This window comes from Bacteroides xylanisolvens XB1A (assembly GCF_000210075.1).
Lineage (GTDB): Bacteria > Bacteroidota > Bacteroidia > Bacteroidales > Bacteroidaceae > Bacteroides > Bacteroides xylanisolvens.
In genome coordinates this window covers 1,633,557-1,748,899 of the sequence record NC_021017.1, presented here as the reverse complement: position 1 = coordinate 1,748,899, position 115,343 = coordinate 1,633,557, and the positions used below count along the sequence as shown (strand labels likewise).

The 115,343-nt window shown below is 42.4% G+C and carries 79 protein-coding genes, 3 pseudogenes and 1 riboswitch (1 of these 83 only partly in view); of the genes and pseudogenes, 41 read left to right on the top strand and 41 right to left on the bottom strand.

The genetic code is table 11. The features are described 5' to 3' along the window. Window positions 1–832, top strand: partial view of a tyrosine-type recombinase/integrase gene (locus BXY_RS07130; protein WP_015531567.1) — the 3' portion only. 107 nt of this gene lie to the left of the window's left edge; only the last 832 of its 939 coding nucleotides appear in the window; its start codon lies off the left edge, out of view; the stop codon is at window positions 830–832. Between the two features lie 374 nt (window positions 833–1,206). Further along, on the top strand, window positions 1,207–4,059 hold the full coding sequence (locus BXY_RS07125) for a PL29 family lyase N-terminal domain-containing protein (RefSeq protein ID WP_015531566.1): 2,853 nt from the start codon (window positions 1,207–1,209) through the stop codon (window positions 4,057–4,059). Window positions 4,060–4,345: 286 nt separating this feature from the next. Here the strand turns inward: BXY_RS07125 and BXY_RS07120 are convergent, their stop codons facing one another. From BXY_RS07120 to BXY_RS07105, 4 genes are all read right to left on the bottom strand, one after another. Further along, a complete protein-coding gene (locus BXY_RS07120) occupies window positions 4,346–4,843 on the bottom strand; it encodes a GDYXXLXY domain-containing protein (RefSeq protein WP_015531565.1) in 498 nt (165 codons plus the stop codon). Beyond that, on the bottom strand, window positions 4,830–5,804 hold the full coding sequence (locus BXY_RS07115) for a DUF4401 domain-containing protein (protein ID WP_009039284.1): 975 nt from the start codon (window positions 5,802–5,804) through the stop codon (window positions 4,830–4,832). The genes BXY_RS07120 and BXY_RS07115 overlap by 14 nt, the downstream gene beginning before the upstream one ends. Next, window positions 5,788–6,705: a DUF2157 domain-containing protein gene (locus tag BXY_RS07110; protein ID WP_009039285.1), complete on the bottom strand. Its 918-nt coding sequence runs from the start codon at window positions 6,703–6,705 to the stop codon at window positions 5,788–5,790. The genes BXY_RS07115 and BXY_RS07110 overlap by 17 nt, the downstream gene beginning before the upstream one ends. A 155-nt stretch (window positions 6,706–6,860) precedes the next feature. After that, on the bottom strand, window positions 6,861–8,600 hold the full coding sequence (locus tag BXY_RS07105) for a thiamine pyrophosphate-dependent enzyme (protein WP_134992996.1): 1,740 nt from the start codon (window positions 8,598–8,600) through the stop codon (window positions 6,861–6,863). A 236-nt stretch (window positions 8,601–8,836) separates the two neighbouring features. On the opposite strand from BXY_RS07105, the gene BXY_RS07100 reads away from it, so the two are divergent. The 6 genes from BXY_RS07100 (at window position 8,837) to BXY_RS07075 (ending at window position 14,607) form a co-directional block, all read left to right on the top strand. After that, window positions 8,837–9,055 (top strand): winged helix-turn-helix domain-containing protein, encoded by a 219-nt coding sequence (locus BXY_RS07100; protein WP_004313999.1) that lies wholly within the window; start codon window positions 8,837–8,839, stop codon window positions 9,053–9,055. Window positions 9,056–9,225: 170 nt separating this feature from the next. Next, window positions 9,226–10,239, top strand: a complete 1,014-nt coding sequence (locus tag BXY_RS07095) for a threonine aldolase family protein (protein WP_015531563.1) — start codon at window positions 9,226–9,228, stop codon at window positions 10,237–10,239. A gap of 89 nt (window positions 10,240–10,328) precedes the next feature. Next, on the top strand, window positions 10,329–11,528 hold the full coding sequence (locus tag BXY_RS07090; RefSeq protein WP_015531562.1) for a BamA/TamA family outer membrane protein: 1,200 nt from the start codon (window positions 10,329–10,331) through the stop codon (window positions 11,526–11,528). Continuing rightward, a complete protein-coding gene (locus BXY_RS07085; RefSeq protein WP_015531561.1) occupies window positions 11,515–13,218 on the top strand; it encodes a phosphoethanolamine transferase in 1,704 nt (567 codons plus the stop codon). The genes BXY_RS07090 and BXY_RS07085 overlap by 14 nt, the downstream gene beginning before the upstream one ends. A gap of 94 nt (window positions 13,219–13,312) precedes the next feature. Beyond that, window positions 13,313–14,278 carry a DnaJ C-terminal domain-containing protein gene (locus tag BXY_RS07080; RefSeq protein ID WP_004301036.1) on the top strand — a complete coding sequence of 322 codons (966 nt, stop codon included), beginning with the start codon at window positions 13,313–13,315 and terminating at the stop codon, window positions 14,276–14,278. Window positions 14,279–14,292: 14 nt separating this feature from the next. Beyond that, window positions 14,293–14,607 carry a chaperone modulator CbpM gene (locus BXY_RS07075; RefSeq protein ID WP_004307142.1) on the top strand — a complete coding sequence of 105 codons (315 nt, stop codon included), beginning with the start codon at window positions 14,293–14,295 and terminating at the stop codon, window positions 14,605–14,607. Between the two features lie 109 nt (window positions 14,608–14,716). On the opposite strand, the gene BXY_RS07070 is transcribed toward BXY_RS07075, so the two are convergent. The 16 genes and pseudogenes from BXY_RS07070 to BXY_RS06995 all read right to left on the bottom strand — a co-directional run bounded on the left by BXY_RS07070 (window position 14,717) and on the right by BXY_RS06995 (window position 40,232). Further along, the gene (locus tag BXY_RS07070) at window positions 14,717–15,190 is read right to left on the bottom strand and encodes a GAF domain-containing protein (RefSeq protein ID WP_004307141.1); all 474 of its coding nucleotides are present in this window, start codon (window positions 15,188–15,190) and stop codon (window positions 14,717–14,719) included. Between the two features lie 7 nt (window positions 15,191–15,197). Then, on the bottom strand, window positions 15,198–20,258 hold the full coding sequence (locus tag BXY_RS07065; protein ID WP_015531560.1) for a DUF4132 domain-containing protein: 5,061 nt from the start codon (window positions 20,256–20,258) through the stop codon (window positions 15,198–15,200). A gap of 37 nt (window positions 20,259–20,295) precedes the next feature. Then, complete coding sequence (locus BXY_RS07060; RefSeq protein WP_008644787.1) at window positions 20,296–20,715, bottom strand: hypothetical protein; 420 nt, start codon at window positions 20,713–20,715, stop codon at window positions 20,296–20,298. A gap of 7 nt (window positions 20,716–20,722) precedes the next feature. Next, on the bottom strand, window positions 20,723–22,477 hold the full coding sequence (locus tag BXY_RS07055) for a rhomboid family intramembrane serine protease (RefSeq protein ID WP_015531559.1): 1,755 nt from the start codon (window positions 22,475–22,477) through the stop codon (window positions 20,723–20,725). Between the two features lie 151 nt (window positions 22,478–22,628). After that, window positions 22,629–24,335: an acyl-CoA dehydrogenase family protein gene (locus BXY_RS07050; RefSeq protein WP_015531558.1), complete on the bottom strand. Its 1,707-nt coding sequence runs from the start codon at window positions 24,333–24,335 to the stop codon at window positions 22,629–22,631. Between the two features lie 6 nt (window positions 24,336–24,341). Beyond that, window positions 24,342–25,361, bottom strand: coding sequence for an electron transfer flavoprotein subunit alpha/FixB family protein (locus BXY_RS07045; protein WP_008644790.1), 1,020 nt, complete (start codon window positions 25,359–25,361; stop codon window positions 24,342–24,344). A 2-nt stretch (window positions 25,362–25,363) separates the two neighbouring features. Next, a complete protein-coding gene (locus tag BXY_RS07040) occupies window positions 25,364–26,236 on the bottom strand; it encodes an electron transfer flavoprotein subunit beta/FixA family protein (RefSeq protein WP_004314244.1) in 873 nt (290 codons plus the stop codon). A 238-nt stretch (window positions 26,237–26,474) separates the two neighbouring features. Continuing rightward, window positions 26,475–26,879, bottom strand: coding sequence for a HEPN domain-containing protein (locus BXY_RS07035; protein WP_009039294.1), 405 nt, complete (start codon window positions 26,877–26,879; stop codon window positions 26,475–26,477). Beyond that, window positions 26,876–27,190, bottom strand: a complete 315-nt coding sequence (locus BXY_RS07030) for a nucleotidyltransferase domain-containing protein (protein WP_009039295.1) — start codon at window positions 27,188–27,190, stop codon at window positions 26,876–26,878. Before BXY_RS07030 ends, BXY_RS07035 begins: the two co-directional genes overlap by 4 nt. Before the next feature lie 103 nt (window positions 27,191–27,293). Then, window positions 27,294–29,169 (bottom strand): annotated as a pseudogene (locus tag BXY_RS07025) (alpha-L-fucosidase). Between the two features lie 40 nt (window positions 29,170–29,209). After that, the gene (locus tag BXY_RS07020) at window positions 29,210–29,890 is read right to left on the bottom strand and encodes a hypothetical protein (RefSeq protein WP_015531556.1); all 681 of its coding nucleotides are present in this window, start codon (window positions 29,888–29,890) and stop codon (window positions 29,210–29,212) included. A 105-nt stretch (window positions 29,891–29,995) separates the two neighbouring features. Continuing rightward, window positions 29,996–32,044 carry a sensor histidine kinase gene (locus tag BXY_RS07015; RefSeq protein ID WP_015531555.1) on the bottom strand — a complete coding sequence of 683 codons (2,049 nt, stop codon included), beginning with the start codon at window positions 32,042–32,044 and terminating at the stop codon, window positions 29,996–29,998. Next, window positions 32,041–34,131, bottom strand: a complete 2,091-nt coding sequence (locus BXY_RS07010; RefSeq protein WP_229096954.1) for a sensor histidine kinase — start codon at window positions 34,129–34,131, stop codon at window positions 32,041–32,043. Before BXY_RS07010 ends, BXY_RS07015 begins: the two co-directional genes overlap by 4 nt. Beyond that, a complete protein-coding gene (locus BXY_RS07005) occupies window positions 34,041–35,888 on the bottom strand; it encodes a tetratricopeptide repeat-containing sensor histidine kinase (RefSeq protein ID WP_015531553.1) in 1,848 nt (615 codons plus the stop codon). The genes BXY_RS07010 and BXY_RS07005 overlap by 91 nt, the downstream gene beginning before the upstream one ends. 107 nt (window positions 35,889–35,995) lie before the next feature. Further along, complete coding sequence (locus BXY_RS07000) at window positions 35,996–38,842, bottom strand: TonB-dependent receptor (RefSeq protein WP_015531552.1); 2,847 nt, start codon at window positions 38,840–38,842, stop codon at window positions 35,996–35,998. Between the two features lie 31 nt (window positions 38,843–38,873). Beyond that, window positions 38,874–40,232, bottom strand: a complete 1,359-nt coding sequence (locus BXY_RS06995; RefSeq protein WP_015531551.1) for a DUF4925 domain-containing protein — start codon at window positions 40,230–40,232, stop codon at window positions 38,874–38,876. Between the two features lie 239 nt (window positions 40,233–40,471). On the opposite strand from BXY_RS06995, the gene BXY_RS06990 reads away from it, so the two are divergent. Further along, a complete protein-coding gene (locus BXY_RS06990) occupies window positions 40,472–41,323 on the top strand; it encodes a helix-turn-helix domain-containing protein (protein WP_004314250.1) in 852 nt (283 codons plus the stop codon). A 707-nt stretch (window positions 41,324–42,030) separates the two neighbouring features. On the opposite strand, the gene BXY_RS06985 is transcribed toward BXY_RS06990, so the two are convergent. Next, window positions 42,031–43,215 (bottom strand): C1 family peptidase, encoded by a 1,185-nt coding sequence (locus BXY_RS06985; RefSeq protein WP_004314251.1) that lies wholly within the window; start codon window positions 43,213–43,215, stop codon window positions 42,031–42,033. 133 nt (window positions 43,216–43,348) lie between these two features. On the opposite strand from BXY_RS06985, the pseudogene BXY_RS23505 reads away from it, so the two are divergent. Together BXY_RS23505 and BXY_RS06975 are read left to right on the top strand one after the other, a co-directional pair. After that, window positions 43,349–43,573: pseudogene (locus BXY_RS23505) on the top strand (hypothetical protein); the annotation flags it as partial. Continuing rightward, window positions 43,560–43,874, top strand: a complete 315-nt coding sequence (locus BXY_RS06975; RefSeq protein WP_008025926.1) for a hypothetical protein — start codon at window positions 43,560–43,562, stop codon at window positions 43,872–43,874. The pseudogene BXY_RS23505 and the gene BXY_RS06975, both read left to right, overlap by 14 nt. Here the strand turns inward: BXY_RS06975 and BXY_RS06970 are convergent. Continuing rightward, window positions 43,838–44,365 carry a hypothetical protein gene (locus BXY_RS06970; RefSeq protein ID WP_004314253.1) on the bottom strand — a complete coding sequence of 176 codons (528 nt, stop codon included), beginning with the start codon at window positions 44,363–44,365 and terminating at the stop codon, window positions 43,838–43,840. The two genes, BXY_RS06975 and BXY_RS06970, sit on opposite strands and share 37 nt — an antisense overlap. A gap of 184 nt (window positions 44,366–44,549) precedes the next feature. Here BXY_RS06970 and BXY_RS06965 point away from each other — a divergent pair, with 184 nt between their 5' ends. Both BXY_RS06965 and BXY_RS06960 read left to right on the top strand, forming a co-directional pair. Continuing rightward, a complete protein-coding gene (locus BXY_RS06965) occupies window positions 44,550–46,772 on the top strand; it encodes a cation:proton antiporter (protein ID WP_015531548.1) in 2,223 nt (740 codons plus the stop codon). Beyond that, window positions 46,753–47,598 (top strand): patatin-like phospholipase family protein, encoded by an 846-nt coding sequence (locus BXY_RS06960; protein ID WP_004321607.1) that lies wholly within the window; start codon window positions 46,753–46,755, stop codon window positions 47,596–47,598. Before BXY_RS06965 ends, BXY_RS06960 begins: the two co-directional genes overlap by 20 nt. 87 nt (window positions 47,599–47,685) lie before the next feature. On the opposite strand, the gene BXY_RS06955 is transcribed toward BXY_RS06960, so the two are convergent. Continuing rightward, entirely contained in the window at window positions 47,686–48,708 is a 1,023-nt protein-coding gene (locus tag BXY_RS06955) for a helix-turn-helix transcriptional regulator (protein ID WP_015531547.1), read from the bottom strand. Window positions 48,709–48,932: 224 nt separating this feature from the next. Between BXY_RS06955 and BXY_RS06950 the strand changes: the two genes are divergently transcribed. Then, entirely contained in the window at window positions 48,933–50,813 is a 1,881-nt protein-coding gene (locus tag BXY_RS06950) for a DUF4980 domain-containing protein (protein ID WP_015531546.1), read from the top strand. 171 nt (window positions 50,814–50,984) lie between these two features. Here BXY_RS06950 and BXY_RS06945 read toward each other — a convergent pair whose 3' ends face one another. Further along, window positions 50,985–51,857: an aldose 1-epimerase family protein gene (locus BXY_RS06945; RefSeq protein ID WP_015531545.1), complete on the bottom strand. Its 873-nt coding sequence runs from the start codon at window positions 51,855–51,857 to the stop codon at window positions 50,985–50,987. A gap of 277 nt (window positions 51,858–52,134) precedes the next feature. Here BXY_RS06945 and BXY_RS06940 point away from each other — a divergent pair, with 277 nt between their 5' ends. From BXY_RS06940 to BXY_RS06900, 9 genes are all read left to right on the top strand, one after another. After that, window positions 52,135–55,218 carry a SusC/RagA family TonB-linked outer membrane protein gene (locus tag BXY_RS06940; RefSeq protein ID WP_134993003.1) on the top strand — a complete coding sequence of 1,028 codons (3,084 nt, stop codon included), beginning with the start codon at window positions 52,135–52,137 and terminating at the stop codon, window positions 55,216–55,218. Between the two features lie 24 nt (window positions 55,219–55,242). Next, window positions 55,243–57,000, top strand: a complete 1,758-nt coding sequence (locus tag BXY_RS06935; RefSeq protein ID WP_015531543.1) for a RagB/SusD family nutrient uptake outer membrane protein — start codon at window positions 55,243–55,245, stop codon at window positions 56,998–57,000. A gap of 22 nt (window positions 57,001–57,022) precedes the next feature. Further along, window positions 57,023–58,153 (top strand): glycosyl hydrolase family 28-related protein, encoded by a 1,131-nt coding sequence (locus BXY_RS06930; protein WP_015531542.1) that lies wholly within the window; start codon window positions 57,023–57,025, stop codon window positions 58,151–58,153. A gap of 37 nt (window positions 58,154–58,190) precedes the next feature. Then, on the top strand, window positions 58,191–60,143 hold the full coding sequence (locus BXY_RS06925) for a DUF4960 domain-containing protein (RefSeq protein ID WP_015531541.1): 1,953 nt from the start codon (window positions 58,191–58,193) through the stop codon (window positions 60,141–60,143). 125 nt (window positions 60,144–60,268) lie between these two features. Then, the gene (locus BXY_RS06920; RefSeq protein WP_004300992.1) at window positions 60,269–62,116 is read left to right on the top strand and encodes a DUF4980 domain-containing protein; all 1,848 of its coding nucleotides are present in this window, start codon (window positions 60,269–60,271) and stop codon (window positions 62,114–62,116) included. Between the two features lie 515 nt (window positions 62,117–62,631). Beyond that, the gene (locus tag BXY_RS06915) at window positions 62,632–63,798 is read left to right on the top strand and encodes an MFS transporter (protein WP_015531540.1); all 1,167 of its coding nucleotides are present in this window, start codon (window positions 62,632–62,634) and stop codon (window positions 63,796–63,798) included. Between the two features lie 35 nt (window positions 63,799–63,833). Beyond that, complete coding sequence (locus BXY_RS06910; protein WP_015531539.1) at window positions 63,834–64,721, top strand: carbohydrate kinase family protein; 888 nt, start codon at window positions 63,834–63,836, stop codon at window positions 64,719–64,721. Window positions 64,722–64,927: 206 nt separating this feature from the next. Further along, window positions 64,928–66,046, top strand: coding sequence for a toxin-antitoxin system YwqK family antitoxin (locus BXY_RS06905; RefSeq protein WP_008025950.1), 1,119 nt, complete (start codon window positions 64,928–64,930; stop codon window positions 66,044–66,046). Window positions 66,047–66,483: 437 nt separating this feature from the next. Beyond that, on the top strand, window positions 66,484–69,264 hold the full coding sequence (locus BXY_RS06900; RefSeq protein WP_373259582.1) for a substrate-binding domain-containing protein: 2,781 nt from the start codon (window positions 66,484–66,486) through the stop codon (window positions 69,262–69,264). A gap of 80 nt (window positions 69,265–69,344) precedes the next feature. On the opposite strand, the gene BXY_RS06895 is transcribed toward BXY_RS06900, so the two are convergent. Beyond that, a complete protein-coding gene (locus tag BXY_RS06895; protein ID WP_008025957.1) occupies window positions 69,345–70,733 on the bottom strand; it encodes an LruC domain-containing protein in 1,389 nt (462 codons plus the stop codon). 82 nt (window positions 70,734–70,815) lie between these two features. On the opposite strand from BXY_RS06895, the gene BXY_RS06890 reads away from it, so the two are divergent. The 4 genes from BXY_RS06890 (at window position 70,816) to BXY_RS06875 (ending at window position 74,388) form a co-directional block, all read left to right on the top strand. After that, entirely contained in the window at window positions 70,816–71,154 is a 339-nt protein-coding gene (locus BXY_RS06890; RefSeq protein WP_004312618.1) for an MGMT family protein, read from the top strand. A gap of 299 nt (window positions 71,155–71,453) precedes the next feature. Then, window positions 71,454–72,680: a quaternary amine ABC transporter ATP-binding protein gene (locus BXY_RS06885; RefSeq protein WP_015531537.1), complete on the top strand. Its 1,227-nt coding sequence runs from the start codon at window positions 71,454–71,456 to the stop codon at window positions 72,678–72,680. Beyond that, window positions 72,677–73,501, top strand: coding sequence for an ABC transporter permease (locus BXY_RS06880; protein ID WP_015531536.1), 825 nt, complete (start codon window positions 72,677–72,679; stop codon window positions 73,499–73,501). Before BXY_RS06885 ends, BXY_RS06880 begins: the two co-directional genes overlap by 4 nt. Window positions 73,502–73,521: 20 nt before the next feature. After that, window positions 73,522–74,388: a glycine betaine ABC transporter substrate-binding protein gene (locus tag BXY_RS06875; RefSeq protein ID WP_004311729.1), complete on the top strand. Its 867-nt coding sequence runs from the start codon at window positions 73,522–73,524 to the stop codon at window positions 74,386–74,388. A 153-nt stretch (window positions 74,389–74,541) separates the two neighbouring features. Here the strand turns inward: BXY_RS06875 and nifJ are convergent, their stop codons facing one another. Both nifJ and BXY_RS06865 read right to left on the bottom strand, forming a co-directional pair. Next, complete coding sequence (gene nifJ, locus BXY_RS06870) at window positions 74,542–78,090, bottom strand: pyruvate:ferredoxin (flavodoxin) oxidoreductase (RefSeq protein ID WP_004300981.1); 3,549 nt, start codon at window positions 78,088–78,090, stop codon at window positions 74,542–74,544. A gap of 32 nt (window positions 78,091–78,122) precedes the next feature. After that, the gene (locus tag BXY_RS06865) at window positions 78,123–79,301 is read right to left on the bottom strand and encodes an ATP-binding protein (protein ID WP_004311727.1); all 1,179 of its coding nucleotides are present in this window, start codon (window positions 79,299–79,301) and stop codon (window positions 78,123–78,125) included. Between the two features lie 162 nt (window positions 79,302–79,463). Between BXY_RS06865 and BXY_RS06860 the strand changes: the two genes are divergently transcribed. Next, window positions 79,464–80,666, top strand: a complete 1,203-nt coding sequence (locus BXY_RS06860; protein WP_015531534.1) for a hypothetical protein — start codon at window positions 79,464–79,466, stop codon at window positions 80,664–80,666. A 10-nt stretch (window positions 80,667–80,676) separates the two neighbouring features. Here BXY_RS06860 and BXY_RS06855 read toward each other — a convergent pair whose 3' ends face one another. After that, the gene (locus tag BXY_RS06855; protein WP_004315119.1) at window positions 80,677–82,233 is read right to left on the bottom strand and encodes an ATP-binding protein; all 1,557 of its coding nucleotides are present in this window, start codon (window positions 82,231–82,233) and stop codon (window positions 80,677–80,679) included. A 281-nt stretch (window positions 82,234–82,514) separates the two neighbouring features. Between BXY_RS06855 and BXY_RS06850 the strand changes: the two genes are divergently transcribed. Next, window positions 82,515–83,618, top strand: coding sequence for an AAA family ATPase (locus BXY_RS06850; protein ID WP_015531533.1), 1,104 nt, complete (start codon window positions 82,515–82,517; stop codon window positions 83,616–83,618). A gap of 262 nt (window positions 83,619–83,880) precedes the next feature. Here the strand turns inward: BXY_RS06850 and BXY_RS06845 are convergent, their stop codons facing one another. Beyond that, window positions 83,881–84,105, bottom strand: coding sequence for a winged helix-turn-helix domain-containing protein (locus tag BXY_RS06845; RefSeq protein ID WP_004308997.1), 225 nt, complete (start codon window positions 84,103–84,105; stop codon window positions 83,881–83,883). Window positions 84,106–84,416: 311 nt separating this feature from the next. Here BXY_RS06845 and BXY_RS06840 point away from each other — a divergent pair, with 311 nt between their 5' ends. Further along, window positions 84,417–85,274, top strand: a complete 858-nt coding sequence (locus BXY_RS06840) for an AraC family transcriptional regulator (protein ID WP_015531532.1) — start codon at window positions 84,417–84,419, stop codon at window positions 85,272–85,274. A 218-nt stretch (window positions 85,275–85,492) separates the two neighbouring features. Here the strand turns inward: BXY_RS06840 and BXY_RS06835 are convergent, their stop codons facing one another. The 3 genes from BXY_RS06835 to BXY_RS06825 all read right to left on the bottom strand — a co-directional run bounded on the left by BXY_RS06835 (window position 85,493) and on the right by BXY_RS06825 (window position 87,898). Continuing rightward, a complete protein-coding gene (locus BXY_RS06835; protein ID WP_004317320.1) occupies window positions 85,493–85,864 on the bottom strand; it encodes a VOC family protein in 372 nt (123 codons plus the stop codon). A 94-nt stretch (window positions 85,865–85,958) separates the two neighbouring features. After that, on the bottom strand, window positions 85,959–86,762 hold the full coding sequence (locus BXY_RS06830; RefSeq protein ID WP_015531531.1) for an AraC family transcriptional regulator: 804 nt from the start codon (window positions 86,760–86,762) through the stop codon (window positions 85,959–85,961). 266 nt (window positions 86,763–87,028) lie between these two features. Then, window positions 87,029–87,898, bottom strand: a complete 870-nt coding sequence (locus BXY_RS06825; RefSeq protein WP_015531530.1) for a DUF6845 domain-containing protein — start codon at window positions 87,896–87,898, stop codon at window positions 87,029–87,031. Between the two features lie 436 nt (window positions 87,899–88,334). Between BXY_RS06825 and BXY_RS06820 the strand changes: the two genes are divergently transcribed. Further along, window positions 88,335–89,273 (top strand): DUF1848 domain-containing protein, encoded by a 939-nt coding sequence (locus BXY_RS06820; protein ID WP_015531529.1) that lies wholly within the window; start codon window positions 88,335–88,337, stop codon window positions 89,271–89,273. A 372-nt stretch (window positions 89,274–89,645) separates the two neighbouring features. Continuing rightward, window positions 89,646–90,425: a 7alpha-hydroxysteroid dehydrogenase gene (hdhA, locus tag BXY_RS06815; protein ID WP_004308991.1), complete on the top strand. Its 780-nt coding sequence runs from the start codon at window positions 89,646–89,648 to the stop codon at window positions 90,423–90,425. A 170-nt stretch (window positions 90,426–90,595) separates the two neighbouring features. On the opposite strand, the gene BXY_RS06810 is transcribed toward hdhA, so the two are convergent. Next, window positions 90,596–92,485, bottom strand: a complete 1,890-nt coding sequence (locus BXY_RS06810) for a toxin-antitoxin system YwqK family antitoxin (RefSeq protein WP_004308990.1) — start codon at window positions 92,483–92,485, stop codon at window positions 90,596–90,598. 166 nt (window positions 92,486–92,651) lie between these two features. Between BXY_RS06810 and pncB the strand changes: the two genes are divergently transcribed. Beyond that, entirely contained in the window at window positions 92,652–93,827 is a 1,176-nt protein-coding gene (gene pncB, locus BXY_RS06805; protein ID WP_009038676.1) for a nicotinate phosphoribosyltransferase, read from the top strand. A 144-nt stretch (window positions 93,828–93,971) separates the two neighbouring features. Here pncB and BXY_RS06800 read toward each other — a convergent pair whose 3' ends face one another. After that, entirely contained in the window at window positions 93,972–94,295 is a 324-nt protein-coding gene (locus BXY_RS06800; RefSeq protein ID WP_008641296.1) for a thioredoxin family protein, read from the bottom strand. Between the two features lie 276 nt (window positions 94,296–94,571). Then, window positions 94,572–94,775, top strand: a riboswitch (cobalamin riboswitch). A 132-nt stretch (window positions 94,776–94,907) separates the two neighbouring features. Between BXY_RS06800 and accC the strand changes: the two genes are divergently transcribed. The 3 genes from accC to BXY_RS06785 are packed head-to-tail and all read left to right on the top strand — an operon-like array spanning window position 94,908 to window position 98,510. Then, complete coding sequence (gene accC / locus BXY_RS06795) at window positions 94,908–96,422, top strand: acetyl-CoA carboxylase biotin carboxylase subunit (protein ID WP_004308984.1); 1,515 nt, start codon at window positions 94,908–94,910, stop codon at window positions 96,420–96,422. Window positions 96,423–96,445: 23 nt separating this feature from the next. After that, on the top strand, window positions 96,446–96,955 hold the full coding sequence (locus tag BXY_RS06790; RefSeq protein WP_004316076.1) for an acyl-CoA carboxylase biotin carboxyl carrier protein subunit: 510 nt from the start codon (window positions 96,446–96,448) through the stop codon (window positions 96,953–96,955). 19 nt (window positions 96,956–96,974) lie between these two features. Further along, on the top strand, window positions 96,975–98,510 hold the full coding sequence (locus BXY_RS06785; RefSeq protein WP_008026609.1) for an acyl-CoA carboxylase subunit beta: 1,536 nt from the start codon (window positions 96,975–96,977) through the stop codon (window positions 98,508–98,510). Between the two features lie 603 nt (window positions 98,511–99,113). Here the strand turns inward: BXY_RS06785 and BXY_RS06780 are convergent. After that, on the bottom strand, window positions 99,114–100,208 hold the full coding sequence (locus tag BXY_RS06780; protein ID WP_087320677.1) for an N-acetylmuramoyl-L-alanine amidase family protein: 1,095 nt from the start codon (window positions 100,206–100,208) through the stop codon (window positions 99,114–99,116). A 130-nt stretch (window positions 100,209–100,338) separates the two neighbouring features. On the opposite strand from BXY_RS06780, the gene BXY_RS06775 reads away from it, so the two are divergent. Further along, on the top strand, window positions 100,339–101,619 hold the full coding sequence (locus tag BXY_RS06775; RefSeq protein WP_004306892.1) for an O-acetylhomoserine aminocarboxypropyltransferase/cysteine synthase family protein: 1,281 nt from the start codon (window positions 100,339–100,341) through the stop codon (window positions 101,617–101,619). Window positions 101,620–101,760: 141 nt separating this feature from the next. Here the strand turns inward: BXY_RS06775 and BXY_RS06770 are convergent, their stop codons facing one another. The 4 genes from BXY_RS06770 to BXY_RS06755 form a co-directional block, all read right to left on the bottom strand. Continuing rightward, window positions 101,761–102,681 (bottom strand): hypothetical protein, encoded by a 921-nt coding sequence (locus BXY_RS06770; protein ID WP_008026607.1) that lies wholly within the window; start codon window positions 102,679–102,681, stop codon window positions 101,761–101,763. Window positions 102,682–103,021: 340 nt separating this feature from the next. After that, entirely contained in the window at window positions 103,022–103,564 is a 543-nt protein-coding gene (locus tag BXY_RS06765) for a DUF4369 domain-containing protein (protein WP_118407741.1), read from the bottom strand. A gap of 84 nt (window positions 103,565–103,648) precedes the next feature. Then, the gene (locus tag BXY_RS06760) at window positions 103,649–104,515 is read right to left on the bottom strand and encodes a BT1926 family outer membrane beta-barrel protein (RefSeq protein ID WP_049702173.1); all 867 of its coding nucleotides are present in this window, start codon (window positions 104,513–104,515) and stop codon (window positions 103,649–103,651) included. A 26-nt stretch (window positions 104,516–104,541) separates the two neighbouring features. Further along, window positions 104,542–107,145 carry a hypothetical protein gene (locus BXY_RS06755; protein WP_208946776.1) on the bottom strand — a complete coding sequence of 868 codons (2,604 nt, stop codon included), beginning with the start codon at window positions 107,143–107,145 and terminating at the stop codon, window positions 104,542–104,544. A gap of 885 nt (window positions 107,146–108,030) precedes the next feature. On the opposite strand from BXY_RS06755, the pseudogene BXY_RS06745 reads away from it, so the two are divergent. Next, a pseudogene (locus tag BXY_RS06745) lies at window positions 108,031–109,261 on the top strand (tyrosine-type recombinase/integrase). A 19-nt stretch (window positions 109,262–109,280) separates the two neighbouring features. Beyond that, window positions 109,281–110,492: a site-specific integrase gene (locus tag BXY_RS06740; RefSeq protein WP_015531521.1), complete on the top strand. Its 1,212-nt coding sequence runs from the start codon at window positions 109,281–109,283 to the stop codon at window positions 110,490–110,492. A 64-nt stretch (window positions 110,493–110,556) separates the two neighbouring features. Here the strand turns inward: BXY_RS06740 and BXY_RS06735 are convergent, their stop codons facing one another. Both BXY_RS06735 and BXY_RS06730 read right to left on the bottom strand, forming a co-directional pair. After that, entirely contained in the window at window positions 110,557–110,850 is a 294-nt protein-coding gene (locus BXY_RS06735; RefSeq protein ID WP_004311261.1) for a helix-turn-helix domain-containing protein, read from the bottom strand. A gap of 12 nt (window positions 110,851–110,862) precedes the next feature. Further along, window positions 110,863–111,066, bottom strand: coding sequence for a helix-turn-helix domain-containing protein (locus tag BXY_RS06730; protein WP_032849094.1), 204 nt, complete (start codon window positions 111,064–111,066; stop codon window positions 110,863–110,865). Between the two features lie 301 nt (window positions 111,067–111,367). Between BXY_RS06730 and BXY_RS06725 the strand changes: the two genes are divergently transcribed. Beyond that, window positions 111,368–111,532: a hypothetical protein gene (locus BXY_RS06725; RefSeq protein WP_005651720.1), complete on the top strand. Its 165-nt coding sequence runs from the start codon at window positions 111,368–111,370 to the stop codon at window positions 111,530–111,532. A gap of 195 nt (window positions 111,533–111,727) precedes the next feature. After that, entirely contained in the window at window positions 111,728–115,276 is a 3,549-nt protein-coding gene (locus BXY_RS06720; protein WP_015531520.1) for a type IIG restriction enzyme/methyltransferase, read from the top strand. The last annotated feature ends 67 nt before the right edge of the window (window positions 115,277–115,343 follow it).

Sequence of the window (115,343 nt, the reverse complement as noted above, 5' to 3'; positions counted from 1 at the left end):
TTATTGTGGGAAAGAGGATTTCACCTTCTATGAGGTGAGTCCGGAGTGGTTAAAAGGGTTCGAAGTGCATCTTCGTAGTCGTGGATGTAGTTGGAATACCGTCTCCACTTATTTGCGCACGTTTCGTGCAGTTTATAATCGTGCTGTCGATCTTCGTAAGGCACCTTATGTTCCTCACTTGTTCCGTTCTGTTTATACAGGTACTCGTGCCGATCATAAACGTGCGTTAGGTGAGGAGGATATAAAGAAAGTATTTGCCAGGTTATCACAGGCTTTTGTCGGTTCTCCGTCATTACGCAAGGCACAGGAATTATTTATCCTTATGTTTTTATTGCGCGGTTTGCCTTTTGTCGATCTCGCCTATTTGCGTAAAAGTGATTTACGTGACAATGTGATTACATATCGCAGACGTAAGACAGGCCGCACCTTGTCGGTGACTCTAACTGCAGAAGCGATGATTCTGGTAAAGAGATATATGAACCGTGACAGTTCTTCTCCTTATCTGTTTTCTTTGTTAAAGAGTCGTGAAGGGACTCCGGAGGCTTATCGTGAATATCAGTTGGCATTGCGCACATTCAATCGTCAGTTGATGTTGCTGGGCGAATTACTGGGATTGGGTGATAGATTGAGCTCTTATACTGCACGTCACACTTGGGCTACGACAGCCTATTATTGTGAGATTCATCCGGGTATTATTTCCGAAGCAATGGGACACTCTTCCATCACTGTGACTGAAACGTATCTGAAGCCTTTCAGGAATAAGAAAATAGATGAAGCTAATAGACAGGTCGTTGAGTTTGTGAAGCGTACTATTAGTGGATTAATCGCTTGATAAATAGTCTGTTACTTTGTAGGTAACGGGAATAAATACCGGTGCAAATATGAGCATATTTCTTAAAACAACCAAACGAAATCATACATTTTTTCTAATAAACCACTCAAAAAAGGAATAGGACAGATAAAACACGCGGATTCTTTGTATTAGGGCTTTGTTAACTTCTAAATTTTGCACAAGATTTCCCCTCCCCGCTACTTGCTTTCAAAAGCAGGGGTAAAAAAGTTTCGTAGCATATCGTATCGTTTTTCAGTATTGACTACTCCCGAAGAGCAGGACAAAGGTTCTTCCGTTACCTACAAAGTAACGGGCATGCTATTATTGAAACTTAGTGTTTAATCATATATTATTAATGTAATTTTTAAGTAGTTATGAAAAGAAAATTTGTAAAAGTGATGTTCTTCGGGGCGCTGGCACTTTCTACTGTCACCTATGTAGGCTGTAAAGACTACGATGATGACATTGACAATCTGCAAACACAGATTGATGCTAATAAGGCTAGCATCGCTGATCTGCAGAAATTTGTAGATGCTGGTAATTGGGTGAAGAGTGTAGAACCTGTTACTGGTGGATTCAAGGTAACATTTAACGATGGAAAATCTTATAGTATCATAAATGGTGCTAAAGGTGATAAGGGTGACAAGGGTGATACAGGTGCTCCGGGAGTAGCTGGTGGACAGGGAACTCCGGGATCGAAAGTGACTATTGATCCGGAGACCGGAGAATGGTTGATTGATAAAAAAGGTACCGGATGGTATGCAAAAGCCACAGACGGACATTCACCTTACATCGCGGATGGAACTAATGGTGATAAAGGCTATTGGTATTTTTGGGATGATAAGGCTAATGATGGAAAGGGCGGTTTCGTAAAAGGAGATAAAGCACAAGGCGACCGCGGCGAAGTCACGGAAGGAACAAATGGCAAGTCTCCTTATATTGAAGATGGATACTGGTATTATTATGATGATGCCGCCGGCAAATTTGTAAAAGGTTCTCAGGCTGCAGGTACAGACGGAGTATCTCCTTTCATTGACGAAGATGGTTATTGGTGTTATTGGGATATCAATGCTGTAAATGAAGATGGAACTAAGGGCAAATTAGTACGTGGAGATTATGCCCAAACAAGTGTATATGTTGTTGAAGCAGCGGACAGACCAGCATGGGAACTTCATGTCGGTGCACTCAATGAAGATGGAACTTATACTGATAAAACTATTATATTGCCAACAGCTGATAAATTGTCAAGCATGACTGTTGTGTCAATTGCTGATGGAAAAATTAGTGAAGGTATGAGTGAGGTAACAATGTATTATGGTATATTGGCTAAAGGTACTACTGTTAAGTTCCATAATGTAACTTATGGTTCTACAGAAAAAGCTACTACTTTAGTTGGTGCAAATAGCTCTGTAATGCATGCATTAATCAATCCGGTTAGTGTTGACTTCTCTGAATATCCTGTTGAATTGATTAATTCTCATGGGGAGGTTTGTTATACAGTTCTATCAAAAGAAAAGAATCTTTCTGAAAATCCTTTAACCACCCGTGCGGATGGCGAAAAGAAATGGAATCAGGGAATTTATGATCTTACAGTTTCTTTGATTGCTGATAAAGCAGCCGATAATAACTTGAATAATAAAGCGATAGCTTATGCTTTACGTGCTAAAGATGCTTGGGGAAATAACATCATATCAAATTATGATGTGAAGGTTATTGCTAAAAATGAGGCTTTGGATATTACTAATAAAGAAGTAGATGTGGTTTATACATCATCTGCAAAACTTGATGAATTGTTTGCTGCTGAATTGTCCAAAGTTGCAGCTCATTATTATTCTATTGAAAAAGCTGATTTGGAAGCTATTGGTGCTGTATTTGACGAAGCTACAAATACTATTTCCTCACCTACAAAACAAGGTACTATTGAAGTGAAAGTTAATTACTTGAAAACAGACGGTACAAAAGTTGAAGGAGGTAATGCTAAAACCTTTACAGTGAACTTTACTTATGACACGGGTGCTGATATTACTATCGCTGATGCTGTTGTTTGGAATCTGACTAAGGGTGCAGATGCCACAGATCCTTCAAATAATACCTCTGATCTTGTTGTTAACTCAACCGATGATTTATTCGCTATTCTGAACAAAGAGTTTACTGGCAAGAAGAAACCTACTGTAAGATTGAAGAGCATTGGATTTGCTGCTGGAGATAAGATTTCTGTTAATGGCAATGAGTATGCTTATGAAAGTGGTTCTATTGATCTTGTTGGTGCGCAACCTGTTACTATAACAGATAATAAAGGTAAAGTTACAGGATATAAGATTGCCTTCCAATTTAATCCGACTATGGTTGCAGCTGTAATGCATAATGCTGTTTTGGAAATTATTAATCCGGACTATCAACCAACATTGGGAGATGAAGTAATTAAGAAGGTAAATGTGAAAGTGGAAGTTAAGAATGCAGGTATATTTGCATTTACACCGTTAAGTGCTTATTTCACAAGTTCTGAAACTGCTATTGCTTATGGTACCCCTGGTAAATCTAATGCAGTTGTAAATCAAGACTTGTATGCACTCTTTGATGAAATGAGCGCTGAAGATAAGGGACATATATCTTTTGATGAGAAAGCTCCTAACTTTGGTACTGATGATAATCCGGAAATGGGTGCAAATTGGTTAGTTAACAAAACAAACTCTGTAATTGCAGTTCCGTTGTACAAATCAACTAAGAATGATGGTGTATATTCAACGCGTCGTATGACCATTGCATACCAGCCGTTTGGAAATAAACGTTTGGCTACAATTTCTAAAGAGTTTAACTTAACTGTAAGATCTGCAATCAAAGAAGGTTCACATCCTGATATTGCTGCTAGTAAAGCTAAAGTATTGTCAATAAAGGAATCTGAAAAATTATTCAAGATTAAACCTGCTGATTTTACTGTTAAAGATGTAAAAGACGTTGCCGTAACAATTGCTAAGACAAGTAGAGATAGTAGAGTTACAGATGTTACTATAGAACTAAGTTCAGAGATTGCCAAATATGCTGAAATAGCCGGGGCAACTTCTACTCCCGTTGCGTTTGAAGGTGAATTAACTGTACAATTGAAAGCTACTACCCTATCCATTGCATCTAAAGTTGAAGGTTATGCCTTAGTGAAGATTACAGATACATGGGGAGCTGTTACAGAAGTTAAATGTCCGATAGTAATGAAAGCTGATGGAGCTAACTAAGTAACTATAAAAAGAAAACCCTTCTTCACCTTGTGTGAAGAATACGCCGAGAAGAAACAGAGTGAAGGATTTGGCTTGTGAAAGTCAATCCTTCCAATTCTGTTCTTCTTATAGAAAGGGATACCTCCCTTATTTCCCACAGGTATCCCTTTTCTTTATTTCATAATGTCTCCTTATTTGCACTAGAAACCAATTTGCTAGTCCCTTATTTCCCTATAGATTAAGGAGACGTTTTGAGAATATAGAAAACCCGGGCTTGCGAAAGTCCGGGTTTTCTTATTAGTCTTTATTTATCGGATTGAATAAGATGAAAGTCCTCATCATACAATCCCACGAATAAGCTTTGCCCTTTATCATCTACTTTCAGTCCGCCATATACGGCTTTTTGATAAAGAGTATCCTGTCCTTCTTCAAAGAAGAAAGATTCGGCGCCGAGGAAGAGGCGTCTATTTATTATTTTATATCTGATGACTAGCTCATTGTCGTTTACAGGTTCCAACGTGTTTTGTAATCGTACAATTTCTCCTACCTGATTACTGTCCGTTCGGAGTATGGCATAACCGCGTGTGTCGGTTTGCTCATCTGGCAGATTTGATGAGGCTTCCTTGTAGTTAAGTCTCATATAGTCTCCTTGCATAAGAGAGCGGGGATCGACGGGGGCTAGCTGCAACAAAACCAACTGTCCGTCTTTCAAGGTTTGCTCTTTCTGATAAACCGACCAGTTGAAATACCCCAATAGCAGTATCAGGTTTACGATAATCAATATTCGGCTATACTTTTTCATGTCTTGTTCTTTTTTGAGTGAAGAAATACCAGGCTGTAATACATGCAATTCCGATGAAGAAAAGCGTTATGGATTTGGTAAGCAGGCTCAAATTCAAATCATAATAATATTTGGAAACAGCATAGATAAAGAGAAGGAGCGAGGCAGCACACTCCGCTTTGTAACCATAATGGAAACATATTAAAATCAGTAACAAACTACCGGATAAATAAGGAGCAAACACGGTAGGCAGACAGATAACAATACAAAGAATGTAGATACCAACCTGATTCACCGGATGATCCACTTTCATGACCTGCATGATTCGTTGAACCATGATAAGAATTCCGATCCATATACAAACAGACAGTATGCAGGACACAAGCCAACTATTTGTTTCTGATATCATGTAATTGATTGATAATCCTCCCAGTGAGACGATACCGGATACGAATAATCCGAAATGAAATGATTTGTATTTGGAAAGGTAATTCTCTGTTCCTATACACTCAAACAACTTGTTTTCAAAGATGTTGGTAAATAGAAATACTCCAAGGATAGGGACTACGGCTATTTGCAAGGGATAAAACGAAGAAAAGACATGGGCAGCTTCTCCGAAGAAAGATATATTAAACAGAATGACTGAAAGAAAGGGGAGAATAAATCCTCTTGATAATAAGAATGTGAGAATACTGATTCCCATAAGTGTAATGAAGAGGAGATTAATGCTGGCATTTATACCGAAGCCAATCAATACACATCCGGCTATGTATAAAGTGATGTTCATTGCATCCAGAAAAGACCGGACTACCATGCGGCTGATTGTTAGCGTAGTGAGAATTAATATACTTCCGGCAATCAAGCAAGAAATATCGGAGCGGAGGATTCTGGCAAGTGCCAGAAATCCCAAAAAGAAAATAGCCGTCAGGATTCCCCCGATAATGGATACGACTTGAATAGTGAGGTTATGCTTCTGTGCCATACCACTGCTTTTTTAGATGAAGAATGATGTAAATGAGCAAAGTTGTTCCGGTGATGACAATAACTCCTCCGTAGAAGAATATCTGAACATCCCTAAGATTGCTTTGTGATATGAATGTAGTCAATAGAATCATTAATGCGGCAAATGGAATGATAGCCAGATAGAACAAGCTTTTTACTTTCCATCCATACCAAAGTTCCGCAGAAAATAGAAGGACAGTGCTTATGAGGGGAACAGACAATATGGCGCTCTCTTCGCAGATTGCCATCATTAACAGAAAACTGGTGTGTAGAATAGTAGCCAGTGAAAGAAGACTGACAAACCAACGATTGTTTCTGTCCAAATGACCTTTTGTGCTCATCCATTCCGTGATGATCGTTGCCAAGGCGCATATCCAGGTTACTGCATTGGCCAACAAAGTCATTTCCCAAGAGTTGGTATTAGCTATCTGTATATTGTACAACCATATCGTAGTGCAAAGTAATCCGATGAACGTCAGCCACAACGGAGCGAAACGGGTAGCAACCGCCCAGAGAATGGTGAAAAGAGTCCATCCCAGAAAAAGATCGTAAGCATCGGCTCCCGTTTGGTAGATTTGTCCGAAGACAGCGAAAAGCGTACCTATCAGGAACGTAGCGCCGGTCAGAAGAATCTGTTTGACGAGCTTATTCCAACGGGTGAATGTAACGAGCAGGACAGAAGCTATTAATAACACCTCTACTATTCCTAACTTTGCAAATTTAGGTAATTCATCCCAGTTGTAGGCAAAAAAGAAGATAATGCCTGCCACTGTAAAACCAACGCCCACTGCCAATAAAAAAACAGAAAGGAATTGATTCCATTGTTTTTTATCAGCGTACAGTGCTTGTCGGGATAAAGGCGAAGAGTCGGTCTTTTCCATGTGTTTTTACTTTTTGATGATTACAAACATAAGAAAATAAAATGATTATCACCTCAAGATAGACTATAAAAAGGTATGACTTACCTTATTGTAATAGACAATAATAGCAAGTCATACTTTGAGAGAGATAATGAAAATATTAAAAATAGAATAACTTAAAATACCTCCCGTATATGTTTAAAGTTAGAATTGATCGTATCAATCACTTCTTGTGAACGGCCGTTGATTAACAGCTTATACATTGACTGCGCAAAGCCCACCATTTGCCCGAATTCTATTTTGGGAGGCATGGCCAGTGCGTTCGGATCGGTCATGATATTAACAAGTACCGGACCATCCAACTCGAATGCATTCAATAAAGTAGTCAACACTTCTTCCGGATCACTGACATTAAACCCGGTCATTCCCATTGCTTCGGCCACTTGGGCGAAGTCAGGATTCAACATGTTCGTTTGCCAGTCCGGCAGTCCGTCTACTTCCATTTCCAACTTCACCATTCCCAATGAACGGTTGTTGAATACGATGATTTTAATCGGCAACTTATATTGTACAACGGTTTCCAAGTCTCCTAAAGTCATCGATAATCCGCCATCTCCGCAAAGCGCAACCACCTGACGATCCGGATAAGCCAACGCGGCACCGATAGCTTGCGGCAACGCATTTGCCATCGAACCATGATTGAAGGAACCCAGCATGTGCCGTTTGCCCGTTGCTTGCAGATAACGTGCTCCCCATACACAAGTCATTCCCGTATCTACCGTAAACACAGCATCGTCCGAACTTAGTTTGTCTATTTCAGACATCACATATTCGGGATGAATCTTATTTACGTCCCCTTTATCTTCTGTGTAAGCGGCCAAATCCTTCTTTACTCCCTCGTATCTTTTGAGTTGTTTCAGTAAGAAAGAATCATCCGTTTTCGGATTCAGCATACGCAATAAAGACTGGATGCTAAGTTTGACGTCTCCGCAAAGTCCGATATCCACCTTTGCACGACGTCCCAGACGTTCGGGCTTTATATCAATCTGGGCTATCTTGATGTCATCCGGCAGGAAAGCAGAATACGGAAAGTCAGTGCCGAGCATGAGAAGTACTTCAGCTTCATGCATACTGTAATATCCCGAAGGCATTCCCAACAATCCCGTCATACCCACTTCATACGGATTCTCATATTGCACCTCCATCTTTCCTTTGAAAGTATATACCACCGGAGCATTCAGCTTCTCGGAAAGCGCGATCACTTCCTCGTGAGCTCCCCGGCAACCGATGCCGCAGAAAAGAGTGATACGTGTATGTTTGTTTAGCAAGTCGGCCAATTGAGCCAAATCTTCTTCCGACGGGCAAACCTCCGGTGGGGCAGGATAGTTCCGGACCGACGAGTCGACAGTGACGGCAGAAGCCTTTGCCAAGTCTCCCGGTAGCCCGATGACGGACACCCCTTTACGGGTGACAGCCGTTTGTATGGCCGATTGGAGCATACGTGGAAATTGCCTGGGAGTAGTGGCTACTTCATTATAATAACTGCAATCGTTAAAAAGTTTGATTGTATTCGTCTCCTGAAAATACTCCGTACCGAATTCTCCGGTAGGAATCGTAGAAGCGATGGCGATTACCGGTGCCCCGGAACGGTGCGCGTCATACAAACCGTTGATAAGATGAACGTGTCCCGGTCCGCTACTTCCCGCGCAGCATCCCGGATGGCCGGTCAGTTGTGCTTCTGCAGCAGCGGCATACGCTCCTGTCTCTTCATGGCGCACATGTATCCATTTTATTTGATCGTTTTTTCTGACTGCTTCGTTTACCTCATTCAGACTGTCGCCTGTTACGGCGTAAATACGTTCAACTCCGGATTTAACCAAAGTATCTATCAGTTGTTCTGCTATTTTTTTTGCCATAGCTGTAATTGGTTTAGGATTGATTTTTATGTAATAACAGATGTCTGCAAGGAAAAGTTCTAATTTAACATATGCTAATAACGCCTTTGTGTCGGGACACATCACCGCTTTTATGTTAAAAATAATTCTGTAACAACTTTTTAGTAAAGACGTATAAACAAATGCAATATCCTTTTGTTATCTTTATAGGCGAAATCTTAACCTAATGTATTAAACCTCTTAATTACTCTAGAAAAATGAATAGAAATGAAATCGGTGTAAATGCCGGTAAGGTTTGGCAACTGCTTAGCAATAACGAAAAGTGGAGCTACGGACTTCTGAAGAGAAAATCCGGGTTGAAAGATAAAGAGCTGGGTGCCGCTTTAGGGTGGTTGTCAAGAGAGAACAAGATTGAGTTCGATCAGTGTGATGAAGAACTCTATGTATATCTCTGTGTGAATGTTTATATTGGCTAAAAGAATTTGGCACTTTAACGAAAACAGCAGAATCTCCGGAGGGATGACAGCCCGGTCAGTCCTTCGGAGATTCTCGTTTTTATCCTTTTTCCTTTTAATGTATCTTCCTTTCAATTGATTTCCAGAAATAATTCTGTTACTTTGCACCACGAATTAAAATGTAAGAAACAATGAGAAGTTTTGCCTCTGACAATAATTCCGGTGTGCATCCGTTGGTAATGGAAGCCTTGAACCGGGCCAATATAGACCATTCTTTAGGATATGGCGATGACAAATGGACAGAAGAAGCCGTAGCGAAGATCAAAGAAACCTTCACCCCGAACTGTGTCCCTTTGTTTGTTTTCAACGGAACAGGCAGCAATGTGGTAGCATTGCAACTGATGACCCGCCCGTATCATTCTATCTTTTGTGCGGAAACTGCTCATATCTATGTCGATGAGTGTGGCTCTCCTGTGAAAATGACAGGTTGTCAGATTCGCCCGATTGCTACTCCCGACGGTAAACTTACCCCGAAATTGATGCAACCTTACCTGCACGGTTTCGGCGACCAGCACCATTCGCAACCTAGAGCTCTCTACATCTCCCAATGTACCGAACTTGGCACCATCTACACTCCCGAAGAGTTGAAACGCCTGACTGACTTTGCCCATCTGAATGGTATGTATGTACACATGGACGGAGCCAGAATAGCCAATGCCTGTGCCGCCCTGAATCTTTCTCTTAAAGAACTGACGGTGGATTGCGGAGTCGATATTCTTAGTTTCGGCGGAACGAAGAACGGACTGATGATGGGAGAGTGCGTGATTGTATTTAATAAAGACCTGCAACCGGAAGCCCGTTTCATCCGTAAGCAATCCGCCCAGCTCGCTTCGAAGATGCGTTACCTCTCTTGCCAGTTTACGGCATACCTCACCGGCGACCTTTGGCTGAAGAATGCCAGCCACGCCAATGCGATGGCTGCCAAACTTCGTGCGGAATTAGAGAAACTGCCCGAAGTCACTTTTACTCAAAAAGCCGAGAGTAACCAACTATTCCTTACTATGCCCCGCCCGGTTATCGACCGGATGCTGGAGTCTTATTTCTTTTATTTCTGGAACGAAGAGAAGGATGAAATCCGCTTGGTAACTTCTTTTGATACAACAGAGGAAGATGTGGACGAGTTTATAGGACTTTTGAAACGTTAAAAAGGAAATTCAGGACAACAAAAGCCTCTGAAACTCTGTTGTAATAAGAAGTTTGAAACTAACTTTGTCCGCAAAGTTTTCTACTTCTTATGATTATGAATACTAGACAGAACAGGCTAATCATATTCGCGCTTTTGTTGTTGACACAAACCCCGTTGGGCGCACAGCTGCATTCTACTAAAATTGAACTGCCGGAGGATTCTATATCTGCAACCATGGAAGATTCCATTCCGGCAAAGCGCAGCTTCTTTAAAAAGTTTCTTGATTACTTCAATGACGCCAATAAGGAAAAAAAGAATAAAAAGTTTGATTTCAGTGTGATAGGTGGTCCTCACTACTCCAGTGACACCAAGTTCGGACTCGGACTGGTGGCAGCCGGACTATATCGCACCGATCGGAACGATTCGCTTCTTCCTCCTTCCAATGTCTCTCTTTACGGAGATGTGTCGACGGTCGGCTTCTATCTGTTGGGAATCCGTGGGAACCATCTGTTTCCGCAAGACAAATACCGCTTGAATTACAATCTCTATTTCTATTCTTTCCCCAGCCTGTATTGGGGACGGGGATATGACAATGGAGTCAACTCTGATAATGAAAGCGACTATAAACGTTTTCAAGCACAGGTGAAAGTCGATTTTATGTTCCGGCTGGCAAAGAACTTCTACATCGGCCCGATGACCATATTCGATTATATTGACGGGCGGGACTTTGATAAACCGGAACTATGGGAAGGGATGGCGGCACGGACCACCAACACCAGCCTGGGACTTTCTCTCCTTTACGATTCACGTGATTTCCTGACAAATGCATCTTACGGCTATTACTTGCGGATAGACCAGCGATTCAGCCCGGCTTTTCTCGGCAATAAATATGCGTTTAGCAGCACCGAACTGACTACTAGCTATTATCAGCCCGTATGGAAAGGCGGAGTGCTGGCAGGACAATTCCACACATTGCTTACCTATGGCGATACCCCGTGGGGATTGATGGCAACGCTGGGAAGCTCTTACTCCATGCGCGGATATTACGAAGGACGCTATCGGGACAAAGGAGCAATGGATGCGCAAATAGAACTCCGGCAACACGTCTGGAAACGGAATGGAATAGCAGTATGGGCAGGAGCGGGAACGATTTTTCCACGACTCTCCGAGTTTACTCCGAAGCATATTCTGCCTAATTATGGTTTCGGTTATCGTTGGGAGTTTAAGAAGAGAGTAAATGTACGTTTGGATTTAGGGTTTGGCAAACACCAGACCGGATTTATTTTTAATATCAATGAAGCTTTTTAAGAATATAAAGAATTGGTTGGAGAATCAGGAACATTTGTTTTATCTGTTCCTCTTCATCTTGATAGTACCCAACCTTGTGCTCTGTTTGACAGAGCCTTTACCGTTGATGGCAAAGGTGTGTAATGTGCTTTTGCCTTTCGGCTGCTATTATCTGTTGATGACTTTGTCGAGAAACTGTGGCAAGATGCTTTGGATTTTATTCCTGTTCCTGTTTTTCGGAGCCTTTCAGATTGTATTGCTTTATTTGTTCGGCCAGTCCATTATCGCTGTCGATATGTTTCTGAACCTGGTGACTACCAATTCGAGTGAAGCCCTCGAATTGCTTGATAATCTCACACCTGCCATTATTGCTGTCATCATACTCTACGTACCTGCCCTGATATTAGGGACCATTTCAATTGTACGTAAGCGGAAACTTACGGCAGAATTTATCCGCAGAGAACGGAAGAGAGCCTCCATAGTCTTTGGAATCTCCCTCCTTAGCCTTGCCGGAGCATATATGCAGGACCCGGGATATGAGTTGAAGTCCGATTTATATCCGCTGAACGTGTGTTATAACGTAGGTCTTGCCTTCCAACGAACCGCCTTGACGCAGAATTATCACCGTACTTCGAAGGATTTTACTTTCCATGCCCTGCCTACGCATCCGAAAGAGAAACGGGAAGTATACGTAATGGTTGTAGGAGAAACCTCCCGTGCCCTGAACTGGCAACTGTATGGTTACGAACGTGAAACGAACCCTCTTTTATCCCGGCAACCGGGTCTGATTGCTTTCCCGAAAGTACTGACAGAGTCGAATACGACACATAAAAGTGTCCCCATGTTGATGTCGGACGCTACCGCCTGCAACTACGATTCTATCTATCATCAGAAGGGAATCATCACTGCCTTTAAAGAGGCAGGTTTCCGGACAGCCTTTTTCTCCAACCAACGTTACAACCATTCGTTTATTGACTTCTTCGGAATGGAAGCCGATACGTACGATTTTATAAAAGAAGATTCTGTCAGTTCCTCCTATAATCCTTCTGACGACGAACTTCTGAAATTGGTGGAGCAGGAACTGGCTAAAGGTGCGACGAAACAATTTATCGTGCTCCATACCTACGGTTCTCACTTTAATTACCGCGAACGTTACCCGTCGGAAAGTGCTTTCTTTACGCCCGATTATCCGATGGAAGCAGAAAGAAAATACCGGGATAACCTGGTCAATGCCTATGACAACTCCATCCGTTATACGGACGGTTTCTTGTCACGCCTTATCCACATGTTGGAAAAACAGCAGATAGATGCCGCCATGCTCTACACTTCCGATCATGGTGAGGATATTTTCGACGATTCCCGCCATCTGTTCCTCCACGCTTCTCCCGTACCTTCTTATTATCAACTTCACGTGCCGTTCCTCATCTGGATGTCCGACAACTACCTTGAAACCTATCCCGAATACTGGGATACCGCCATTGATAATAAGGATAAGAATGTTTCTTCCAGCAGCTCTTTCTTCCCGACCATGTTGTCTTTAGCCGGAATAGAAACTCCTTACCGGGATGATTCGCAATCTGTAACGGCTCCGCACTACGTCCTAAAACCGAGAGTTTATCTGAACGATCACAACGAACCCCGTCCGCTGGATGATTTGGGTATGAAGAAGCAAGACTTCCAGATGCTGGAAAAGAGGAATATCAAGTATTAAGTATTAGGTATTAATCCTTGTTAATTTTTGCATCCAAAAGCGTGATTGGCGTGTTATTTGCCGTATGATGTATGAACGATTAAATTCATAAAACATGGCCTATATAGATTATTACAAGATTCTTGGAGTAGACAAAAGTGCTTCTCAGGATGATATCAAAAAGGCTTTTCGTAAGTTGGCCCGGAAATATCACCCTGATTTGAATCCTAATGACCCTAGTGCAAAGGATAAATTTCAGGAAATCAACGAAGCCAATGAAGTACTGAGTGACCCCGAGAAACGTAAAAAGTATGATGAGTACGGAGAACATTGGAAGCATGCCGATGAATTCGAAGCGCAGAAACGTGCACAGCAACAAGCCGGAGGCTTTGGCGGTGCAGGAGGTTTCGGCGGATTCGGCGGTGCGGGTCAGGGTTTCTCCGACGGTAACGGAACCTATTGGTATAGTTCCGATGGAGAAGGATTTTCCGGTGGCAACGCTAGTGGATTTTCCGATTTCTTCGAATCAATGTTCGGACATCGGGGAGGAAGAGGACAAGGTTCTGCGGGATTCCGCGGACAGGACTTTAATGCCGAACTTCATCTTTCCCTTCGTGATGCTGCTCAAACGCATAAGCAGATATTGACTGTAAATGGTAAACAGGTACGTATCACTATCCCTGCCGGTGTAGCCGACGGACAGGTTATTAAACTGAAAGGCTACGGAGCCGAAGGTGTCAACGGAGGACCTGCGGGCGACTTGTACATTACGTTCGTTATAGCCGAAGACCCGGTGTTCAAACGCCTGGGCGACGATCTGTACATAGATGTGGAGGTAGATCTTTACTCTGCCGTATTGGGAGGCGAGAAAGTAGTCGACACGCTGGACGGTAAAGTGAAACTGAAGATAAAACCGGAAACGCAGAACGGTACGAAAGTCCGTCTGAAAGGTAAAGGATTCCCGGTTTATAAGAAGGAAGGACAATTCGGTGACTTGATTGTGACCTATTCTGTCAAGATTCCTACGAACTTGACCGACAAACAGAAAGAGTTGTTCCGTCAATTACAGAGTATGAACTAAAATGAATGAGTACTATGCAGACCGAATTAATAATTGTCAGTGAATACTGTCACAAATGTCATATTGAGCCTTCATTCATCGAAATGTTGGAAGAGGGCGGTTTGATTAACGTGCATACCGAAGGCGGTGAACATTATCTGCTTTTGTCGGAACTCCCGAACGTGGAACGTTATAGCAGAATGTACTATGACTTATCCATCAACATGGAAGGTATCGATGCCATTCATCATTTGCTGGAAAGGATGGAAGATATGAGGCACGAAATGCGTTCGCTTCGCAAACAACTTTTGCTGTACCGGGAACGGGAAATAGAAGATATGGACTGGTAAAAAAATAGAGCCTCTGTTTGATTCGAACAGAGGCTCTATTTATAGTAAACGGAGGCTCTGATTCATTCAATCAGAGCCTCCGTTTTTTCAGGATGTTTATGCCGTTATTTTATAATACAATATACGTGCAAATCTCTTCCAGATAGCGTGCGTCGATAGTGTCGAAGCTATCCAATGTATCACTGTCGATATCCAGCACCCCGGCAACTTTCCCCTGCTTGAGGATCGGTACTACTATTTCCGATTTCGAGTCCGAACTACAGGCTATGTGTCCGGGAAACTGCTCTACATCAGGAACAATCAGTGTACGGGCTTCTTTCCAAGCGGTTCCGCAAACTCCTCTGCCAAAGCGGATGCGAGTGCAGGCAATGGGGCCTTGAAACGGACCCAGTACGAGTTCTTCCTCTTTCACAAGGTAAAAGCCTACCCAGAAGAAACCGAAAGTCTGCTTTAAGGCTGCTGCCATGTTGGCAAGATTGGCAATGAGATCTGCTTCCGTACTTACCAAAGCATGCAGTTGCGGAAGTAACTCCCGATACTTTTCTTCCTTGCTTCCTGTGTGGATGATTAAATTTTCTGCCATCTCTTTACTATTTGATTTGGTTCAGAATGCTCGGATCTTTTATCTTATCGTCTTCTGCAAAGAAGATAATCTTAGTCAGTATTTCGGCAGTCTTCGGATCTTCATCTACGAAAGGCAGGAACAGGCGTCCGCGATTTTGCGAATGTACCGGAAGAACGGCTATCTGTGCACCACCTTCCTGATGGATCACACCGCTGCCCAGATGAATATTGTACTTACCCAGTTTACCTTCGATGTGAGCAAAACTTCCTTTTATTGTCACGTTCTTGAAATGAAACAACGGCATCGTCAGTTCCACCAGTACGCTGCGCATCTCGATGGTAGAGTGGCTGGTTTCCGGGTCAACGCTTCCGGCATGGGCTACGCTTACTGCCAGGTCTACGTCTCTCATTACTTCGGAGAAGATGACAGGAGGAATCTCCGAGATTTTCATTAACTTGTAGTCTTTGCGGTTGTGGAAGCAGACATATTCTAATGTCGGAGCTTCGATGTCGGCAGGAGAGAACCAGTCTGCCATCGCATAGATGGTGGCGATGATGTTCTCTTTGTAATAGATCTTTTGGAGACCGTCTTCATAGTCGGCTACCCAGCGACGGCCTTTCAGTACGGCAACCGTTTTCTGCGGTTGGATCTGGTTGCCGGCATAGCGGCGGGATTGAGTGGCTTCTATTTCTTCCGGAGTCGGAACGTAAAGTTCGCGGAATACCTGTTTGAAAGGTTGGCGGATTGATTTATCGAACAGGAATTTTTGATAAGCATGCCAGTCTCCGCTTGTATACAGGTCTGTGGGGTGCGCGATGCGTAACTCGTCTTTCGGTTTTAACGGGAGGCAAACGGCATTTACTGTAATCAGCAATCCATCGGTGTAGAAGCCCGTCTGTCCGTTGCAGATGAAGACGAGATGTTTCAGTAATGGCCAGATAACAGGATTCTGCATCAGCTTGCGCAATTCGTTTTCTTCAAAATGAGTGCAGTCTTCCATCGCCTGTTCCAGCATGATGCGCGAACGGGTGTACTGGTCTTTCAGCTTTTTGTGTACTGCTTTCAGTTCTTCTATATACGGATGCTTTTTCAGCTTGGCAGGCATGCTGTTGAGCTCTTTGCCGTCTTTGATTTGCTTAATCTCCGATTTACCTTCCTCGTTGATTTGTACATACACTTCTACGCCGTCTATCTCTTTGGGGGACAGGTAGGGAAGAAGTTCTTTAATCAGTTCGGTTTCCATGCTCCAGGTCAGGCGGGTAACGTCTCCGTAACCGGAGTTGCGTGCCAGGTTTTGCAGAGCGATGTTTACCGCTTTCTTTTCGCTTTCCTGTCTTTGAGCACCGAATTCCTTGCTCTCTTTCAGGAACTTTTGCAGGTATTGATAACGATCCAGCAGTTCTTTATCCGGCTTCCGTCCCAATGGGATGAGGCCGTAGCTCATCAATAAGTCTTTGTTGCGCTTGGCTATTATTTCTTTCTTTATATCTGCCGCCTTCACTGCACCGTTGGTAGCATCGGCAAACTTACGGGCACGGGTATGGCTGTTGCTGCATGAAATATATTTGGCGGCATTGTAGACCACTTCGAAGCGTTGCTTGCCAATTGTCTTAAATGCATCTTTGAACCAGTCGATGTCAAAAGCACCTTCCCGCAGGTCATCTACGTTGATGGGGGTGTAGCGGGCGATAATCGCTTTCTTCTTGTCGTCACACGTTTCATTGGTGTGGGCGTGGAAATAATAGGCTGCACTTGTCAGTCCTTTCCAGCCTATTGCCTTTTCAGTCAGTTCAATCCATTGTGGGGCGAACATGGCGGCTTCTACCAGTCGCTCGTCGCTGATTTCGGCTTGTTTCGCCAGTTTCTTCAGATTCTCGCTGGTGTCCGTAGGCAGGGGATGACAAGCATGGAGCAGACTGCTCAATACACCCCGTTTGGTGCTGCCCCAGTTGTAACTGTCACGTATGAAAGTATCTTTGCCGAATGCTTGCAGAATACGGATAAATGTTTCAGCTCCATAGACGTAGCTTAGTTCTTCTGCAAGGGAGGTGACTTGTGTCTCGGAGTCTCCACGTTTTAATTCAATTTCAAGAATCCGGTCTACCACCTTTTGGACGAGGGAACGGAAGAGGGAGAAGTCGATGTTTTTGATATCGGCGTATCTTTCTTTTTCCTTGTTGAAACGAACGTTGTCGTTCAATACCATAGTGATTGCTTTGATCTGGCTGGGAGAGCTGATGCGTCCCATCATTTCACGGTATACTTCCTCTGTCGGGATGATTCCCATCATCCAGGCACGGGCGAAGTCTGTGGCATGAAGATAAGAGTCTGTTTCCTCTAGTTCGGGGGTGTGCTCCATGTAGTTGGTGAGCTTATAAAGCTGATAGCGCACTGTGAAGTAACGGATAAATAGATCATCATTCATGGGCTTTTGAGGCATTTCGAGCCAGAAGTTCACGAATTTGTTGTTATGTATCGGATAAACGACCTGTTTTTCTCCGTATTCCAGTTTGTCCCGAAGCCATGCATGCTTACTGGTGTACTGGCGGAAGATGTTTTTGGTATTTAGCAAAGGCAATAGTTGGAGCAGCATATTGACGGCCAGTCGTTGATAGACGGCTTCATCTTTGTATTCGTATGCCAGTGCTTCGATGATGTCACTCATCTGTTCATAGTACGGCATCTTGCGGAGGTCTTTTTGCAATCCGCGGTAAGTGATGCCGGCATACATCCGGTTGACAAGCGGCTCAAAAGTATTACTTGATTTCTGGTCTGCCCTGATGTCTTCTTCATCTTCCTCGTCGGAGTCGTCTTCGTCTTTAGCGGTACCTGTCGATGCAAGCATGAAACTCATCATCAGCAATTTGTCGTAGCTTCCTATTTCTTCTTCGTAGAAGGCTTTCCACAATTCCGGGAATCCGAGTCCGCTCAATCCTCCGTAGTTGCTCCAGTTTATCAGGACACTGTTACCTACCAGACGTGCTTCTCCGTAACCATTTTTGAATTCTTCATTCTTGTAGGTTTCGATGTATTTGCTTAGTTTTTTGAAAACGAGTTTGGCCCTTCCAAAGCAGATGAATTCGAATGCTTTTTTAACGTTGAATCCTTTGTCCTGGGTAATTTCCGGCAGATTGACTTCAAGAGCCGGGTCGTACAGACCGAAGCCGTTATCTTTGGTATAGTGCTGTGCGGTGTTTTCTTCCGTTCCGTCTCCAATCAGAGATTCTATCAACACTTTTTCTTTCGCGTTCGGTTTCTGAATTTCTTTGACGGTGGGGATCAGTTCCTGATAGGTATCTTGCAGAAATTCTATGTTGTGGATAGTCTTCATCATATCCAATCCGGCTAGGCGGCGTTCGGCCACCTTGTCTGTTAGTAAGCGGCGGATACTGCCGGACAATTGTTCTTTCGGCTGTTTCATCAATAGATTGATGGCGTTGATACGCATCTCACTATATTTGAAGCGCAGCAACTCTTCTACTTTCTGATTCTGTTCGGGCGACAAAGTCATCTCGGACAATACTTTGTAGGCTTCGTCACGAACGTCCTGCGAACGGTCGCCCAGTGATTGCAGCACATATTCTTCCTGTAAATGGCTGGTCGGGGGATTTAATACGACGCCGATATAGCCTGCCCGCATATAGGTATCCAAAGAAGGCAGACAGGTGCAAAGATCGTCTTTTAATGCAGAATCGTTGGTCATCCAGGTGATATACGCCATCTTGAGAACGATTTCCGAACGGGTGAGCTCTGTACTTTCCCATGGGAATACGTATGGAGAATAAATCTCTTTGGCAGAGATGGACTGATAGACGTTCTTCAGATAGTCATAATGACGGATCGCTTCTTCTTTGCTATCAAAATAATCATGGAGCGACGGGGCGTCCTTATGTCCTCCGTACCGGCTAAGATAGAGTCCGGACAGATACAGTGGCAGGATAGCCGCCACTACCGACGGTTCGTTATACCATTTTTCAAAAGCATCTTTACTGATGCGGTGGTTCATGCCGGAGTATTGCGTACAGCGTAAAAAGTAAAGTAAGGTCTGCACCTGATATTTGGCACCGTCTTTAATTATTCCCGGAACAAGTGCCTGGATTTCTTCCGTATTGTAGAATCCGATACTCCATAGAGCCAGATAAAGTTCGACCGTATCTTTGCTTTGGAGGGCTTTGCGTGCTTCTTCCCGGTCGTTCAGAAAACGGCGGATCAGTTCCACATATTTGTTGGTGATACGCTCGCTGCTGTCTTGTTCTCCAATACCCGTACAGACTGCAATGCCGCGTTTCACGGAGGCAAATCGTTGCAGGCCGTTGTCGCAGATCACCGAGAACAGATGGAGATAACTTTCGGGGCATCCTTCGTCCATCGTTTCCACGATAGCTTGACGGAGACCTTCCTGCAGTTTGGCTGCCAGCAGTAACTTCCCTTCCAGTTCCAGCAACGGGCGGTAACCGCTCACGGCGATAGCCTGGAGATGTCCCTGGTTGAGGCGGTTGGCATTATTCTCGCTGGTCAATACGTTGTTGAGGTATTCAATGACAGTCTGGTTGCCTTCTGCTATTTGGGCGGCCATCCAGTTTTGGCAGTTCATCGCATCCTTGTATGTCTCTATTTCTTCCGGAGTGTTTCCTCCGTTCAGTATGGCTTGTTCGCTGAATCCGGTGGCACGTAGTTTTAGAAATTCCGTCAGCGCATCTATGATGTGACTGAAATGCAGAAGGGGATTCGCCGACCGCTGTGACCGGCGCGAATATCCATGAGTGTACGGACACCGTGCTTTGAGCTTCAGATAGGTGTGGAACAGGTTGGCATATTCGTCTCCCAATAGATAACGGAGCACTTTGTTCAACTTTCCGTCGAAAAGATTGGCAACACTCTTTATCTTCTCTTCCTGAATAATATGTATGATGCAAGGCTCTAGTTTATCGCTGTATGTGCCATACCGGGTATCCATGTTGAAGTATTGCATAAATACATCCAACAGTGTCATTGTCTCTTTGTCTAAACTGGTTCTCTTTTTCGTTAACCTTTCCAGGTACGGAGCAATCCGTTTGTTTAATGCGTCATTATAAATGAGTCTCATGATTATTTTCGTTTTAAGTGTGTTTATAAGAAAATGATTACCAAAGTCTTCCCGACAGCATAGCCAATCGGATGAAGGTGATGGTAGATTCTTCTTTGAGTCCGGTGGGAGAGGATAAGTCTTCAGTTTCCGTATCGTCAATGAAGATACGGAAAATTCCGTCCTCGTAAGATTGCAGGGCGTTGGTGATTGCTTCTACTTCTGCGGCAGGTTTGCCGTTATAGTTTACTGCAAAACCAACCTTGCCGGAAGCTGTTTTATTTTCCACTTCTTCCTGTGTGAGGTATTTCAGTACTTCGCTTTGTTGCAAGCGTTCATTATATTCACAGACTTGCCAACTGACGATGGCTTCAATCAACCCCTGTACATCGACAGGCGGAACAGGAAAATCGACAGGAATCTTTTCGATATTGCACTTTCGCTTTCCTAATTGTTTGACTTGGACATATACTCTCATATTCTCTTTATTGGGTGATCTGAATGCTTGATGTAATAGCATTCAGATCGGTTTCGGCTTCTTCGTCATAGACAAGCATAACAATGGTAAAAGTTCGCTTCTTGCTTTCTTGGAAATAGTGTAATACAATTTGTTGTATGTCTTCTCCCGGTTCATCAGGAGCTCCGATGTGCAGAGGGTTTGTAGTTCTTGTCATGGATAGCCCGTTGATGTTGACATTGCTCTGCTTATAGTCTTCCGCTGGTTCTCCTTGTGCATTTCGCGGGAGAGTGAGCGATAACTTCTTGATATGTTCAAACTCTTTTTGTGTATCGTAGGTCAGAGCGGTAACCGTCAGTTGGTTGGCGCCGTTGACGAGCCTAAGCAACGGAGGTTCTGCGCTGGGAGTCAATCCTTTCGCTCCTGTTATTTTCCTCCAGTTGGTAGGATACTGGCAACTGAAATTTGTTTCTGCATCGTAATAAGAAAGCCATGTATCGTTATTACCTACCGGAACGTATGGAGGATATTGGCTGGTAGAAGAACTGTTGGCAGTCTTCCTGCCAGCTTGGTTGCCGTTCTCGTTTTCTTCTTCCAGTTCACCATTCAGATAGGCTTCTACAATACCGCTTTCCCATTCGCCGCGTATGTCCTGATAAAGAGGGGGAACGTTCTTGCAAAGCATCAAGAAGCTGAACAGGAAAATGCAAAAGATACCAAGCTCCCCAAGGATTGAAACGGTACGTTGCGCATCTGCCTTTTCAAATTTATAGCTGCATACATAGATGATTCCCAGTAGGAAACCGCTTAATAATCCGCCAATATGTGCGGCGTTATCAATCCCGGCTTTCATGCCATAAACCAGATTGTAACCGACAAAAATAAGGATACTGGTCAATAATGCTTTTCGTTGTTCCTTTGCGATGCGATGGAAGAACAGGAAGGCGAGGAATATACCGTAAAGTCCGAAGATAGCTCCGGAGGCTCCGGCACTGATTGTCTCGCCGTGCATATAAAGACTGAATACTGCCGAACATAGTCCGGTCAGTAAATAGGACATGAACATCCGACGGCTTCCTATCAGATCTTCCAGTAGAAGACCTACATACATGAAGGCATACATATTCATCAGGAGATGAAAAGCACCGATGTGTATGAAGTTGCAGGTCACTGCACGCCACCAGTCGCCTGTAAGGGTCAGCGGTCCGAAGTCGGCTCCCCATTTCAGCAGTGATAAGGTGGAAGGAGACATGATTCCCACTCCGGATGCAATCATCACAATAAATACAAGGATGTTGAGGTCTATCAGGATAGGCGTTGCTATAAAACCTTTGCGGGGAATAAAGAACGACCAGAAAGAGTTCCTCTTCTTTTCTTCTTCCAGATAGGCTTTCTCTTCTTCTGTGAGCGGACGGTTACACTCTTCCTCGAAATCTTTTGCCTTTTGGGTTAGCTCTTCCGGGGTAAGGGATGTTTTTATTTCTTCCATCGTCTCGCGTAGCTTTTGTATATTTTTTCTGTTCTTTCCATAGTCTACAAATTGTACGGAAGAAGATTGGCTGCGCACAGCTACTTCTCCGTCGCTTCCCGGTTCTATGGTAAAGGTTATTTCCTCTCCATGAGAATACATATTGAACGGGACTTCGAATCGTGCTCCTTCCGGAGTCACTTCCTCGATATTCCACTCCAGCTTTTGCGAAGCTTCAAGAGCCAGTATAAGGATTTCTGTTTTTGATAAACCCGGTAAATGCAGTTTGTCGTTATATGAAGGTTTGAGTGCCATATTTCTATTCTTATATAGAGTCGTCGATTAAAAATTACTTATCTCACTGACAAATGTATAGAATAATAATGAAAAATAATAGAATGTGACAAATAAAAAAGCATCCACTTCCTAAGAAGGGATGCTTTTATGAGATTTGATAGAGTATTTATTACTTTTTGTAGAATGCCAAGTCTTCTTTATCGAAGTTTTCGATGAAGTTTGAGTGCTTTTCTACTTCCGCTTCTGCATAGTTCAAATATACATGTGCAGATTTGGAGAACAGTTCGGAAGACTTGCTGGCATCTTGAATCAGCAGGTGACACATGATAATGTCAGCAGCCATTTCCACCAGTTTGCGAGCGGTGAAGTCAAGCAATTCCTGATCTTGTACTTCTTTCACTGCATTGGTGCTTGCTTTGAATTTGTCAGCCATCTTTTTCAGACGAGACATCAGCGGTTCCATTTCCGGTGAGCAAGGAATGGTTTCAAACTCGCGGATAGTAGCGATGTAAGAACCATTGGTTACGTAACGGATAGCGGCTACTGTCTGCAACTGGGTAGTTCCTTCGTAGATGCTGGTGATACGTGCGTCGCGATAGATGCGTTGGCAAGCATATTCCATCATGAAACCTGAACCGCCGTGAATCTGAATACAGTCGTAAGCGTTTTGGTTCGCATATTCAGAGTTCATACCTTTAGCCAGCGGAGTAAAGCTGTCTGCTAATTTAGCATATTTCTTTTGTTCCTGGCGTTCTTCCGGAGTCAGTTTACGTTCGCGGGCGATGTCGTCCAATGCTTTGTAGATGTCTACGTAGCGAGATGTTTGATACAGTAAAGCACGTCCGGCATCCAGTTTGCCTTTCATGATAGCCAGCATGTCATACACAGCCGGGAATTCGATAATTGCTTTTCCGAACTGCTTACGGTCTTTAGCGTATGCCAAACCTTCATTGTAAGCTGCCTGGCTCAATCCTACAGATTGTGCGGCAATCCCCAGACGGGCACCGTTCATCAGAGCCATTACATATTTAATCAAACCGAGTTTGCGGTCACCGCAAAGTTCAGCTTTTGCATTCTTATATACCAATTCGCAGGTAGGAGAACCGTGGATACCGAGTTTGTTTTCGATACGACGTACGTTCACGCCACCCTGACGCTTGTCATAGATGAACATGGACAAACCACGACCGTCTCTTGTTCCTTCTTCCGAACGTGCCAGTACGAGGTGAATATCCGCGTCACCGTTTGTGATGAAACGTTTCACACCGTTCAGTAACCAGCATCCGTCTTTTTCGCTGTAAGTAGCTTTCAGCATAACAGATTGAAGGTCGGAACCAGCATCCGGTTCTGTCAAGTCCATTGACATCGTTTCACCTTGGCAGATGCGTGGGATAAAGCGGCTGTGTTGGTCGGGATTGCCAAACTCATAAAGAGTTTCGATACAGTCTTGCAATGACCAGATGTTTCCGAAACCTGCATCGGCAGCAGCCACGATTTCTGCACACATGGTGTATGGGGTGATCGGGAAGTTCAGACCGCCGAACTTACGTGGCATGGTCATACCGTTCAAGCCGGCTTTTACCATTGCGTCCAAGTTCTGTTTGGTTCCTGATGCATATTCTACGCGACCATTGGCACAGTGAGGACCTTCTTCGTCTACACCTTCTGCGTTAGGGGCAATGATTTCTCCTGTGATTTCTCCGGTAATCTCCAACACTTTGTCATAAGAGTCTACAGCATCTTCGAAGTCCAGCGGAGCATAATCGAATTCATCTTTATCTCTGTAATTGCGTTCTTTGAGTTCGCAAATACGTTTCATCATCGGATTGTTCAAGTGAAACTTGAGTTCCGGTATGTCTGTATAATAATTAGCCATCTTTCCTTACTTGCTATTTTGTTTATAATACTTAATCATCTTCGGCACAACTTCTTCGATAGTTCCGTTGATTACGTAATCGGCAATCGTGTTGATCGGAGCATCCGGGTCGTTGTTGATGGAGATGATGATACCACTTTCCTGCATACCAGCGATATGCTGAATCTGTCCGGAGATACCGCAAGCGATGTAGAGTTTCGGACGAACCGTAACACCTGTCTGACCGATCTGGCGGTCGTGATCTGCGAAACCTGCGTCAACAGCAGCACGGCTGGCACCTACTTCTGCGTGAAGTTCTTTAGCGAGGTCGAACAACAGGTCGAAGTTTTCTTTCGAACCTACACCGTATCCGCCGGCTACGATAATCGGAGAACCTTTCAGGTTGTTCTTTGCTTTTTCTACGTGGCGTTCGATTACTTTCACTACATAGTCCGTATCGGCTACGTATTTTTTTACATCGTGACGGAGCACTTCTCCCTGATAGTTCGGAGAGAGGATTTCTTTCTTCATCACACCTTCGCGAACGGTTGCCATCTGCGGGCGGTGTTCCGGGTTCACAATCGTAGCAACGATGTTACCGCCGAAAGCCGGACGGATCTGATACAACAGGTTCTTGTAAGTCTTGCCTTCTTTCTTGTCTTCGTGGTCACCGATTTCAAGTGAAGTACAGTCGGCAGTCAATCCGCTGGTCAAAGCAGAAGAAACGCGCGGACCGAGGTCACGGCCGATCACAGTAGCACCCATCAGACAGATTTGTGGCTGCTCTTCTTTGAAAAGGTTCACCAGGATAGCTGTGTGAGGAAGTGAAGTATAAGGGTAAAGTCCTTCGCCGTCGAAAACGTGAAGTTTGTCTACTCCGTAAGGAAGGATTTGTTTTTCAATATCTTTGAGGCCGGTTCCGGCAACCACTGCTTCGAGCTGACAGTTCAACTGGTTGGCTAACGAACGACCTTTGGTCAGAAGTTCGAGGCTAACGTCTAAAACGTTACCTTCTTCTATTTCGCAATATACAAATAAGTTATTCATGATTATCCGATGGTGTGGTTAGCTAATAGTTCAACAATCAGGTCTTCCACGTCACGGTCGCTGCCGCTGATGGTTTTGCTCTCTTTAGCCTGGAACACGATGTTCTGGATGGCTTTCACTTTTGTCGGCGAACCGGACAGACCGCATTGTGCGAGGTCACCGTTTACGTCGGCTACGCTCCATTCTGCCAGATTCAGATAATCGCGCTTGTCGTACAGGTCGGTATAATCAAGATTGCCTTGCTGTTTTTCAGTCACAGTTTTGGCATGCTTGTATTTCTGAACCAATTTAGCGTTACGCGGACGGCAAGGAGCTGCAGAACCGTTGACAGTAATCACGATAGGCAGCGGGCCTTCTACAGTTTCAACACCACCGTCGATGTGACGTTTCACCTTAATCTTACCATCGCCTACTTCCAGAATTTCTTCTGCGTATGTGATTTGCGTCAATCCCAGCTTTTCTGCTACCTGCGGACCTACCTGTGCCGTGTCACCGTCGATTGCCTGACGGCCACCGATAATAATGTCATACTCACCGATTTTGCGGATGGCAGTGGCAAGTGCGTAAGACGTAGCCAGTGTGTCTGCACCAGCGAAAGCACGGTCGGTTAATAAGTAACCGTTATCTGCACCACGGAAAAGTCCTTCACGAATAATGTCGGCTGCCCGTCCCGGTCCCATTGTCAGAACGGTTACGGTAGAGCCTGGATGAGCATCTTTCAATCGGAGAGCTTGCTCGAGAGCATTCAGGTCTTCGGGGTTGAAGATGGCGGGGAGTGCCGCACGGTTAATCGTTCCGTCGGCTTTCATGGCATCTTTCCCAACGTTACGTGTGTCGGGAACTTGTTTTGCCAATACAACAATTTTCAAACTCATGCTATAAATTTTAGTATTAGTATTTCTACAAGTTAGCAGCCAGTAGTAAAGTAGTAATCTCTTGCTATCCAAACTATCCGGTTAACTATCAGCGTGCAAATTTACTCAAACACTTGGTTCTGACAAGAAATCCGAGTAAAAAATGCACAGGTTTAAGAATTTTGAGCAAAATAGGAGGGTTTTTATAGGGTTCTTAAAATGGCGGAATAGAAATGGAAGTTACAAATATAACATCCTTTTATTCCTTCAGCAGAACTTCGATGGCTTCAATAAAGTCAGTTGCTTTAGGCAGCAATTCGTCTATTTCTTCCTCACTTGAATAGGCAAAATCATCATAATCACTACTATGCCGACGTTCGAAAAGTAAGGAAAAACAACGTCCCAATTCACGTGACATACGACCGGTAGCGACGAAATGCAATCCTATCATCTGTTTGACACCTGCATGGGTACCAGGATTTATCTCGTGTTTAATAAGCAGAGCGACTGCTGCATAATAACAGGCATAATAAAGACGGTTTACAGCTGTATTATAATAGCCTTGTTGTTTTAGATAGGGTATTTCTTTCAGCGTTTCTTTAGCACGTAGAAAACGGTAAGCTGACAGTGCCTCAATATTTTCCCTGTTTAATTGTTCTTTCATAGTACGATCCCCTCTTTCATTACATTCATACCAAAAGGTGTCTGAAAAGGACGGTTTTCCCAAATCTTTTTCAGCAAGACACGTGCATTTATTTGCACTCCCGTTTCTATTTCTATATCGTAGAGCGGAGTGATGATACGGTCTTCTTCTTTGACGGTCAATTTATTACCGTCAACCAATATCAGTAAATCAATATCGCTATCAGGACGGGCATCCCCACGTGCCTCACTACCATATAAAATGGCTTGAGCTTCCGGTGCCACCTGTGTTAAAGCCTTCCGTATTCGTTCTACAATTTGTGGACGTTTCATATTTATTGCTTTTTATTTACGAACAAAGTTATATAAATTATTCGAGAAGTCAAGAGATACAGCTATTTATTCTCTTTAAGTGTTAAAATGACAGTTACTTATTTTATTGTATACCGATTTCGGCCAGTCCCATTGGTTCACCATCATGTATCATCCGTGTTGCTTTCAGTTGTACATAGCGGGCGTTAACCGGAGTAAAGTAAACCGATTGCAGAATCGGATTATTCTTTATATTGGAAAATTCATCTTTGGCTACTACCTGATTGACAGCATTACTATCCGTTCCGACAGAGATTTCATAAGAGCTGATTATTCCTTATATTATATTCACTCTGGTCGGGAAGATAGTGGAATGAGGTGATTGTGCGTTCCTCTCCCAAATCAATTAATAATGTATTTCTGTTGATGAAGCAGGTGGTCTGATTGTTTTTATCCATACATTTCTGTGCTTCCTCCGCATCTACTCCAATGAGCGTGAACGGATAACTCTTCAACTCTTCTGCTTTTGCAGTATATGTATCGGAAGTCTCTCCTGCATAGTAGGCTTCTATGTTATTGATACAGAGGCAAGCTCGCGAATCTGTAAAACGGACACGGATCTTATCTGTGGTGACTGTCTCGAAACGAAGAAGACGTTTATATCCGATAGTGGTCGTTTCTTCATTCAATTTTACCGGAAGCCATTCGCCTTCCTGGTTGTATTCTACAACGAATGATTTGACACGTTGCCCCAGAGGTATATATTCCTGTAACATCATGCGGTTAATCTTTTCCGTTTGAGGCAGGTCAAACTCGATGGTGGCAGAGTTGACGCCGTCATTGGTAGCCCAATAAGTATCATACTCACCATCGGTCACCGCTTTTGCAGAGAATGTTTTCCCCCGTTCGTCCGATGCTTTGGGAGAAAGTCCCGCCAATAGGTTGTGTGCCAGTTGCTTTTGTACGTTCTGGTGGAAGTTTACGGCGTTGGCAGAGTCTGTCGGATGAATCAGTCCGTCACGATCGACCGGGAAGTTGAGTAACAATGTTGCGTTATGACCTACGCTACGGTAATACAGATCGGTCAATGCATCTGCTGTTTTCACACGGTCGTCTTCTTCCAGATGATAGAACCATCCCGGACGGATGGATACATCACATTCTGCGGCTACCCATTGGTTGCCGTCGGCATGGCCATATTGCAATTCACGATATTTGGGGTAACCCGGATAAACTTCTCCGGCACGGAGAAAAGACCAGTTGGTAGCTCCTGCAAATCCGTTTTCGTTACCTACCCAACGGCAGCCCGGACCTCCATCCGAGAAGATAACAGCCTGTGGCTGCAACTCGTCGATCAACTTATAGGCTCGCGGATAATCGTAATAAGTTTTGCGGTCGATAGTACGACTGTCTTTTGCTCCGCCATACCAGCCGTCTCCGCCATTGGCACCGTCAAACCAGATTTCAAAAACATCACCATAGTTGGTTAATAGCTCGTTGAGCTGTTTATAGAAGTATTCTACGTATTCGGGAGAACCATAGTTGGCTTGATGCCTGTCCCAGGGAGACAGATAAACAGCGAATTTAATGCCGTACTTCTTGCAGGCATCCGATAGTTCGCGAATGATGTCGCCTTTTCCGTCTTTATACGGGGTGTTACGGATGCAATATTCTGTCAGTTGAGTAGGCCACAGGCAGAATCCGTCGTGATGTTTGGCTGTCAGGATCACTCCTTTCATGCCGGATTTCACAAACGTCTGTACCCATTGCTCGCAATCCAGTCGGGTGGGATTGAATGTTTTAGGATCGGAATCACCGTATCCCCATTCGCGGTCGTTGAATGTGTTAAGTCCGAAGTGTACGAAAGCGTATGTTTCCATTTTTTGCCATTCTACCTGCTTGGCTTCGGGAATGGGCAGGATAGCTTCCGGTGCTTTGACCGAATTACAGGCACTTAATAGAAGGAGGCCTGCTCCGAAAATAAGAAAGTGTTTTTTCATGGGGGTAATTTATTAGTTAATAATTGAGTGTAAGAATCATCTACAACGTAATTCCGAATACAAAATAAAGTTGCTCTTCATAGGGGTTGGCTATTAGTTTTCCGAATATGGGCAGAGAGAAGTTGGATGTTATTTTGATTTCTTTCGTTGCGGATAATCCGATATTGACTACATTGAATTTGTCGGAGTACATACTTTCCCAAGGGGTAAAACCAGCTTCGACGCTCATGTTAACATCCTTCACGCTGAACGGATAACTCAATTCGCAATAGCTGGACCAGGCACGTTTTCCGTTTTCACGGTAGTCGTTTCCGGCAAAGGTGGTGTACCAGCTGACTGATAATGGAAATTTCTCGCTAAGCATATATCCGGCTCCTACTTCAAAAGTATGTCCGGTGGAATGTGAACTGTAATTGAAGTATTTGAAAGGTTCTTCTTCTGTTTGGGTAAAATAGTTGTTGGCGTAGAGAGTCAGGTTTTTGTATTCGTACTCCAGTGACAAGTCTATCTCATTATTCTTTTCGCGAAATTCGGTGGAACCCCATGCATAGACGGTCAGGCCTTTCCAGTTGAGGCCGAGTGAGGGTTGCACACTTGCATTGCCGCTGTCCATACCACGCCAGATGTAGCTACTTACAAAATCTGCGGTTATAAAAACTTCTTGTGCCTGTGCAAAGGCTGCGTAACATAAAATAGCAATAAGTACGATTTGTTTTTTCATTATTATTGGTTGTTTTTTTCATTTACAGATGCCAAAGATACAAAAAATGTATGAATCGTAACTGACTAATTATATTCTGTTAAAATGGCAGAAATGAAAAGATTGCTATTTTATCGGCATACATACCAATACTTTACAGCCTTTGGTGTAACAGGTGTCAATACTTATATTACCGCCGAGCCGTTGGATAATGATACGGCAAATGTAAAGTCCAAGTCCTGTACCAGGTTTGAAATCATCTACTTTGGTAAATCGCTCGAATACCCACTCTTGTTTGTCGGTCGGTATGCCTATTCCCGTGTCGGTTACGGAAATAACCACTACTTCTTGATCTTCGTCAATCTGACAGGTTAATGTGATTGTTCCCTTTTCTGTGAATTTTGCTGCATTACTCAATAAGTTACCGATCACTCGTGAGAGGTAAAAAGCGTTAGTCGGTATGATTATTTCTTTCTTATCAGCTTCGGTAATGCATAATATGTCAGAATTTAAGATTTTTTCTTTTAGTATTTCCATTTCTTCTATACAAAGTCCGTATATGTCGGTAGGTTCAACCGGTAGTGGTTCATAAGAACTGACAAGTTCGGATAGTTCCAGTATATTGTTTACTATAGAAAGCAATGTCGTGGAATTGTTTAGTATTAAGTCTTTGAATTCTTCACGAGTCACAGCATCTAGGGATTCATCTGTGATTAGTTCGGAGAATCCGGCTATAGAATTCAATGGAGTCCGTATCTCATGGCAGATAGAATTAAGAAAAGCGGTTTTCATTTTTTCGCTTTCGGTGGCTTTTTCACTTTGTTTTTTGACCTCTTCATTGGCAATCATCAATTTCCTATGCATCTTTTTCAGTCGTTTCACCATATAGCGTTGGTAGATACTCCACGCAATTAGTCCTAGTAATAAAATACAGGAAGCGATGAGCGCTATTTGTTTGTTTTTATAGGCAAGGCTCATTTTATCCAGTTCCAGTTTACTGACATCAAAGCGTGTCTGCATTTCCGCCATTTGTTGTTCTCTCTTTGTTATTTTGTTCTTTGTTTGTAGTTTATTGCCCTCTTTTAAGGCCAGATATGCGTTTTTATAATCTTTTATTTTGTAGTAAAGTCCTGCTTTTACTGCGTAGAGCGGGATAAGGACTTCCGGTTCATAATGTTCCGTAAGGATAGTAGAGTCGATGTAGGTGATGGAGGCTTGGTAGTCTCCAATCGTTTTATAGTATCTTGCTCTGGTTTCGTATGTACTTTTCATCTTGTTTTTCTTTCGGGCTATTCCCATGTATTTTTCATAATACTTTTGGGCTTCCTTTCTGTCAATAAGGTCTCCGAGAAAAATGATTAATGAATATTGCTTCATATAATAGTCTGATTCATCAAGAAACTTTCGCTCGAAAGAGGTATTTTGGCTGTTCCACTTTTTATGAAGTTCAATCATTTTGTTGATTTCATCCGCTGCCTTTTTGTCGTTCACTGCCGTGTATAAGTCCGATAATTCATAACGACATAATATTTCAAAATGGATTCTGTCTTTCATAGGAAATTCTGAGACTTTGTCCAGTGCTCTCTCTATATAAGGTATGGCTTTGCCTATTTCGCTGTATGCATGAGTCAGCAGAGAAAAATAATCCAATGATACTCCTGTGAGGTATTCCCATCTAATTTGTTCTTCGAGTGTCATATCTTGCAAGTTCTCATTTTTCAGTTCATTTAGTTCTTGTTCAATAAGCTCCAATGAATTGTTTTTTCTCATTTCCATCCAGATATTGTAACAATACAGATAGTCGATGAATAGCGCGTTGTGGCTTTCCGGAAGCACCTGTTGGGCGATATTTATATATTTTTTTACTATCTTTTCGTCCTTCGAAGCATATCTTTGGACGAGTGCGTCCAAAGCAAGTTTCGTAATATATTCGTCTTCAGCCTTGACTGCTTCGGTGAGTGCTTCATTCCAATACGTAGTGGCGATATTTATGCTGTCGACATAAATATCAGCCAGATGTACGTATATGATAGCCTTCTTCCCGGCATCCGGGCAATCTTTTAATAAGTTTTGTAAACTATCTGCTGGGGTAGATATGGCCGTAGCAAACAGAATGCATGGAATCATAAGTAAAATTCCGGAGATGAGGCTGATTTGTGCTTTTAGGTTGTTCATAAGCGTATCTGTCTATGAAAATTATCTCGTACGGCATCTTCTGCCGCTGATTTAGAGTAAGGATATGTGATAATAATAGTCGGTTCTTCTTTCAGATTGGAAATAACCGTGTATGTCCCTCCGAAATATTCGATTGTCAGACGATTAATCCGATGGCGGACATCCGTTTTTCGGATCTGAAACTCCGCATCAGCAAGTGGAGTATTGATGATACGGAATACAAGTAACTTTTCCTGTTCATTACAATATAAGGAGAACGTGACGTGTCTTTGCAAGTCACAGGGAACCGGATAAATGAGCGTGCTTACAATGACCTGTGTGAAGCGGGTGATATCCAGTTGGAAAGCCTGCTCTTTGATGGTGGTTTTGAAGTCAATTTGTATCTTTCCCTTATTTCTCATTTGTGCTATGCTGACAATATCCGAACATAGAGGAATAATATCATACTCCTGTACTTGCCATTTTGTTTTTCCGGCTTCCAGTCTCGATAAGTCAAGTATGTCATTCACCAGTTGTATCAATTCGGTCGAATTGGTTTGGACAATTTCAGAGTACTCTTTCCATTGAGCGGTTTCTATGCTGTTAGGGTCCTGGGTCATCAATTGTGAGAAGCCCAGCACGTTATTAAGTGTACTGCGGATGTCATAACTCATATTGGAAAGAAAATGGCTTTTCACTTCATTTGCTTCTTCTGCTATTTGAGTCATTTTTTTGATTTCTTCCTCCTCTTTTTTTAGTCTTTTTTTTACGTAAAAGATGCGGATAGTGGCAGGTATTAGAATGATTAATGCAATAGTGATTAATGCCAGTTCGATTGTTTGAATGATTGACCGATGCTTTTCCTTTTCCAGGAGTAATTCATCTATTTTTTTCATTTCGTAGATCTCTTCCATTTGGCTCGTGGATAAGTGCTGGTAGAAGGTGTCTTTCTTTGCCAACAGATTACGCAATAAGGGAATAGCCTCATCTGTCCGTCCTGCGTCAGCAAGTATCCCTGCCCGTTTTATCCGGTAGTCGAGACCGTTGTTGTCCGATACTCCTGAAAGCAGATTGATGGCGGAGTCTGCATAAATCAGTGCTTTGTCATACATTTGCGTAATCCGGTAATATTGGGCATATACATCGTAATAGAGTCCCCGGCAGGGGATATAGTCCGTTGGAGAGAAATATTCGTTCATCTTCTTGAGGTGAATACGGGCTTCGTCTATATGACCATTTTGCAGATAATAGTTGGCGTATAATGTTTCCAATAAGAGATAACTGGTGTGATGAATCCTTAATTTGAATTTTGCTTCTTGGCGGGACATTTTGTCCAGTACGATTTCAAATTCTTTTAGATATTTCAGCGATTCTTCGCTCTCTATAGATGCACATGCTAGGGATATCTCCTGTAAGATATCCTTTCTTTCTTCTAGGGAAGCGGTGGCAGGTAGCAGGCGGTAGGCTTCGAATCCTGCGTTTTCTCCTTCTTTGTATCGAGCGGACATCAGATAAGCGTTCATCAGACATAATTTTGCATAGCGCATACCTTGTGTATTGTTTGTTTGGGAGGCGAGACGATACATTTCTTCGGCCTGTGTGATGCTGTATTCTATTTTGTGCTCTATGATATGCATCAAAATTTCCGCCCGTTTGGCTGAAAAATAAGTATTATAGTATTTATGCTTCAGGGATATTTCTGTCAGTTTGTCCATCCACAATTTTGTATTTTTCCCGTCTTGGTGGTTGAAATAATAGACAACATACGCATACATGGCAAGACACTGGTACTCTATGTCCTCTTGTACGGCTGCTTCTTTTAGCAGTCGGTCCAGGTAATTGAGGCAGGACGGTGACATAGGGTCTTGGTAAGCTAATAAATACAGGACGTTTAGTCTTGTTTTGTTGGCAGGTATAGTATCCAGTACCTGCACCAGGCTGTCTTTGACAGTCATTGCTTGGGCGGTCTGGATTGTTATTAGTCCCAATAATATGATGCAGAATATGCCGATTCGTTTCATGCTTGTTCCTCCTTTCTTTCTTCCATTGGTCGGACGGGGTGTGTGAAACAGAATCTGCATCCGTCGGTGTATGCCGGATCTATCCATATCTTTCCACCGATGCGTTCAATAATCAGTTGGCAGATAGACAACCCGAGCCCCGATCCCTGCGCTGTTTCGTTTAGTTTTTCGAAGCGGCTGAAGATGTTCGCCTGTTTTTCCGGGGGAATCCCGCAGCCCGTATCTGTTACGGAGAAAAGTGCATATTCATCTGATTGTAATTCTACTTCAAGGGTAATGCTTCCTTCGACAGTGAATTTAGTGGCGTTGATGAGCAGGTTGATGAGCAATTGTTGTAAACGTGAATCATCTGTATACAGTTGCAATGAGGTGAGTGGTGTTTTAAAACGGAGTGCTGCCCGGGTTTGTTTTACTTTGTTAACGGTATCGATTACATTGTTACAGATGGCAATAGCATCGTGGGAGCCGAAACTGAATTTCATTTTGCCTACTTCAAGATTGCTCAGGTCGATTATGTCATTAATCAGTTTGAGTAACAAGTCTGAATTTTGCTGTATGACATCGCTGCATTGCCGGCGAGTTTCCGCATCCAGTCCCTGGTCAGTCAGTAGATTGGAGAAACCGGAAAGGGCACTGAGCGGAGTGCGGATTTCATGACTCATGTTGGAGAGAAAAAGGCTTTTGGCATGCATGGCACTTTCCGCATTTAGTCGTGACTGTTCAAGACATTTCTTTGATTCGGCAATCTTTTTGTTTTGTTTTAATATATGTAGCGCCAGGTAAATAATGACAACCAGAATGATGGTGCCGATAAGGATACCGCTCATGAAAATGCGGTTATGTTCGACCTTGTTCTCCACTTTCATCCGGTTTTCCTGATAAGAAGCGCGTAGATTGTTGATGCGGTGGGTATAACTGGGAGAAGCAATAGAATCTGTGATGCGACTGATCTTTTCGTATAGTCGGGCGGCTTCTTGAGGATCCCCCTTTTTTATCAGCAAGTTTGCTTTTAAGTGAGATACTTGTAAGTAGGTTATCGATTGCATTTTTTGTTTGATACTTTGCAGTACGTTATCATAACATAACAAGGCGAGTTCGTTTTTTCCGATTGTTTCGTTATATAATCCTTGTGAGCAGAGAAAAGGGGAGTAGTAATACGGCTCTTTGCAGGAGTGGTAGATTTTTTCTACTTCGAGGAAACTATCCTGCGCTTTCTGCGACTCTCCTGTCATTATATAATATGCCACATCGGAACAATAATGGAAGAACAAAATGGTTTGGTTGGTATGCATGGCGTCTGATTTTAGCAGCATTTCCCTGTATGATTCCGCTTCTTCCGAGTTGTGTTCTCTGATGAAAATCTCTTTCAGATGTAACATTGCCATTTCTTTGTAATAGTTGCCTTCCGAAGAAGATACAGGATGAAGGATTGCTTCTTTGTAAGCGTTGGCTGCCTCTTCAGTCATATTTGAGCAATAATAGGCATCTCCGATAGCTGTATTGGAGAGTGCTATTCCTAAATCATATTTCAGAGTTTCGGCTTTTTCATACATAAGCCGTGCTTCGTCGATAGCTTGCCCGATGTTGCCGGATAAAGAGTGTGCATGTACTAATAGTTGTTTGATTCGGAAGAAAAGTTCTATTTGGTTCTCTTGTTCAAGTATCGGACTTAGTTGCTGTTCCCATATTATGATACTGTCTATAGAGGCTATCGAATCATAAGCAAGGTTGGCATTGATAAGATGCTGTAAGGCGTACAAATGTTTGGAAGTCCTGTCCTTTGAATGTAATGAAATGCATACAAATAGGTTGATGATAAATGATATGTAAACAGCCTTTTTCATTTTGGGGATGTTTTGTTGCGTGAGTGTTTATTATTTCTCCCCAAAAATAAACAAAAAAAGTAATAATTGTCATAATTAGTAGGACAATTATTACTTTTTCTTTTTATTTAGAAAGTGACGTCCATTTTCAGTACGAAAGTACGTGGAGCGGCAACTGCCATCGGGCGGTAGCTGTATTCTTTGTTAAACAGGTTATTTACCATGAATTGGAAAGCTACTTCTTTCGTTACTTTTACTCCGAAGCGCAAATCAACGGTAGCATAGGGCGTGTTATGTTTGTTCCAGTAAGTAGCAAGTGTTTCTCCTTTAGAATAACCGAAAGCGATGCCGCGAACGTAATCCATCAAGTCGAGTTGTGCTTTCGGACGTTCATCCATCATCAGGTAATCCACTGCGAGGATTTTACTCTTCCAGGCAACGTTCGCACCCAGATTGATACGTTTCCACTGGAAATCTACTGTCGCTTTAAAACTGTGTTTCGGACGATACTTCAGGTACTTTCCGGTGTTAGATTTTTCTTTCATTTGAAGAGGATCAGTATAAAGATCCTCCGCATCATTGCGTTCCTTATAATCCGCATCACGGGGTTCGGTGTATACATACCCTAAATTATAGAACAACTTTGTGTTCTTATTGAAGTTATAAACACCGTTTGTCGATATTTCCACTCCGTAGATTTGTGCTTTCGATACGTTATGAAACTGTGCTCCGATTCCGAAACCTTGACCACCGGTTATCATTCGGATGGCATCACTGATGCTGTTAATCATCGTATAGTCCGTATTATTGAATAGTCCGAACTGGAATTCGACCATATCCTTATATTGTGTATAGAATCCTGCAACATCTACAAATCCCTGGAAATTACCAATCTTATATCCTTGCTTGAATCCCAATTCCGCATTAAACCCTTTTTCCGGTTTGATATCCAGATTCGGGTAAACGCCGACTCCTCCGATATCCTTGCGCAGGTATTTCTCATTGATGGACGGGTTACGGTAACCTTGTCCGAAGCTGGCACGGATAAAACTGTAATCTGCCAACTGATAGTTCAGTCCGGCACGGAACACGGGGCGGAATGGAACTTTAGTTCCGAATATCTTTGTTTCTGCTTCACGATGGTGATTGTTTACACGATAGTATTCGGCACGCACACCGGCAGATACGCTTAGACGGTCCCAGAAACGTTGGTCGTACTGGAAGAAAGCAGCTATGTTATCGCTTTTGTAGACTTCGTCCATGATGGCCGAATTATACCGTACATGCTCATAAGTGGCTCCGGTAGTGATTTGTGCGCCACTGTCCCATTTCTTGTTGAACTGATAATCAAGATAATAGTTAGTGCTTTTATCAGTCTGCGTCTTAGGAGTGTTTCGTGAAGGATTGAGTACGTCGGACACCCAGGGAATCAGGTCACCAGGCAATTGTCCGTTCGTCAGTCCTCCCAAATCACTGGGTAGCCCGCTGTCCATCACCCAGGAAATCAGATCACAATAATCGGCAGTCGTTGCGTTAGGGAAGATATTGCCTAATGAAGTGAATACTCCATTCATGGCGTCTTCCAGATTACCATTGATTAGTCCTGAACCGATTCCCACCAATGCCGGGTAGAATGAACTGTAATCACCGCCTGCAATATTCTGTATCGTTTGGGCATCTGTCCCCATATTGCCCAGAATATCCATGATAGATGCTCCCTGGGTAGGACGTACGATATTGTCGGCACTATAATAGAAACGTCCCTTGATCTTATGTGACGTACCGTTTTCCGGATTCACATAGTTGACAAACGGGTCGATATGGAAATTATTATCTTCCCTGCCCATGTTGGTGAAAGGAGAGGGCTTGTACACCTCTGTCGGTGAACGCCAGATAAAAAAGTCACCATATTGATTAGACAGGAAATCGATATTAAAACCATAGTTCAACAGTTTCATTCCCATGTCCGGTTGGTGATAGGTTAGGTTACCTCCCATGCGGAAACGTTTGTTATGTCCTTGCTGGCGGTATCCTTCATCGGTGAAAAGATTAAGGCTGCCACTGACGTCGAAATTACCGATACGACGGGCGTGGGAGAGATCGAATCCTTCGTAAATCGGATTACGCACACCACTAAGAAGATTTCCGCGCAGAATCGGTTTGACCGAATATTTATCTTCTTTCCAGAAATTCTTATCACTCCATTGGTATTCGTCATTCTCCGCATCACCATAGATACCGAGATATGCGCTGAAACGTGTTTTCGGAGCTAACCCCGGACGTGCGGTGCGGATATTGATGATACCATTCAAAGCCGATGAACCATATAAAACGGAAGAGGCTCCTTTGATTACTTCAATCTGCTCGATATTCTCCAAAGGTACGGTGTTCCAGTTGATTTCGCCTGTCTTGGGATTCAGGGTACTCATACCATCCACCAGAATCTGACTGCGTGCACCTACTCCGTATGTCCATCCGCTACCACCACGTATGGAAGGTTGTTTGTCAACAATATCCACTCCCGGAAGAGTGCGGAGGGTAGACGATATATCTGTTGGTGCCTGGCGGGCAATGTCACCGGCTTTCACTACATCCATGGAAACAGTGACATTACTCAATTTCTGTTCAAAGCGTCCGGCGCTGACCACGACTTCCTCCAGCAGCTTGGTGCTTTCTTTCATGTAGACGTTTTTGGTGATTACCTCACGCCTGTCGATTACGATCGGCATCAGTACATCTTCGTAGCCCACATAACTGAATACGAGATCGACACCCCCTTCGGGCAGCTTGATTTCATAAGCCCCATGAATGTCGGACACTACTCCCTGGTTACCCTGTAACTTATACGTAACGGCTGCTCCCACCAATGGCTCATTGGTATTTGCATCATATATATGTCCTTTCAGCGTTTGGGCAAAACTACCCCCAAGGCTGGTGAAGCATAGTAGCAAAGTTAGAATATATATTTTCTTCATTGTTTTCTTTTTTGATATTCATAGTTGATGTTTATTCTTGTGGCAGAAGATCCAATCCTAAGTCAATAGTATTGGCTGCATTCCATAAAACCGGCAGACCGTTTTCGTCATTTCCCATGAGAAGTCCGAGTAGGTTTTTAAATACAGTATTGTTAGCCATGCTTTCCGGCAACATTCCTTCCACTATCGGTTGCAGTCCGGGCAATAACTGAATGAAAGCAGTTGTCGACTCTTTGGTTAAGTAAAGATGGGTATGTCCGTCTTCCTCTTCTATATGAAAGATAATTCCTTCGGTCAGTAAGTAGAATACCTGTTGGAAGCTCGCCGTATCCATACTGGTTATGATACCGAGCAATGGATTGTCGATCATGGAGTTTACGATTCCGAGCAACAGTTTCAGTTGCACAGGATTGGATTGGGCAAGAGCTTCCATAATTCCGGAAACCAGTCCTGAATCGATAGGAGTTTCACTGTCCTTGGTTGCCAGACTGATAATTGCCGGTAAGTTCAGGTTTATTTTAAGTTTACCGCTCTCCTCTGTCCAAGTGATTAGATTAATAGGTGAAGCGGTCCATGTACGGTCTGTCAATGCATTATTGATATCTTTTTCTGTCAGTAAGCCGATCATAAACTTGGTGACAAATGTTGCGATGGTACCGACGTCTTTATCCGGATCTATGTTATTGATCGGTACGCTGCCGATGTAAACGGGACTCGTCGTATAATTGGCTACAAGGTTACCGTCGGGTTGTAGGGTGATTGTCTGAAGAAGTTGCGGTATGAAATAGCAAAGTGCATTTTGAATCAGTTTCATCCTTAAAAACAGTGTACTGCCCGCTTTGGTAAGTTCTACATCATCCAGATGGACATAGAATCCTCCGGTTAAGATTTCATTCGTTTCTTTCCATATATACTGTCCTCCACTGTAGGTGACAGTCATTTTCTTTCCTTTAGTGAAATTGGATATGCTATAACTTTTCTCCCATTTACTTTGCGGCATTACTACATCCAAATCTAGTTTCATTGTTTTCGGAGTGATGGCACCGCTATATGTCACGGTTGCTCCTCCCATCGTGATGTTCTTGCCGCTAAATGTATAAGAGTCTTCCTGTTCACACAGACTGATTGGAAGAGGAGTTTGTTTTTCTCCCGGGATAATGTCATTCAGTGTCAAGGTTCCTTTTTCACTGTCTTCTGTTTTAAAGTCGACAGTTTTTCCAACGAGTTTCTCCCCGCTGTAGGTCAGGTTTAAGGTAGCCGGTTTGATGTATGAGCCATACTCCTGGCAGAGTTCACCCGGCCAGAATAGCTTGTCATTATAGGTTTCCTCGCAAGATGTAAGGAGGAAAGCTGTACAAGCTACATAAAAAAGTCTTTTTAAAGTTCTCATTCTCTTCTAGGTTTTATTTCAACATATTTATTAAAACGATGCAAAGTACGGCTAATAGGTGACTGCCGTCAAGCTCCATTCTTGGGATTCAATATTCTATATTTGCTATTTTCTTAAATACAATCCTAATAAAGAAGAAAATAATGTTCTATTTGTAGGATATAATATACCATTTTTGAACTTGTTGCCCGGAATCCGGATGAAATGGATATTTTTGGTAAATTAAAAAAGAACTGACGATGACAACTAACGAATCCTTTCCTAAATTTGACCTTCCGGTTGATTTTATAGCAGATGACAGTATCACCGGAGATATCTTAAACTACTATGGTAATTTCCCCTGTAAAATAAAAGCCGGTGTCTTTGTGCTTTGTACGGAAGGGATGGTCAGAGCTACCATTAATTTGTTGGAGATTGTCATTCGTAAGAATGATTTCATCGTTGTTCTTCCTAATTCATTCATTCAGATACACGAAGTTTCGTCCGATACCCGTATTTCTTTTGCCGGTTTCTCGTCCGATTTTATGCTTTCGGGCAATTATGTGGAAATCCTGCTGGACTTTATGCCTATGATATTGAACAGTCCGGTCATTTCTCTGCAAGAGGATGTTGCCGGCTTATACCGGAATGTATATCTTTTACTGATTCGTGCTTATACACTCCCACATTCATTAGAAAATAAAGAGATCATACGTTCCGTACTGGCTATTTTTTTGCAGGGAACGAAAGAATTGTATAAACGCTATGGCAAGAAACTCGATGAACCTTTGAGAAGAGAACAGGAGTTGTACAGGCAGTTTATACAGTTGTTGATGGCTCATTATACTAAAGAGCATGAAGTGGCGTTTTATGCGGAGAAGTGTGGGGTTACTGCGGCACATTTCTCAAGTGCCATCCGTCGGGCAAGCGGATACAGTCCGTTGGCAATCATTACAGAAATTATTATTATGAATGCGAAGGCCCAATTGAAAACCACCCGGTTGCCGGTGAAAGAAATAGCTTTCTCGTTAGGCTTTAACAATCATTCTTTTTTCAATAAATACTTTCGTAAAAAGGTGAAGATGACTCCGCTGGAATATCGCGAGAAATAAATCTGCGTCTGCTTAAAATTGGACTATACATAAAAATGGGATGTTTTATACCTTCTCCCTGCTGTCAATCAGAGCCGGTATGCAAGAGGTTGATAAAAAATCGCTTAAATATGTATCAGGGAAATGCGAAAAGACAGCGCTTTGCTGATGGAAGATCTTTTTGGTACTTATTTGCTTTCAGAGTCGGAGTAAATGAATGATTCTTTTCCTATTATATAGCTATTTGCTATATAAAGAATCAATGGATTCTGAAGTGAAATAACTTGGAAATGGCTCTTCTTTCAGCCCAAAAATCCTTTCTCACCGATGAACGCTGGCTTGGTCGGTGAGCAAGGATGCGTTTCTCACCGACCAAGCCTGCGTTTCATTAAAAGCAAGGGTGCATTTATACCATAAAGACCGTCTGTTTTTTCTTGTATTTATGCATAATAAGGGGCTGTATGTGTATAATCTTGCATTAATTTATGCATTTTATTCTCTGCTTGATTTGATTCATAGCCACTGTCAAACGGTAGAATCTTAAAAATAGAACAAAACTGTTTACCGTTGAAATCCGTTCTTTGGTCGATTCTATTTGGAGGAAAAAAGCTGCAGTCTTACTTTTGTTTCGATAACATGGAGTAATCCCGGAAAATAACTGCTTAAAAAAGCCTCAGAAGCTATTCGTAGCTAATGAGGCTTTTTATTTATAAAGGATGGGTACTCGTTTATTTGATTCCCAGTTTTTTAGCAATCTCTTTAGGCAGTGCGTCTTTGTGTACAAGAATATTCATAGTCTTGTAAGCAACGAATGCTTTGGAAGCATACCAGATACCATTGTATTTGCCTGATTTACCCCAAGAATTCTTCACCATGAAGTATTCTTTTCCGTTTTGGTCTTTAGCGATACCGTAGATTACCATTCCGTGGTCGTCCGTAGTTTCCCAATTGTCGAAAGCAACTTGGCGCATTTCTTGAGTGACGTCGATTTCCGGGTATGGTTTGGTTGTCATCATTTGACGTTTGTTAGCAGCAGTCAGGCCGGTCCAGCGAGCCATATCCGAACCGGAAAGTTCAGATTCTTTGTTTACATCTGGCATAACGGCGATACCGTCACGTGTGAATCCCTGTTCGCTGACGTCACTACCCCATGCAAAAGTATAACCTTTCTTTACAGCATTGTCCATTACAGCCATCAGCTCTTCGATAGGCAGGTTGTAGGATAAACCATTGCGCCAATTATCCTGAATCTCGATTGCGAATTGAGAATAGAATGGATGATGTGTATAAGAAGTCAGTGATACATAGTCGTCACAGTTCAATCCCAGTGATTCAGAAAAAGTCTTCGGAGTATATTCTTTGCCTTTGTATGTGAACTTCTCCGGGCATGCTCCCAGATAAGTATCATAAATAGCGCTTAGTCCGTTTTTCCATACCGGAGTCAGTTTGCTCAACTTACCTTTCGCAATAGCATTGATGTAACCGGAAGCAACAGCATCCAGTTCGTTATGCACCGGCAACGTGTCACCGTACATGATACCCGGCATCACCTCTTGAGGAACAATACCATAATTCTTGATGCAGTACATTACATCATAAAAACTTCCGCCCGGGGAGAAAGAACTGTCACCATGATAGCGTACATAGTTTACTCCGCGATCCTGCATCGTTTTGTGTACGACAAACATTTCAGACAGGTCATACTCGCCTTTACCTAAGCGAAGCAATTCTGATTCAATGAATCCGAGAGTTGAGAAACTCCAGCAAGTGCTCGAACGATTTTGATTCTTGATAGAAGTAATCGGGTTTTCTTTCACTGTCGTGAAAACAAAACCTTCTTCAGGTTTTGCATCTTGTGCCATGATGTTTAGGCTGAACAAGCCTAAAGCAGCAATAAGGATTGTCTTTTTCATTCCTATGAAATTAATATTAAATTGTTTTGGCTACAAATATAGGAAAGTTTCACCACAGATTACACAGATTTACACAGATTATTTCACCACAGAGGACGCAGAGGACACAGAGGAAGATAAAGGAAAATTGAGATCAGGACAGACTGCAGGAAGCAGTTACCGCTCTAACTACTGGATTTACGACCCTTTGACAGACCTGTGAGATGGGGAGGATTTGACCGATTTCGAAGGAAGCACACGCTCGAAAGCTGTATGTTTTTCTACCGGAAAACGGGGAATTATAGCTACAGGAGGATCTTCCACTTATTATTACGATGATACCTGGGAGTTGAAACCATACGAATATGAAGAGAAATAAAAAAGTAATAGGTGTTAGTTGCTTTGTCTTACTGCTTTTAGTGGGAATCATGTATGTGTATGTGCATCCGGTAAATAGATACCGTTTGGAAGTGACCCGGGTTGGAGGTAGTGGGTACGGCTATAAAATTTATGAGAGAGAGCGTTTGATAATTGTTCAACCTTTTTTATTGGCACAATCATGCCACCTTACTGGCACGACTGTGTCAATATGGTGGCACTGGAGTGCCAATACGATGGCACAAGGTAAAGCATTAAGTACAGATTATTTGTTCTCTTCTTCTTTGGGTGCTACTACATAATCTTCTTTAATAAACTCATCATACACACGCTTGGGATGATCGAATGGAGCGGTTCCATTCTTCTGTTCATTGAAGTTTTCCCTGCGGAATTGTTTCAGTTTCAGGTTATCTTCTGCATACTCTCTCAATTTCTTATGCTCATTTCCGTAGAGCGAACTTTCAGTCACGTCAGAATTGAGCAGGTTTTCTTTAGGAGTAATAGTAGGTAGGAGCACTTGTTCCAACAGACCACGATAGGCACCGTTATATTCGCACCATACGATATCGTTGGTTACAAATATACGATAGGAGTACTTTGACCATGCGGTTTTGATTTCAATAGATGTAGCATAAATTTCAATGGTAGCTTCTGAACCATACGCTTGGTCACGGATCACAACGGTCGTCCGACCGCTCAGTTCTTCCTTCACGGAAGTTTGCCACTTATCAGAGTGTAAGATTTCTTCGATAATTTCCGGCAAATTTTCTTTAATCTCAAACTGTATTCTCATGGTGCTTGCCTGCGGGCAGGACTTTTTTGATTTTTTCCTCCTTAAACAATTAAGCTAGCCTAAAGTTACATAGATTGAAGCAAAAAAACAAGATTTTGTTTGAGAATTTGTTATTTTCGCCAAACTATCTGCCTTTTTCGTTTGTTTTTACCATAAATATGCACAAATCGTAAAAATAAAGTTTATGCGGAACAGGGCCCGGAAGAATTATGTCATTTATGTACTGATGTTACTCCTGTTTGGAGGGTTGATTTATGTTGCTATTGAAGAGGGTGACCGGTTTTCGCACTATGCGGTAAATGCGCAGAACATGGTACAGGGGAATCCATTCACTATGTTTCTCCAGTTTATACAGGATAATCTTCATCATCCGCTCACTACCTTGTTGATTCAGATTATAGCCGTACTGCTGATGGTGCGTCTTTTTGGCTATTTGTTCAGTCTGATCGGGCAACCGGGAGTGATTGGAGAGATTGTTGCCGGTATTGTGTTAGGACCTTCCGTACTCGGCTTTTTCTTTCCGGATGCTTTTCATTTCCTTTTTCCGGCACACTCGCTTACCAATCTTGAACTGTTGAGTCAGGTGGGACTGATCCTTTTTATGTTTGTCATCGGTATGGAGCTGGATTTCAGTGTACTGAAAAATAAAATCAATGAAACGCTGGTGATTAGCCATGCCGGAATCCTAGTACCCTTCTTTCTGGGCATCTTGTCTTCTTACTGGGTGTACGAAGAATATGCAGCTGCCCAAACTCCGTTTCTTCCATTTGCTTTGTTTATAGGTATTTCTATGAGTATCACCGCTTTTCCGGTATTGGCGCGCATCATTCAGGAGCGGAATATGACGAAGACTCCTTTAGGGACGCTGACCATTGCTTCCGCTGCCAATGATGATGTGACAGCCTGGTGTCTGTTGGCAGTGGTGATTGCTATCTCCAAAGCAGGAAGTTTTGCCAGTGCACTTTATTCAGTGGGGCTGGCAGTTGTCTATATTGCGGTCATGTTTTTGGTCGTTCGCCCATTTCTGAAGAAAGTGGGAGAAGTATATGCCAACCGGGAAGCAATCAATAAAACATTCGTGGCATTTATTCTGCTCATTCTTATTATTTCTTCTTGTCTGACCGAAATTATTGGTATTCATGCACTATTCGGAGCCTTTATGGCAGGGCTAGTGATGCCGTCCAATCTGGGTTTCCGGAAGGTGATGATGGAGAAGGTGGAAGATATTTCATTAGTCTTCTTTTTACCTCTGTTCTTTGCCTTCACCGGATTGCGCACGGAAATCGGTTTGATAAACAGTCCGGAGTTGTGGATGGTATGTTTACTGTTGGTGACGGTTGCTGTTGTCGGCAAACTGGGTGGATGTGCCATTGCCGCCCGTTTGGTGGGTGAGTCGTGGAAGGATAGTCTGACGATAGGGACATTGATGAATACACGGGGATTAATGGAGCTTGTCGCTTTGAATATCGGTTATGAAATGGGAGTTCTTCCTCCTTCTATATTTGTAATTTTGGTCATTATGGCGCTAGTTACGACCTTTATGACTACTCCTTTGCTTCATTTGGTGGAACATATTTTCGTACGTCGGGAAGAAAAATTATCTTTGAAGCACAAATTGATATTTTGTTTCGGGCGTCCGGAATCCGGGCGTGTGTTGCTTTCCATTTATGATTTGTTATTTGGGAAGCAGTTGAAGAAAAATCATTTGATTGCAGCACACTATACGGTGGGCACGGATCTGAATCCGTTGAATGCCGAACATTATGCCAGCGAGAGTTTTGCTTTGCTCAATCAACAGGCAGCGAAATTGAATATCCAGGTAGATAACCATTATCGGGTGACAGACAAACTTGTACAGGAAATCATCCACTTTGTCCGTAACGAACATCCTGATATGCTGCTTTTGGGAGCCGGGAGTCATTATCGTTCGGATATGCCGGGAACTCCGGGAGCAATTTTATGGTTAACGCTCTTCCGGGATAAGATTGATGAGATTATGGAGCAGGTGAAGTGTCCGGTGGCCGTATTTGTCAATCGTCAGTATCGGGAAGGCACGACGGTCAGTTTCGTATTCGGCGGAATGATTGATCTGTTTCTTTTTTCCTATTTGGATAAGATGTTGCAGAACGGACACTCGGTACGTCTTTTCCTTTTTGATACGGACGATGAAGAGTTCCGTGGACGCATTGACGATTTGCAGGTGCGTTATCCGGAACAAACGATGATAGTGTGGTTTGCGGGAGTAGAAGATTTAGTGACTGAAGAGAAAGACGGGTTATTGATAATGAGCCATCTTTCTTATACGAAATTATCCGAGGATGAGGCTGTGATGCGTGAATTGTCATCTTTGCTGGTAATCCGCCGGAATAAGAATACGGGAGATAAAAATGAAGGACTTGAAAATTGATGAATCTACGGGATTAGTGTTGGAAGGCGGGGGAATGCGTGGAGTATTCACCTGCGGTGTGCTTGATTATTTTATGGATCACGATATCCGGTTTCCCTATGCGATAGGAGTGTCTGCCGGTGCGTGCAACGGGTTGTCGTATGCATCACGGCAACGGGGACGTGCCAAGTACAGCAACATTGACTTGTTGGAGAAGTATGATTATATCGGTCTGAAACATTTGCTCAAAAAGCGTAATATACTGGACTTTGATCTGTTATTCAATGAATTCCCCGAACATATTCTTCCTTACGATTATGAAACATATTTTGCTTCACCGGAACGTTTTGTGATGGTGACTACGAATTGCATCACGGGAGAAGCCAACTATTTCGAAGAGAAAAAAGACAGTCGCAGGGTGATTGATATTGTCCGCGCATCCAGCAGTCTCCCTTTTGTATGTCCTATTACTTATGTAGACGGGGTTCCCATGCTCGACGGAGGAATTGTAGATTCCATTCCTTTGCAAAGAGCCATTACGGATGGCTGCACGAGAAATGTTGTGGTACTCACCCGTAACCGAGGGTATCGGAAAGATTCGAAAGACATTCGTATCCCTTCATTTGTATATCGGAAATATCCGAAGTTGCGCGAAGCGTTAAGTCGGCGGTGTGCTGTTTATAATGAGCAGTTGGAAATGGTAGAGCGCATGGAGGATGAAGGACAGATTATTGTTATTCGCCCGTTAAAACCTGTAGCCGTAGACCGCATCGAGAAAGATGTGCAAAAGCTGACAGAGTTTTATCAGGAAGGGTACGAATGTGCGAGAGCCTTACTTGAAGAATAAAGTTTCCATAGTTGAACAATAGACAGGCTCTCCATGCTTTTTTGTTTTTCTTGAATGTCAGATAGGATAATTGGGCGTGTTCCCTTTTCATTTCGAATGGGTATATTGTTCAGCAGCCTTTTTTAGTTTCCTACCCATCAATTCTACCAGAGTCTTCGGATAAAGAACTTGTATTCCCTCGGCATATCCGAAGAATACTCGTTCTAACTCATGGTTGATGACGACTTCAATTTCCAGTATGACACTTCCGTCAGCTAATCTTTCCACCACTTGCTGGCTGCGGTGTATAGGCTTGGTTATGATGTAAGGTGCTTCGGCAGCCGCTACCTTGAAACCGACTTTCTCCGCTACACTTCCAGTGTTTTTAGTGACTCCTACCAGATCATCGAAGAACGTGTTCGGATCGAAGAACGTATTTTTTATGTAATGTTCTTGTGGCAGAACCTCCAATGATTGTATTCTGTCCAAAGCTAAATTTTGCAAGATCCGTCCGTTTCCTCTGACACCATAAACGAACCATCGGTTGCGATACTCTTTTAATAGATAAGGATAAAAAATAAAGCTGTTGGCCGAACGTGCCTTGAACGAACGATATTTGAGCTGTATCGGATGCTCGTTTACAATCGCGTGATAGATCGTATCCAGATAATCCAGTCCTTTCAATGATTCATTCTTTTCAAAGTCAATGACAGGAGTGGTTTTCATCCGGGCAGAAGCAACGTGATCTTCCAGGCGGTTGATAATATCGCTCATTTCCGTAAAATAGGAGAAGCCTTTAAACTGCCTCAACACTTCCACTGCTTCCGACATCGTTTTCAGGTCTTGTTCGTTCAGCGGAGTTTGTGTAATGCTGTATTCCGGATCTTCGTATTTATAGTATTTATTTTCGTACACCACAATCGGAGCGTTATAACCCAGCTTCTCGCTGCGCATCATCTGTATATCCATTTGTACCGTACGTTTGCTTATGCCTTTATCGATGCCTTCGTATTCATAAAGGGCATCCGAGCAAGCATCTACCAAATCTTCCAACGTCCAGCGTCGATAAGGATTACGCAGACAGTTATCAATTGTTTTATAACGGATTAAGGCATTTCTATTTGCTGGCATAAGTAGAAGAATAAAGATTGGCTTCAAAAGTAGAAAAATAAATTCAGGAAAACAAAGAGGTTACAGGTCTTTATTCTTGGATGATAAAAGAAAATTCTTAGGATTTGTATCAAATTTGATACCCTTTGAAACAAAGTTTATAGGCGAAGGCGAAGATACCCCCTATCTTTGCCTTCGTCTATTTTGGATTAAAAGCTTGTATAAACTAGGAATACTTTGTTGCCATGAAAACAAACCCTTGGATGAAACTATGTAAAGGTGCAATACTTGCATTGGCAGTCTCTTACGGACTGACTTATTGCCACACCACTAAAAGCAAGTTGACCTTGGAACAGAAAGGGGATAGCCTGACTGTCATCCACATTACCAATCCGACTAATTATATATTGCTTCCTATAGAAGAGGAAGCTGCGGAAAGTCAGGTTCTGCTTGATACCGGAGAGGCTGCGGATACCGATATGGATATTCGTCTGGCACAGACTCAAGTGGACTATTTTGTTCCCTTTGCTTTGCCTGCCGGAGCGAAGGCTGCCACCGTCCGTGTTCGTAATAAATCAAAGGATGCACTTTGCTGGAAAGAAATCAAGCTATCTGATACTTTTGATACAGCCAATACGGAAAAGTTCCGCCCTGTTTACCATCATACTCCTCTCTATGGCTGGATGAATGATGCCAACGGATTGGTGTATAAAGATGGAGAATATCATTTGTATTTTCAATATAACCCTTACGGTTCTAAATGGGGAAATATGCATTGGGGACATTCTGTCAGTAAGGACCTTGTACATTGGGAACATTTGGCCCCAGCTATTGCCCGTGATACATTGGGACATATCTTTTCCGGCAGCTCTATTGTCGATCAGGAGAATGTAGCGGGGTATGGAGTAGAGAGCATCCTGGTTTTTTATACTTCTGCCAGTGACAAAAACGGGCAGGTCCAATGTCTTGCTTTTAGCAAGGATAATGGACGGACATTTATTAAATATGAGAAGAACCCCATCTTGTGCCCTGCTGATGGTTTGAGAGATTTCCGTGACCCAAAAGTGTTCCGGTATGAACCGGAAGATAAATGGGTGATGATTGTCTCCGCCGATAAAGAAATGCGTTTCTATGACTCTAAGAATCTGAAGGACTGGAACTATATGAGTAATTTCGGAGAAGGATACGGGGTACAACCTTGTCAATTTGAATGTCCGGACATGGTGGAACTTCCGGTGGATGGAGATCTGAACCGTAAGAAATGGGCATTGATAGTGAACGTCAATCCAGGATGTTATTTCGGAGGAAGTGCCACTCAATACTTTACAGGAGACTTTGATGGAAAGAAATTCAGTTGTGACAGTCAGCCGAATGTCACGAAATGGTTGGATTGGGGCAAAGATCACTATGCTACCGTTTGTTTCTCAAACACTGGAGAACGAACGATTGCTGTTCCTTGGATGAGTAACTGGCAATATTGTAATATTGTTCCGACAAAGCAATTCCGTAGTGCTAACGCTTTGCCGCGTGAGTTAAGTCTTTATACACAAGACGGTGAAATTTATCTTTCAGCAGCTCCGGTACCGGAGATAAAGACTCTGCGAAAAGAAAAGAAAGAAATTCCGGCATTTACGGTTGCCAATGATTATCATATTGATTCTTTATTGGCTGATAATGATGGTGCTTATGAACTGGCATTGGAAATTACCGTCGGGGAAGCGGAGATTATGGGATTCAGCCTCTTTAATGATAAAGGGGAAAAGGTGGATATCTACTTCAATCTTCCGGAAAAGAGATTGGTTATGGACCGGACGAAAAGTGGTATCGTGGATTTCGGAAAGAAGAGTGTACCTCATGAAATAGAGGTTCACGACCGTAGAAAGACGACTTCCATCAATTATATAGATGATTTCGCATTAGCTACCTGGGCACCGATAAAGAAAGAGAATAAATATACGTTGGATGTCTTTGTTGATAAATGTTCTGTAGAAATATTCCTGAATGGAGGAAAGGTAGCAATGACTAATCTTATCTTTCCATCGGAACCATACAACCGTATGTGTTTTTATAGCAAAGGAGGTTCATTTCAAGTAGATTCATTCAATGCGTATCGGTTGGGTTTATAATAGAAGTAGAAGTTACACAATAGATGTTTGCATAGATTCAGTGAAAGCAACAAGTATTGATTGCTTTTTAAGGATTCATAGGTTAGATTTATAAGTTAGGTTTTGTAGATTAGAATTAGGTGTTTGGTAGCTGTCAGATGTGAAATCCGGCAGCTACTTTTTATTCATCAATTATTCATCAATTTCAATTGTATATCCTCCTTGGAATATCTCTTCCGGTTGTAAGTGCTGTATCCAGTCTTTATCTTTATATTCACCAGTATAATGTGCGCGGTCGCAACGTCCGTACCAAGGTTCGATGCAGACGAAAGGAGCATTCTTTGCAGGTGGAGACCAAAGACCGACTACCGGAGCGTTAAAATGTAAACTAAGATAAGCCTGTTTCTCTTTATTATATAAGGTAACTTTACGGACCTGTTCATTTTCCAGTATCAAAGCATCTTTATCAAAAGTATGCGTGTCCAGTGGTAATAATCCGTCTGTCAACTCTAAAGAATATTCTGTGGAAGGATCAGCGCATCCCTTTTCTGAAATGAGAATATATTTCAAACCGTTTTCCTTGTCAAATCCGAAGAACCCTCTTTCAGAATTGCTTGCATCGAACTCCGGCCAATAGAAAGCTGGATGTGCCCCAATCTGAAAATACATATCCTTTTCACCGCTATTCTTTACTTCCCACATAACCTCAATTTTCTTTCCCTGGATGCGATAGCCTATTTCCAGACAGAATGAAAAAGGGTATTTATGCAAAGTTTCTTCATTGCTGACAAGGCGGTAACGTACTTCATCCTCTTTTTCAGAAATAAGAGTAAATTCCATGTCACGGGCAAAACCATGTTGAGTAAGCGTATAAGGAATCCCTTCATTCCGATACTCATTTTCCCATACGCTCCCTACAATCGGGAATAGGACAGGAGAGTGTCGCTTCCAAAAAGCAGGATCGGCTTGCCACAGATATTCTTTTCCATTGGCGACGATGCTGCAGAGTTCAGCTCCGTGAGGAGATACTTGAATCGTGAGTTGTTTGTTGGAGATTGTTTTCATATCGTTGATTTTTTCAGTTGACTACAACCAGTAGTTAACTCCATTTTTTAAGTTCTTATCACCTGCAAAGGTAATATTTTCCATACTTACTGGAGAATAGATATTCTATAATTCTTCTATTTCGAAGAATAATGTATAAAACCCTATAAAATAGCGTTCTATGCAACAAATGTTATAGCCTTTGAAACATTTTTTTCAGTCGTTTGATATAAATCAACCGTAATTTGCATCATCGATTTAGTAAAATTCGTACTTTTAATTTAATAACATCAAACTAATGCTTAGTATTATGAAGAACAAAAAACTTCTTTGTAGCGTTTGTTTCCTGTTTACTTTCATGTCAGTCCTTTGGGGGCAAAACATAACAGTGAAAGGAAACGTTACTTCAAAGACTGATGGTCAACCAATTATTGGTGCTTCCGTAGTGCAAAATGATTCTAAATCAACTGGAACTATCACAGATTTGGATGGTAACTTTACTCTTAGTGTACCAACGAATGCATTATTGGCAATTTCTTATATAGGATATAAAGAAGTAATTATTGCCGCTAAACCTTCATTGAAGATAGTGATGGAAGAGGATGCTAAGATGATTGACGAAGTGGTTGTGACAGGTTATATGGCTGAAAAGAAAGCCAGTCTGACAGGTTCGGTAGCTGTAGTGAAGATGAAAGAGGTGGCTGACATACCTACTGGTAATGTGATGTCAGGTTTGCAGGGACGTGTAGCCGGTATGAACGTAACAACTGATGGTAAACCCGGAGGTGGTAACACAGATACTAAGTTACGTGGTATTACTACCATCAACAATTCTTCTCCTCTTTATGTAATAGACGGTGTTCAGACACATGATAATGTGGCTTCTATTATCTCATCCAATGATGTTGAATCCATTCAGGTGTTGAAAGATGCAGCTTCGGCTGCCATTTATGGTGCGCAAGCTGCCAATGGTGTCATTATTATCACCACAAAACGTGCTAAGGAAGGCGATGTAAAAGTAAGTTTTGATATGTCGCTCACTGCCCAGACTTTTACTGGTGGTATTGATATGCTTGACGCTTACCAATGGGGTGATGTGTATTGGCAGGCTTATAAAAATACTTTTGGAACCAATCCCAATAGTGTAGTATATGGAAATGGAGAAAAGGCCCAACTGCAAGAATATTATTTTGACCAGAATGGAGTGAAAATAAAGTCGGGCAACACTGATTGGGCAAAGGAAATATTTGGTACGGCTTTAATGCAAAATTATAATCTTTCTCTTTCTAAAGGGTTTAAGGATGGGAATGTGGCTCTTACCTTAAATTATATGAATCAGGATGGTCTTTGCCGTAATACAGACTACGAACGTTTTAATTCGCGTTTAGCCTCTAATTTTCGCTTTGTAGATGGTAAAGTGCGTGTGGGTGAAAGTATTTCGGTGAATCACTGGTTGGAGCATCTTAATCCTGCCGGTATAGAAGAATTGGTTATTGCCCAGCATCCGGCCATTCCTGTGTATGATGAAAATGGAGGGTATGCCGGTGGCTATGTGGATATATTGGGGGATAAGCCGAATGCCATTCGCTTGACAGACAATGAAGCCAATAATCGTCACAAAAGTTGGCGTATCTTTGGCAATGTTTATTTGGAAGTGGAACCCATTAAAAATCTAGTGTTGAAGAGTCAATTTGGTTTGAACTATACTACCGGTTTCAACTCAACTTTCGTCCCCAAATGGAGTGAAGCCGATCGTAAGGTAGATGTAAATGAACTGACCGTACGACAAGATAATAGCGTGCAATGGGTATGGTCGAACACTGCCAATTATAGCATAGACCTTGGGAAGAACAATATCAGTGCAGTGATAGGAACTGAAGCTAAGAAAGAGAATGGTGAACATTTACAGGGATATGGTCGCGGATTGGTGATAGAAGATCTCGATTATCGTTACTTAGACACTGTAACTGAAGGAAAAAGTGTGAGTAACAATGCGTCTACCTATGCTATGGTCTCTTACTTTGGTAAGGTGAACTATGCGTTCGATGATAAATACCTTATATCAGGAACAGTGCGTCGTGATGCCTCTTCACGTTTCGGTAAAGGGAATAATTCTGCTATCTTTCCTTCAGTATCAGCCGGTTGGAGAGTATCGCGTGAAAAATTTATGGAATGTACGCAAAACTGGCTTTCAGATCTTAAATTGCGTGCATCGTGGGGGATAAATGGTAATGATCAGATTGATAACAATGCTACTTACAACCTCTATTACACTAACATGTCCAATGGCTCATACAATTTCAATGGGGATGGTACAACGGTATTGCCCGGAGTACAGAAAGACCGTTCGGGTAACAACGACCTGAAATGGGAAGAGACCAAACAACTGAACTTTGGTATTGATGCTGCTTTCTTTGACAACCGTTTGGGACTGACACTGGATTATTTTCAAAAAAAGACTACTGGTATGTTAATCCAGAAACCTTATATAGGAGTGATCGGTGAAGGTGGATATAAATGGTACAATGCTGCCAGTATGGATAATAGCGGTGTGGAAGCAACCTTTACTTGGCGAGATGAAATAAAGGATTTCAAGTATGATATTTCGTTCAACCTTTCCTATTATAAAAATGAAATTACCGAACTTCCGGATGTAATCAAATATACTTGGGGAGGTGGTAATGGTGTGGACAAAACTATTGTAGGTCAACCTTACGGATCATGGATGTCCTATAAAGCTGATGGTGTATTCAAAACAAAACAGGAGGTATATGAATACCTAAGTAAATATGATGTACAGATTGGTGCTCCCGGCGTAGGACGTATTCGCTACAAAGACCTTAACGGTGATAACATTATCAATACTGCTGATATGGATTGGCAAGGGAGTGACCAACCTAGATTTATTGGTGGTTTGAACATCGGTGCATCTTACAAAGGATTTGACCTTTCTGTATTCTTCAATGGTATGATTCGCGATGCATGGAACAATTCCAAGTTTTATACCGACCTTTTTCAAGGTTGGACAGGTAATCACTCTGTACGTTTGATGGATGCAATGCATGCTTGGAATGCTTATGAGCAAACCGGAGTTTATAATTGTGATATCCCTGCATTGACTGTGGTTGATAATAATGTAGAAACACGCAGTTCCACTTTCTTTATTGAAGATGGTTCTTATGTGAAGTTGAAAACTTTAACTGTGGGTTATACTTTCCCGGATAAGTGGATTAAGAAAGCGCATCTTTCCAATTTGCGTTTGTATCTGCAAGCACAGAACGTTTTTACGCTGACTAATTATACGGGGGCCGACCCGGAAGGATTGGGCTATTCATATCCCCAACCTCGTACCTATACATTTGGTCTATCACTTGGTTTTTAATTTTTATTCTAAATACAGAACATTATGAAATTGAAATATATCTTTGCAGTAGGTGTGATGGCACTATTGGCAAGTTGCGATGAGAGTCGTTTTCTAGATATTAAACCTCAGGGTACACTCAATGACGATTTGTTATCATCGGCCGATGGTGTAGAGCTTTTGGTTACTTCAGCTTATGCCGGATTGAAAGGTCCTAATCGTGATATGCACTGGGTGCCGATGACCAATTGGACGTATGGTGAAGTACGTTCGGATAATGCCTACAAAGGTGGTGGCGGTGTAAATGATGGAGACTTTTGTACGCTGCTTGAAACCTTTAAAATAGATGCTACATGGAGCAATGCCGACGAAAAATGGTTTCAACTTTATTGTTGCTTGCAACGTTGTAACAGCGCATTGCGGGTAATGAATACGCTTGATGAGAATGCTTTGCCGATGATTAAAAGTCGTAAAGCCGAAATGAAAGTGATTCGTGCACACTTCTTCTTTGAACTGGTTCGCCTTTTCAAGCAAGTACCTTATTTTGATGAGAATGTGGAAAATGATGACTATAAGTACATCCCCAACAATCAGTTTACCCGTGAAGAACTTCTGGGTAAAATAGCACAAGAATTTCTTGATGCTGCTAACGATTTGCCTGATACTCAATCTCAAGTAGGGCGTGTCACTAAGAACATTGCTTATGCTTATGCTGCCAAAGCTAGACTTTATCAGGCTTACCGACAAGATGATAATAACCAAGTGGTTGCTATTGATAAACAATTGTTAGCTGAAGTGGTGACTCTTTGCGACAAAGTAGGTGCGCAAGGAAAGGCATATACTCTTTTGAACGATTTTCAGAAACTTGATCAATTGGAATATGAAAATGGGGTAGAGTCTGTGTTTGCCGTACAATATTCGATGGATGATGAAACCGATGGTGCCGGGAATATAAACTGGAGTAATCTGTTGAATGCTCCTAAAGGTCCTTATGGTGGTGACGGATTTTTCTTACCCAGTCAGAACTTGATCAATGCCTATAAGACAGATAACTATGGATTGCCTTTGTTTGATACTTTCAACGCCGATGACTATGGAATATACGAAGGAAGTGAGCTCACCAACATTGATGCAACTGTGGATCCTCGTTTGGATTTCGTTACCGGTCGTCCTGGTATCACTTGGAAAACATATACCGTTGAGCCTTGTAAAGCAAACTGGATACGTAACAGCGGTGAATATGGCTTTAATTGTACAAAGCGCTTCTACATCTCGCCTGAAAGTGAAGATATGTTCCAAGGTTGGCCTTGGGGAGCTTCTCATCTCAACTGGCAGATAATCCGCTATGCTGATGTATTGTTATGGAAGGCTGAAGCCTTGATAGAGATTGGCGAAGCTACCGGACTGGAAGAGGCTCGCAAAATTATTAACCGTATTCGTCTGCGTGCCAAAAATAGTCCTTATGTAAAAGACTTTAAACATTCCGAACAGGATGCAGCTAATTATCTGATAGGCGAATATCCTGCTGAGGGCTGGAGTCAGGACTTTGCCCGCAAGGCATTACGTTGGGAACGCCGTATGGAGTTTGCTATGGAAGGTGACCGTTTCTTCGACTTGGTACGTTGGGGGATTGCTGCGGAAACCATGAACAGTTACATTAGTGTGGAGCAGAATAAGCGCGTTTATTATCGTGGTGCTCGCTTTGTTCGTGGTAGAGATGAATATTTGCCTATTCCCAATGCACAATATAACTTCTCTGAAGGCAATTATGTGCAGAATCCCGGATATGGTAAGTTTAACTAGTATAAATTCCTTAAATATAAATATGATGAAAATAAAAAGATATTTGCTTAGCACTTTCTGTCTGTGTTTGTTCACGGCTTGCGATAGTGATGATAATCTGTTGTGTTATGGCACTCATACTGAAATCGAAGGCGATGTTACCACATTCGGAGCTGTTGGCGATGGAAAGACGGATTGTTCGAAAGCCATTAATAGTGCTATTGCTTCCTTGCCTTCCGAAGGGGGAGTAGTGGTTATTCCTGAAGGTGATTTTGTGCTCGACGCTCCCATTGTGATTAATAAGCACAATGTGACATTCAAAGGGTTGAATCCCGGTATGCGTAGCAATATTGATGTGAATGGAATAAATGAGTTGTTGGGCCCTGGTGGCGGAAGTAAATTGGTGGCGCGTAATGCCGAAGCTGCTATAAAAGTAGAGACAGGCGTGAAGGGTGTAAAGATTATGAACCTGATGGTGTCCGGTGGTACGGAAGCTAAGAACATCGGCATACACTTTGCCGGTACGAGTGATGATGGAATGCTTTCTAATATTATTGGTATAAATTTGCATACAGGCGTCAAGATAGAACAAGCGAAAAACATGCAGATAATCAATTGCTGGGTATGTGAGCTTCCCAATAGTATGGTGCTGATTGGTGGCGAGAATATTAATATCAAGAATTGCCAACTGGGTGCTCAGCCCACTGGCATAACCTGTAAGGCGCAGGGAGTGAACAAACTTTCGTTTGTTAATAATCAGGTCTATCCTGACGGGCGTGAAAATTTAGTGCTTGATGGTTGTAATAACTGTATTGTTGAAGGTAATAATTTTAAAAGCTACTACAATGGTATTCTCGTGTTGAGTGGTAATGATAATCGGGTAAATAAGAATATTTTTTGGCTTACCGGAGCTCTTCAAAATCAGATGCTCGACCATGGTGATGACTTTGGCATAATCAATGTAAAGGGTAACAACAATATGTTTGTATCCAACAGTTTGTCATGTGAATGGGCTTATACTGATGCTGTGGCCGTAAATGCTACTCAAGGAACAGGAAATGTGTTCAAAAACTGCTTTATAGATAATTTGGAGAGTTATCGGGTATTCCTGGTGAACTCAGGAACTGAAGTTTCTAATTGTGTATCATCTGATAAGGTGAGCATAGTAGAATAACCTCCTCAACATACACCATTATTAATATAGTAACACCATGAAGATAAATAAATTCTTAATAAGCGGAATGCTCCTGATGTTGGGCACATCTTGCAGCAATGACGATACCTATACTCTCTGTGATGAATGTAACGGTCAGAAGATTATAGACATAACCCAATTCGGACTTCCAACCGATGGGTCCACTGATTGTGCTGATCTTATAAATGCTATTATAGCCGATCTTCCGCCCGAGGGAGGAACGATACTTATTCCCGAAGGTACTTTTCGTTTGGATAGTCCCATTCAACTTACGCGTAATTTCGTAACATTGAAAGGTGTGAACGATGAAGCGGTTACTGCTGCTGCCGATACGCGGGAAAGTCGTCTGGTGCTTGGAAATGCCGAATATGCGTTACACGTTGCCCCTGTTGCCGATATAGACGGACGCAAAAACCGCATTAGCGGTGTGGAGGTAAACGGACTTACGCTTGTGGGGAAGGGGGACCATCAGGGAACCGGAATTTATGTAGAACATGATAATGACCGCCTGCACTTCTTCAATATTAAAATGGAAAATATGTACCAGGGCATTAAACTCCAAGGGTGTGACGCCATAACATTAGCTCGGATAGATGCAACCGATGTAGTGAATGGCATTGATATGAATGGTGGCATACAGAATATGGTAACCAATTCTGTATTCGGCTCAACACAGGGCGGTGTAACGGCACGTATTTCCGGAGAAAGTAATCTGATATTTTCTCACAACAAACTAACGGCAAATGATGATCGCTGTGCTAATTTTATAGGTTGTAACCGGGTGAATATCTCGGATAATGAATTTACAGGAAACAAAATGACTTTCTTTGATATAAGCGGACAAAACAATCTGATAAGCGATAACTTGTTCACTGTAAACAGAAGCGAAAATCAACTCAATGGCAAAGAAGCAGACTATGGCGTGATTCATGTGAAAGGCGAATATAATCATTTCACATCGAACACCATTCAGGTGTCTTGGAGTGACAATATAGAAAACCCTGTGACTGTAAATGCTGCGGAAGGTGAAAATAATCGTTTCGCAAGTTTCACGATAGAGAATACGAGCAGCAATCAGGTATTTTATATCAGCGAGTCGTCCGAAGTGATAGATTGTGGAGTGACGGAAGAAAATATAAAGGTGAAACCTTCCGAAGCGCAGGATTTGACAAATGCAGCTTACGTGATAACGTATGATACTCCCGAAGAGATAGAAGATGATGATGAAAAAGCTTCCTATGCGTGGTTCAAGAAGCAATTTGTAAATGGTAAAGTCATTACTTCCGCTACATTGACTGATGAGGACCTTTCTGCTTATGATGTTATTTGGGTACATATAGACCGTGTCGGCATTGGAGCAGGATGGGATAAATTACCTTTGTCTGCTGATGCAATTGCCGCGTTGGCTACTTATTATAAGAATGGCGGAAATCTGTTCTTAAGCAATCATGCGACTCAATTGGTTGTACCATTTGGACGTACCGAACGGCTACCAGGAATATTTGCAGATGGTGAAGGAGGAGATGGGGCAGACATTTGGACAATTAATGCCAATATCGGAATGGAGTATGATCATCGGGCTCATCCGGTTTTTGCTGGTATGGTTACTTCTTCCCAATTCCCCCATGAAACATTCCCGTTGATCGGGCCTGGACGGCGTGAAGACCATAACTGTATGTGGGACTTGAATTCTTATGGCTTCCCCGCTCTTTATCCCAATGCAGGAAATGTGGTGAAAGCGTTTGAAGAAGAAAATAAAGCTACCGTTTTGGCGACTTGGGGACACGTAACGGATTATTGTTGTGCCGGAATGGTAGAGTTTGCTCCGACAGCGGAATATCAAGGTACATGTATAGCTCTCGGTCTGGCTGCTTACGAATGGAATCAGAATAGTAATATAAACGTTTATCAAGATAATATTGTGCTCATGACGAAGAATATATTACATTATCTAAGCGCTAAGAAATAGATCGGTAACATTTTTTTTATCTTTTGAAACAAAAGTGATAGGTGTAACTATCCGTTGCACCTATCTTTGCATGGTGACAAATAGAAGACATTGAATATTAATAATTAACTCTAATACCATCTGACATGAATGTATTATTCTCGTTTAAACAAGTACAGACCTTTTTGACTATTCTGGTTATGATGATTTTCTCATTTTTGGATGCTTCGGCCGATACTTCTTCCTTATTAATAAAAGATTTGGGTGAAGGACATTGCCTGGTACAGATAAATACAAATCAACGTTATTTGCTTTTACCTGTAGAGGAGGTAATGCCTGATGTACGTGTCAGCATGATCGTTAATAATAAAGAGGTGAATGTTGCGGATGTTCGTCTGGCAGTGAACAGAGTGGACTATTTTGTTCCGCTGGATCTTTCGGCTTATGCTGGTAAAAACATACTGTTGAAATTTAAATTAGGCTCGAATGATCCTATACGGGGGAAACTTTCTGCTGTTTGTTGCAAGGAAATGAAATTGTCCGACACGTTCGATACGGGCAACCGTGAAAAGTTCCGTCCTACTTATCATTTCTCACCTCTTTATGGGTGGATGAATGATCCTAATGGAATGGTATATAAAGACGGTGAATACCACCTTTTCTATCAATACAATCCTTATGGTTCCAAATGGGGAAATATGAGTTGGGGACATGCTATCAGCCAAGATCTTGTAAACTGGAAACATCTTCCTGTAGCTATTGCTCCCGATGCATTGGGGACAATTTTCAGTGGCTCGGCAGTTGTCGATTTTGATAATACAGCCGGTTTTGGTGCAGGTGCCATTATCGCCATCTATACACAAAACAGTGACCGACAAGTACAAAGCATTGCTTACAGTACTGACAACGGACGTACTTTCACCAAATATGAGAATAATCCGGTACTGACGTCCGAAGCGCGTGACTTCCGCGACCCGAAAGTATTTTGGTATGAAAACACCAAACGCTGGATCATGGTATTAGCAGTAGGGCAGGAGATGCAGATATTCTCTTCTCCTAATCTGAAAGATTGGACCTTTGAAAGTCGTTTCGGTGAAGGGCAAGGTGCACATGGTGGTGTTTGGGAATGTCCCGATTTGTTTGAACTTCCAGTAGAAGGTACCAATGATAAGAAATGGGTGCTGCTTTGTAATTTGAATCCCGGAGGTCCTTTCGGAGGAAGTGCTACTCAATATTTTGTAGGCTCCTTCAACGGAAAAGAGTTTGTAAACGAATTCCCTTCCAAAACCAAATGGATGGACTGGGGAAAAGACCATTACGCCACCGTAACTTGGAGCGATGCTCCCGACAACCGCCGTATCGCTATCGCATGGATGAGCAACTGGCAATACGCAAACGATGTTCCTACCTCCCAATACCGTAGCCCGAATTCCGTTCCCCGTGACTTGAGCCTGTTTACCGTAGATGGTGAGACTTACCTCCAATCAGCTCCCTCTCCCGAACTGCTGGCTTTGCGTGATGCTTCCAAGAAACGCTCGTTCAAAGTAAACGGAACACGCACAATCAAAGAAATGATTCCCGGCAATGACGGTGCATACGAAATAGAATTGACAATCGAAAATCAACGTGCAGACGTAATCGGCTTCCGTCTCTACAATGACAAAGGCGAAGAAGTGGATATGCAGTATGACATGAAAGAAAAGAAATTCTCAATGGATCGTCGCAAGAGCGGAGAGGTCAGCTTCAATGAGAATTTCCCGATGTTGACCTGGACAGCAATTGAACAAGGTGGAAACGAGGAACAAGGCGGCAAAGAGGCATTGAAACTCCGTCTGTTTGTGGATAAATCCAGTGTGGAAGCCTTTGGAAATGGTGGACGTTTTGTGATGACCAATCAGGTATTCCCTTCGGAACCTTACAATCATATCAACTTTTACAGTAAAGGAGGAGCTTATAAAGTAGATTCGTTTGTGGTTCATAAGTTGAAGCCATAAATATCTCTTGTTCGCCCTATGCGCTCTTTATTTGTTTCCCTATGGATGAATACATCTTTCCTTAAGGGATAGTAGGTGGATAGTAGGGATATACTTGTGTTAAACCTACGGTATTACTGATTCGTCACGGCCGTGACGAATTCCTACCACGGCCGTGGTAAGTTAGTAATACCGTAGCTTCAAGGTTACTATGCCGTAGGTTTAAGATAAAGATACCGTAGGCTTGAGGTATTGATGCAATAAGGAGAGCGTGATTCATATAGGCGACGAACAGATAACTAACGGTAAGTACCCACACGACTAACATCAGATTGTAAATTGAATCATATAACTGCATGATATAAATAGAATAAGTACTCATGCAAAATATAATTTTATATTATTAGGCACGGATTACGCGGATTAGACGGTTGCTATCTGATAGCCATCATTCAAGAAGCCGTGTAATCCGCCTAATCCGTGCCTAAATTTATGATATAAACAAATGATGATAACATATTTAGATAAAAAAAACAATGGAAAACAGTAAAAACTCTTCCCTTTCCAAACTAATCCCGGTGATGCTTTGCTTCTTTGCCATGGGATTTGTTGACCTGGTAGGCATTGCCTCCAATTATGTAAAGGCAGACCTCGGTCTGTCGGACTCGCAGGCGAATATCTTCCCTTCACTGGTATTCTTCTGGTTTCTGATTTTCTCCGTACCCACAGGCATGTTGATGAGCCGCATCGGTCAGAAGAAAACCGTATTGCTTAGTTTGCTTGTGACTTCTGCTTCTTTGTTATTGCCGGTTTTCGGAGACAGCTATATGCTGATGCTGATTTCTTTCTCCCTTCTGGGCATCGGAAACGCGTTGATGCAGACTTCCCTGAATCCGTTGCTTTCTAACATCGTACGTGGCGACCGTTTGGCAAGTAGCCTGACTTTCGGCCAGTTTGTGAAAGCCATTGCCTCTTTCCTTGCTCCTTATATTGCCATGTGGGGAGCGACACAAGCCATTCCGACTTTCGATTTAGGCTGGCGCATCCTGTTCCCGATTTACATGATTGTAGCCGTTATTGCTATCCTGTTGCTCAATGTCACACAGATTAAAGAAGAAAAAGAAGAAGGCAAACCGTCTACTTTCGGACAATGTCTCGCTTTGCTTGGCAAACCGTTTATCCTGCTTTCTTTTATCGGTATCATGTGTCACGTTGGAATTGATGTGGGAACAAACACCACTGCCCCCAAGATTTTGATGGAACGTCTCGGCATGGGCCTTGATGATGCGGCTTTTGCAACAAGCCTTTATTTCATCTTCCGTACGGCAGGCTGCTTCCTCGGTTCTTTCATTTTACGTAAGATGTCACCGAAGTCTTTCTTCGGCATTAGTGTTGTGATGATGCTGATAGCGATGGCAGGTTTGTTTATGTTCCATGACAAGACAATGATTTATGTATGCATCGGCCTGATTGGTTTCGGCAATTCCAATGTGTTCTCCGTAGTCTTCTCTCAGGCATTGCTTTACCTACCGGGTAAGAAAAATGAAGTTTCCGGTCTGATGATTATGGGACTGTTCGGCGGCACGGTATTTCCGTTGGCTATGGGAGTAGCATCCGATGCCATGGGACAGAGTGGGGCAGTAGCCGTAATGACAGTGGGCGTGCTTTATCTCTTGTTCTATACATTCCGTATTAAAAAATAATTTTATAACTTTGGAAACAATAAAATCCGTAGATCATGAATAATATAATCGTAGGAATGGGCGAAGCACTTTGGGATGTGTTGCCCGAAGGAAAGAAAATAGGTGGTGCTCCGGCAAACTTTGCCTATCATGTATCACAGTTTGGTTTTGATAGTCGCGTGGTGAGTGCCGTGGGCAAGGATGAGTTGGGAGACGAGATTCTATACGTATTCAACGAGAAGAAACTGAAAACGCAGATTGAACAAGTGGATTATCCTACCGGTACGGTACAGGTAACACTGGATAACGAGGGAGTGCCTTGTTACGAAATCAAAGAAGGCGTGGCATGGGATAACATACCTTTCACGGATGAACTGAAACGTTTGGCATTGAGTACGCGTGCCGTTTGCTTCGGTTCCCTGGCTCAACGTAATGAAGTGAGCCGTGCCACTATCAACCGTTTTCTGGATACGATGCCCGACATAGACGGACAACTGAAAATCTTTGATATTAATCTCCGCCAGGACTTCTACACCAAAGAGGTATTGCGCGAATCTTTCCGCCGTTGCAACATTCTGAAGATAAACGACGAAGAACTGGTGACCATCAGCCGTATGTTTGGCTATCCCGGCATCGACTTACAGGATAAATGTTGGATTCTGTTGGCAAAATACAACCTGAAGATGTTGATTCTGACTTGCGGAATTAATGGCAGTTATGTGTTTACCCCGGGTGTTGTCTCTTTCCAGGAGACGCCGAGAGTTCCGGTTGCCGATACGGTGGGGGCAGGTGATTCCTTTACGGCTGCTTTCTGTGCTTCCATTCTCAATGGAAAACCGGTACCAGAAGCTCACAAACTTGCCGTTGAAGTTTCTGCTTATGTCTGCACGCAAAGCGGTGCAATGCCCGAACTTCCGCAGGTTTTGAAAGACAGGCTGATGTAATTTCTCTATTGATGTAAATGTAGGGACGAAAAGAATCCAAAAGTGAAAATCCTTCTTACTACGGTATGTTGTAGTAAGGAGGATTTTTTTAATTCAAATCTTTTCGGATATCACCTCTTTTCTTCTCTTTTTATTGTTGGATTTTTAGCTAATTGTATATCTTTGCACGATTCACAAGATAATAACTAAAAAGAGAATGTCACATTATGAAACACGTTTCTATTTTATTCCGCTCGAAATGCTGGAATGTATTTTTGCTTCTATGCATAGCCCTTCCCTCATTAGCACAAAAAGAGTTTAAAATCGATCAGGTATCTGTCGTTAATGTAGGCGACGGAAGATTCTTGTACCGAGACTTGATGACGGAAAAACCGCTCAACGGCGAACATCGTATCATTGACGGTTATCACTCTGCGTATATACTGGCCTCTTTTAAAGATGGTTTTTATGATGGCAAATATGAAGAGCATTTGGATAACATTCTGATAAATGAAGGCGTCTACAAAGATGGACGGAAGAATGGCTTATTTAAAATCTATTCTAAGTTTGACGGTAAACTGAAAGAAGAAAAGTCTTATAAGGAAGGAAAGTTGAACGGTACGAGCAAAACGTTCTTTACTGACGGAAAAATAGAAAGTGAGAAAAACTACCGGATGGGCAAGGAGGATGGAAAACATTTGTCGTATGATTATGACGGAACTCTGCGGATGGACCATAATTATAAGGATGGTAAACAAGTAGGGAAACAATATACTTTCATGAAGGGTACTTATGAACTATACGAAACGGTTTATTATAATAACGAAGGGTTGAAGGATGGAGAATATTCGTCCATCTTTACTTTTGGAGCTCCTCATGTATTGGGTAGTTACAAGAATGGGCAGAAGAACGGTCGTTGGACAGAGATTGCAGAGAGTGGCGATACCATTGTAATTGAAACTTATCTGAATGGAAAAGAAGAAGGCCTGCACGTTTCATACAGTGGTGAGACAGGGATGCGTACCAAAGAATATTATCTGAAAAATGACCGCAAGGACGGAATCTATCGTGAATATGACTTGAAAAATGGCGAATTGAAGTACGAGGCAACCTATCAGTTTGGCAGACTGCACGGAAAAGCACGCCAGTTAGTGGTGGACAATCGCTTTGATTATTGGGAAACTTCTACATACGTCAACGGACGGCAAAACGGTCCTTTTGAATCTCGTTATGTGAAGAATAACAAGCTCCGCGAATGTGGAGAATATAAGAACGGTCACCGGGTAGGACGTTGGAAACTTTATACCATTGATGGCAAACTGGAAAGGGAATGGGATGAAAACTAGGTCTTATCAACTGTCATATAGGTTGTAGGTGTTATACAGAGTGCAAGGCGTAGCCGTACAGACATAAAAAAAGGAGCAACGCCTTGCTCCAACCTTTGTTAACCTTAAATCTAATACTATGAAAAACACATTGCAAAGATACGGACTTCTGTTAAATCTGCAAATAATCCAAATAAAAAGAGATGTTTTATAACATTTATTGAGTGTTTGTCTTACGCTTTATACTTTTGTTAATAGTTTCCGGTTGAATATTGGGAACTGTTTTGCATTTCTTTGGAGGGTAATGATGAGAATAATTGGGTGATAGATAGCATACTCACAGTTTTATTTCTTATTTTTGTTCTCAATCGTCCATTTGGGTCATAGAAAGAAATACGAAAAAAATGAGAATGATGGGATATACAAAGTGGATAGCAGTCTTGCTCTGTCTTCTTGGCATGACGGCTTGTCGGCAGGACACACACCGCTTCCGTATCGGGGTGGCGCAATGTAGTGATGACTCCTGGCGGCATAAGATGAATGATGAAATTCTTCGCGAAGCAATGTTCTACGATGGGGTATCGGTTGAAATCCGGTCGGCTGCGGATGATAATCGCAAACAGGCGGAGGACGTTCATTATTTTATAGATGAAGGGGTTGACTTATTGATTATTTCTGCCAACGAAGCGGCCCCCATGACTCCGATTGTAGAGGAAGCCTATCAAAAGGGAATACCTGTCATCCTGGTAGACCGGAAGATTCTTTCTGATAAATATACTGCCTATATCGGTGCCGACAATTATGAAATAGGACGTGCGGTAGGCAATTATATTGCGTCAAGCCTGAAAGGAAAAGGGAATGTGGTGGAACTTACTGGACTGGGTGGCTCAACTCCTGCCATGGAACGCCATCAAGGATTTATGGCTGCTATCAGTAACTTTCCGGATATCAAACTGATTGATAAAGCGGATGCTGCGTGGGAGCGTGAACCGGCGGAAGTGGAAATGGATAGTATGCTCCGTCGGCATCCGAAGATAGACGCCGTGTATGCGCATAATGACCGTATCGCTCCGGGAGCTTATCAGGCTGCAAAGAAAGTGGGACGGGAGAAGGAAATGATTTTTGTCGGTATCGATGCTCTCCCCGGCAAAGGCAACGGATTGGAAATGGTGCTCGACAGTGTGTTGAATGCTACTTTTATTTATCCGACCAATGGCGACAAAGTGATGCAACTGGCAATGAATATCCTTGAGAAAAAGCCTTATCCCCGGGAAACGGTCATGAACACTGCGGTGGTCGACCGTACGAATGCGCATGTCATGCAACTTCAGACAACTCACATCTCGGAACTGGATCAGAAGATTGAAACATTGAACGGACGTATCGGCGGATATCTGTCTCGGGTTGCTACACAGCAGGTGGTGATGTATGGCGGTTTGGTTATTCTTCTATTGGTGGCAGGCTTATTATTGGTAGTCTATAAATCTCTCCGTGCTAAAAATCGTCTGAATAAGGAACTTTCCGAGCAGAAGAAACAGCTGGAAGAGCAACGGGACAAGTTAGAGGAACAACGTGACCAATTAGAAGAACAGCGGGACAAACTGGAAGAGCAACGGGATCAGCTCATCCAGCTTTCTCATCAACTGGAAGAGGCAACGCATGCCAAACTGGTGTTCTTCACAAATATATCTCACGATTTCCGTACTCCGCTTACATTGGTTGCCGATCCGGTAGAACATTTATTGGCCGATCATACACTAAGTGGAGATCAGCATCGAATGTTGATGCTGATTCAACGAAACGTGAATATCCTCTTACGTCTTGTCAATCAGATTCTGGATTTCCGTAAATACGAGAACGGTAAGATGGAATATACACCTGTTCAGATAGATGTTCTTTCCTCTTTTGAGGGCTGGAACGAATCATTCCTTGCAGCGGCCCGGAAGAAACACATTCATTTCTCTTTTGATAATATGCCGGATACGGATTACCATACATTGGCGGATATGGAAAAGTTGGAACGTATTTATTTTAATCTGCTTTCCAACGCGTTCAAGTTCACACCGGAAAATGGAAAGATAACGGTTCGTTTATCTTCCTTAACGAAAGAGGATACTCGCTGGATTCGTTTTACTGTTGCCAATACCGGTTCAATGATTTCCGCCGAACATATTCGGAGCATTTTCGATCGTTTTTATAAAATAGACATGCACCATGCCGGTTCGGGAATCGGGCTTGCATTGGTCAAAGCTTTCGTTGAATTGCATAAAGGTACAATTTCTGTGGAAAGTGATGAAAAGCAGGGCACTGTTTTTACCGTTGATTTACCGGTACAGACTTGTGAAACTATTCTGGCCGAAGATTCTCTAAAGTCATCAATCTCTGCAGTTCCTTTAAATCCTGCTTCTCCCGGATCTCCCGCCTCTTCCGACCTGAATGGAACTTTAGCTGCCGAAGAAGAGGAACTGGAAAAAGGCTATGATTCTTCCAAACCTTCCGTTTTGGTAATTGATGATAATGCAGATATCCGTTCGTATGTACGCGGATTACTCCATACCGATTATACTGTAATTGAAGCAGCAGACGGTTCGGAGGGCATCCGCAAAGCAATGAAATATGTTCCGGACTTGATAATCTCTGATGTGATGATGCCTGGTATTGATGGAATAGAGTGCTGTCGTCGGCTGAAAAGCGAACTGCAAACCTGCCATATCCCTGTCATCTTATTGACAGCCTGTTCTTTGGATGAACAACGGATTCAGGGATATGACGGAGGTGCGGATTCTTATATCTCCAAGCCCTTCAGTTCGCAATTGCTGTTGGCACGCGTTCGTAATCTGATAGATTCACATCGCCGCCTGAAACAGTTCTTTGGTGACGGACAAACGTTGGCGAAAGAGGATGTCTGTGATATGGATAAAGATTTTGTGGAAAAATTCAAGGCTTTGATTGAAGCAAAGATGGGAGACTCAAATTTGAATGTAGAAGATTTGGGTAAGGATATGGGATTAAGTCGTGTGCAGCTCTATCGCAAAATAAAATCCTTGACTAATTATTCTCCGAATGAATTGCTTCGTATCGCTCGTTTAAAGAAAGCTGCTTCCCTGCTTGCTTCGTCGGATATGACAGTGGCAGAGATTGGTTATGAAGTCGGTTTCAGCTCTCCTTCTTATTTTACCAAATGTTATAGAGAGCAGTTTGGAGAAAGTCCGACAGATTTGCTGAAGAGGAAAGGATAGAATCAAAACTATTCACGTTAGAATACAATAAATCCCGGTAACTTGAATTTTCAATGTTTGCCGGGATTTATTGATATGTGTTAGTTATGAATCAATAAACTTTTATCTGCGTTTCCTTGATTATACCAGTTTTGTTCGTTTTTGCCACTACTTTGCGCCCATTTTGCAAATCCTTTATAGGCTTCCAAGAAATTAGCTTTTTCAATAGCATGCGCTGCGTTGCCTGGTACTCTTAATCCCCAAATCAGGCGTCCTGCACTAAAATAATAATTATCATCTTCTTCGTCCCCGTTTGTATATATCGGTAGCAGATTTTTATCATTGAATGGATATTGGTAAGTGATCGGTTCAATACCATTCATATGGATTTCTGTTCCGCTATCATTACGTTTTAAATACAAGTCGAATTCATCGCCTTCTAATATTTCCTTTACTTCTTTTCTCTTCTTTAGGGTGATCAGAATATTGATCTCCGGTAAATCACTTGTTGCTACCAAAGCATTCTTTTCTGTATTATAATATTGGCTGCCTGCAGGTTTAGCCAGATTCTTAATTAAAGGGCTGTAATCAATGATAAGATGTTTATTGGGGACAAGTTCTACTCCGTCGATCGCAGGAATCACGTTTTTAGTTTCATAAACTTCTATACTTTCCACTTCGTCAGAATCTATTTCTTTCAGTCTTAAATAAGGGGAATAAGGGAATATTCCTCCGATAGCTTTTAGACGTAACCCTATTTGTATATACTGCGCAGTGTATTTTTTGTCAACCTTTCTAATACCTTGGAACTGCACCTTATAATTGACTACAAAATCATTAAAGTCATAATCTCCTAATGATGGAAATTGGTCTTCAAACATGATTGTTCCCCAACCATCTTTGGGATGAAAAATGACTCCTTTTGACAATTGGATGTCATCTTCTATATCATGCCCACGAGTGATTGACCGGGTGGTGTTAGATTTGGATTTGGCATCATTAGCAATGTTCAGTGAGAAACTTCTATCTGCATTTACAGGTATGGCTACTTTTTTGGTTTCATTGGTGCTGGTTTTGTACTGGGCATACAATGTATTTACGTAGGTTGGGATGCTCAAAGGGAGACTTGAAATTTCTGTATCTACAGGAATGTCGGCTATTTTCTCTTCTTTACTACATGCTTCATCCAAAAAGAAGGAAACCATAGTGGGGGTAGTAGCAGCTACTGTTCCTGCGGCTACTTGAGTTAATTTCCATTGAAAGCCTGCGGGTATATCCAGGTCTTTTACTTGAATTTCTTTTTCAGGTTGCTTGCTTTCATCATAAAGGTTCTTCTCACAGGAGCTGAAAGCGAATACTCCCAATAAACAAGAAGCGAATAGAATTGTCTTCTTTTTCATAACAGCAGTGCTTGTTTTGTTAATAATAGGGTTGCTTTTAATGGGTACAAAGGTCGGGATTATTTGTAAATAAAGCAAATAAAGTTGCATATTTTATTTGAAATGCTTTTGTTATTTGCAAATTCTCTTCTTTTTATCTAGCTTTGGGAATGAAATAAATAAAGTCCAGGCGATGAAAGATTATAAAGTAGATAAGGCAAGCCTTTCCACATCCTTTTGTCAGGAGGTGTATCAGGTTGTTCGGGAAATTCCGGTAGGTAAAGTTTCTACCTATGGGGGAATTGCCGCATTATTGGGAATGCCTCAATGTTCCCGTATGGTGGGGCGTGCCTTGAAACAGGTTCCGGATGATTTATCTACGCCTTGTCACCGGGTTGTCAATGCATCGGGACGCCTTGTTCCGGGGTGGACAGAGCAGAAACAACTCTTGTTGGAAGAAGGGATCTCTTTCAAGCAAAATGGATGCGTAGACTTGAAAAAGCATCTTTGGAATTACTCCGTATCTGAATGAAATTTGCATATTTAATCTATTTCCCTTACCTTTGTGCCAACAATATGCAAGAACAGACTGTTATTTATTTATGAAAATACTGTTTTCTACTGTTCATTGAGAGGATAATCTTATCAAATTCTATTCCTTTTAAACTACTCAGTCTGTCTTTTAAAACCATTTTAAAAAACGTCGGATCATCATGTTGTCATGTGACATGACTGAACCATGCGAACATTCAACTTGTTTATCGTAAGTGAGAATGAGGAACGCAGCAGTTGAAAACAAAACAACTATTATAATCTAAACCAATATATTATATGAGTAAAATAGAAATAAAGGATTTGTACCTTATCTTTGGTCACGAGAAGCAGAAAGCACTCAAGATGTTGAAAAAAGATAAGAGTAAAGAGGAAATTCTGAAAGATACCGGTTGTACGGTAGGAGTGAAAGATGCCAATCTTTCAATTAATGAAGGAGAGTTTTTTGTGATAATGGGACTCTCGGGAAGTGGAAAATCGACATTACTGCGTTGTATCAATCGTCTGATACGTCCTACTGCCGGACAAGTGCTTGTAAACGGAGTAGATATATCTAAAATATCCGAAAAAGAGTTATTGCAAGTTCGCCGGAAAGAGTTGGCGATGGTTTTCCAGAATTTCGGTCTGTTACCTCACCGTTCCGTATTGAGCAATATCGCGTTCGGTCTCGAACTTCAGGGAGTGAAGAAAGAGGAACGTGAGAAGAAAGCGATGGAAAGTATGAAGCTTGTCGGATTGAAAGGATATGAAAATCAGATGGTGGGCGAGCTTTCCGGTGGAATGCAACAGCGTGTCGGACTGGCCCGTGCTCTGGCTAATAATCCCGAAGTGCTTTTAATGGATGAGGCTTTCTCTGCGCTCGATCCTCTGATTCGTGTGCAAATGCAGGATGAACTGCTGGCTTTGCAGTCGAAGATGAAAAAAACAATTGTCTTTATTACCCATGACTTGAGTGAAGCGATTAAACTGGGCGACCGTATTGCCATTATGAAAGACGGAGAGGTGGTGCAGGTAGGTACTTCAGAAGAAATACTGACCGAACCGGCTAACGATTATGTAGCCCGTTTTGTTGAAAACGTGGACAGGAGTAAAATTATCACCGCTTCTTCTTTAATGATTGACAAACCACTGGTGGCCCGTCTGAAGAAAGAGGGACCTGAAGTATTGATTCGTAAGATGCGTGCGAAGAATATCACCGTATTACCTGTCATAGACGCCGATGATAAACTGGTCGGAGAAGTACGTCTGAACGACCTGCTTAAGTTACGTAGCAGACAGGAAAAATCCATTGAAACGATTGTGCGTACAGAAGTACATTCTGTATTGGAGGATACAGTGTTGGAGGATATACTTCCTTTAATGACAAAGAGCAATTCGCCGGTATGGGTGATTGATGAGACGCATGAGTTTTTAGGAACAATCCCGCTTTCCTCCTTAATCATCGAAGTGACGGGGAAAGATAAAGAAGAAATAAACGAAATAATTCAAAACGCAATAGATTTATGATAAATATAGGACAATATATAGAGATGGCCATCAATTGGATGATGGTACATTTTTCCACTTTCTTTGATGCCGTGAATGCAGGCATCGGTAGTTTTATTATAGGATTCCAACACGTACTTTTTGGAATACCTTTTTATATAACCATTCTAGTGCTTGCTGCACTCGCATGGATGAAGGCAGGACGTGGTACGGCAATTTTCACCGCATTGGGATTATTACTGATTTATGGAATGGGATTTTGGGAGGCTACTATGCAAACCCTGGCTCTTGTTTTTTCATCTACCTGTCTGGCCCTGATTGTTGGTGTACCTTTAGGAGTGTGGACGGCAAACAGTCCGCGTGCAGAGAAAATACTTCGTCCTGTTCTCGACTTGATGCAGACGATGCCTGCTTTTGTTTATCTGATTCCTGCCGTTTTATTTTTCGGATTGGGAGCAGTGCCAGGAGTGTTTGCCACCATTATCTTTGCTATGCCTCCTGTGGTCCGCCTTACCGGATTGGGAATACGGCAAGTTCCTAAAAATGTAGTGGAAGCTTCCCGTTCGTTCGGAGCTACCCGTTGGCAGTTATTGTATAAAGTGCAGCTTCCTTTGGCGTTGCCCACTATCCTGACTGGTGTCAACCAGACAATAATGATGTCGCTTTCTATGGTTGTCATTGCTGCCATGATTGCTGCCGGTGGTCTGGGAGAAATTGTATTGAAAGGTATTACCCAAATGAAAATCGGACTTGGGTTTGAAGGTGGTATAGCAGTTGTTATTTTAGCTATTATCTTAGACCGTATCACACAAGGAATGGCAGGACGAAAAAATAAGAACTAAACGGAAAGGATAAAATACGTATGAGAATATATAAAATAGTAGGAATAGTATTGTCAGCTATGCTTTTGCTAGCTTCCTGTACTAATTCAGGCTTAGAGAAAAAGAAAGTAAAAATAGCCTATGCCAATTGGCTGGAAGGTATTGCCATGAGTCATTTGGCCAAGGTGGTATTGGAAGAGCATGGATATGAGGTTGAATTGCAAAATGCTGATCTTGCCCCTATTTTTGTATCTATGTCAGGAAAGAAATCTGATGTCTTTCTGGATGCATGGTTACCAATAACGATGAAAGATTATATGGATCAGTATGGAGACAGCATCGAATTTTTGGGGGAGGTATATGGAGAAGCCCGTGTAGGACTGGTTGTTCCTCAATATGTTACGATCCAGTCTATTAGTGAGCTGGAAGCTAACAAAGACCGTTTTTCTTCCGAAATAGTAGGAATTGATGCGGGAGCAGGGATAATGAAGACGACCGATAAGGCCATTGCTGCTTACGGACTTGATGGGTATACCCTCATGACTTCAAGTAGTTCCACCATGCTGGCTTCTTTGAAAAAAGCGATGGACAAAGGAGAATGGATTGTCATTACGGGGTGGACACCGCATTGGATGTTCGACCAGTTTGACTTGAAATTCTTGGATGATCCGAAGAAAGTATATGGAGACTTGGAAGAAATACATGCTATTGCATGGAAAGGATTCAGTGAGAAAGATCCGTTTGCTGCCGAATTCTTTGGCAACATTAAACTAACGACAGAAGAACTTAGCTCTTTTATGACAGCTATGAAGGATGCCCGGATGGATGAAGAAGAAATAGCCCGCAAATGGAGGGATGAACATCGGCAGTTGGTGGATAGTTGGATTCCGAAGTCTGAGAATAAATAGATTGGAGCATTGTTATTCTTAATTTTAAATATAAAATAGACATGAACTCTAGTGGGAAAAAGGGAGTATTGTTTATGTTAGACAGAGTTCATACAATAAAAAAAACGGTAATCTTCTACAAGATTACCGTTTTATATTTATAGGGTATTACTATTATTCAGCACCCCAGTTTTCTCTAGCCAAACGTTTGTAGCTGTTGTAACGCCATTTAGCGTTTTCTTCAGCAGCTTTAAACAGTTCTTCAGCTTCAGCAGGATATTGTTTCATTACAGAAGCGTAACGAACTTCACCCTTCAAGAAACCTTGGAAATCTTCCCAGTTCGGTTCTTTGCTATCCAATTGGAATGGGTTCTTGCCTTCTTCTTCCAAAGCCGGGTTGTAACGCCACAAGTGCCAGTAACCGCACTTAACAGCTTTTTCTTCTTCTTCCTGGCTCTTACCCATACCTGCTTTCAGACCGTGGTTGATACATGGAGCGTAAGCGATAATCAAAGATGGTCCCGGATATGCTTCAGCTTCACGGATAGCTTTCAGAGTTTGAGCTTGGTCAGCACCCATAGCGATCTGTGCAACATATACATAACCGTAAGTAGTAGCCATCAGACCGAGGTCTTTCTTACGTACGCGCTTACCAGCAGCAGCGAACTTAGCGATAGCACCTACCGGAGTAGCTTTAGAAGACTGACCACCTGTGTTAGAGTAAACTTCAGTATCCAGAACGAGGATGTTAACGTCCTTACCGGAAGCGATTACATGGTCAAGACCACCATAACCGATATCGTAAGAAGCACCGTCACCACCAATGATCCACTGGCTGCGTTTTACAAGATATTGTTGCAGTTCAGCGATTTGTTTGCAGTGGTTACATTTATCCTTGTTAGCTTCAACAACCGGAATGATCTTAGCAGCCAATTCCTTAGTCTTGTCCGCATCCAGCATATTGTTGATCCATTCAGCGAACAGTTCTTTCACTTCAGCAGGAGTGCAATCAGCAGCAATAGCCTCGTTCATCACTTTCACGAGACGAGCACGCATCTTTTCGTTAGCCAGTTCCATACCCAAACCGAATTCACAGAAGTCTTCGAACAGTGAGTTAGCCCAAGCAGGACCGTGTCCGTTTTCGTTTGTAGTATACGGAGTAGAAGGAACAGAACCAGAGTAGATAGAAGAACATCCGGTAGCGTTAGCAACCATTTCACGGTCACCGAACAATTGAGAAATCAATTTCACGTATGGAGTTTCACCACAACCAGAGCAAGCGCCGGAGAACTCAAACAACGGAGTAGCGAACTGTGAGTTCTTCACGTTAGCCTTGATATCAACAAGATGTTGTTTAGTCTTCACGTTTTCAGCACAGTAAGTCCAGTTTTCAGCTTGAGCCAATTGGCTTTCGAGGTGTTTCATTGTCAATGCTTTGCCACCCTTCTTCGGATTACCCGGACAGATGTCGGCACAGTTACCGCAACCCAGACAGTCGAGAACGTCCACCTGGATACGGAATGTCATACCGTCGAATGCTTTACCTACAGCTTTCAGTTGTTCGAACTTAGCACCCTTCTGCTCTTCAGCGTCGAGTACGAACGGACGGATAGAAGCGTGAGGACAAACGTATGCACACTTGTTACACTGGATACAGTTTTCCGGATTCCATTCAGGAACGAATGCAGCTACACCACGTTTTTCGTATTTAGCAGTACCTTGATACCAAGTACCGTCTTCGATACCCTTGAATGCAGATACCGGCAACAAGTCACCGTCTTGTGCATTGATCGGACGAACTACTTCGTTGATGAATGCAGGATCGTTGTTTTCAGCTTTTGCGTCATCCGGAAGGTTAGCCCAAGCAGGATCAACAGCCAAAGTCTTGTATTCACCACCACGGTCAACGGCAGCATAGTTCTTGTTAACAACGTCTTCACCCTTCTTGCCGTAAGACTTAACGATGAATTTCTTCATCTGCTCAACAGCTTGTTCTACAGGAATAACGCCTGTGATACGGAAGAATGCAGATTGAAGGATTGTGTTGGTACGGTTACCCAAACCAATTTCCAGTGCAATTTGTGTTGCGTTGATATAGTATACAGAAATGTTGTTCTGTGCAAAATATTTCTTAACCTTGTTAGGCAGGTTCTTAGCCAGTTCTTCACCTTCCCAGATTGTGTTCAGCAAGAAAGAACCGTTCTTACGCAAACCACGAGTTACATCGTACATGTGCAGGTAAGCCTGAACGTGACAAGCAACGAAGTTCGGAGTATTTACCAGATAAGTAGAACGGATTGGATTGTCACCGAAACGCAAGTGAGAACAAGTGAAACCGCCCGACTTCTTAGAGTCATAAGAGAAGTAAGCCTGGCAGTGTTTGTCAGTGTTGTCACCGATAATCTTTACAGAGTTCTTGTTAGCACCTACTGTACCGTCAGCACCCAAACCGTAGAATTTAGCTTCGAACATACCTTCGCCGCCTAAAGCGATTTCTTCTTTTTGAGGAAGAGAAGTGAAAGTAACGTCGTCTACGATACCGATAGTGAAGTGGTTCTTCGGCATTGGCATAGCCAAGTTTTCGAATACTGAAAGGATTTGAGCAGGAGTAGTATCTTTTGAACCCAAACCGTAGCGACCGCCAACGATAACCGGAGCATTTTCTGCACCGTAGAAGCAGTCTTTAACGTCAAGGTAAAGAGGTTCGCCGTTAGCACCCGGTTCTTTAGTACGGTCAAGAACTGCGATAGTTTTAGCAGTCTTAGGTACAGCAGCCAGGAAGTGTTTAGCAGAGAACGGACGATACAGGTGTACGGCAACCATACCCACTTTTTCGCCGTTTGCTACCAGGTAGTCGATAGCTTCGCGGGCAGCTTCTGTTACAGAACCCATAGCGATAATTACGCGTTCTGCATCTTCTGCACCATAGTAATCGAACAAACCGTATTTACGACCTGTGATCTTAGAAATTTCATTCATGTATTCTTCTACGATAGCAGGAACTGCTTCGTAGTAGTTGTTGCATGATTCACGATGTTGGAAGAAATGGTCAGGATTTTCAGCCATACCACGAGCTACCGGTTTCATCGGGTTCAGTGCGCGGGCACGGAATTCAGCCAAAGCTTCTTGGTCGATCAGCGGAGCAAGATCATCATTTTCCAACATTTCAATCTTTTGGATTTCGTGAGATGTACGGAAACCATCGAAGAAGTTCATGAACGGAACGCGAGATTTGATGGTAGCCAAGTGAGCAACACCAGCCAAATCCATAACTTCCTGTACAGAGCCTTCAGCCAACATAGCAAAGCCAGTCTGACGAGCTGACATTACGTCTTGGTGGTCACCGAAGATACACAATGCGTGAGAAGCCAATGTACGAGCAGATACATGGAATACGCAAGGCAAGAACTCACCGGCAATTTTGTACATGTTAGGGATCATCAGGAGAAGACCCTGGGAAGCAGTGTAAGTAGTAGTCAACGCACCAGCCTGAAGAGAACCGTGAACTGCACCGGCAGCACCACCTTCAGATTGCATTTCCTGTACCAATACTGTTTCGCCGAAGATGTTCTTACGTCCTGCGGCAGCCCATTCGTCTACGTACTCAGCCATAGTCGAAGAAGGAGTGATGGGGTAGATAGCTGCTACTTCAGAGAACATATACGAGATATGCGCTGCAGCCTGGTTACCATCACAAGTGATGAATTTCTTCTGTTTAGTCATAACTAAATTAAATATTTAAGTAAATAAATCTTTTAATATAAAAAGCCGAACATCCAGAGAGGTATCTGGTTGCCCCGACCTATTTCAGCCTTATGCAACGCGTACGTTACATTCGGATTGTTCTTGATCTTTGCGCCTTCCTGGCAAATTTTGAACGGCATTACTTCGTCCACCATAAAAGAGACGTTTTTATCTCCTTTATGTACCTTATGGTCTTTCCATAAAGAATTTGCAAAGAATGTGTCAAGCACATCCTGCTCTTCCACTTTCACCGGATAGATGGAATACATCAGGTTGGAGTTGTGCATCATTATCTTTGAAGGTTTTTTAGGGAATTCTTCCCCTTTCGGATAAACCAGATTAATGAGTCGCGCATCTGCCAGATACTTGATATAGTTCATCACCGTGGCGCGAGATGTCTGTATGTCGCTTGCCAGTTGGCTCACATTTGGAGCCTTCGGCCCGTCGACAGCGAGCAAATATAGTAATTTTTTTATCTTTGAAAGATATTTCAGTTCAATTTGTTTGATGAGAAGTATATCTACTTCCACCATCATGTTCATCGTTTTCAGTAAATTCTCCGAAAAGTTACGCTTTTCGAGGAAGAACGGATAGAAGCCGTGGTGCAGATAATCCTGGAAATAATCCAACGGACGAACTTTGGAGAGTACTCCTTTGGCAATCTGTTCGTGAGTGCTAAGAATTTCTTCGAGGCTATATGCCCTGAATTTCATGCCTGTTTGCAAGTTTAGGAATTCACGGAAAGAAAATCCACGCAGGTTATAGCTCTTGGCGATATCACGTAATTCAAGATTTTCTTCTTTCAGTCGCATCACGGACGAGCCGGTGAAGACAATTTTCAGGTTAGGAAAACGGTCGTAACACATGCGTAACTCTTTGCTCCATTCCGGATGTTTGAACACCTGGTCGATCAACAATACTTTTCCGCCACGTTTCTGAAATTCGTTGGCGAAGTCTACAATGCTGTGGCCCGAGAAATAGAAGTTGTTCATGTTGATGAACAGACAGGAACGGTCGTTCCCGAATTTCTCTTTGGCGTATTGGAGAAGGAAAGTGGTTTTTCCTACGCCACGTGTCCCTTTGATACCAATCAGGCGGTCGCTCCAGTCGATCTCGTCCATAAGATCGCGGCGAACGGGGGCATTGGTGTGCTCAACGAGGTAGGCGTGTGTGCGGTAGAATGATTCCATTTCAGTTCTTTGTTTTTCGGGTGGCAAATATACTGCTTTTTTTAGGATTTGCAAAGTAGAGATGGCAAAATTGTGTGTTTAATTCCAACTTTCTGTTTATTGTAGTCATTCCTGACTATTTCCTGTATATATTTGCAGAATAAAGTTTTGAATTCATTTGAAATGACAAAAAAGGCTCTTTATATATTCAATCCGGAACATGACTTGGCGTTGGCCAGCGGTGAAACTAATTATATGGCTCCAGCTTCGGCCAGACGTATGGCTTCCGAGTTGGCTTTGCTTCCGATGTGGTATGCAGAGGAGGGGAGTGCTGTATTAGCTTCTTCCGCTTATAATCTGGATTATTTGAAGCAAATGCAGGAATTGCTGGGAGTTTCGATTCATTTGATGACTGAACCGGAACTTGCTGTCGGACCGGATTTGGATATTCGTCCTTGGGGGTGGGATGTAGCTTTGCGGAAACGGCTTTCAGGGCTGGGCGTGGATGAAGCCCTGTTGCCTTCTATGGAGCAATTAAACGGTCTGCGGGAATACTCCCATCGTTCTAAAGCCGTCTCATTGCTTCCGGAATTACAACTGAATGAATATTTCTGCGGAGAATCTTATTATTTGAAGACACAAGAAGAATGGAAAACCTTTGTGGAAGAGCGGGAATGCTGCCTGTTGAAAGCTCCGCTTTCGGGAAGCGGTAAAGGCTTGAACTGGTGTAAAGGCATATTTACTCCTTTTATATCCGGTTGGTGTACGCGTGTGGCTGCTTCGCAGGGTGGAATCATTGCGGAACCTATATATAATAAGGTAGAAGACTTTGCCATGGAGTTTTATTCCGATGGTACAGGTGAAGTGACATTTATGGGATATTCCCTCTTCCATACCGGAAAGAGTGGAATGTATGAAGGGAATCGTTTGCTTTCTAATGAGGCAATCTGGAAACAACTTTCGCAATATGTCCCTTCAAAGGTTCTGACGGATTTGGAGAACTGTTTGAAATATAGACTTTCTGCGTTGGTAGGAACCGTTTATAAAGGTTATCTTGGGGTTGATATGATGATTTGTCGGTTTCCGGAAAATGAAAAGCCGGTTTTTCGGATTCATCCCTGTGTGGAAATTAATCTGCGCATGAATATGGGAGTTGTTGCGCGTTTTTTATATGACCGTTATGTACGTTCTGGTTCAACAGGGCGTTTTGTGATTGATTATCATCCTTCGGAAGGTGAAGCCTTGCAGGAACATGAACGAATGTCCGCAACTTATCCGTTGGAAATCAGGGAAGGTAGAGTGTACTCCGGTTATTTACCTTTGGTTCCTGTTCATAGGAGAAGTTGCTATCGCGCATGGATATGGGTAACTCCTGATAATATTTAACTTTATCTGTTCACACCAGCCAGCGACTGATATTGCGTTTTTCCGCACTGAACTCTACCCCGATCTTTATCACTTCACGTCCGTCTGCCTGATACGGTATCAGATAGCCTTTATCGTCGATCTGCTTCAATGCCGCTTCTGCTGTGTCATGCAGCTTGAATTCGAAGACATAGATATATTTAGGTGTTTTCACTACGGCATCTGCACGACCGCGGGCGCTGCGTACTTCGGCATCGGTGAACTGTCCCATAAGTTTGAAGACAATATAGAAAACTACTTGGTAGTGACGCTCTGTCTGCTCGTTCAATTCGTAGGTGAAATCGGCAAAGAAGGCTTGCAGGCGGGTAAGAAAGGCATCGTAGTCTCCCGAACGAAGTTCTTGTACAAACTTGCCGATGTAAAATCCTTGGTCACTGTTTCTCACTCCGGTGTAAAATGGAACCAGGAAATTAATGAAGCCGTAGCGGACTTCATCATTAGGAAATTGCAATAGATAGTTACCAAATTCCCTATCGAAATCTTTTATCGTCAGATAGCCACTTTGGTAAATTAACGGAATCGGATTATTGGAATCTACACGATATTCGGAGAACATGGAAGACGGTGCTTCGATCCCGTCAAGCAAAGTACGCAGGTCGTATTCGGTTTCTTGCAGCATCTCGACGAGGAAAGTCGGTGTGCCGGTCTGGAACCAGTAATTGTCGAACACTTTTGATTTCAGGACATTCAGTACACTGAACGGGTTGAAGATACCTACTGAATTAATGCAAAAATGATAGCCATCGTAGAGACGTGTCATTCGTTGTACCGCGTCATCATAAGAAATGGAATTATTGGCTGCCAGTATCTTGATTTCCGGCTGGAAGGTATCCAATAATTCTTGAAGAGTGATGCCGCAAAGGGTTCCGTAATCGGGCCATAAAGTGATGTCCTGCAATTGGTTGAGGTCACTGAATACACTTACTTGTGAGAATTTCGTTACTCCTGTGAGGAAGACGAAACGTAGGTAGCGGTCGGCACTTTTCAATACTCCGTAAAAGGCTTTCAGAGTTTTACGGTATTCATCCAGTAAGACATCATTGCCTAAAGCTTGCAATAGAGGTTTGTCGTATTCGTCTACCAGAACTACGACGCTGCTACCGGTTTGTTCGTAGGCACGACGGATGACGCCGGAGAAACGACCGGAAAGAGTGTTCTCGTCTATTCCTTTGCCATATTGGATTTCCCATAAGGTGAGTTGACGGCTGAGGATATCATAAAGTCTTTCTGGGGAATCGTACTTCTCGGCATTTAAATCCAGATGCAGCACAGGATGCTTTTCCCATTTCGTTTCCAGTTTTTCAATGGCAAGCCCTTCGAAGAGTTCTTTCTTTCCTTCAAAGTAGGCTTCAAAGGTAGAGAGAAGAAGACTTTTACCAAAACGGCGTGGACGACTCAGGAAGTATGGAGTAGATGTATAAGCTATTTTCCATACAAGCTCTGTTTTATCTACATATAGATAATCGCCCTTACGAAGTTTCTCAAAGGTCTGTATCCCGATAGGGAGTTTACGAAGCAGGTCATTCATTGTTATTTTCCTTTTAGTGGTTCAAAGATAATCATTATTTTCGTAATATTTCGTTTTCAATATCTCAAAGAACGGGCGTTATAATTTTGTTTAACTGGAAAATTATCATTTAGCTCATTCTTGCACGGTTTTCACCACAGAGGACACGGAGGACACAGAGGTGAATTTGTTTTATGACTTACGGATCATACCAATGTTTTTCAAGAAAATGATAAATCGGATAAGTCCATATCATAGATTTATTTAGTACCTTTGCCGTCCTATTTATATAAAAAGAAAAAATGAGTAAAGAATACACACTCGCAGATTTCACAGATATTTTCGATTACTCCACAGGCTGGTTCAGCGACAGTAGCATTTGTAGTCTATTCTATCAGATATTCAAACGATTCCCTTCTATGAAAATGGTGAAATATAAAGTAAACCAAGATTTCCTGAAAGAAATCAAAGAACTTTATCAGCAAGACGATGCGTTCGATATATTCGAGCATATATATTGCAATCATTTTGAGAATGAAAAAGAGGAAGAGGAGGAAGAAGAAGATACATCTACAAAAGAGTTATACGATTGCATCGTTATCTGCAAAAAGAATTTAATGATTGGCTATTTTGATAATTGCATAAAAATAGCCTATTCCAATATTGATAAGGAAGAAATCGATCGTATCAATCAGATTTGCGAAAACCACAAAAAGGAGAATGAGAAACTGAACAACCTATTTATAGTAACATACGCTCATAACTACTTCAGCCTGAAACAATCGCAAATCAATAAGCCGGCCATTCAGATTGACCGCCACTATAACAATGATTTTGCTCCCGTAGCCGCTGAAATCGAAAATTTCCTATTAGAGGAGAATAAAAGCGGTTTAATCATTCTGCACGGGAAACAAGGTACGGGGAAAACAACTTATATCCGTCATCTTATCAATCTCGGAAAAAAGAGAATGATTTATATGAGCGGCGACCTGGTAGACAAACTTTCGGACCCTAGCTTTATCACTTTTATCCGTCAACAAAAGAATTCGATCTTTATCGTAGAAGACTGCGAAGAGCTATTATCAAGCCGCAACGGAGGAAACCGCATGAATGCCGGACTAGTCAACATACTAAATATCAGCGACGGACTATTGAGTGATGAATTATGTATCAAATTTATCTGCACATTCAACGCTCCACTAAAAGATATCGACGAAGCCTTGCTTAGAAAAGGACGTCTGGCTGCCCGGTACGAATTTAAAGACCTGACAACCGACAAAGTAAACCAACTGATAAAGGAAGAAGGACTGGATATCCCCCAACAGACACAACCTATGACACTGGCTGAAATCTATAATTACGAAGGCATGGATTTCTCTTTAGGAAGAAAGCGGGTAGGATTCTGAACAAATCCTCCAAAGTAGAACTTTTAAAGAAAAATCGACTATTATTATTGCGAAATATAAGTATCTATATTTTACCTATCAACAAGAACGATTTGATATTTTTATACGTTTATTATACGTTAAAAGAGTTGCCCTATTACGGAGCAACTCTTTTAAATATTAAACTTCTTAAGTTCAAACTTTGCATGTGATACCTTATATCGACATTTTCTTACTTACAAGTTAACGGAAATCCAAAGATACTCACTCGCAAAATCTGTAATTATCCAAAGCTAAAAGGGAAAGTGCTTTCATCAGATAAAGCAATTAATCCGTTCTTTCGCTGGATACAAATTTTGTTTTCTCTTGCCAGCCAACCGGCCGCCAATGCTGTACTTTCTACGCTTAGGTTTAATCTTCTTGCCAATTCAGGTATTGAAATTTCACCAATTTCTTTCAGGGCACACCAAACTTTTCCGGCATTGTTCCCTACAATTGTTTTATCCATGGCTATTTTTATTAATAATTTGGTTACAATATAGTCATTTTAATAATTGTTTATAACAAAACCAACTTTTTTGTTTTAGTTTTTGACATTATTTAAAACAAAGAAATCAATTTCGCGTCTAGTGATTAAAAACTTGGTAATAATTCGTACCATAACACCACTAAAAGGAACATTATATATCAAAATAAATTCTCAAAACAGGAATCGGGCAATCACAGAAAGAAAATAGGAAATTGACATTTCCGCAATATCGGACAAGTCATTTCGCTTTTTTACCAATACCTTTGCAGAGTGAAATACCAGAATAAGTTATGCAACAGAAAAAAACAACGAAAGAGGAATATCAAAAGTGCGTAAATGTTGTAGTGGAATACATCAACCAACATTTGGGAGAAGACATTGATTTAAAATCTCTGGCCAGAATTTCAAACTTTTCTCCTTTTTACTTTCACCGGATCATGAAAGCTTTTCTCGGTGAACCGATTGGTACGTTTATTGTCCGGACGCGGACAGAAGCTGCCGCACGTCTACTCCGCTACTCGGATGTTCCGATTGCCGACATAGCCTATCGGATTGGTTACTCTTCTCCTTCTTCGTTGTCGAAAGTGTTCAAGCAATTTTATGGCATTTCACCTTTAGAGTATAGGAACAATAAAAACTTTGTAATTATGAAACCAGCGATTATCAGGCCAGACCTGGAACTAAAAAGAGAGATCAGAAACGTTTCCGAACGGAATGTGATTTATATCCGCCTCACCGGCGATTACAAACTGAATGATTACGGTGGCACCTGGGGCCGTTTATTCCAATTCATCAAAGAACAACAGTTGCCGATGGGAGATTTCAGCCCGCTTTGCATCTATCACGATGATCCGAAAGTGACACCGGCAGAAAAACTGCGGACAGACGTATGTATGGTAATGCCTGTAAAGGTAACCCCCAAAAGTGATGTCGGATTTAAGGTGATCCCGGCCGGACGTTATGCTATCTTCTTGTATAAAGGTCCGTATGACAATTTGCAAGCTGTGTATGATACGATTTACGGAAAGTGTCTGCCCGAAATGGAATGTACGCTGCGTGATGAAGCCAGCGCGGAACGTTATCTGAACAATCCATGCGACACTGCTCCCGAAGAGTTGTTGACGGAAATTTATATTCCGGTAGAATAATGCGGACAGACAAATGGCGGAATAAAGAGAATGAATAAAGATGTGATTTAACGTCTGACTTTTTTGGGGGGACAGTGCAAAACCCTGATAAGTCTATCTTTTAGACGCGGATGACACGGATTTAACAGATTTAGAATCTTCTTATCCGTGTCATTTTGCGTTATCCGCATCTAAAAGCATATTATGCTATAACAGGCTGCCTTCCTCTCTCCTACCTGTTATTTTTCAGCATAAATGCCAATCCGGTTTCCTTCACTATCAGTGAATACGGCAAACCATCCTTTGCCGTCCGCCTCGATCTTTGTTCTGGGAATGACTACTTTCCCTCCTTTCAGAAGTACTTTTTCCAAGGTCTGTTCTATATCCTCACAGTTGAAATGGATAAGCACTCCATGCGTTGAAGGAAGAAAGTCGAAATTTGAAGCATAAGAGATAGCCCCGACGGTTTCACCTTCTTCTGTGAAACAAGCCATTTTTTCTGTTTCACATTCAAAAGTCGGAAGTTGCATACCCAATACTGTTTCGTAAAAATCGACAGCCCGATGGAAATCGGAAGCAGGAATCTCAAAAAATGCAATTAGTTTTTTCATTTCGTTTCTTTTTTATCGTTACTACTAAGCCTTTGCAAAGACACTGCAAAAGTAGGGCAACACGAGGAAGCCTGATAGGAAAAAAGGGACATCTTTAAAGTTCGGAAAAATAATCGGAATAAGGAGCGCAGACAGAAAGATACTCGGCAGGGGTATAACCGGAAAAGAGTTTGAATTCCTTTATCATGTGAGACTGATCGGAGAAGCCACATTCATAAGCTACTTGTACAAAAGGAATAGTGGCATCCTGCTGCAACATTAACAATGCCCGCTGCATACGGACAATACGAATAAATTCTTTGGGGGTAGTGCCGACATAATCGGCAAAGATACGTCCAAACTGCTTACTGCTCAAACAGGCCGTTTCCGACAGATGAGCAATGTTGATTTGCGGCTGGAGGTTTATTTCATGAAACACAGCAGACATCCGCTTGAGGTTATACTCCGGAAGGGTGTATAAACGACGAAGGAAAAACTGCTCTATCAAACGAATAGAAACGGCATTATCAGAAGTGTCAGTGACCTGTTTCACCAAATCCGACAGTTCTACATCTTCCATCGCATCGGTATCTACATTTTGTCCGTGAAACAGATGGCTGGGAATATGAAACAATGCTTTAACTGCATAAGGCTGGAAAACAACAGTAATCATTTCAATCCTACCCGTCGACTGTACATCCGAGAAGCCGACCGATTGTCCGGAAATGAAGGATTGAGGTTGTAGTTCCGACTCGCCCGACAAAAGGAGTTGTTTCCCTTTATGAAATACCAGTTGCATACAGCCAATAGGCAGAGTCCGTTCGGAAACCGGAGTCACTGAATCGTCTTGCAATATCCAGTAATGCCGTATATAAGGAGCAAGCGCCAAACAAGGTTTTATAAGTTGAAATGATTGCATAGAGCAAAGATATTATTTCTTAATTCAAATGCAAAAGTAAAGCTCCTGTTTAAAGAGGTATAGTAAAAAAAGGACTTTTTATAAATTAGGGAGTCGTCCTATTAAGAACAGATATGCCGGAATGATAAACAGATAAGGATTTAAGGCAGGATCCTTATTTGAGAATAAGGTACAATTGAAAAGACGGCAAACCTTTTCTTAATAAAAAAACATCCTCTGTTTGAAGGAGCATGATTGTAGCTCACATTCAAACAGAGGAAGATTCTTTAGATAACGGAAAGTCCGTATTCGTAGGCCTCCGATATCGCATTATAGTCCTCGTCGGAATAGCTACCTTTATCTCTGGCTTTCTGCATATCTTTCATAAATGATTCTACGGAAGTCAGGAAGCTATAATAATTCTTCTGTTCTTCATCATAACCTGTGACAGCGGGAAGTTTCTTTGCAGCTTCGAGTTCTTTCTTCAGTTCGGCCATCTTCATATCAATACGCATACCATCCAGCGCATGTTTGCGTGAATAGAGATTCATGATGCTTTGCACGGTGCCGGACATCTTACGCATGGCCATGATTTGATCTTTCAACGGTTCATCGGCAAGCAGTTCTTTTTCAGCTTGTTCTGTCAGAGGGCTTAGAATATCAAAGATCACTTGTTTATATTCCGACATTTCTACACTAAGCCGATAGTTCTCGTCGAGGAGCTTGCCGATCTTTGCAGTCTCTTTTGCCTGCTTGTAAGAGAGGAATTTATTAAAATTATCATAGAATTGCGTCCTTGCACTGAAAAGTCCTCGATAACTCTGCTTCAGATTCTGACGGACTTCTATATTAAAATAATCCCCCGGATCCATCAATTCCGCTGTATCTCTGGCAGATACTTCAGGTGGTGCAATCGGAGATACTTCAGGAACTTTTCCTGTCTGTTCCATATATCCCAAAACTGCATTTATGTCTTTCGCATTGGCTACATGCCTCAACACGATAAGCGATGTATGATAATAGTTTATCACCTTACTGGCATTGTCCAATTCCTCCGAAGCGACAGAGGACGCAGCCTGTTTCTTGTTTCCTCCCGAACAAGAAACCAACAAGAGAGCACCTACAAGTGCTCCGAAAAATAAAATATTCTTCTTCATAATGGTTCGTTTATTAAGTCTTTCGTACTATAACAATAAAAATCGTTTTTTGTTATAGACAAACAATGCATATTCGAGAAGTGTAGTGGAGAAATTTAAGATGCTGCTAACGATGATTAAGGAATAAGCAACCAACGTGTATAAAAACAAAAAATGGCTACTCATCACGAGCAACCAATCTTTTGTTAACCTTAAATCTAATACTTATGAAAAAAACACAGTACAAAGATACCATATTTCAGATAAATAGCAAATTTCAGCGCCTAAACAGACGATATTATAACAGGGTTTAATACTCCGAGAATCGCATTAACATTTCAGACTTCATCCGTTAACATTTAACATATTCATTCACATAAGTTGCTCCCCGGATAAGTAAGAGTAGAAAAAAAGCTAATCATGGAAACGACATTGTTTTTTTTCGTAACTTTGAACTATGATAATCAGTGCCAGCCGCCGGACAGATATTCCGGCATTCTATTCTCAATGGTTTTTCAACCGGATAAAAGAAAGATTTGTATTAGTGCCCAATCCTTATCATCCGAAAATGATTAGCAGGATTTCCTTATCTCCTGCTGTGGTTGATTGTTTCGTATTCTGGACCAAGAACCCGGCCCCGATGCTTAACCAGCTGGATAAATTACAGGATTACAACTATTACTTCCAATTTACACTCAACCCTTACGGAGAAAAATTGGAGAATCGTTTGCCATCTATCGATAAACGAATTGATACCTTTAAAAAGCTGGCAGACAAAATAGGCAGAGAAAAAATGATTTGGAGATATGATCCGATACTGACGAATGAGGAATACAACGTTTCTTTCCACCAGGAAGCATTCGCCCGGATTGCCCATGAACTCAAAGACCATACCTCGAAATGTATGTTGGGATTTATAGATCATTACCCCCATATCCGAAACTCGATACAACCATTCAACATCAATCCGCTGACCAAAGAGGAAATAGAAGAAATGGCCGTCTCCTTTAAAAAGACAATAGATATTTATCCCGGTATACAGCTGGACACTTGTACCGTCAAGGTAGATTTAAGACATTTGGGTATTCCCAGCGGCTTGTGCATTGATAAAGGGCTGATTGAAAAGATCACCGGTTATCCTATCCTTGCTCAAAAGGATAAAAACCAGCGTAATATCTGCAACTGTATCGAAAGTATTGATATCGGGACTTATGAAAGTTGTCTGAACGGATGTGTTTATTGCTATGCCATCAAAGGTAATTATAATACAGCAGCATATAATATGAAGAAACATGATAAAAACTCGCCGTTGCTCATCGGTCATTTATCCGAAGATGATATAGTAAAGGAACGGGAGATGAAGAGTCTGCGGGATAACCAATATTCGTTGTTTTAGTCTTCCTGATCCGTATCTGACTTACAGGCATAAAAAAAGGCTATCTATCCCAGACAGCCAATCTTTTGTTAACCTTAAATCTAATACTATGAAAAACACAGTACAAAGATACGGACTTTTCGGTTATCTCCAAATTTTCGGCCCAATGCAGCGTATCTTATAACATGGTTTAATAGAATCTGAACCGTATTAACAAATAAGCGGTTAAGCATTAACATTTAACAGTTTTCTTAAATAATCAGGGCATAAAACTGGAGGAGATGCAAATGTTTTCCAATCGGACACCTTATCTTATTAAAGAGCGTTTATGAGGTCTAACAAATTCCTCTGCCAGCTGTTTCTAATAGAAGGTAACCATCAAATTCACAATATATGAACAGATTCGAAAATAAAGTAGTTGTCATCACCGGTGCTGCCGGTGGTATCGGCGAAGCAACCACACGCCGCATTGTCTCCGAAGGGGGCAAAGTAGTCATCGCTGACCATTCTGAAAAAAAGGCGGAACAGCTTGCCAACGAACTTACTCATGCAGGGGCCGACGTGCGCCATGTCTATTTCTCCGCCACCGAACTCCAGAGTTGCAAAGAGCTGATTGATTTTTCTATGAATGAATATCAACGAATAGATGTACTGATTAATAATGTAGGAGGAACCGATCCCAAACGTGACCTTAACATCGAGAAGCTGGATATCAATTACTTTGACGAGGCATTCCACCTGAATCTCTGCTGCACTATGTACCTTTCTCAACAGGTCATCCCTATCATGACTACCAATGGCGGCGGAAACATTGTCAACGTAGCTTCCATAAGCGGACTTACTGCTGATGCTAACGGTACATTATATGGTGCCAGCAAAGCGGGCGTCATCAACCTGACGAAATACATCGCTACCCAAATGGGAAAGAAAAATATCCGCTGCAATGCCGTAGCCCCGGGATTGGTACTTACCCCCGCGGCATTGGATAACCTGAATGAAGATGTACGCAACATCTTCCTCGGCCAATGTGCCACTCCTTATTTAGGAGAACCGGAAGACGTCGCAGCTGCCATCGCTTTTCTGGCTTCGAACGATGCAAGGTACATCACGGGACAAACAATCGTCGTAGATGGTGGCCTGACTGCTCATAACCCGACAGTAGCGTTATCATAGAACATAACTTTAATACAATGAATAAAATGACAATAATGGGAATATGGCTTCTTTCGCTATTTATCAATAGCGGATGCAACCGGGAATTAGTAGAATAGACAGTAATGATCTTAAAATATCTATCGAAAAGGGGGAAGAGTGGATGCATGATTTTCCATTGTTTCTGGGTTTCACAATGACTTTACCCATGCATTCATTTCGTTAATAGCTTCTAGTGAAGACGGAAGCTCCTGCTTAGTCTGCAAAGCATCAGGACGAAGATCGACGCGCACATACCCCCAGCCGTCTTCGTCGATTTGCAGATAGCCACACTTCCTGTACTCTTCCAGGCAACTGTCAGAGCATCCTCCGTAAAAGTCACATTGAAGTTCATCTTCCGACGTTTTTTTATTGGCAATGAATGAACTTTCACCCACCCAGACAAAATCGTCCAAATCAACCTCAAAATAATCCCCTCCTCCCCGATTGAGTGCGGCAACTTCCGCCAAACGTCCTTCGGGAAGCATCTTGTAAACGCGGACATAACATTCTTCCTTATACGGATTTTCATCTACAACAAGGAAAAGACCGGATTTTCCACAGAATAAAGGAGTATCTATACTACGATATTCGTAAACTTCTCCTGTAACATCACTCATCACAAAATAACCCCAGCTCTCAAACCCTGAATAGTGAAAAAAATGCAGACCGTAATCAGACTGATACCCATCATAGTACCATTTTATAAATCCATCTTCATCTTCTTTCGCCGGAGAATTCAGCAGTGCGAGTTCCCCCTTTTTCCAGCGCACGGACAGTTTATTCTGATTGTCTGTATAACGCCCTTTACCAGAATCAAGCTGTTTATTACAACTATCCGCCTTCATATTCGTATATTCAGCAAATTCAAGTTTTTTCACGTCTGCCCCTGTATTGCTATACATACGCAAGGAGATCATTCTTCCACTATGATAGTCATACATACTCTTTTCAATCCGGTTGCCTTCTTCAGAATAAATTTCAGTCATGACACCCGGCACGCCTTTCTCCGAGTACGGATAACTCTCGAAACGACGTAGCCGCCCGCCAGAATAATTCCTTATATCCAGCCGCTTTTGAGTTCCGACCGTCACAATGCTTCGTTTTACAGAATCACACTTATCATCCATGAAGTATATCGGCTCATCGGAATCCTTTTCAAAATATTTTCGTTTCAGAAGATACTTTTTGCCGTTCTCCAATGCATAAATTTCTTGAATGTAATAAAAGGGAGTCCCTTCTGATGCCTGATATTTATACTCATACCAGTCGGGAGCCTCCGCTACCCCGTCAGGGTCATTATAAGCGTATTCCGAATGGCTATAATACCAACATTCGGTCGGTAACACTTCCTGATCGTCAATATAATGATTAACCTGCCATAGATGTCCGTTGGCATGCCATCTCATTTCCTCTCCGTTTAGCTTCCCATCTTTATAGTGTTCAAACCAGTCCGGCTTTCCATCATAATACCATCTCTGACGTACTCCATTAAGTTTACCTCGTGTAGCCTGGTAAAAGATATGGGGATATCCGTTGGAATAATAAGATTGATAAAGTTCACAAATACTGTCAAGAGTGATTATACGACTTGTCATACAATGGGAAGAGATACTGTAATGACGCACCGTATCGTTCTTTATTCCGTCTTTATAAACAACTACCGAATAATAGGGTTCCGACACAAAAGAATCAGTCGAGCGAAAATAAAAGTGCTTATAAGCACCGTTCATCAATGAGTCCTTGTAAAAACAACGTTCCACGCCATCTACTTGTTTCCGGCAAATACTGTCGGAGTCATAGACCTTCAAAGAAGATGCTTCCGGTTCTTTTAGCAATGATTCGGAAAGCGTATCAGGAATAATCCAATCACTTCCTTTATAAAAATCCATAGAGAAAGCTTCGGAAATAGCAGTAGTTTTTTCGCTTAAAGCGTTTTCCTGTGTTTCCTGATTCGTGGAAGAAGATTGCGAAGTTCCTCCGGTTTTTCCGCCACATGATAACAACAGTAATACGCAGCTATATACCAAAGCGTTTTTCATACCAAATATCTTTTATTTAATACATAATTACGGCAAAATTAATGATAATATCAGATAATCAGGTATAAATCGATCCCAAAAATGGAATAATTATCTGTCAGCAGGCTATTATTTCGTTCAACAAATACTAACTTTACAACGTTATTAATAGAAAAGAACGAACGTCATGATTGTTAAAACACTACTAGATACAGACCTCTATAAGTTTACCACCTCGTACGCTTATATCAAACTGTTCCCCTATGCAATGGGTACTTTTAGTTTCAATGACCGGAACGAAACAAAGTATACCGAAGCTTTTCTGGAAACACTCAAGGCAGAGATCAAGAATCTTAGTCAGTTGAGATTCACGGAAGAGGAGTTGGAATACATGACGAAGAATTGCAGATTTCTCCCGAGAGTCTACTGGGAGTGGTTGTCTTCTTTTCGTTTCGACCCGAATAAGATTGATATTCATCTGGATGAAGCCTGTCATCTCCACATCGAAGTGACTGACTTGCTTTATAAAGTGACTTTATATGAAGTGCCTTTGCTCGCTATTGTTTCTGAAATCAAAAACCGGTTCTTCGGCCATGTAGCAGACATGAACGGGATTCTTTGCAAACTGTCGGAGAAAATAGAGTTATCGAACCAACATCAGCTCCGCTTTTCAGAATTTGGTACACGGAGAAGATTCTCTATTGATGTGCAGGAAACTGTTATCAAAAGACTGAACGAGACAGCGCAATATTGCACCGGGACTTCCAACTGCAACTTCGCAATGAAATATGGAATGAAAATGATGGGGACTCACCCTCACGAATGGTTTATGTTTCATGGAGCACAGTTCGGATATAAACATGCCAATTATATGGCACTCGAAAACTGGGTGAATGTTTATGACGGTGATTTGGGTATCGCACTTTCCGATACCTATACTTCCGGCATCTTCCTTAGTAACCTTAGCCGTAAACAAGCTAAACTTTTCGACGGTGTGCGCTGCGATTCCGGTAATGAATTTGAGTTTATCGACCGACTGGTTGCCCGCTACAAAGAGTTGGGAATCGACGCGACAACCAAAACCATCGTATTCAGCAATGCCCTCGACTTTACAAAAGCATTAGACATTCAAGAATACTGCAAAAACAAAATCCGCTGCTCTTTCGGAATCGGCACCAATCTCACCAACGATACCGGGTTCGAACCTTCGAACATCGTGATGAAACTGACGCAATGCAAGATGAATGTCAATCAGGAGTGGAGGGAATGTATCAAACTGTCGGATGATGAAGGAAAACATACCGGCAGTCTTGAAGAAGTGCAGGCATGCCTGCATGAGTTGAGGTTGAACAGAAACCAATAATCAAGACAACGGAAAGGCTATAAAAAGAAAAGCAGAAGTACCTCGATAGAAAATACTTTCTGCTTTTCCTCCATATATGCCATACCGAAATACACCTGCATAAAACCAGCTATTTATATCATTGTAATAAACGATACATCATTTTCAGAATTTGAACCCTTTCACTGCTTTTTCCAATCTTTCCAAAGATAATTCGCCGGATTGCCGCCAAAGCTGTTGCCCTTTTCTAAAAAGAATAAAGGTAGGAGTCGACTCCACCGTATAAAAATCAGTAAGGGCAGGCTCCTGGTCGATGTCCACTTCCACCACTTCCAATGTTCCTACCATCAGTTTCTTGAACTCTTCAACAACCGGTTTCATGCGCTGGCAGTGAGGACACCACGTTGCGTAAAACTCTGCCATTACCCAATCACCGTTAGCTAGCTTCTCCTGGTTTCTTTCTTCACGAGCTATTTTCTTTTCTTTCATAATGAATATCTCCTTTTAATTAATAACTATCAACCTAACAATATCAGGAGAAAGATGGTTTAGAAAAGAAGCAAGGTTACACACAAATTAAAGAATCAAACCCGTTTGCATTTACCCGACCAGCTATTAATATCCAAGCAAATCATCTCCGTACGATGAAAAGACTTCTCCGCATCATACTTTGCTCCTATCACTTTATCTTCCGGACTAAGGACAAGCATTGCACAAAATTGAAACTTTCGTGCAAAAAAGGAACATCCTATTCAATATTTATTTATCTTTGCCCCCCGAAATGGTTCAGAATCCGTATCCAACGGACGATGATTAATAGGGAACCGGGTGTAAATCCCGGACAGTCCCGCTGCTGTGAAACTCTGTTCAATGTCTTATAATTGAACTAATTTAACGCCACTGATGTTATTCGGGAAGGCAAATAAGACAAGAGTCAGTCAGAAGACCTGCCATTTTGTGTAAGACGCCCCTCTCCTCGTGGATTAGGAGAAAGAGTATCACTTGTTAAGCCCCAAATCAAAAAAATACTGTTTTTCGTCGGGTGGAGTATGTCCATTAGACGGGAAGACATTAATAAGTATGTACTTAATTGAAAAAAGTATGATAAAAAAAATCTTAGTAGCCAATCGCGGTGAAATTGCCGTAAGGGTGATGCGTTCCTGCCGGGAAATGGAGATAACGAGTATCGCTATCTTCTCCGAAGCAGACCGGACCGCGAAGCACGTGCTTTATGCAGACGAAGCTTATTGCGTAGGGCCGGCAGCATCCAAAGAGAGTTATCTGAATATAGAAAAAATCATCGAAGTGGCAAAAGCAGCTCATGCAGACGCCATCCATCCGGGTTACGGCTTCTTGTCCGAGAATGCTACCTTCGCCCGTCGATGTCAGGAAGAAGGAATCATCTTTATCGGACCCAATCCAGAAACAATGGAAGCTATGGGAGATAAAATTGCTGCCCGTATCAAAATGATTGAGGCGGGAGTACCCGTAGTTCCCGGCACACAAGACAACCTGAAAAGCGTAGAAGAAGCCATAGAGCTTTGCAATAAAATCGGCTATCCGGTGATGCTGAAGGCTTCTATGGGCGGTGGTGGAAAAGGTATGCGCCTCATCCACAGTGCCGAAGAAGTGGAAGAAGCATATACCACTGCCAAGAGCGAATCATTGTCTTCCTTTGGCGATGACACGGTTTACCTGGAGAAGTTCGTTGAAGAGCCTCATCACATCGAGTTCCAGATTCTTGGTGACAAGCATGGAAACGTCATTCATCTGTGCGAACGCGAATGTTCCGTGCAACGCCGTAACCAGAAAATCGTGGAAGAGACTCCTTCGGTTTTCGTCACTCCCGAACTGCGAAAAGACATGGGTGAAAAAGCGGTAGCGGCGGCTAAAGCTGTGAACTACATCGGTGCGGGTACTATCGAATTCCTTGTTGATAAACACCGCAACTATTATTTCCTTGAGATGAACACCCGCTTGCAGGTGGAACATCCAATTACGGAAGAAGTGATCGGAGTAGATTTGGTGAAAGAGCAAATTAAAGTTGCCGACGGACAAGTGCTTCAACTGAAACAAGAGAATATCCAGCAACGCGGGCACGCTATCGAATGTCGTATCTGTGCCGAAGACACTGAAATGAATTTCATGCCAAGTCCGGGTATCATCAAACAGATTACAGAGCCGAACAGTATCGGTGTGCGTATTGACAGTTATGTATACGAAGGATATGAAATTCCGATCTACTATGACCCGATGATCGGTAAACTGATTGTGTGGGCTACTAATCGCGAATATGCGATTGAGCGGATGCGTCGTGTTCTCCACGAATATAAATTGACCGGAGTGAAAAACAACATCAGTTATCTGCGTGCCATCATGGACACTCCTGATTTTGTAGAAGGTCATTATGACACAGGATTCATCGCCAAGAACAGCGAGTTTCTGCAACAACGGATTACGCGCACCAGCGAATATTCCGAAAATATTGCCCTGATCGCTGCTTATATAGACTATTTGATGAATCTCGAAGAGAACAACAGCGGTATGGCTGCCGACAACCGCCCTATCAGCAAGTGGAAAGAGTTCGGATTGCATAAGGGTGTGTTGAGAATCTAAATTTTAACAAAGAGAATTCAATTATGGAAATTCATATAGGAAACCGTGTGGCCGAAGTAGAACTGGTCAGCAAGGAAGATAACAAGGTAGTGCTCACCATTGATGGAAAAACGTTTGAAGCAGACGTAGTGATGGCAGAAAACGGTACTTGCAACATCTTGATGGACGGACGCAGTTCGAACGCACAGCTGATTCGCCGTGATAACGGAAAAAGCTATAAAGTGAATACGCATTATAGCAGTTTCAATGTAGAAATAGTGGACAGCCAAGCAAAATATCTGCGTATGCGCAAGAAAGGGGAAGAAGAACAGAATGACTGTATCATTTCTCCGATGCCGGGCAAAGTAGTGAAAATACCTGTTGCAGTCGGCCAGGAAATGAAGGCGGGAGACACCGCTATCGTTATTGAAGCCATGAAGATGCAGAGTAACTACAAAGTGACTTCAGACTGCCGCATTAAAGAAATTCTGGTTCAGGAAGGTGATAACATAACCGGCGACCAGACATTAATAACATTAGAACCGATTGCATAATATAAGAACGGATTGCATTATGGAAGAAATGAATAAAGCATACGCCACGTTCGAGGAACGTGACCGCATCGCTTCTCTTGGTGGAGGCGTTGATAAAATAGAGAAGCAACACGAAAGCGGAAAAATGACTGCTCGCGAACGTATTGAGATGTTGCTCGACAAAGGTACTTTCGTTGAACTGGATAAATTGATGGTTCACCGTTGTACGAACTATGGCATGGATAAAAACAAAATTCCGGGAGACGGCATCGTTTCAGGTTACGGAAAGGTAGACGGTCGCCAGGTATTTGTTTACGCTTATGACTTTACCGTATATGGCGGCTCACTGTCTGCTTCCAATGCCAAAAAGATTGTGAAAGTACAACAACTTGCGTTGAAGAACGGTGCCCCGATTATCGCTCTGAATGATTCGGGCGGCGCACGTATTCAGGAAGGTATCGAAAGCCTTTCCGGTTATGCGGATATTTTCTATCAGAACACAATGGCCAGCGGTGTGATTCCACAGATTTCGGCCATCCTGGGTCCTTGTGCCGGAGGCGCTTGCTACTCTCCTGCCCTTACCGATTTCATCTTTATGGTGAAAGAAAAAAGTCACATGTTCGTGACTGGTCCCGATGTAGTAAAAACCGTGATTCATGAAGAAGTAAGCAAAGAAGAGCTGGGTGGCGCAATGACACATAGCAGCAAGAGCGGTGTGACGCATTTTATGTGCAACTCCGAAGAAGAACTGTTGATGAGTATCCGCGAACTGTTGTCTTTCTTACCGCAGAATAATATGGATGAAGCCAGGAAACAACCTTGCGCCGACGAAACCAACCGCGAAGACGCTTCTCTGGATACAATCGTTCCGGCAGATCCGAACGTACCGTATGATATGAAAGACATTATCGAACGCGTGATAGACAACGGTTATTTCTTCGAAGTCATGCCGAACTTTGCAAAGAATATCATCATCGGCTTTGCCCGCATGGCAGGTCGTTCGGTAGGTATCGTAGCCAATCAGCCGGCTTATCTTGCCGGCGTTCTTGACATCGACGCCAGCGACAAAGCAAGTCGTTTTATCCGTTTTTGCGACTGTTTCAATATTCCGTTGATTACATTCGAAGATGTTCCGGGATTCCTTCCGGGATATACGCAGGAAAACAACGGTATCATCCGTCACGGCGCAAAAATAGTTTATGCGTTCGCAGAAGCTACTGTTCCCAAACTGACTGTTATTACCCGCAAAGCTTACGGCGGCGCTTATATCGTAATGAACTCCAAGCAGACAGGAGCTGATGTGAACTTCGCATATCCCAGCGCAGAAATTGCAGTGATGGGTGCAGACGGCGCCATCAATATCCTGTTCCGCAAAGCTGACGAAGCAACAAAGGCTAAGGAATTGGAAGCCTACAAAGAAAAGTTTGCTACTCCGTATCAGGCTGCCGAACTGGGATATATTGACGAAATCATTTATCCGAGACAGACTCGCAAACGTCTGATTCAGGCACTAGAAATGACGGAAAACAAGATGCAGACAAATCCGCCCAAGAAGCACGGTAATATGCCTTTATAACAACTAGATAAGGTGTGCATAAAGCACCCTCCCATCAAGACGGGCTTACATAGATTCTACGATATACTTTAGAATCTTTGTAAGCCCTCTTTTTATGAGTAAGTCTTTTTATATACACAAAAAAACGGCACCTCGATTCACATCGCAGCACCGTCACAACACAAACACAAAATAAAACACGACAAAACTACTATGCAATCTTCCTGTCATGCCGGGGAGGCATACCTTGCTTGACTTATCTATATTCGCATACACACAAGAAGCTTTATCAGGTGATTTGCACAATAAATAACATACACTTCCGGATTTTGTTCACAGGATTGATAAGATTTTATTCAATAATATGATAAGAAAATAAAATAACGTGCTCTTAACGAATTCAAGAGAAACGAAAAAAACGGCACCCCGATTCACATCGCAGCACCGTCACAACACAAACACAAAATAAAACACGACAAAACTACTATGCAATCTTCCTGTTATGCCGGGGAGGCATATTCACTAGCCTATATATATTCGCATACCTACAAGTAGCCATCAGGCGATTTGCATATATAAAACATTCAGATTTTTATTTTGTTCACGAAAGGAGAAACAAAAATGTTATTTCTTCTCCTTGTAATCTTTCAGGAAGCCTTCCATCAGCCATTTTGCGAGTGCCTGACGATTGGAGTTTATCACCAACCGACGCTGATCGAACGTATTCTGGATATTGCCCAACTCCACAAAAACGGAAGCGGGAGTGGTATGGGAAAGCACATATAAGTTGCGCCCGCTCACTGTGCCGGAAAAACCCCGATTAGGCTGATGCTTATCATATTTTGACTCAAACGTATCTTTCATATTATTCGCCAATCGTTTGCTGTCTCCTTTTTTATTCGAATAATAGAAAAAGACATCCGTTTGTTTTCCCTTACTACGGCTATCGATATGAATAAAAATCGCCCTGCAATAAGAGTGATTCTTACGGTCTTTCCGGTAAAGGGCATTTATTTTATCACAACGTTGCTGAAGGCGTTGCACTTGATTTAAAGGAATTGCATCCCCCATACAAGTCTCACGTTTACTGTTCGACAAATACGAATCATCCCGAATACCATCTTTGGCATCTTGAATGATGATATGCACTTCGGCTCCTTCCTGCATCAGGTTACGTGCCAGACGGAGTGCAATATCATAAGCGTATTCATCTTCATGCAGTTCGTATCTACCCACTTTTCCAATAGCTCCCGGATCGGGACCTCCGTGTCCGCTGACCACATAGAAACAAGCACCGGCAAGACGGTTGGAAGTGACTTTCACATTAGCCAGTTGCTTTCCAAACAGAGGCTCATTGATGGTGGTTCCTATTTTTGTCGATTTAGCTTTTGAAGATGGTTGCTTTGTCCCGGCGCCTTCGGAAGTTGTGTTCTTGGCACCCGTATTTTTGACAGGAGTAGTCTTGGCAGAAGTAGTTGTCGATTTCTTTACCGGAGGAATAACATAAGTCACGCCTACTTTAAGCACATTATTCTTTCCCAGCTTCTGCTTATTCAACTCTATAAAATCGTCGTAATACTTCTTCGGAGAACGGTTGTGCCTCAACAGAAAAGAAGAGATGCCCTCACCCGCCTTCGGAGTTGCCTTCTGCTGCGCCCAAAGAGTTGTGCCCGAAAAAAGAAAAGCTAAGAATAAAAGAATATAGAGTTTATTTTTCATAACTACATTAACTATCTCCTTCGCAAGAGTTATCATTTCACTCATAAACAGGGCAAAAATACAATTATTTTCCCTACTTTTGCAGCATTAAAACATTTTTTGAAATAAAACATTAAAACCCGATAACATTATGGCAAAACAATTCAAACCGGAAACCCTGTGTGTACAGGCTGGATGGACGCCTAAAAAAGGCGAACCACGCGTATTGCCCATCTATCAAAGTACAACTTTCAAATACGATACCAGCGAGCAGATGGCCCGCCTGTTCGATTTGGAAGACAGTGGTTACTTTTATACCCGTCTGCAAAATCCAACGAATGACGCCGTTGCCGCCAAAATCGCCGCTCTTGAAGGTGGTGTAGCCGCTATGCTGACTTCCAGCGGTCAGGCAGCCAACTTCTATGCCATTTTTAATATCTGCCAGGCAGGAGATCACTTCGTTTGTTCTTCCGCTATTTATGGAGGTACGTTCAACCTGTTCGGAGTGACGATGAAGAAACTAGGCATCGATGTGACTTTTGTAAATCCGGATGCCAGCGAAGAAGAAATTTCTGCAGCTTTCAAACCGAATACAAAGGCTTTGTTTGGCGAAACAATTTCCAATCCTTCTCTGGAAGTGTTGGATATTGAAAAGTTCGCACGTATCGCACACAGTCACGGGGTCCCCTTGATTGTTGACAACACCTTCCCTACTCCTATCAACTGTCGCCCGTTTGAATGGGGAGCTGACATCGTAGTTCATTCTACTACCAAATATATGGACGGACACGCTACAAGCGTAGGTGGCTGTATCGTAGATAGCGGTAATTTTGACTGGGATGCTCACGCAGAAAAATTCCCGGGACTTTGTACTCCGGACGAGTCTTACCACGGGCTGACTTACACGAAAGCATTTGGCAAAGGTGCCTACATCACCAAAGCAACTGCGCAACTGATGCGTGACCTCGGCAGCATCCAAAGCCCACAAAACTCTTTCTTATTGAATCTGGGACTTGAGACACTGCACTTACGTATGCCTCAACACTGCCGTAACGCACAGAAAGTGGCCGAATATCTTTCTAAAAATGAGAAAGTAGCTTGGGTAAACTACTGTGGTCTGCCGGACAACAAATATTACAGCCTGGCACAGAAATATATGCCGAACGGTTCTTGCGGAGTCATCTCCTTTGGTCTGAAAGGCGGACGTGATGTGTCTATCAAGTTTATGGACTCACTGGAATTCATCGCTATCGTTACTCACGTAGCCGATGCACGCAGTTGCGTGCTCCATCCGGCAAGCCATACTCACCGCCAGTTAACGGATGAGCAACTGATGGAAGCCGGTGTACGTCCGGACCTGATCCGCCTATCGGTAGGTATCGAAAATGCGGATGATATCATTGCTGATATCGAACAGGCTTTGAACGCATAACAATACCGTAAAGGTATCAAATACTAAGTAAGAGAAGGCACGGGAAATCTTTCATTCCCGTGCCTTTTTATTTGCCACAAAAAGAAAATTAATTTCGAAGAGAATCATTTCAAATGTGAACCGATAAATCCTTCCAGATGATTATAAATCCTCGGCAGACAAACTGGAAATCACTGTATCCACCCAATATACAACTGTTCTATCCGCCGGCAAAACTCCTTCCAGATAAGGTGAATCGGATACCTCCTCCAACCATGCCGTAGTAATCGGTCCTCTTTCTCTTGTAGAACTTTGAGTTCCTAAATACGGACTAAAATTAAAAAACGTGTGTTGTTGCTCTACATTATTTTTATCTATATATGTAAAGACAAAAGCCTTTTTCTGTTTTCCACCCAATGAAGCCCACTCTATCTGGTATGTTCCTTCAACAAGAATTTGCTCATCCTCTGTCTTATAAATGAATTTCCCTCCTGTTCCTTCTTCAGATAAATGATATACATCATCCGGCCGCAAAATACAGATATCTCCTTTATTTATAAAAGAATAAGGAGCCATTGCCACATTTACTTTTTCCTGCAACTCGCTTTCCGAATCCAATGACAACATATCTTCACTGGGTCTGGAAACCTGAAATTCAGGTTGGTCGACGCACATAAATGTCAATACGCCATAAGAAACAGTCACAGGCAGGGTGACATAATTACCATCCTTATCAGTAACGGTAACCGTTACTTTCCCTTTTTTACCATGCGAACTAAGCCATAATCGGTTGTCGATGACTGTTGCTGTCACAATTGTTTCATCGGAGCTTTGTGCAGAGTAGCCACCTTTTCCATTGGCTATCCCGATATTCTCCGCTTCCCATCCGTTAAGATACAAAACTGTAGAAGAAACAGTGTTTGTACAAGTTCCTGTTTCGTCAACCAGTTCGGAACCACTAAATAAGATAATCTCTGCATCATCTTGACAGGCTGATACACAAAAAGCCATAACAGAAAGAAGAAAGAAGCCTAATAAAGTTTTTGTTTTCATATTTTCAGTGGTATGGTTAAATCCCGGCATATGCCATTGTTTTGCAAAGATATAAAGTATTTGTAAAAAACACTATCTTTGTATGAAAAGTTACCAATAGTACAGATCCACTAGATTCTTCCATACAGTGTAAGTTATATGAAATATACAACAGAAGGTCATTGAAAAGGACGTTCCCGGGGGAAAAAGGGAATGGGAAATACGGGAACGTCCTCAAAACATAACAATACAGAAATATGGACTTTCACAAGGGCGCATTTCTGTCTCTCTTATGCAACATTCCCTTCTATAAAAATATGGAGGAAATATCTGGAGAGGATATTATTATGTGGGAAATTTAGTTTATAGTCTTAAAAGCAATCTGATTGCATCAAAGTGATGAACGATAGGCAGTCCGAATATATTCTCCTACTGCATTGTCATCATTGATTTCTATGTATTTTTTCAATAAATCCGCAAATCCGGATTTTATCTGTTCCGTTTGCTTGTTCTCGCAGGCTGTAGAATATTCATCAACAGCCATGAGAAAATCCTGCATTCGTTCATTCAGCATTGTTCCTCCTGTGCAAACCACATCGGAAATATAGGCTTGGATACTACCATTTTCTATCACAACAGGGAGGCGGTATTCCAGTCCCGATTTGCTGGCACGAATAGAAAGCACTTTTACTACGGGCGACACAATAGTCACCGTATCGGAAAAATCAAACTTTCCGTGGATTATTTCTGCACTATCTACCGGCTGCCCGTTCGAAACATCTTTCATATAAACCATTTTTCCTTCGAATTCGGGCAAAGGTGCACTGCCGTTAATCTCGTAACCTTTTATCTGATGCCCGGTGCAAGCCACTATCAGACATATTCCCGGAAGAAAAGATAAAAGTTTCACATATCTGTTCATTAAGCTCTTCATTCTTCTTTAAAAAAGAAAAGCCGTCCGCACTATCAGCTGAACGGCTTTCTCTTTTCATTCATACATTTGTATAATCATTCATCCTTAGAATCTGAATCCCAGTTTCACCACAGGCATTTCAAATATTTTGATATTGTGGTGACTGGCGTTATATTTATCAAATCCTTTCGGGCAAATCTGTATCAAGTCATAGCGGTAAGCCAGAGGGTGCATTTCGAAACCGAAAACAAAACCTTTGGCAATGCTATACTCAATACCTGCTACGGCAGCTACTTTGAAACCGTACATCTGACCGGCTTTACTTCCGGAAACATAGACCTGTGACGGAAGTTCTTCCGAGTCGTCACTATCCTTGTAGGTGTCTCCGGTGTATGGTTCGGTCGTTTCAATGCGTGCCATCTGGAAGCCGAGTGCGCCTCCGAGATATGGATGAATACGTTCGTTGCGAGTCTTGAAATAGTAGTTGGAACCGACAGATACATACCAGTTGTTAGTCATCTGCGCATTGATATAACTTTGCGCAGGGATAATCATGTCAGGTACACTGTTGTCTCCTTCTACATAGTCTTTCTTAGGAGTGAGGCTAACGTTCATGCTGAACTGGAAATTTACATCCCAATTGTCAGACACAAAATACTTACCTTCAATTCCGGCTATATTGACCAGACTATTATTATTCAGACTCCCGATGTTCAGATAGCGGTTCAGATCGCCGGAGTTATCCTTCCCTCCATTGGGAAGTCCGACTACTCCTCCGTCATTGGAGAACTTGGGAAGCAGATAAGAAGTGTTCTCGTTAAAGAACTTTCCGCTACCAAGCAGGACTGAAACCTGCCACTGTCCTTTCTTCGGGGCAAACGACGCATCATCACTGCTGCTGTAATGCTGCGCCATTGAAGGCGCAGCTGTCATACAGGTCAGCAAAAGTAATGTGCATAGTTTTTTTATCATCTTGTTACTTTTACGTAGTTAGGGAATTATTTCAAGAAGATAGCAAGAAGTGCTTTCAATTGAGCGCTTGCAGCATCATAGTCTGCCTTGGCAGCATCATATTCAGCCTGTTTTACTTTGATCTTTTCCTGAATATTTGCAAATGTATCCTTGATATAATCATTATCAGTATAAGTACCTTCGGCCAACTTTTCTAAATTTCTTTCAGCAGTAGCCAAAGCTGCTTTTTTATCAAGAAGGCCAGTAACAGCTTTTAAATATTCAGCATTAATAGCTTCTTTGATTTCCGCCAAAGTCATATCTTTATAATTATCGCCCAACTCATCAAGGCTAGCAATATATTCAGAAATTGTAGACTCAATCTTATCTTTTATAGCATCTTTATAGTCATAATCCTCACTAACTTTCTTTATATTTGCCTCTACTTCCTTAAATACTTTATCATAAGCAGTTTTAGCATCAGCCAAAGCAGTCTCTGCTTTCGTTACATTTGCAGCCAATTCTGTTTTTTTCTTATCCAGCGTAGTTTGTTCTTTAGCTTTTTGAGCAGTAAACTCTGCTTTCAAAGCTTTATAGGTATCAGCCTGATTTATCACAGCTGTCAGACGTGCAGCTTCTGCCGTAGCATAAATAGAGATACCAAGAGTTCCATAGTCACCATTTTGCAATTCTGTTGCCAGTCTATTGCCATCAACTTCCTTAAGAACCATATCAGCTGACACAGCAACCCTTCTAGGTTCATTATCACGATTAAAGTTATCACCAAACACTTTTGTTGAAGCTTTTTTCCATGAGTCATATGGAACATCACCAGCAGATGCTCCAAGTTCAAGAAGCTTGTTTGCATTAGCTTGTTCTATTTTATTAGCTTTTGTCACAGCACCGGCTGTCCATTCTATTAAATTTAATTCTAGCCCTACAATTGACTTGAAGTTTGCCAAAGGATTAGCTATTATCCAAGCAGAAATTGCTTTTTTAGTATTGGTAGAAGCCTCTGTTGCTTCTGCTTTTGTACTTTTAAGCTCTTTATCCAAAGCATCCTGATAGTATTCAGCCAAGGCAGTAGCTAATTTACTGATATTAGCATCCTGTGTTCTAGCAGCATCGCCCAGTTTATTATAAGCAGCTATTGCAGTTTCGGCAGCTTTTTTTGAAGCATTTATATCAATAGCTTCAACTTCAATATATTTATCGCGAGCTTTCTCCCATGCCTTATAGTCAGCATCGTAAGTTTCATTCGCTTTTGTTGCTTCAGCATCTGCTTTCACGACTTCAAGTTTAGACCATGCAAGATCTTCTAAATCAATCCCTTGAGTAGCTGCATCAATAAGCTTATTCCAGCCATCAATCTGTTCTTGCGCCTTAGTAACTAGTACAGTTCTTGCATAGCTGAATTCACCTGTTGATTTATTATAGCCAGCTACTCCACCAGAAATACCATCAAAAGCATCATTCAGGCCTTTAAGAATGCTCTGATCTGCTTTCTTAGAATAAGCAGAAGCTACATTAGTAGTAGTATTAACTTTAGCAAGAGCATCCTTAGCATCGGCTAATTTTTTCTCTGCAGTAGTTTTGTTCTTTTCTAAGTTAGGATTAGCAACTTTTAATTCTTCTTTTTTAAGTTCATATTGTCGTTTCTGAACATCCAATGTTGCCATTTCATCCTTCAGCTTTTTAACCTCTGTTTCCCAATCAGCTAATGTAGTATATTCATTATCCAAAATAGCCTTATATCCATCAGCTGTTTTTTGTGCTATATTCAAATTGGATTCAGCGATTTCCACAGCATTCTTCAATTTAGCCTCGATGTTTCCATCAGCTACCCAATTAGGATAGTCCGCCAACTGTTCCTGAAGTTTCTTCAAGCTGCCTTCTGTATATCCGTTATTTGCATTATCCGGATTTTGTGTAATTACATAATATGTAATATACTTTTCATCAGTACCAGTAGTAGTTGTTGTTCCAGCTCCTTCGCCAACACTTGTCTGTGAACTTGTTGATTTAGATACAAGTCTTTGTTCAGTCTCAACTTCTGTCGTTGAATATCCATACATAGCCTTATCCATAGCTATCTTAGCATAAGCAACTTTTGCCTCTACAACATTTAAACGTAATTGTTCTTCATCTGTCAACAAAACCTTGGAAGCTTCAATCTGTTCCATAGCTTGCTTGTAAGCTTCCTGTGCTTTAGCAGTAGCAGTTTCGGCAAGAAGCATTTTTTCCTTATACTGCTCAACAATCAATGCCTTTTCATTTTCCCACTTAGTTTTGTCAGCTTCCGCTTTTGCAATGGCAGCTTCCGCTTCTGCTTTTGCTTGTGCAGTAGCAGCTTCTTCCTTTTCAATCAGGAGTTGCTTCAACTGAATATCCAGTTCATGCAACTGCAAATCAATTTCTGCAGATTTATTCTGAAGTGCCAAACCTGCATTAACTAACTCTTGCTCTGCAACCTGTGCTTTTCTCAATTCAGCCTCTACAAGCTCAACTGCAGCTTGAGCTTTGATAAAATCAGACTTTGCTCCCCTAAGTTCTGCAATGCCTTCCGGTTCATCGGTATCAATACATCCCGTGAATGTCGCCGTCGTACCTGCCATGAGCAAGGTTGCGACTAAATACGTCCATTTTCTCATAAAAGTAAATTAAATGTTATACAATTAATAAATAAAAAATTTGTTTGTACTAATTCATGATTTATTTCGCTTCACTCCCCCTCTTCCCGTTACTTTGTAGGTAACGGGAAAACCCTTGTGCCTGCTCTTTTAGAGTAGTCTATACTAGAAAATAATACGATATATGACGAATCTTCTTACCCCTGCTTATGAGAAAAAGTAGAGGGGCGGGAAATCTATTGCAAAATTTAGACGTTAACAAAGCTCTAAGACAAAGAATCCACGTGTTCTTCTGTGTTTATTCCTATTTTGAGTAGTTTATTAGAAAAAATGTACGATTTTGTTTGGATGTTTTAAGAAATATGCTCATATTTGCAGCGTCTTTTCTTCCCGTTACCTACAAAGTAACAGCACTATCAATCAACTACTTGCCACAAACATAGCTCCTCTTCAGCGAAGATAGAATCGTCACATTCGCTTCATCTATTTTCTTATTCTTAAAAGGTTTTAGATAAGTCTCTGTGACGATAATGGATGAATGTCCCATCGCCTCTGAAATAATGCCTGGATGTATCTCGCAATAATATGCCATTGTAGCCCAAGTATGCCGAGCCGTATAAGTAATATTTAGAAATGCAATAAAAAACAGAATGACGATAATTAAACGTAAAACGTTTATAATTAAGCATTTTGCGAGAATTGCAGAACAGACAGACCTGCAAAAGAAAACAAAATATTGCGACGTTTCAGTTACCAGACTGTTAGCCGCCTGTTTCGGAAACGACGGCAGGTAACCGAATTTTTACCGATAAGAACAAAGCGGATTTGTATTCACTGTTTCTCAATGTTTTGCATGCCAAAGGACGCTTTTCAAAGGAGTATTTTTACAACCTAAAAAAGAGCGTTATGAAAGTGGAAAAATTCAAGGTGCTGCTCTACCTGAAAAAGAGCGAGCCGGACAAGACCGGCAAAGCCCCGATCATGGGACGGATCACCCTCAACCGCACGATGGCGCAGTTCAGCTGCAAGCTCTCCTGCACCCCCGGGCTGTGGAACGCGCGTGAGAGCCGGCTGAACGGCAAGAGCCGGGAAGCGGTGGAGACCAATGAAAAAATAGAAAGACTGCTGCTTGCCGTACACTCGGCCTTCAATTCCCTCATGGAAAGAAAAAGGGATTTCGATGCCGCCGCGGTCAGGGACATGTTCCAGGGCAATGCGGGCATGCAGATGACCCTGCTCAAACTTCTCGACCGGCATAACGGGGAAATGAAGGCCCGTGTCGGTGTGGACCGTGCGCCCACCACACTCTCGACCTACCTCTTCACCTACCGCACGCTTTCCGAATTCATCAAGGCGAAATTCAAGGTTCCGGACCTTGTCTTCGGGCAGCTCAACGAGCAGTTCATCCGCGACTATCAGGATTTCATCCTTCTGGAAAAAGGGATATGCCGTGGACACGCTTCGCGGCTACCTGGCCATCTTGAAAAAGATCTGCCGCATCGCCTACAAGGAGGGCCACTCGGAGAAATACCATTTCTGCCACTTCAAGCTGCCCAAGCAGAAGGAGACAACACCGAAAGCACTCAGCCGTGAGAATTTCGAGAAGCTGCGTGATCTGGAGATACCGGAAAAACGCAGGTCACATGTCATCACCCGGGACCTCTTCCTCTTCGCCTGTTACACCGGCACCGCCTATGCCGATGCGGTAAGCATCACCCGGAAGAACCTCTTCCGGGATGACGAGGGCAGCCTCTGGCTGAAATACCAGCGAAAGAAAACCGACTACCTCGGACGTGTCAAGCTGCTTCCGGAAGCCGTCGCGTTGATTGAGAAATACCGGGACGATACCCGCGAGACTCTTTTCCCGCCGCAGGACTACCACACGCTCAGGGCCAATATGAAATCCCTGCGCCTGATGGCAGGGCTGAGCCAGGACCTTGTCTACCACATGGGACGGCATTCTTTCGCCTCGCTGGTCACGCTCGAGGAGGGAGTGCCGATAGAGACCATCTGCAAAATGCTGGGACACTCCAACATAAAGACCACCCAGATATACGCGCGCGTAACCCCGAAGAAGCTGTTCGAGGACATGGACAGGTTCGTCGAGGCAACCCGCGATTTGAAACTTATCCTTTAATCCCTAAACAATCATTATCATGCGCAGTACATTCAAGCTCTTATTCTACATCAACCGTAACAAGGTGAAATCGGACGGCACGACCGCCGTCCTCTGCCGGATCAGCATCGACGGAAAGAAATCGGCAGTCACGACAGGCGTCTATTGCAAACCCGGGGACTGGGACAGCAAGAAGTGTGAAATCAAAACAGCCAGGGAGAACAACCGCCTTGCCGCCCTCCGCAGCCGGTTGGAAGAGGCGTACGGGAACCTGCTGAGGAACCAGGGAGTGGTCACGGCCGAACTGCTCAAGACCACCGTGTCAGGCGCCAATTCCGTACCGGAATACCTCCTGCAGGCCGGAGAGGTGGAACGCGAACGGCTCAGGGTCCGCTCCAAGGAGATCAACTCCACTTCCACCTACCGCCAGTCGAAGACCACCCAGCTCAACCTCAGGCAGTTCATCGAATCCCGCGGGATGAAGGACATCGCCTTTTCGGACATCACCGAGGAGTTCGCCGAATCGTTCAAGGTCTTTCTCAAGAAGGAGCTGGGACACAGGAACGGACACGTGAACCACTGCCTGTGCTGGCTCAACCGGCTCATCTACATCGCCGTGGACCGGGAAATACTAAGAGCCAATCCGATAGAGGACGTGGCATACGAGAGGAAAGAAACACCTAAACTAAGGCATATCAGCCGCAGTGAACTGAAGCGGATGATGGAAACCCCGCTGCCCGACCCGATGATGGAGCTGGCACGCAGGACGTTCATCTTCTCCTCGCTGACCGGTCTGGCCTACGCGGATACGAGGGCTCTCCATCCCCGTCACATCGGAACGACTTCGGAAGGAAGAAGGTATATCCGCATCCGCCGCGCCAAAACGGATGTGGAGGCGTTCATCCCGCTGCATCCCATAGCCGGACAGATACTGGAGCTTTACAACACCACGGATGACGACAGGCCGGTATTCCCGCTGCCGGTCCGCGACGTCCTCTGGTATGAGGTACATGGAATGGGCGTGGCATTAGGCATGAAAGAGAACCTGTCCTACCACATGGCCCGGCATTCGTTCGGGACCCTGACACTGACCGCAGGTATTCCGATAGAGAGCATCGCCAGGATGATGGGCCACACGAACATCGACAGCACGCAGGTCTACGCCCAGGTCACCGACCGGAAGATATCCTCGGACATGAACCGGCTGATGGAAAGAAGAAAGCCCGCGGCCGGCAAGGAAGCCGCAGGCTAAATAAAAACTGCCGCCGGAATCGTAAATGCAATTCCGGCGACAATCCTTAAACTTAAATACGATATTATACCAATGCAGGGTGATAGTTCTCCTCCAGCAGCCTCTCGATGTCCGACTGCCTGTACAGGATCTTCCCGCCAAGCTGGATATAGGGAATCCGTCCTTGGTCCCTGTAATCCTGCAGGCACCTGCGGCTGATCTTCAACATCCCGGAAAGCTCCCTGTCGGTCAGGAACCGTTCCCCGTTGAAGGGAGGACGGTTGTCACGGGCAAGACGTTCCACTTTTTTCTCCATGTCGTCCAGCAGGGCAAAGAACCTGCGGACACGTTCGTTCTCCTTGTCGATAATGCCTTCCATCTCTTCCGCTCTTTAAAGGTTTCCGTTCTTCCTTCTTTCTCTCACCTCCTTCTCCTTGCGTCTGATGCCGACGTAGACCATCAACTTCTCCACATCCCCGGGCTTGTAATAGAACTTGCGCTGGAGGCGGGTGAACGCCAGCCGTCCGGTATCGCGGAGAGTCTGCAGGGTACGCGGCGAGATGTCAAGGCGCAGGCAGACATCCTGGCCGTCCAGTCACTCTCCGGGTTCCTTACAGCGGTTTCTCTCATACAATCTGTCCACACGTGCGGACAGGTTCTCGGCGCGCGCCAGCATCCTCTCAAGGACACCGGCCTCGATGTAGCATATTTCCATATTTTCAACTCGTTTAAATATCAGTGCGAATATAAGGGAAGAAACCATGAGAGGCAAGCACGACCGGCACACTGGCAGGAATAGTCATGGATAGTCGGTTTTTGTCATATGGGAAGGAAAAAGAAAGCCGAAGCAGGTCTGGATCCACTACCCCCTTTGGGTATGTGAAAGGAACGTTGTGGTGAAAGAAAAAACTCCTTTTCACACATGGATGAGGCAATGCCGGAAGTCCGGCAATAAAAAATGTGGCTTCTCTATCCGGGTAAATGCCATGATTACAGACTTCTTCCTGTTCCTATACCATCAGGTCGGTTACCTTCAGGTTAACAACTTATCCAACCTGTGATAGATCCGGATGTGAAAAGATTACTTTGGCTGGCTATTACAATATAATAAGTAGAATCATGTCAAATCTACTGCTGCTATTGTTTGTTGATAATGGCTGGCAGTAGAACAAACTTTCGTTAAACCAATACGTTCATTCTTTATTATCAAGTTTTTAGACTACCTTTGTATTTTATTAACTCATTTACCAAACATTATGGGACTACTCAAACCGAATCAAGTTTTGAACAAAGCATATAGACAGGTTGCGATTGAAACAACAGATTTTGACTTATTCAAAAATGCCCTTCGCACATTGAGAGACAATATTGTGGATGGGCAAAGAGAACACACGCAAAAAGAACATTTACGTAATTTTCTGAGTGAAACGTTCTACAAGCCATACTACATGGCTCCCGAAGAAGATATTGATTTGGCTATCCGATTGGATAAAACTATCAAGTCCAATATAGGGTTATTGATTGAAGTAAAGAGTACCACCAACAAAGGTGAGATGATTTCTAATGACAATCTTAATCGTAAGGCTTTGCAGGAATTATTGCTATACTATCTTAAAGAACGTGTCAATAAGAAGAACAATGATATTAAATATCTCATCGCTACTAATATTCATGAATTCTTTATTTTTGATGCCCATGAGTTTGAACGCAAATTCTATCAGAACAAACAATTACGTCGTGAGTTTCAAGACTTTGTGGATGGACGCAAAACCAGTAACAAAACCGATTTCTTCTATACTGAAATTGCAACAACCTATATTGAGGAGGTGAAAGATAGCCTTGAATACACTTACTTCAACTTACAAGACTATCAACACCTGCTTGATAGAACAGACAGTAGCGCTTCACGCAAACTTATCGAACTTTATAAGATATTCAGCGATACACATCTTTTGAAGCTATCGTTCCAAAATGACAGCAATTCGCTCAACCGTGGATTCTACACTGAGCTGCTACACATTATTGGTATTGAGGAACGCAAAGAGAATAATAAAACCGTGATTGTACGCAAAGCTGTGGAACGGCGTGACGAGGCTTCATTACTAGAGAATACTATTAACCAACTGGATGCAGAAGATTGTTTGCGTCACATAAATGGTCGTTTGTATGGGAATGATTATGAGGAACGGTTATTCAATGTTGCAATGGAATTGTGTATTACTTGGATGAATCGTATCCTTTTCTTGAAACTGTTGGAGGCTCAGATGTTGAAATACCACAATGGAGATGCAATCTATAAATTTCTTTCAATAACTAAGATTCATGACTATGATGATCTCAACACACTCTTTTTCCAAGTGCTTGCACGTGACATGGGCAGCCGCACACACTCCATTATGCGTGATTTTGCTTACGTTCCCTATCTTAACAGTTCTCTTTTCGAGGTGACAGATTTGGAAAGTAAAACAATTAAGATAAACAGCCTTTCACAACGTACGGTACTTCCTGTCTTGGCGAGTAGCGTATTACGAAATAAAAAACGCAATCTACAAGTCAACGCATTACCCACCCTGCAATATTTGTTTGCTTTTCTCGACGCTTATAACTTTGCGAGCGAAGGCAGTGAAGAAGTGCAAGAAGAGGCTAAAACACTCATCAATGCTTCTGTTTTAGGGCTTATATTCGAGAAAATAAATGGTCACAAGGATGGTTCAGTATTCACTCCAGGCTTTATCACTATGTTCATGTGCCGTGAAGCAATCACCAAGACCGTGTTGCAAAAGTTTAATGGTTATTATGGCTGGAATTGTACCACCCGTATAGAACTATACAACCATATTGACAATATAGTCGAAGCTAATGAACTAATTAACAGTTTGCGACTGTGTGATCCAGCTGTTGGTTCGGGTCACTTTCTTGTGTCTGCTCTCAATGAACTGATACTCTTGAAATACGAATTAGGTATTTTGGTAGATGCTACCGGTAAGCGTATCCGCAAAGCGGACTATCAACTTGCCATTGAAAATGACGAGCTGATTGTTACCGATACCGAAGGTAATTTATTTGCTTACAACCCACTCAATGCGGAAAGTCGCCGCATGCAGGAAACTCTTTTCAAGGAGAAGCGTCAAATCATTGAGAACTGTTTATTTGGCGTTGATATTAACCCCAACTCTGTGAAGATTTGCCGCCTACGACTGTGGATTGAATTGTTGAAGAATGCTTACTATACGGCTGAAAGTAATTACACTTATTTAGAAACCTTACCAAATATCGACATTAACATCAAATGTGGAAATTCTTTGCTTCACCGATTCGCTTTGACAGACAGTATTCAGACCGTACTGCGAGAGTCTAGTATCAGCATCAGCCAATATAAGGAGGCTGTAGCTAAATATAAAAATGCCCAAAGTAAAAGCGAAAAGCAGGATTTGGAAACGTTTATAACAGAAATCAAGTCGAAACTGAAAACAGAGATCAACCGCCGGGATGCACGATTGGTTAGATTGAACAAACGCCGCTCTGAGTTGGCAAACTTACAAGCGCCTCAACTGTTTGAACCGACAAAAAAGGAAAAGAAAGCGTCGGACAAGCGCATTGCCGATTTAAAGAAAGAAATTGCGACTTTAGAAAATATATTTGAGGAAATACACTCCAACAAAATTTATCTTGGTGCATTCGAATGGCGTATAGAGTTTCCAGAAGTACTCGATGCCGAAGGCAACTTCTTGGGATTTGACTGTATCATTGGCAATCCACCTTACATTCAGTTACAATCTATGGGTAAGAGTGCCGATGTATTAGAATGCATGGGTTACATAACTTATGCACGCACTGGTGATATTTACTGCCTCTTCTATGAGTTGGGTATGAACCTGCTTACTCCCAATGGTTTTCTTTGCTATATCACGTCTAATAAATGGATGCGTGCAGGGTATGGTGAAGCCTTGCGAGGTTATTTCGCAAGCAAGACCAATCCTATTATGTTGGTAGATTTTGCAGGTATAAAAATATTCGATGCAATAACGGTAGAAGCAAATATTCTTTTATCTCAAAAAGCAGCAAATATTTTTAACACACAAGCTTGTTTGGTACAAGATTCGAATGGCTTGAATAATTTGAGCGATTTCGTGCAGCAACAAGGCGTGAAGTGTAACTTTGCAGATTCTATCCCATGGGTGATATTGTCTCCCATTGAACAGAGCATCAAGCAGAAGATTGAGTCTGTGGGAATACCCTTGAAGGATTGGAACATCCAAATCAACTATGGGATAAAAACTGGTTTCAATGATGCTTTTATCATTTCTACCGAAAAGCGTGATGAGATACTAGCGAATTGTCAAACAGAAGATGAACGTGTTCGGACGGCTGAACTTATACGACCGATTCTTCGTGGCAGGGATATCAAGAGATATGAATATGAATGGGCGGACTTGTGGATTATAGCCACATTTCCTTCGCGGCATTATGATATAGAAAGTTATCCTGCGGTGAAAAATTATCTTCTGTCAATTGGCATAGAGCGTTTAGAACAAACAGGAGAAACTCATATTGTTAATGGCAAAAAAATAAAAGCCCGAAAGAAAACTAGTAACGAGTGGTTTGAAACACAAGATAGCATCAGTTATTGGGAGGATTTTTCTAAGCCAAAAATTGTATGGAAAATAATCGGAAACCAAATGGCTTTTGCATATGATGCCAACAATTATGTAATGAACAATGCCTGTTATATTATGACAGGCGATCATTTGGATTATCTGTTGGCAGTATTGAATTTTCCAATAACTGAAGTAACCTTCGTGTAATCATACGAGTCTGTGATTTCCTGCGTTTACGCAGTTTGCTATAAGCAAGATAGGCACGGCGTACATC

What these genes read in the sequence shown, in the direction of transcription:
- BXY_RS07125 (WP_015531566.1), top strand. Translation starts at nt 1,207, where the DNA reads ATGAAAAGAAAATTTGTAAAAGTGATGTTCTTCGGGGCGCTGGCACTT.
- BXY_RS07120 (WP_015531565.1), bottom strand. Translation starts at nt 4,843, where the DNA reads ATGAAAAAGTATAGCCGAATATTGATTATCGTAAACCTGATACTGCTA.
- BXY_RS07115 (WP_009039284.1), bottom strand. Translation starts at nt 5,804, where the DNA reads ATGGCACAGAAGCATAACCTCACTATTCAAGTCGTATCCATTATCGGG.
- BXY_RS07110 (WP_009039285.1), bottom strand. Translation starts at nt 6,705, where the DNA reads ATGGAAAAGACCGACTCTTCGCCTTTATCCCGACAAGCACTGTACGCT.
- BXY_RS07105 (WP_134992996.1), bottom strand. Translation starts at nt 8,600, where the DNA reads ATGGCAAAAAAAATAGCAGAACAACTGATAGATACTTTGGTTAAATCC.
- BXY_RS07100 (WP_004313999.1), top strand. Translation starts at nt 8,837, where the DNA reads ATGAATAGAAATGAAATCGGTGTAAATGCCGGTAAGGTTTGGCAACTG.
- BXY_RS07095 (WP_015531563.1), top strand. Translation starts at nt 9,226, where the DNA reads ATGAGAAGTTTTGCCTCTGACAATAATTCCGGTGTGCATCCGTTGGTA.
- BXY_RS07090 (WP_015531562.1), top strand. Translation starts at nt 10,329, where the DNA reads ATGATTATGAATACTAGACAGAACAGGCTAATCATATTCGCGCTTTTG.
- BXY_RS07085 (WP_015531561.1), top strand. Translation starts at nt 11,515, where the DNA reads ATGAAGCTTTTTAAGAATATAAAGAATTGGTTGGAGAATCAGGAACAT.
- BXY_RS07080 (WP_004301036.1), top strand. Translation starts at nt 13,313, where the DNA reads ATGGCCTATATAGATTATTACAAGATTCTTGGAGTAGACAAAAGTGCT.
- BXY_RS07075 (WP_004307142.1), top strand. Translation starts at nt 14,293, where the DNA reads ATGCAGACCGAATTAATAATTGTCAGTGAATACTGTCACAAATGTCAT.
- BXY_RS07070 (WP_004307141.1), bottom strand. Translation starts at nt 15,190, where the DNA reads ATGGCAGAAAATTTAATCATCCACACAGGAAGCAAGGAAGAAAAGTAT.
- BXY_RS07065 (WP_015531560.1), bottom strand. Translation starts at nt 20,258, where the DNA reads ATGAGACTCATTTATAATGACGCATTAAACAAACGGATTGCTCCGTAC.
- BXY_RS07060 (WP_008644787.1), bottom strand. Translation starts at nt 20,715, where the DNA reads ATGAGAGTATATGTCCAAGTCAAACAATTAGGAAAGCGAAAGTGCAAT.
- BXY_RS07055 (WP_015531559.1), bottom strand. Translation starts at nt 22,477, where the DNA reads ATGGCACTCAAACCTTCATATAACGACAAACTGCATTTACCGGGTTTA.
- BXY_RS07050 (WP_015531558.1), bottom strand. Translation starts at nt 24,335, where the DNA reads ATGGCTAATTATTATACAGACATACCGGAACTCAAGTTTCACTTGAAC.
- BXY_RS07045 (WP_008644790.1), bottom strand. Translation starts at nt 25,361, where the DNA reads ATGAATAACTTATTTGTATATTGCGAAATAGAAGAAGGTAACGTTTTA.
- BXY_RS07040 (WP_004314244.1), bottom strand. Translation starts at nt 26,236, where the DNA reads ATGAGTTTGAAAATTGTTGTATTGGCAAAACAAGTTCCCGACACACGT.
- BXY_RS07035 (WP_009039294.1), bottom strand. Translation starts at nt 26,879, where the DNA reads ATGAAAGAACAATTAAACAGGGAAAATATTGAGGCACTGTCAGCTTAC.
- BXY_RS07030 (WP_009039295.1), bottom strand. Translation starts at nt 27,190, where the DNA reads ATGAAACGTCCACAAATTGTAGAACGAATACGGAAGGCTTTAACACAG.
- BXY_RS07020 (WP_015531556.1), bottom strand. Translation starts at nt 29,890, where the DNA reads ATGAAAAAACAAATCGTACTTATTGCTATTTTATGTTACGCAGCCTTT.
- BXY_RS07015 (WP_015531555.1), bottom strand. Translation starts at nt 32,044, where the DNA reads ATGAACAACCTAAAAGCACAAATCAGCCTCATCTCCGGAATTTTACTT.
- BXY_RS07010 (WP_229096954.1), bottom strand. Translation starts at nt 34,131, where the DNA reads ATGGATAGATCCGGCATACACCGACGGATGCAGATTCTGTTTCACACA.
- BXY_RS07005 (WP_015531553.1), bottom strand. Translation starts at nt 35,888, where the DNA reads ATGAAAAAGGCTGTTTACATATCATTTATCATCAACCTATTTGTATGC.
- BXY_RS07000 (WP_015531552.1), bottom strand. Translation starts at nt 38,842, where the DNA reads ATGAAGAAAATATATATTCTAACTTTGCTACTATGCTTCACCAGCCTT.
- BXY_RS06995 (WP_015531551.1), bottom strand. Translation starts at nt 40,232, where the DNA reads ATGAGAACTTTAAAAAGACTTTTTTATGTAGCTTGTACAGCTTTCCTC.
- BXY_RS06990 (WP_004314250.1), top strand. Translation starts at nt 40,472, where the DNA reads ATGACAACTAACGAATCCTTTCCTAAATTTGACCTTCCGGTTGATTTT.
- BXY_RS06985 (WP_004314251.1), bottom strand. Translation starts at nt 43,215, where the DNA reads ATGAAAAAGACAATCCTTATTGCTGCTTTAGGCTTGTTCAGCCTAAAC.
- BXY_RS06975 (WP_008025926.1), top strand. Translation starts at nt 43,560, where the DNA reads ATGAAGAGAAATAAAAAAGTAATAGGTGTTAGTTGCTTTGTCTTACTG.
- BXY_RS06970 (WP_004314253.1), bottom strand. Translation starts at nt 44,365, where the DNA reads ATGAGAATACAGTTTGAGATTAAAGAAAATTTGCCGGAAATTATCGAA.
- BXY_RS06965 (WP_015531548.1), top strand. Translation starts at nt 44,550, where the DNA reads ATGCGGAACAGGGCCCGGAAGAATTATGTCATTTATGTACTGATGTTA.
- BXY_RS06960 (WP_004321607.1), top strand. Translation starts at nt 46,753, where the DNA reads ATGAAGGACTTGAAAATTGATGAATCTACGGGATTAGTGTTGGAAGGC.
- BXY_RS06955 (WP_015531547.1), bottom strand. Translation starts at nt 48,708, where the DNA reads ATGCCAGCAAATAGAAATGCCTTAATCCGTTATAAAACAATTGATAAC.
- BXY_RS06950 (WP_015531546.1), top strand. Translation starts at nt 48,933, where the DNA reads ATGAAAACAAACCCTTGGATGAAACTATGTAAAGGTGCAATACTTGCA.
- BXY_RS06945 (WP_015531545.1), bottom strand. Translation starts at nt 51,857, where the DNA reads ATGAAAACAATCTCCAACAAACAACTCACGATTCAAGTATCTCCTCAC.
- BXY_RS06940 (WP_134993003.1), top strand. Translation starts at nt 52,135, where the DNA reads ATGCTTAGTATTATGAAGAACAAAAAACTTCTTTGTAGCGTTTGTTTC.
- BXY_RS06935 (WP_015531543.1), top strand. Translation starts at nt 55,243, where the DNA reads ATGAAATTGAAATATATCTTTGCAGTAGGTGTGATGGCACTATTGGCA.
- BXY_RS06930 (WP_015531542.1), top strand. Translation starts at nt 57,023, where the DNA reads ATGATGAAAATAAAAAGATATTTGCTTAGCACTTTCTGTCTGTGTTTG.
- BXY_RS06925 (WP_015531541.1), top strand. Translation starts at nt 58,191, where the DNA reads ATGAAGATAAATAAATTCTTAATAAGCGGAATGCTCCTGATGTTGGGC.
- BXY_RS06920 (WP_004300992.1), top strand. Translation starts at nt 60,269, where the DNA reads ATGAATGTATTATTCTCGTTTAAACAAGTACAGACCTTTTTGACTATT.
- BXY_RS06915 (WP_015531540.1), top strand. Translation starts at nt 62,632, where the DNA reads ATGGAAAACAGTAAAAACTCTTCCCTTTCCAAACTAATCCCGGTGATG.
- BXY_RS06910 (WP_015531539.1), top strand. Translation starts at nt 63,834, where the DNA reads ATGAATAATATAATCGTAGGAATGGGCGAAGCACTTTGGGATGTGTTG.
- BXY_RS06905 (WP_008025950.1), top strand. Translation starts at nt 64,928, where the DNA reads ATGAAACACGTTTCTATTTTATTCCGCTCGAAATGCTGGAATGTATTT.
- BXY_RS06900 (WP_373259582.1), top strand. Translation starts at nt 66,484, where the DNA reads ATGACGGCTTGTCGGCAGGACACACACCGCTTCCGTATCGGGGTGGCG.
- BXY_RS06895 (WP_008025957.1), bottom strand. Translation starts at nt 70,733, where the DNA reads ATGCAACTTTATTTGCTTTATTTACAAATAATCCCGACCTTTGTACCC.
- BXY_RS06890 (WP_004312618.1), top strand. Translation starts at nt 70,816, where the DNA reads ATGAAAGATTATAAAGTAGATAAGGCAAGCCTTTCCACATCCTTTTGT.
- BXY_RS06885 (WP_015531537.1), top strand. Translation starts at nt 71,454, where the DNA reads ATGAGTAAAATAGAAATAAAGGATTTGTACCTTATCTTTGGTCACGAG.
- BXY_RS06880 (WP_015531536.1), top strand. Translation starts at nt 72,677, where the DNA reads ATGATAAATATAGGACAATATATAGAGATGGCCATCAATTGGATGATG.
- BXY_RS06875 (WP_004311729.1), top strand. Translation starts at nt 73,522, where the DNA reads ATGAGAATATATAAAATAGTAGGAATAGTATTGTCAGCTATGCTTTTG.
- nifJ (WP_004300981.1), bottom strand. Translation starts at nt 78,090, where the DNA reads ATGACTAAACAGAAGAAATTCATCACTTGTGATGGTAACCAGGCTGCA.
- BXY_RS06865 (WP_004311727.1), bottom strand. Translation starts at nt 79,301, where the DNA reads ATGGAATCATTCTACCGCACACACGCCTACCTCGTTGAGCACACCAAT.
- BXY_RS06860 (WP_015531534.1), top strand. Translation starts at nt 79,464, where the DNA reads ATGACAAAAAAGGCTCTTTATATATTCAATCCGGAACATGACTTGGCG.
- BXY_RS06855 (WP_004315119.1), bottom strand. Translation starts at nt 82,233, where the DNA reads ATGAATGACCTGCTTCGTAAACTCCCTATCGGGATACAGACCTTTGAG.
- BXY_RS06850 (WP_015531533.1), top strand. Translation starts at nt 82,515, where the DNA reads ATGAGTAAAGAATACACACTCGCAGATTTCACAGATATTTTCGATTAC.
- BXY_RS06845 (WP_004308997.1), bottom strand. Translation starts at nt 84,105, where the DNA reads ATGGATAAAACAATTGTAGGGAACAATGCCGGAAAAGTTTGGTGTGCC.
- BXY_RS06840 (WP_015531532.1), top strand. Translation starts at nt 84,417, where the DNA reads ATGCAACAGAAAAAAACAACGAAAGAGGAATATCAAAAGTGCGTAAAT.
- BXY_RS06835 (WP_004317320.1), bottom strand. Translation starts at nt 85,864, where the DNA reads ATGAAAAAACTAATTGCATTTTTTGAGATTCCTGCTTCCGATTTCCAT.
- BXY_RS06830 (WP_015531531.1), bottom strand. Translation starts at nt 86,762, where the DNA reads ATGCAATCATTTCAACTTATAAAACCTTGTTTGGCGCTTGCTCCTTAT.
- BXY_RS06825 (WP_015531530.1), bottom strand. Translation starts at nt 87,898, where the DNA reads ATGAAGAAGAATATTTTATTTTTCGGAGCACTTGTAGGTGCTCTCTTG.
- BXY_RS06820 (WP_015531529.1), top strand. Translation starts at nt 88,335, where the DNA reads ATGATAATCAGTGCCAGCCGCCGGACAGATATTCCGGCATTCTATTCT.
- hdhA (WP_004308991.1), top strand. Translation starts at nt 89,646, where the DNA reads ATGAACAGATTCGAAAATAAAGTAGTTGTCATCACCGGTGCTGCCGGT.
- BXY_RS06810 (WP_004308990.1), bottom strand. Translation starts at nt 92,485, where the DNA reads ATGAAAAACGCTTTGGTATATAGCTGCGTATTACTGTTGTTATCATGT.
- pncB (WP_009038676.1), top strand. Translation starts at nt 92,652, where the DNA reads ATGATTGTTAAAACACTACTAGATACAGACCTCTATAAGTTTACCACC.
- BXY_RS06800 (WP_008641296.1), bottom strand. Translation starts at nt 94,295, where the DNA reads ATGAAAGAAAAGAAAATAGCTCGTGAAGAAAGAAACCAGGAGAAGCTA.
- accC (WP_004308984.1), top strand. Translation starts at nt 94,908, where the DNA reads ATGATAAAAAAAATCTTAGTAGCCAATCGCGGTGAAATTGCCGTAAGG.
- BXY_RS06790 (WP_004316076.1), top strand. Translation starts at nt 96,446, where the DNA reads ATGGAAATTCATATAGGAAACCGTGTGGCCGAAGTAGAACTGGTCAGC.
- BXY_RS06785 (WP_008026609.1), top strand. Translation starts at nt 96,975, where the DNA reads ATGGAAGAAATGAATAAAGCATACGCCACGTTCGAGGAACGTGACCGC.
- BXY_RS06780 (WP_087320677.1), bottom strand. Translation starts at nt 100,208, where the DNA reads ATGAAAAATAAACTCTATATTCTTTTATTCTTAGCTTTTCTTTTTTCG.
- BXY_RS06775 (WP_004306892.1), top strand. Translation starts at nt 100,339, where the DNA reads ATGGCAAAACAATTCAAACCGGAAACCCTGTGTGTACAGGCTGGATGG.
- BXY_RS06770 (WP_008026607.1), bottom strand. Translation starts at nt 102,681, where the DNA reads ATGCCGGGATTTAACCATACCACTGAAAATATGAAAACAAAAACTTTA.
- BXY_RS06765 (WP_118407741.1), bottom strand. Translation starts at nt 103,564, where the DNA reads ATGAAGAGCTTAATGAACAGATATGTGAAACTTTTATCTTTTCTTCCG.
- BXY_RS06760 (WP_049702173.1), bottom strand. Translation starts at nt 104,515, where the DNA reads ATGATAAAAAAACTATGCACATTACTTTTGCTGACCTGTATGACAGCT.
- BXY_RS06755 (WP_208946776.1), bottom strand. Translation starts at nt 107,145, where the DNA reads ATGAGAAAATGGACGTATTTAGTCGCAACCTTGCTCATGGCAGGTACG.
- BXY_RS06740 (WP_015531521.1), top strand. Translation starts at nt 109,281, where the DNA reads ATGCGCAGTACATTCAAGCTCTTATTCTACATCAACCGTAACAAGGTG.
- BXY_RS06735 (WP_004311261.1), bottom strand. Translation starts at nt 110,850, where the DNA reads ATGGAAGGCATTATCGACAAGGAGAACGAACGTGTCCGCAGGTTCTTT.
- BXY_RS06720 (WP_015531520.1), top strand. Translation starts at nt 111,728, where the DNA reads ATGGGACTACTCAAACCGAATCAAGTTTTGAACAAAGCATATAGACAG.